The organism is Desulfatitalea alkaliphila (assembly GCF_022968795.1).
GTDB lineage: Bacteria > Desulfobacterota > Desulfobacteria > Desulfobacterales > Desulfosarcinaceae > Desulfatitalea > Desulfatitalea alkaliphila.
On sequence record NZ_JALJRB010000010.1, the window covers coordinates 1 to 115343 of the forward strand.

Annotated in this window: 99 protein-coding genes and 3 tRNA genes (1 of these 102 running past the window's edge); 37 read left to right on the forward strand and 65 right to left on the reverse strand. The window is 60.5% G+C overall.

Annotated features, from left to right (window positions below):
• The coding region (locus tag MRX98_RS10530; protein ID WP_246907004.1) for a hypothetical protein at window positions 1-342 on the forward strand (342 nt) is incomplete at its 5' end.
• A 373-nt stretch (window positions 343-715) separates the two neighbouring features.
• Here the strand turns inward: MRX98_RS10530 and MRX98_RS10535 are convergent.
• Together MRX98_RS10535 and MRX98_RS10540 are read right to left on the reverse strand one after the other, a co-directional pair.
• Window positions 716-1420, reverse strand: a complete 705-nt coding sequence (locus MRX98_RS10535; RefSeq protein WP_246907006.1) for a DUF2062 domain-containing protein — start codon at window positions 1418-1420, stop codon at window positions 716-718.
• 109 nt (window positions 1421-1529) lie between these two features.
• Window positions 1530-2351, reverse strand: a complete 822-nt coding sequence (locus MRX98_RS10540) for a hypothetical protein (protein WP_246907009.1) — start codon at window positions 2349-2351, stop codon at window positions 1530-1532.
• A gap of 917 nt (window positions 2352-3268) precedes the next feature.
• Between MRX98_RS10540 and MRX98_RS10545 the strand changes: the two genes are divergently transcribed.
• On the forward strand, window positions 3269-4627 hold the full coding sequence (locus MRX98_RS10545; protein ID WP_246907016.1) for a sigma-54-dependent transcriptional regulator: 1359 nt from the start codon (window positions 3269-3271) through the stop codon (window positions 4625-4627).
• A 155-nt stretch (window positions 4628-4782) separates the two neighbouring features.
• Window positions 4783-5232, forward strand: coding sequence for a response regulator (locus MRX98_RS10550; protein ID WP_246907018.1), 450 nt, complete (start codon window positions 4783-4785; stop codon window positions 5230-5232).
• Window positions 5233-5411: 179 nt separating this feature from the next.
• On the opposite strand, the gene MRX98_RS10555 is transcribed toward MRX98_RS10550, so the two are convergent.
• Window positions 5412-5816, reverse strand: coding sequence for a hypothetical protein (locus tag MRX98_RS10555; RefSeq protein WP_246907019.1), 405 nt, complete (start codon window positions 5814-5816; stop codon window positions 5412-5414).
• Here MRX98_RS10555 and MRX98_RS10560 point away from each other — a divergent pair.
• Window positions 5805-6254, forward strand: a complete 450-nt coding sequence (locus MRX98_RS10560) for a hypothetical protein (RefSeq protein ID WP_246907021.1) — start codon at window positions 5805-5807, stop codon at window positions 6252-6254. The two genes, MRX98_RS10555 and MRX98_RS10560, sit on opposite strands and share 12 nt — an antisense overlap.
• 18 nt (window positions 6255-6272) lie before the next feature.
• On the opposite strand, the gene MRX98_RS10565 is transcribed toward MRX98_RS10560, so the two are convergent.
• The 6 genes from MRX98_RS10565 to tadA all read right to left on the reverse strand — a co-directional run bounded on the left by MRX98_RS10565 (window position 6273) and on the right by tadA (window position 11100).
• Entirely contained in the window at window positions 6273-7190 is a 918-nt protein-coding gene (locus MRX98_RS10565; protein WP_246907023.1) for an MBL fold metallo-hydrolase, read from the reverse strand.
• Window positions 7191-7194: 4 nt separating this feature from the next.
• A complete protein-coding gene (locus tag MRX98_RS10570) occupies window positions 7195-8073 on the reverse strand; it encodes an HDOD domain-containing protein (RefSeq protein ID WP_246907025.1) in 879 nt (292 codons plus the stop codon).
• Between the two features lie 178 nt (window positions 8074-8251).
• The gene (locus MRX98_RS10575; protein WP_246907026.1) at window positions 8252-8533 is read right to left on the reverse strand and encodes an integration host factor subunit alpha; all 282 of its coding nucleotides are present in this window, start codon (window positions 8531-8533) and stop codon (window positions 8252-8254) included.
• A 190-nt stretch (window positions 8534-8723) separates the two neighbouring features.
• A tRNA-Pro gene (locus tag MRX98_RS10580) sits at window positions 8724-8800 on the reverse strand.
• 271 nt (window positions 8801-9071) lie between these two features.
• Complete coding sequence (locus MRX98_RS10585; protein ID WP_246907028.1) at window positions 9072-10361, reverse strand: adenylosuccinate synthase; 1290 nt, start codon at window positions 10359-10361, stop codon at window positions 9072-9074.
• 193 nt (window positions 10362-10554) lie between these two features.
• On the reverse strand, window positions 10555-11100 hold the full coding sequence (tadA, locus tag MRX98_RS10590; RefSeq protein WP_343217753.1) for a tRNA adenosine(34) deaminase TadA: 546 nt from the start codon (window positions 11098-11100) through the stop codon (window positions 10555-10557).
• Window positions 11101-11203: 103 nt separating this feature from the next.
• Here tadA and MRX98_RS10595 point away from each other — a divergent pair.
• A tRNA-Arg gene (locus tag MRX98_RS10595) sits at window positions 11204-11280 on the forward strand.
• Window positions 11281-11894: 614 nt separating this feature from the next.
• Here MRX98_RS10595 and MRX98_RS10600 read toward each other — a convergent pair.
• Window positions 11895-12299 carry a hypothetical protein gene (locus MRX98_RS10600; RefSeq protein WP_246907030.1) on the reverse strand — a complete coding sequence of 135 codons (405 nt, stop codon included), beginning with the start codon at window positions 12297-12299 and terminating at the stop codon, window positions 11895-11897.
• A gap of 340 nt (window positions 12300-12639) precedes the next feature.
• Here MRX98_RS10600 and MRX98_RS10605 point away from each other — a divergent pair, with 340 nt between their 5' ends.
• Complete coding sequence (locus MRX98_RS10605) at window positions 12640-12813, forward strand: hypothetical protein (RefSeq protein ID WP_246907033.1); 174 nt, start codon at window positions 12640-12642, stop codon at window positions 12811-12813.
• Between the two features lie 133 nt (window positions 12814-12946).
• On the opposite strand, the gene MRX98_RS10610 is transcribed toward MRX98_RS10605, so the two are convergent.
• From MRX98_RS10610 to MRX98_RS10675, 14 genes are all read right to left on the reverse strand, one after another.
• Entirely contained in the window at window positions 12947-14224 is a 1278-nt protein-coding gene (locus MRX98_RS10610) for a phage major capsid protein (RefSeq protein WP_246907035.1), read from the reverse strand.
• Window positions 14225-14497: 273 nt separating this feature from the next.
• Window positions 14498-14770 (reverse strand): hypothetical protein, encoded by a 273-nt coding sequence (locus tag MRX98_RS10615; protein ID WP_246907037.1) that lies wholly within the window; start codon window positions 14768-14770, stop codon window positions 14498-14500.
• A gap of 20 nt (window positions 14771-14790) precedes the next feature.
• Entirely contained in the window at window positions 14791-15246 is a 456-nt protein-coding gene (locus MRX98_RS10620; protein ID WP_246907045.1) for a hypothetical protein, read from the reverse strand.
• A 5-nt stretch (window positions 15247-15251) separates the two neighbouring features.
• Complete coding sequence (locus MRX98_RS10625; protein WP_246907047.1) at window positions 15252-15587, reverse strand: P27 family phage terminase small subunit; 336 nt, start codon at window positions 15585-15587, stop codon at window positions 15252-15254.
• Between the two features lie 189 nt (window positions 15588-15776).
• Window positions 15777-16028, reverse strand: a complete 252-nt coding sequence (locus tag MRX98_RS10630; protein WP_246907049.1) for a hypothetical protein — start codon at window positions 16026-16028, stop codon at window positions 15777-15779.
• Window positions 16028-16876 (reverse strand): P-loop NTPase family protein, encoded by an 849-nt coding sequence (locus tag MRX98_RS10635; RefSeq protein WP_246907051.1) that lies wholly within the window; start codon window positions 16874-16876, stop codon window positions 16028-16030. Before MRX98_RS10635 ends, MRX98_RS10630 begins: the two co-directional genes overlap by 1 nt.
• A gap of 11 nt (window positions 16877-16887) precedes the next feature.
• On the reverse strand, window positions 16888-17640 hold the full coding sequence (locus MRX98_RS10640) for a helix-turn-helix domain-containing protein (protein WP_246907055.1): 753 nt from the start codon (window positions 17638-17640) through the stop codon (window positions 16888-16890).
• A gap of 84 nt (window positions 17641-17724) precedes the next feature.
• Complete coding sequence (locus MRX98_RS10645) at window positions 17725-18309, reverse strand: hypothetical protein (RefSeq protein ID WP_246907057.1); 585 nt, start codon at window positions 18307-18309, stop codon at window positions 17725-17727.
• 5 nt (window positions 18310-18314) lie between these two features.
• Entirely contained in the window at window positions 18315-18497 is a 183-nt protein-coding gene (locus tag MRX98_RS10650; protein ID WP_246907059.1) for a hypothetical protein, read from the reverse strand.
• Between the two features lie 104 nt (window positions 18498-18601).
• Complete coding sequence (locus tag MRX98_RS10655; protein ID WP_246907061.1) at window positions 18602-19168, reverse strand: hypothetical protein; 567 nt, start codon at window positions 19166-19168, stop codon at window positions 18602-18604.
• Window positions 19169-19175: 7 nt separating this feature from the next.
• Window positions 19176-20495, reverse strand: coding sequence for an integrase family protein (locus MRX98_RS10660; protein ID WP_246907062.1), 1320 nt, complete (start codon window positions 20493-20495; stop codon window positions 19176-19178).
• 489 nt (window positions 20496-20984) lie between these two features.
• Window positions 20985-21254, reverse strand: a complete 270-nt coding sequence (locus MRX98_RS10665; RefSeq protein WP_246907064.1) for a type II toxin-antitoxin system RelE family toxin — start codon at window positions 21252-21254, stop codon at window positions 20985-20987.
• On the reverse strand, window positions 21251-21457 hold the full coding sequence (locus tag MRX98_RS10670; RefSeq protein ID WP_246907071.1) for a hypothetical protein: 207 nt from the start codon (window positions 21455-21457) through the stop codon (window positions 21251-21253). The genes MRX98_RS10665 and MRX98_RS10670 overlap by 4 nt, the downstream gene beginning before the upstream one ends.
• A gap of 421 nt (window positions 21458-21878) precedes the next feature.
• Window positions 21879-24221, reverse strand: a complete 2343-nt coding sequence (locus tag MRX98_RS10675) for a hybrid sensor histidine kinase/response regulator (RefSeq protein ID WP_246907073.1) — start codon at window positions 24219-24221, stop codon at window positions 21879-21881.
• Window positions 24222-24592: 371 nt separating this feature from the next.
• Between MRX98_RS10675 and MRX98_RS10680 the strand changes: the two genes are divergently transcribed.
• Window positions 24593-25999 carry an FAD-binding oxidoreductase gene (locus tag MRX98_RS10680; RefSeq protein WP_246907075.1) on the forward strand — a complete coding sequence of 469 codons (1407 nt, stop codon included), beginning with the start codon at window positions 24593-24595 and terminating at the stop codon, window positions 25997-25999.
• Window positions 26000-26044: 45 nt separating this feature from the next.
• Here the strand turns inward: MRX98_RS10680 and MRX98_RS10685 are convergent, their stop codons facing one another.
• The gene (locus tag MRX98_RS10685) at window positions 26045-26725 is read right to left on the reverse strand and encodes an SDR family oxidoreductase (RefSeq protein ID WP_246907077.1); all 681 of its coding nucleotides are present in this window, start codon (window positions 26723-26725) and stop codon (window positions 26045-26047) included.
• A 224-nt stretch (window positions 26726-26949) separates the two neighbouring features.
• On the opposite strand from MRX98_RS10685, the gene MRX98_RS10690 reads away from it, so the two are divergent.
• Entirely contained in the window at window positions 26950-27285 is a 336-nt protein-coding gene (locus MRX98_RS10690) for a hypothetical protein (protein WP_246907079.1), read from the forward strand.
• An 82-nt stretch (window positions 27286-27367) separates the two neighbouring features.
• The gene (locus MRX98_RS10695) at window positions 27368-27883 is read left to right on the forward strand and encodes a phosphate-starvation-inducible PsiE family protein (protein ID WP_246907087.1); all 516 of its coding nucleotides are present in this window, start codon (window positions 27368-27370) and stop codon (window positions 27881-27883) included.
• Window positions 27884-28072: 189 nt separating this feature from the next.
• Here MRX98_RS10695 and MRX98_RS10700 read toward each other — a convergent pair whose 3' ends face one another.
• Genes MRX98_RS10700 through MRX98_RS10715 form a run of 4 tightly spaced genes read right to left on the reverse strand, consistent with a single transcriptional unit; the run spans window position 28073 to window position 33937 of the window.
• On the reverse strand, window positions 28073-29143 hold the full coding sequence (locus tag MRX98_RS10700; protein ID WP_246907089.1) for a TAXI family TRAP transporter solute-binding subunit: 1071 nt from the start codon (window positions 29141-29143) through the stop codon (window positions 28073-28075).
• Window positions 29144-29156: 13 nt separating this feature from the next.
• Window positions 29157-31082: a TRAP transporter permease gene (locus tag MRX98_RS10705; protein ID WP_246907091.1), complete on the reverse strand. Its 1926-nt coding sequence runs from the start codon at window positions 31080-31082 to the stop codon at window positions 29157-29159.
• Window positions 31083-31109: 27 nt separating this feature from the next.
• Complete coding sequence (locus MRX98_RS10710) at window positions 31110-32438, reverse strand: alkyl sulfatase dimerization domain-containing protein (RefSeq protein ID WP_246907106.1); 1329 nt, start codon at window positions 32436-32438, stop codon at window positions 31110-31112.
• Between the two features lie 32 nt (window positions 32439-32470).
• Window positions 32471-33937 carry a sulfatase gene (locus MRX98_RS10715; RefSeq protein WP_246907108.1) on the reverse strand — a complete coding sequence of 489 codons (1467 nt, stop codon included), beginning with the start codon at window positions 33935-33937 and terminating at the stop codon, window positions 32471-32473.
• A 274-nt stretch (window positions 33938-34211) separates the two neighbouring features.
• Between MRX98_RS10715 and MRX98_RS10720 the strand changes: the two genes are divergently transcribed.
• Complete coding sequence (locus MRX98_RS10720; RefSeq protein ID WP_246907117.1) at window positions 34212-35801, forward strand: sigma 54-interacting transcriptional regulator; 1590 nt, start codon at window positions 34212-34214, stop codon at window positions 35799-35801.
• A gap of 205 nt (window positions 35802-36006) precedes the next feature.
• On the opposite strand, the gene lpdA is transcribed toward MRX98_RS10720, so the two are convergent.
• The 3 genes from lpdA to aceE form a co-directional block, all read right to left on the reverse strand.
• Entirely contained in the window at window positions 36007-37428 is a 1422-nt protein-coding gene (gene lpdA / locus MRX98_RS10725) for a dihydrolipoyl dehydrogenase (RefSeq protein ID WP_246907126.1), read from the reverse strand.
• Window positions 37429-37546: 118 nt separating this feature from the next.
• Window positions 37547-38977 carry a 2-oxo acid dehydrogenase subunit E2 gene (locus tag MRX98_RS10730; protein ID WP_246907128.1) on the reverse strand — a complete coding sequence of 477 codons (1431 nt, stop codon included), beginning with the start codon at window positions 38975-38977 and terminating at the stop codon, window positions 37547-37549.
• Between the two features lie 13 nt (window positions 38978-38990).
• Complete coding sequence (gene aceE / locus MRX98_RS10735) at window positions 38991-41678, reverse strand: pyruvate dehydrogenase (acetyl-transferring), homodimeric type (RefSeq protein WP_246907134.1); 2688 nt, start codon at window positions 41676-41678, stop codon at window positions 38991-38993.
• 242 nt (window positions 41679-41920) lie between these two features.
• On the opposite strand from aceE, the gene pgm reads away from it, so the two are divergent.
• Window positions 41921-43558 carry a phosphoglucomutase (alpha-D-glucose-1,6-bisphosphate-dependent) gene (gene pgm / locus MRX98_RS10740; protein WP_246907142.1) on the forward strand — a complete coding sequence of 546 codons (1638 nt, stop codon included), beginning with the start codon at window positions 41921-41923 and terminating at the stop codon, window positions 43556-43558.
• A 40-nt stretch (window positions 43559-43598) separates the two neighbouring features.
• Here pgm and MRX98_RS10745 read toward each other — a convergent pair whose 3' ends face one another.
• Complete coding sequence (locus MRX98_RS10745; protein ID WP_246907151.1) at window positions 43599-46172, reverse strand: UPF0182 family protein; 2574 nt, start codon at window positions 46170-46172, stop codon at window positions 43599-43601.
• A gap of 306 nt (window positions 46173-46478) precedes the next feature.
• Here MRX98_RS10745 and MRX98_RS10750 point away from each other — a divergent pair, with 306 nt between their 5' ends.
• Window positions 46479-47621 (forward strand): DNA-methyltransferase, encoded by a 1143-nt coding sequence (locus tag MRX98_RS10750; RefSeq protein WP_246907155.1) that lies wholly within the window; start codon window positions 46479-46481, stop codon window positions 47619-47621.
• On the opposite strand, the gene MRX98_RS10755 is transcribed toward MRX98_RS10750, so the two are convergent.
• Window positions 47608-49797, reverse strand: coding sequence for a hybrid sensor histidine kinase/response regulator (locus MRX98_RS10755; protein WP_246907156.1), 2190 nt, complete (start codon window positions 49795-49797; stop codon window positions 47608-47610). The two genes, MRX98_RS10750 and MRX98_RS10755, sit on opposite strands and share 14 nt — an antisense overlap.
• 425 nt (window positions 49798-50222) lie before the next feature.
• On the opposite strand from MRX98_RS10755, the gene MRX98_RS10760 reads away from it, so the two are divergent.
• Both MRX98_RS10760 and MRX98_RS10765 read left to right on the forward strand, forming a co-directional pair.
• Window positions 50223-52598 carry a hypothetical protein gene (locus MRX98_RS10760; protein ID WP_246907163.1) on the forward strand — a complete coding sequence of 792 codons (2376 nt, stop codon included), beginning with the start codon at window positions 50223-50225 and terminating at the stop codon, window positions 52596-52598.
• Window positions 52599-52601: 3 nt separating this feature from the next.
• Window positions 52602-53192, forward strand: a complete 591-nt coding sequence (locus MRX98_RS10765) for a hypothetical protein (RefSeq protein ID WP_246907165.1) — start codon at window positions 52602-52604, stop codon at window positions 53190-53192.
• Here MRX98_RS10765 and gltX read toward each other — a convergent pair.
• On the reverse strand, window positions 53176-54651 hold the full coding sequence (gene gltX, locus MRX98_RS10770) for a glutamate--tRNA ligase (protein WP_246907167.1): 1476 nt from the start codon (window positions 54649-54651) through the stop codon (window positions 53176-53178). The two genes, MRX98_RS10765 and gltX, sit on opposite strands and share 17 nt — an antisense overlap.
• Before the next feature lie 282 nt (window positions 54652-54933).
• On the opposite strand from gltX, the gene MRX98_RS10775 reads away from it, so the two are divergent.
• Window positions 54934-55752: a pseudouridine synthase gene (locus MRX98_RS10775; RefSeq protein WP_246907173.1), complete on the forward strand. Its 819-nt coding sequence runs from the start codon at window positions 54934-54936 to the stop codon at window positions 55750-55752.
• On the opposite strand, the gene MRX98_RS10780 is transcribed toward MRX98_RS10775, so the two are convergent.
• Window positions 55749-56471, reverse strand: coding sequence for a uracil-DNA glycosylase family protein (locus tag MRX98_RS10780; protein ID WP_246907175.1), 723 nt, complete (start codon window positions 56469-56471; stop codon window positions 55749-55751). The genes MRX98_RS10775 and MRX98_RS10780 overlap by 4 nt on opposite strands.
• A 106-nt stretch (window positions 56472-56577) precedes the next feature.
• Between MRX98_RS10780 and MRX98_RS10785 the strand changes: the two genes are divergently transcribed.
• Entirely contained in the window at window positions 56578-56886 is a 309-nt protein-coding gene (locus tag MRX98_RS10785; RefSeq protein ID WP_246907177.1) for a hypothetical protein, read from the forward strand.
• On the opposite strand, the gene mutM is transcribed toward MRX98_RS10785, so the two are convergent.
• From mutM to MRX98_RS10810, 5 genes are all read right to left on the reverse strand, one after another.
• Window positions 56868-57710, reverse strand: coding sequence for a bifunctional DNA-formamidopyrimidine glycosylase/DNA-(apurinic or apyrimidinic site) lyase (gene mutM, locus MRX98_RS10790; protein WP_246907199.1), 843 nt, complete (start codon window positions 57708-57710; stop codon window positions 56868-56870). The genes MRX98_RS10785 and mutM overlap by 19 nt on opposite strands.
• A gap of 5 nt (window positions 57711-57715) precedes the next feature.
• A complete protein-coding gene (locus MRX98_RS10795) occupies window positions 57716-59038 on the reverse strand; it encodes a DUF1015 domain-containing protein (RefSeq protein WP_246907201.1) in 1323 nt (440 codons plus the stop codon).
• Window positions 59039-59555: 517 nt separating this feature from the next.
• Complete coding sequence (locus tag MRX98_RS10800) at window positions 59556-62024, reverse strand: GAF domain-containing protein (RefSeq protein ID WP_246907203.1); 2469 nt, start codon at window positions 62022-62024, stop codon at window positions 59556-59558.
• A gap of 17 nt (window positions 62025-62041) precedes the next feature.
• Entirely contained in the window at window positions 62042-63691 is a 1650-nt protein-coding gene (locus MRX98_RS10805; RefSeq protein WP_246907205.1) for an HAD-IA family hydrolase, read from the reverse strand.
• A gap of 12 nt (window positions 63692-63703) precedes the next feature.
• Window positions 63704-63916, reverse strand: coding sequence for a hypothetical protein (locus tag MRX98_RS10810; RefSeq protein ID WP_246907211.1), 213 nt, complete (start codon window positions 63914-63916; stop codon window positions 63704-63706).
• 245 nt (window positions 63917-64161) lie between these two features.
• Between MRX98_RS10810 and MRX98_RS10815 the strand changes: the two genes are divergently transcribed.
• From MRX98_RS10815 to MRX98_RS10845, 7 genes are all read left to right on the forward strand, one after another.
• Window positions 64162-65175, forward strand: a complete 1014-nt coding sequence (locus tag MRX98_RS10815) for a GAF domain-containing protein (protein ID WP_246907213.1) — start codon at window positions 64162-64164, stop codon at window positions 65173-65175.
• Window positions 65172-65819 carry a metallophosphoesterase family protein gene (locus MRX98_RS10820; protein WP_246907215.1) on the forward strand — a complete coding sequence of 216 codons (648 nt, stop codon included), beginning with the start codon at window positions 65172-65174 and terminating at the stop codon, window positions 65817-65819. Before MRX98_RS10815 ends, MRX98_RS10820 begins: the two co-directional genes overlap by 4 nt.
• A gap of 368 nt (window positions 65820-66187) precedes the next feature.
• Entirely contained in the window at window positions 66188-66985 is a 798-nt protein-coding gene (locus MRX98_RS10825) for an IclR family transcriptional regulator (protein ID WP_246907217.1), read from the forward strand.
• Complete coding sequence (locus MRX98_RS10830; protein ID WP_246907224.1) at window positions 66982-68481, forward strand: class I adenylate-forming enzyme family protein; 1500 nt, start codon at window positions 66982-66984, stop codon at window positions 68479-68481. The genes MRX98_RS10825 and MRX98_RS10830 overlap by 4 nt, the downstream gene beginning before the upstream one ends.
• Window positions 68482-68559: 78 nt before the next feature.
• Window positions 68560-69528, forward strand: coding sequence for a TAXI family TRAP transporter solute-binding subunit (locus tag MRX98_RS10835; protein ID WP_246907232.1), 969 nt, complete (start codon window positions 68560-68562; stop codon window positions 69526-69528).
• Between the two features lie 39 nt (window positions 69529-69567).
• A complete protein-coding gene (locus MRX98_RS10840; protein WP_246907238.1) occupies window positions 69568-70164 on the forward strand; it encodes a DUF1850 domain-containing protein in 597 nt (198 codons plus the stop codon).
• The gene (locus MRX98_RS10845; protein WP_246907239.1) at window positions 70161-72086 is read left to right on the forward strand and encodes a TRAP transporter permease; all 1926 of its coding nucleotides are present in this window, start codon (window positions 70161-70163) and stop codon (window positions 72084-72086) included. The genes MRX98_RS10840 and MRX98_RS10845 overlap by 4 nt, the downstream gene beginning before the upstream one ends.
• A 31-nt stretch (window positions 72087-72117) precedes the next feature.
• Here the strand turns inward: MRX98_RS10845 and MRX98_RS10850 are convergent, their stop codons facing one another.
• From MRX98_RS10850 to MRX98_RS10870, 5 genes are all read right to left on the reverse strand, one after another.
• Window positions 72118-73137: a GGDEF domain-containing protein gene (locus tag MRX98_RS10850; RefSeq protein WP_246907242.1), complete on the reverse strand. Its 1020-nt coding sequence runs from the start codon at window positions 73135-73137 to the stop codon at window positions 72118-72120.
• A gap of 63 nt (window positions 73138-73200) precedes the next feature.
• Window positions 73201-75546: a penicillin acylase family protein gene (locus tag MRX98_RS10855; protein WP_246907247.1), complete on the reverse strand. Its 2346-nt coding sequence runs from the start codon at window positions 75544-75546 to the stop codon at window positions 73201-73203.
• Between the two features lie 37 nt (window positions 75547-75583).
• Complete coding sequence (locus MRX98_RS10860) at window positions 75584-78034, reverse strand: ATP-binding protein (RefSeq protein ID WP_246907249.1); 2451 nt, start codon at window positions 78032-78034, stop codon at window positions 75584-75586.
• 70 nt (window positions 78035-78104) lie between these two features.
• The gene (locus tag MRX98_RS10865; RefSeq protein ID WP_246907257.1) at window positions 78105-78740 is read right to left on the reverse strand and encodes a LemA family protein; all 636 of its coding nucleotides are present in this window, start codon (window positions 78738-78740) and stop codon (window positions 78105-78107) included.
• An 18-nt stretch (window positions 78741-78758) separates the two neighbouring features.
• Window positions 78759-79412: an MBL fold metallo-hydrolase gene (locus tag MRX98_RS10870; RefSeq protein ID WP_246907259.1), complete on the reverse strand. Its 654-nt coding sequence runs from the start codon at window positions 79410-79412 to the stop codon at window positions 78759-78761.
• A 378-nt stretch (window positions 79413-79790) separates the two neighbouring features.
• On the opposite strand from MRX98_RS10870, the gene MRX98_RS10875 reads away from it, so the two are divergent.
• On the forward strand, window positions 79791-83261 hold the full coding sequence (locus MRX98_RS10875) for a response regulator (RefSeq protein WP_246907261.1): 3471 nt from the start codon (window positions 79791-79793) through the stop codon (window positions 83259-83261).
• Window positions 83258-84304 carry an HD-GYP domain-containing protein gene (locus MRX98_RS10880; RefSeq protein ID WP_246907263.1) on the forward strand — a complete coding sequence of 349 codons (1047 nt, stop codon included), beginning with the start codon at window positions 83258-83260 and terminating at the stop codon, window positions 84302-84304. Before MRX98_RS10875 ends, MRX98_RS10880 begins: the two co-directional genes overlap by 4 nt.
• Window positions 84305-84319: 15 nt before the next feature.
• Here MRX98_RS10880 and MRX98_RS10885 read toward each other — a convergent pair whose 3' ends face one another.
• The 3 genes from MRX98_RS10885 to MRX98_RS10895 form a co-directional block, all read right to left on the reverse strand.
• The gene (locus tag MRX98_RS10885; RefSeq protein ID WP_246907265.1) at window positions 84320-84781 is read right to left on the reverse strand and encodes a PaaI family thioesterase; all 462 of its coding nucleotides are present in this window, start codon (window positions 84779-84781) and stop codon (window positions 84320-84322) included.
• A gap of 259 nt (window positions 84782-85040) precedes the next feature.
• Window positions 85041-86702, reverse strand: a complete 1662-nt coding sequence (locus tag MRX98_RS10890; RefSeq protein WP_246907267.1) for an aminotransferase class V-fold PLP-dependent enzyme — start codon at window positions 86700-86702, stop codon at window positions 85041-85043.
• Between the two features lie 238 nt (window positions 86703-86940).
• Complete coding sequence (locus tag MRX98_RS10895; protein WP_246907269.1) at window positions 86941-87342, reverse strand: PaaI family thioesterase; 402 nt, start codon at window positions 87340-87342, stop codon at window positions 86941-86943.
• A gap of 473 nt (window positions 87343-87815) precedes the next feature.
• Here MRX98_RS10895 and MRX98_RS10900 point away from each other — a divergent pair, with 473 nt between their 5' ends.
• From MRX98_RS10900 to MRX98_RS10910, 3 genes are all read left to right on the forward strand, one after another.
• Window positions 87816-89237 (forward strand): alpha/beta hydrolase domain-containing protein, encoded by a 1422-nt coding sequence (locus MRX98_RS10900; protein WP_246907271.1) that lies wholly within the window; start codon window positions 87816-87818, stop codon window positions 89235-89237.
• Window positions 89238-89307: 70 nt separating this feature from the next.
• On the forward strand, window positions 89308-90699 hold the full coding sequence (locus MRX98_RS10905) for a hypothetical protein (RefSeq protein ID WP_246907273.1): 1392 nt from the start codon (window positions 89308-89310) through the stop codon (window positions 90697-90699).
• A 240-nt stretch (window positions 90700-90939) separates the two neighbouring features.
• Window positions 90940-91602 carry a hypothetical protein gene (locus MRX98_RS10910; protein WP_246907275.1) on the forward strand — a complete coding sequence of 221 codons (663 nt, stop codon included), beginning with the start codon at window positions 90940-90942 and terminating at the stop codon, window positions 91600-91602.
• Window positions 91603-91643: 41 nt separating this feature from the next.
• On the opposite strand, the gene glsA is transcribed toward MRX98_RS10910, so the two are convergent.
• Window positions 91644-92600, reverse strand: coding sequence for a glutaminase A (glsA, locus tag MRX98_RS10915; protein WP_281432305.1), 957 nt, complete (start codon window positions 92598-92600; stop codon window positions 91644-91646).
• A 254-nt stretch (window positions 92601-92854) separates the two neighbouring features.
• Here glsA and MRX98_RS10920 point away from each other — a divergent pair, with 254 nt between their 5' ends.
• Together MRX98_RS10920 and MRX98_RS10925 are read left to right on the forward strand one after the other, a co-directional pair.
• Complete coding sequence (locus tag MRX98_RS10920) at window positions 92855-94060, forward strand: inorganic phosphate transporter (protein WP_246907290.1); 1206 nt, start codon at window positions 92855-92857, stop codon at window positions 94058-94060.
• A gap of 13 nt (window positions 94061-94073) precedes the next feature.
• On the forward strand, window positions 94074-94742 hold the full coding sequence (locus MRX98_RS10925) for a TIGR00153 family protein (protein ID WP_246907292.1): 669 nt from the start codon (window positions 94074-94076) through the stop codon (window positions 94740-94742).
• 6 nt (window positions 94743-94748) lie between these two features.
• On the opposite strand, the gene MRX98_RS10930 is transcribed toward MRX98_RS10925, so the two are convergent.
• From MRX98_RS10930 to MRX98_RS10940, 3 genes are all read right to left on the reverse strand, one after another.
• Entirely contained in the window at window positions 94749-94976 is a 228-nt protein-coding gene (locus MRX98_RS10930) for a hypothetical protein (RefSeq protein ID WP_246907294.1), read from the reverse strand.
• Between the two features lie 15 nt (window positions 94977-94991).
• The gene (locus tag MRX98_RS10935; RefSeq protein ID WP_246907296.1) at window positions 94992-96890 is read right to left on the reverse strand and encodes a peptidylprolyl isomerase; all 1899 of its coding nucleotides are present in this window, start codon (window positions 96888-96890) and stop codon (window positions 94992-94994) included.
• 225 nt (window positions 96891-97115) lie between these two features.
• Window positions 97116-97191, reverse strand: a tRNA-Ala gene (locus MRX98_RS10940).
• 394 nt (window positions 97192-97585) lie between these two features.
• Between MRX98_RS10940 and MRX98_RS10945 the strand changes: the two genes are divergently transcribed.
• Entirely contained in the window at window positions 97586-98563 is a 978-nt protein-coding gene (locus MRX98_RS10945; protein WP_246907298.1) for a CoA transferase subunit A, read from the forward strand.
• A 57-nt stretch (window positions 98564-98620) separates the two neighbouring features.
• A complete protein-coding gene (locus MRX98_RS10950; RefSeq protein ID WP_246907300.1) occupies window positions 98621-99388 on the forward strand; it encodes a CoA-transferase subunit beta in 768 nt (255 codons plus the stop codon).
• Between the two features lie 71 nt (window positions 99389-99459).
• Here MRX98_RS10950 and MRX98_RS10955 read toward each other — a convergent pair whose 3' ends face one another.
• The 5 genes from MRX98_RS10955 to MRX98_RS10975 all read right to left on the reverse strand — a co-directional run bounded on the left by MRX98_RS10955 (window position 99460) and on the right by MRX98_RS10975 (window position 104074).
• Window positions 99460-99729, reverse strand: a complete 270-nt coding sequence (locus MRX98_RS10955) for a Smr/MutS family protein (protein WP_246907302.1) — start codon at window positions 99727-99729, stop codon at window positions 99460-99462.
• A gap of 162 nt (window positions 99730-99891) precedes the next feature.
• On the reverse strand, window positions 99892-100974 hold the full coding sequence (locus tag MRX98_RS10960; protein ID WP_246907304.1) for a 4Fe-4S binding protein: 1083 nt from the start codon (window positions 100972-100974) through the stop codon (window positions 99892-99894).
• 104 nt (window positions 100975-101078) lie between these two features.
• On the reverse strand, window positions 101079-102053 hold the full coding sequence (locus MRX98_RS10965; RefSeq protein ID WP_246907306.1) for an NAD(P)H-dependent flavin oxidoreductase: 975 nt from the start codon (window positions 102051-102053) through the stop codon (window positions 101079-101081).
• Window positions 102054-102165: 112 nt separating this feature from the next.
• Complete coding sequence (locus MRX98_RS10970) at window positions 102166-103569, reverse strand: deoxyribodipyrimidine photo-lyase (protein ID WP_246907308.1); 1404 nt, start codon at window positions 103567-103569, stop codon at window positions 102166-102168.
• Window positions 103562-104074: a GIY-YIG nuclease family protein gene (locus MRX98_RS10975; protein WP_246907310.1), complete on the reverse strand. Its 513-nt coding sequence runs from the start codon at window positions 104072-104074 to the stop codon at window positions 103562-103564. The genes MRX98_RS10970 and MRX98_RS10975 overlap by 8 nt, the downstream gene beginning before the upstream one ends.
• Window positions 104075-104322: 248 nt before the next feature.
• On the opposite strand from MRX98_RS10975, the gene MRX98_RS10980 reads away from it, so the two are divergent.
• Window positions 104323-105249, forward strand: a complete 927-nt coding sequence (locus tag MRX98_RS10980; RefSeq protein WP_246907312.1) for a nitroreductase family protein — start codon at window positions 104323-104325, stop codon at window positions 105247-105249.
• On the opposite strand, the gene MRX98_RS10985 is transcribed toward MRX98_RS10980, so the two are convergent.
• The 4 genes from MRX98_RS10985 to MRX98_RS11000 all read right to left on the reverse strand — a co-directional run bounded on the left by MRX98_RS10985 (window position 105233) and on the right by MRX98_RS11000 (window position 108124).
• Window positions 105233-106057 carry a putative molybdenum carrier protein gene (locus MRX98_RS10985; protein WP_246907314.1) on the reverse strand — a complete coding sequence of 275 codons (825 nt, stop codon included), beginning with the start codon at window positions 106055-106057 and terminating at the stop codon, window positions 105233-105235. The two genes, MRX98_RS10980 and MRX98_RS10985, sit on opposite strands and share 17 nt — an antisense overlap.
• Before the next feature lie 68 nt (window positions 106058-106125).
• On the reverse strand, window positions 106126-107055 hold the full coding sequence (locus tag MRX98_RS10990; RefSeq protein ID WP_246907321.1) for a spermine/spermidine synthase domain-containing protein: 930 nt from the start codon (window positions 107053-107055) through the stop codon (window positions 106126-106128).
• On the reverse strand, window positions 107019-107453 hold the full coding sequence (gene speD, locus MRX98_RS10995) for an adenosylmethionine decarboxylase (protein ID WP_246907322.1): 435 nt from the start codon (window positions 107451-107453) through the stop codon (window positions 107019-107021). The genes MRX98_RS10990 and speD overlap by 37 nt, the downstream gene beginning before the upstream one ends.
• Window positions 107454-107650: 197 nt before the next feature.
• A complete protein-coding gene (locus MRX98_RS11000) occupies window positions 107651-108124 on the reverse strand; it encodes an MFS transporter permease (protein ID WP_246907323.1) in 474 nt (157 codons plus the stop codon).
• 190 nt (window positions 108125-108314) lie between these two features.
• Here MRX98_RS11000 and asd point away from each other — a divergent pair, with 190 nt between their 5' ends.
• Window positions 108315-109424 carry an aspartate-semialdehyde dehydrogenase gene (gene asd / locus MRX98_RS11005; RefSeq protein WP_246907325.1) on the forward strand — a complete coding sequence of 370 codons (1110 nt, stop codon included), beginning with the start codon at window positions 108315-108317 and terminating at the stop codon, window positions 109422-109424.
• Between the two features lie 43 nt (window positions 109425-109467).
• Window positions 109468-110460 carry a beta-ketoacyl-ACP synthase III gene (locus MRX98_RS11010; RefSeq protein WP_246907326.1) on the forward strand — a complete coding sequence of 331 codons (993 nt, stop codon included), beginning with the start codon at window positions 109468-109470 and terminating at the stop codon, window positions 110458-110460.
• A 12-nt stretch (window positions 110461-110472) separates the two neighbouring features.
• Here the strand turns inward: MRX98_RS11010 and MRX98_RS11015 are convergent, their stop codons facing one another.
• Window positions 110473-112221 carry an AAA family ATPase gene (locus tag MRX98_RS11015; RefSeq protein WP_246907328.1) on the reverse strand — a complete coding sequence of 583 codons (1749 nt, stop codon included), beginning with the start codon at window positions 112219-112221 and terminating at the stop codon, window positions 110473-110475.
• Between the two features lie 52 nt (window positions 112222-112273).
• A complete protein-coding gene (locus MRX98_RS11020) occupies window positions 112274-113029 on the reverse strand; it encodes a TerB family tellurite resistance protein (protein ID WP_246907330.1) in 756 nt (251 codons plus the stop codon).
• Between the two features lie 160 nt (window positions 113030-113189).
• Between MRX98_RS11020 and MRX98_RS11025 the strand changes: the two genes are divergently transcribed.
• Window positions 113190-113969 (forward strand): hypothetical protein, encoded by a 780-nt coding sequence (locus tag MRX98_RS11025; RefSeq protein WP_246907332.1) that lies wholly within the window; start codon window positions 113190-113192, stop codon window positions 113967-113969.
• Between the two features lie 164 nt (window positions 113970-114133).
• The gene (locus MRX98_RS11030; protein WP_246907334.1) at window positions 114134-114985 is read left to right on the forward strand and encodes a hypothetical protein; all 852 of its coding nucleotides are present in this window, start codon (window positions 114134-114136) and stop codon (window positions 114983-114985) included.
• 14 nt (window positions 114986-114999) lie between these two features.
• On the opposite strand, the gene MRX98_RS11035 is transcribed toward MRX98_RS11030, so the two are convergent.
• Window positions 115000-115343, reverse strand: the 3' end of a protein-coding gene (locus tag MRX98_RS11035; RefSeq protein WP_246907341.1) for an oxidoreductase. It continues 1660 nt past the right edge of the window; 344 of the gene's 2004 nt are visible here — the last part of the coding sequence; its start codon lies beyond the right edge, outside the window; its stop codon occupies window positions 115000-115002.

Here is a 115343-nt window from a genome sequence, read left to right on the forward strand (position 1 = left end):
GACCGAAATTTCAACACCCTCTTCGCTGAGCAGCTCCACAATCTGTCCCGCGGAAAGCATCTGTTTGCGCCAGTCGACAATCTTGGTCCGAACTTGAGCCGAAACGCGGCGACGCTGGACAGCCCCTTGCGCGACAGGCTCTGCAAGGTCAATTTTGCCGTGAACGAATTGATGCCGCAAAAGACGCGTGTACCCGGGAGTGTACCCGAATTTATCCGCGACGACCTTGTGGGGCAGCCGATCCACGAACATTGCCCTCAGCGCCTCGTACCGGCGTTGCCACTCGAATCGGGGATGAAGGAAAAATTTGGCATCACGCATGCTTTGTGTTATATGGTATGACGTTTTACAAGTCAATAATAAATTACATAAAACATGATAACTTTTTTGCCTGTTTTCTTCTAAGACAATGTTCGTCCATGGTTTTACATTTGATATTATTGCATTTTATATGTATTTTTAATTCGTTCAGCGATCCTCATACATCCAGACTTCATGTTTTAACTATTACAATATAATAATGAAGCGTCATTGCATATAACATCATTTGCGTTCGACCCCCTGCCAGACGATTAAATTTCAATGTCGCAGGCTTGAATGTGTGTTACGAAAATCGGTGTTAAAACTTAATACTTAACACTTAAAACTACCCATATTGCATCAAATTACAACAACCCCAACCAACCCAACCAACCCAAACAACTCAACAAACCCCCTACCCCCTCCGCTTCTTCCTCTCCGCCTTCTTCCTCTGCGCCCTTTTCTTTTTCCGATTTTCCCGTTTCAGCCGCAACCGTTCGGCTTGTTCGTGCATCTTTTCCTTGAAGACCTCTTTGTTGTGACGCATGCGGGCTTTCTGGACCGCGATTTTGTCTTTGAGGCGTTGCTGGTACTGAACCACGGCGGTGTAGGCCAGGTAGTAGCCGACGATGGCCAGGGGGATGCCGAGGATGATGCCGCCCAGGGTCATGGCGCCGAGGATTTCGGGGGCTTTCTTGACGGCTTCGATCAGGGCGTTGAGGTTGGGTTCGCCCATCAGGTTGCGCAGGGTGTGCAGCCCCATCAATCTGGCGCCGATGAAGTAGGTCAATCCGTAGATGAAGGGGGCGCTGAGGGGGTTGGTGACCCACACGGCGATGGCGGCGGCCAGCTTGCTCCATTTGAGCAGGGCGGCCAGGAAGATGGCGATGGCCATCTGCACCCCCATGGTGGGGGAGACGGCCACGAAGAGGCCCAGGGCGAACCCCAGGGCGATCTCGCGCGGTTCGCCCCGCAGCTTGAGAAACCGGATGTAGGTTCTCAGCAGCAGCCGGCGCAAAGGTGTGCCGCGCAGGGCTTGCACATTCTGCATCTTGGTGCGATGACGCGCCCCTGCGTCGGACGAGAGGGCCTCGGGATTGTCTCGATCCGGATCGTTCATAAAGACGTAACAGCACTCTATATGGTGGTCGCACCCCACCGGCGACCCATGCGTCGCACGGCCTCGCGGAACAGCTTTCTTTATCTCAAACGGCATTGCATTGCAAAGGTTAGATCGCTTCCTGCGAATCGGCCAAGCCTTGTTCGTGCGCCAGGGCCAAACCTTGTCCCGTCAATTGTGCGATGACGGCCCATTTTTCCCGGGCGGGACCGGTTGGCGGCTGCACAGGGGCATCGATTTGCAGGTGTTGCTGGAGACTTGCGAACAACCAGGCCATGACACGGGCCGCGGCTTCGGCGATCACGGCGGGGGTTTGTCGACGCAGGGCATTTTTGAGACGCGCTTCCAGATCGGCGGCGGTGTCGTCGGGATGGCCGTCGGACGGGGTCAGGCGCAACTCCCTGAGCAACTGGTTGAGGCGCAACCGCTTGGCCACGGCCCGCCGCTCGCCGAGGTAGCCCAGCACCATGTGGGTCATGAAGGCGCCGCTCTGGATCAGGGTTTCCATGCGGCGGGTGGTTTCCAACAAGGGATGGTCGTCCGGCAGGGCCATGCGCACCAGGGTGATGTTGCCCCAGACGGCCATCAGCAGGTTGTTGTAGCGGTGGGAGAGGAATCGGATCAGGGCACGGATGTCTTGAGTGCGGGAGATGGTCTGTGATCGACCGTGATCGGCCTCCCCTTTTCTGCGTGCCGGTTGATGCCGCGCGACCTCTTCTTGAGCCGCCGGGGGCGCCAGGGGCACGCGAAAAATCGACGGTCTTTCCGTGCCGCTCTTGGCGTCGGCCGGGACGGGGGCGCCCCCACCGGGAACGGCCGGGGGCGCGTCCCGCAGCCCTTCGATGAACAGGTCGGTCAGCAGGGGGATGATATTCCGCTCGGCGGTATCCGGCGGGCACGGGGTCTCGGCATCGACATTACCGGTCAGCATCGTTCTCTCCTCAGCAGGTGCATGCCAAAATCGACAAAAAAACACGATTATTGGCATTAGCAATTCATGTGCCACATCCGAAGATGCCGGTTTTAGGTCATTTTTCAATGATTTCCAACGTGTTGGAGTCAATGATTTGACGGGTGACCTATTTGATGGGTGACGGGGAGATGACCGGCGGGTCATCATAGCGCGCCGGTAAACCAAGCATAATGTTGTTCGTCGGTATGGGTCGCGTTGTTGGAATTCAGGTGTCGGTTGTTGGGTGTGTTGCACAAACGCCGGCCCATCCACCGCCGTGGGGGCACGGGGTGTTGTACCCATGCAGGGTGATCGGTGCTCCCCGAGCACGGCATGCCGTGCCCCTACGGGGGTGTATGCCTCAATGCGTGGCAGGCCCCATCTTCCCGACCACCCCCAAACACATATAATCGATAGAATTCATTAACTTAAAACTTAACACTTAAAACTTAAAACTGCCCAACGGCGCCCAACCAGTCCCCCGACACCAACTTTTGCCTTAAACGTTCATCATTCCCAACCCGCCCAACCAGCATCCTTGACACTCCCCCCATCCAATGGCATATGTAAACCTAATATCAAACGGTTGCGCTGGCGTTGCCTTTGGTGGCCATTTCGCTGCGAAGGGTTGTGAACAGTGATGCCGGATAGGCTGTTGTCGCTTTTTTTCCTTATTTTGACAATACATGGGATGGTGGTACGGACGCCGCGAGGGGTTGTGCCCACGGAATGACCGGCACGGGCGTTACCCGGGCCGCATCCATGGCAAGGCGATGTCGAAGCGGCCCGGCAGCGGAAGCGCGAAACGGGGTCGCCCACCGCCGTTTGCGGGGTGCAACGGTGCAATGCCGGCGCCGGCGGCGGTGGGCTGAGAGAGGGTTGGGGCATTAGGCTTTATGCAAGAATTTCCGATATTGTTCGTCGATGACGATCAGCAGATCCTGGATGTGGTGGCCACCTACCTGGATCGCAACGGTTACCGGGTGGATGCTGCGGGGAACGGCAAGGCGGCCCTGGAAAAAATCAAGCAGCGGGATTATGCGGCCGTTTTCACCGATCTGATCATGCCCGACATCAGCGGGTTGGACCTGCTCAAGTCGATCAAGTCCATCAGCCCGGCCACGGAAGTGATCATCGTCACCGGCTACGGCACCATCGAGTCGGCCATCGAGGCGCTCAAGCTGGGCAGCTACGATTACTTGCAAAAACCCATCAACTTCGAGCGGCTCAAGCTTCTCATCGACCGCATCGCCGAAAAGCGCAAGCTGCAACTGGAAAACGTGCTGATCAAGCGGCGCCTGAAGGACCGCTACAATTACGACCAGTTGGTGGGCAAGAGCGGCAAGATGCAGCAGATTTACGAGGTGATCGACCGCATCAGCAGCGGCAGTCCCACGGTGCTGATCCAGGGCGAGAGCGGCACGGGCAAGGAGCTGGTGGCCAATGTGATCCACCAGAACAGCGTGCGCCGCGACAAGCCGTTCATTCCGGTCAACTGCGGGGCCATTTCCGAGGGATTGCTGGAAAGCGAGCTGTTCGGCCATGTGAAGGGGGCCTTTACCGGGGCGATCAAGGACAACATAGGGCTGTTCAAGGCGGCCGACGGCGGCACCATCTTCCTGGACGAGATCGCCGAGGTGCCGCCCAGTTTGCAGGTCAAGCTGCTGCGGGCGCTGCAGGAGCGCAAGATCCGGCCGGTGGGCGACACCCGCGAGAGCGATGTGGATGTGCGGGTGATCGCCGCCACCAACAAGAACCTGGAGGAGGAGATCCGCAAAAAGACCTTCCGCGAGGATCTTTACTATCGGTTGAACGTGATCTTCATCCAGATGCCGCCCCTGCGCGAAATCAAGGACGACATCCCCCACCTGGTGCATCACTTCATGGCCAAGTTCAGCCGGGACAGCCACCGGGTGGTGGAGCGCATCTCCCCCGAAGCCCTGGACCTGTTGCTGGACTACGACTGGCCGGGCAATGTGCGCCAATTGGAAAATGTCATCGAACGGGCCTTCGCCCTGGGCATGGGCGACACCATCCAGGTGGTCGACCTGCCGCCGGAGGTACGCAAAACGGGCGGCTCCAACAACATCGGCAACCAGACCCTCAACCTCAGCGAAAACGAAAAGCTGCTCATCGGCCGCGCCCTCAAGCAAACCAACGGCAACAAGGCCGAAGCCGCCAAGCTTCTGGGAATCAACTTGACAACCGTCTACCGAAAGATGGAAAAATACAAAATGAACCACCAAAGCCGGTAACCCAAAAAAACCCCACATCCAATCGACAGAATTCCTTAACTTAAAACTTAACACTTAACACTTAAAACTCTATTTTAACTCAACAAACCCAACAAACACAATAAACCCAACAAACTCAATAAACTCAATAAACTCAACAAACGCTTGGAGGAACGATGTCCGAAGGCCTGGATGTAATCATCGTGGATGACGATCCCGCCGTGTGCGAGCTGATTGAAACCATCGTCAAGCGCTTCTACACTTGGGGCGATGTGTTGGCCTTCACCGATCCGGATGAGGCGTTGCAGTATTGCCACGGCCGGGACATCGGGGTGGCCATTTTCATCGTGGATGTGTTCCTGGGCGGGGTGAGCGGCTTCCATTTTCTGGACTCGGTGGAGGCCAAGTTCCCCACGGCCCACTCAGACGCCATCATCATCACGGGCAATGCCAGCGACGACATCGTCAACATGTGCATCGCCTCGGACGTCAACCACATGCTGGAAAAGCCGATCAAGCCCTACGCGCTGCAATTGGCGGTGCGCGCCATCGCCGAAAAGTACCTGAAGTTCGCCAAGAAGCTTTTCCAGGATCCGGAGTTTGCGCGCAACGTTTCCGGTTTGTGATCTTCAGCGTCCCCCTTGCATTGCCGTTGCAAGGGCACGGCATGCCGTGCCCCTACGCCTGATGGGCAAGGCCGCTACGCTGTCGATTTCAAAATCGCTGCGGCCTTCCATTTTGGCCTGAAGACTTGGCCGAGACAATTGATCTGAACCCCAATTTGCCATTTCCGGATGAACACTTTCTAGGCAACTTTTTCCTTGTGCGCTTTGCATAGGGCAATTCGTGCATTGCGGTGGTGGGTTGTGTCGATGGACCGGTCGTCGTGACGAGGCGTATCGGTGGTCGGGAGAGTGACAGGCGGCGGCGCACCGATTTTGTTGGATATCGGATCTGAATTGCCATTATCCTTTGGAATAATGGCATATTTTTGCTGGTTGGGCATGGAACGACGACCGGCGTGCATCGGTCGGTACGCGTCGCAAGGGGCGTTTTGGTTGGTTTTTTTTTGCGGCCGTTGTCTGCGTTGTGCATGATACTTGCTTCGGATGGGATGAACGGGATTGAATGGGGTCGGGCCAAGGTGATGCGGGATGATGCGCCGCCGCCCGCCCCGGTACGATAATGAGAGGTTTTTATGAAGATTCATTGGAACGATCCGCTGCAGCAGGGCGCGACCACGCAAAAACCGGCCACACCGGCCAAGCCGGGGCAACCCGCTTTCGCCGATGTGCTGCGCAAGGCCGCCGATGGTGGGGCGGCGGCACCACAAAAACCGGCCGCCCCCTCCCCCGGCATGCGGATTGCGACCGCGCCCCCGGTGGCAGCGGCGGCGCCGACGCAGGTGCACGCGGCCACCGACCGGATGCTGGCGGCCATGGAGCGCTATCGCAATCTGCTGGGCGATGGCAGGGTCAGTTTGCGGCAGTTGGCGCCGGCCCTGCGGGAAGTGGAAGCCGAGCTGAACCGCCTTGAACCGCTGGCGGCGTCCCTGCCTGCCGATGACCCGGTCAAGCAGATCGCCGACAGCACGATGGTGCTGGCCGGCAAGGAGATCGCGCGCTTCATGTCCGGGGCTTACGTTTAAAAGGCGCCGGGCCTTCCATCAGACCTCCACCACCATGCCTTCCTTGGCAAAGAAGACGGTGGTGTCCGGGGCGCCGGGGTCGGGCCGGCAGTAGCGCTCGGTGAAGGCGTCCAGCTGGTCGTCGGTGCGTTGGGGGTCGTGGTGGAACAGGGCGAGCTGTTTGACCCGGTTGCGGCGGGCGATGTCGATGGCCTGCTCGATGGGAAAGTGGCCCCAGCCCACGCGGTCGGCCTGGTACTCCTGCCGGGTGTACTGGGTGTCGAAGACCAGCAGGTCGGCGTCCTGAACGAACTGTTCCAGGCGCAGGGTTTCCTCGGCCACCACCTGCTCGCCGCGGGCTTCCATGACCGGATCGTAATCGGGATCGTCGGGGTCGCAGGCAAACAGGTTGACATAGGGTTCGGTGTCGTAGGCGGTGCAGAACACCTTGCCGTTGAATTCGAAGCGGTATCCCAGGCACAGCAGGGGGTGGTTGAGGAACTTGGTGCGCAGATGCAGGCCCTGTCCCAGGTCGTATTCCGACTCCTTGAGGTGCACATAGCGCACGTTGGCGGAAAGATCTTCGTGGCGCACGGGAAAGTAGCGGTAGGTCCACTGGCCGCTGAGCACCTCCTTGAGGGGCTCTTCCTCGAAGGTGACCGGCCCGTGGATGGTCAGTTGCGAGCCGGGCAGGTAGATGGGGGCGAAAAAGGGAAACCCCATGATGTGGTCCCAGTGGGTGTGGGTCAGGAAGATCTCCGCGCGGATGCCGCCGCTCCCGTGCCGGGACAGCATGTGATTGCCCAGCTCGCGAATGCCGGAGCCGGCGTCGATGATGATCCGCCGGTCGATTTCCGGCAGGTGGAGTTCCAGACAGGCGGTGTTGCCGCCGTAGCGCACCGTGGCCGGCCCCGGGCATGGAATGGAGCCCCGCACACCCCAGAAAGTGATCCGCATCACCCTATCCTTTGCGACTCTGTTTGAGAAACACCTTGGCTTTTTCCACCTCCGCCAGCACCCGCGGTTCCATGGCGGCCACCGTTGCCACATCGGTGCCGATGCGCTCGACGAGTTCCTGGATCAGCAGCCGGTCCTGGTAATCGTCGCCCGCGGTGGCGATCCGGAACTGATGGGCCATCTGGTTGGCCAGGCTGACGAAAAGCAGCAGCCGGTCCGGCCGGCAGCCCTCCGCCAGGGGCTGGTGGTGGTGCACCACGGCATGCTGCATGGCCGCGTTGAGTTTCCACTTGGCGCCGATGAGCCATCCCACCTGGCAGTGATCGAACCCCACCTCCTGCCGTTCGGCCTTGAACAGCGGCACCTCCTGTTCCCGGCAGCGGCGCATGGCCCGCGAGTAGGCATCGGCAAAGCAGGCCGCCATGGGCAGCTTGCCCAGGTCGTGCAGCAGCCCGGCCACGAAATACTCCTCCTGCTCCATGGGCGGCACCCCGTCGAGCCGCGCGATCTCCTTGGTGGCGGCGCCCACGCAGAGGCTGTGGGCCCAGAAATCGTCGATGGCGAACAGGGCGTTCGCCTTGCTGCCTTTGAAGGCCGCCAGCACCGAGGTGGCCAGCACCAGGTTCTTGACCGTGTTGACGCCCAGCATGATGATGGCCCGGGTCAGGGATCCGATCCGGTTGGGCAGACTGTAATAGGCGGAATTGATCAGCTTGAGCACCTGGCCGGCCAGTACGGGGTCCAGGGAGATCACCCGGTTCAGCTCCTGGGGCGATGCGAAGGGATTGTTGCACACTTCCAGCACCTTGGCGACGGTGGTGGAAAGGCTGGGCATCCGCGCAATGTGGAGCTGAATGGTTTTTAAACGCGCCTCGGGGGTCATGGGGCGGTTACTTTCCGACCGACCTGCGGGGATGCGGGGTTGCCTCGGCCACGGCCAAGGCGTTGCGGCAAGGGATCTTCACCGACGCGCTGCCGTGCGACCGCTGGGGGCCGTGAAGGCGGGGGCGCTGTTGGGCGGACGCCAAAGGAAACGCCCGCCATGGTGCCCCCCCGATTCTTCAGGAATTGATCTTCTCGCGCAATTTGCCGGAACATTTGAACGTGACCACCTTGCGCTGGGACAGGATCAGATCGTTGCCGGTGGCGGGGTTGCGGCCGCGCCGCTCCCGTTTGTTTTTGACGCAGAACTTTCCGAAGCCGCTGATCAGCACGTCTTCATTGTTTTCCAAAGTCCGTTTGATGATTTCAATCAACTCTTCGACAACTTCGGTGCTCTTGTTCTTGGGAAATGGCAGCTCTTCGTGAATGATCTCCACAATCTGGGCTTTGGTCAGCGTCATGATACAACGGCTCCTTTATTGTCGTCTATCGTCCTGCTCGCGAATCCTCGCATGTCGTGTATCGCCTGCAATATCAATGATCTAATGTGATCCCTGTTTATTGTCAAGAAAATAAGTGCGTTATCCTTGAAAAAGTTGCCGGCCAACAAAAAACGGGCTGCCCGAAAAAGGTGCAACCCGTTGATTTCATTGGTCGGGACAGCAGGATTTGAACCTGCGACCCCAGCGTCCCGAACGCTGTGCTCTACCAGACTGAGCCATGTCCCGTTTAAAGCGCCGTTTTTACGCCATCATCATCCGCTTGTCAATCAAAAATAGAGGCCTCTGCCAGGGCAATCGCATGTTGAAATCATGTTGAATCAAGTGGAAAGGGTTTGCGGGCAGTTTTAAGTTTTAAGTGTTAAGTTTTAAGTTAATGAATTCTGTCGTTTAGATGTGTGTGTAAGGGGAAGTCGTGTGTTTCGGGGGTGGCACTGGCGACCAGTTGCCGGTGCCACCCCCGGTCCAGAGGCGGGGATGAAACCACGACGAAAGTTCGCTATCCCAGCGGATTTTGCAGCACCATGGTCTGGTTGCGCTGCGGGCCCACCGAGATGATCTGGACGGGCACGCCGCTCAGGGCCTCGATGCGGTCCAGGTAGCGGCGCACCTTGTCCGGCAACCGGTCGTAACGGTCGATGCCGGAAATATCCTCTTCCCAGCCATCGATGGTTTCATAGACCGGTTCGCATTCGGCCAGCACATGCAGGTTGGCCGGGAAGGTGTCCATGATTTTGCCCTTGTAGCGATAACCGATGCAGATCTTCAGCTCTTTGAGGCCGCCGAGCACGTCCAGCTTGGTGATGGCCAGCCCCGTCAGGCCGTTGAGGCGCACGGCGTTGTTCAGGATCACCATGTCCAGCCAGCCGCAACGACGCCGGCGGCCGGTGGTGGCGCCGAACTCGGCACCCTTTTCCTGCATGTAGTCGCCCACCGCGTCGAACAGCTCCGAGGGAAAGGGGCCGGCCCCCACGCGGGTGGTGTAGGCCTTGACCACCCCCAGCACGCCGTCGATGCGGGTGGGCCCGACGCCGGCGCCGCAGCAGGCGTTGCCTGAAACGGTGTTGGATGAGGTGACGAAGGGATAGGTGCCGTGGTCGATGTCCAGATGGGTGCCCTGGGCCCCCTCGAACAGGACCTTGCGCCCCGCGGCCATGGCGCTGTTGACCACCACCGAGGCATCGGTCACGTGGGGCGCCAGCCGCCGGGCCATGGCGCTGTACTCTTCGGCAATGGCCTCGCGGGACATGGGCGCTTCATGGAAATAGTGTTCCAGGTAAAAATTTTTCTCCGGCAGAATGTCGGCCAATTTGCGGTTGAACACCTCCGGGTCGATCAGGTCCGCGAAGCGCACTCCCCGCCGGGTGGCCTTGTCCTCGTAGGCCGGGCCGATGCCGCGGCCGGTGGTGCCGATCTTGTCCTTGCCCTTCTGTTTTTCCCGGGCCTTGTCGATCTCCTTGTGGTAGGGCATGATCACCTGGGCCCGCTCGCTCACCATGAGGTTCTCCGGTTCGCAGGCCACTCCCTTGCCGGACAGATAATCCATCTCCTCGATCAGCACGCCGGGATCGACCACCACCCCGTTGCCGATCAAACACATCTTGCCCTGCAGAATGCCCGACGGCACCAGATGACTGATGGTCTGCTCGCCATTGACCACCATGGTGTGCCCCGCATTGTTGCCGCCCTGGAAACGGACCACCACATCGGCGTCCGCCGCTAAAAGATCGACGATTTTACCCTTGCCCTCGTCCCCCCACTGGGTTCCAATGATCACGATATTGGCCACCGGTTACTCCTTTTACCTTGCCGCGCTGCGCGCTAAGCGAAATCGGTCAAACGGTTGGTTCCTGCTCCGCTGCGAAGCGGCCGTCGGGCACACGGGGCGCCGCGACCACGAACATTAAAGTATTACATTAAAAAGACTGTCCAATGCACCATTATTAAATCGTAAACGAATCAGATAGAAAACACGACCGGCATCATTCAAACGTGCCGCCAGGCACATCCCCCTCCTGATCCACGGCACGGCCCGGCAGGGCCCGGCGCCGGACCTGAAAAAAGGCGCGCATCAACTCCCGGCACGCCTCGAGGCACACACCGCCCGTCACTTGCGGCCGATGGTTCAGCCGGATGTCCCCCGAAAAGTCATACAAAGAGCCCGCCGCTCCCCATTTGGGATCGGGGGCTCCATAAACCAGCCGGGCCACCCTGGCGTGAACGATGGCGCCCATGCACATCAGACAGGGCTCGACAGTAGCATATAAGGTGGTTGATAACAAACGATAGTTTCCCACCCGGCGGGCCCCCTCGCGGATCGCCAGCATCTCGGCATGGGCGCTGGGGTCGCACAGGCCGATGGTGCGATTGCGGGCAGCGGCCAGCAACTCCCCCCGCCCGTCCACCAGCACGGCCCCCACCGGCACCTCCCCCTCCGCCGCCGCCGCCCGCGCCTCGATCAGCGCCAACCCCATGAAACGGCGATCGGCATCCGCTGCCGTTTCCGCCCGCTCGTCCCGCTCTACCAATGGCCCCGCCCCACCCTGACGAATTTCACAAAATCTCCAACAAACCATTGACAACCCGCCGACTATAGCTTAAACAATGCCCCGGTTTCAATCGCTTTCATCCGCGCCCGTAGCTCAGCTGGATAGAGTGCCGGACTACGAATCCGTAGGTCGCAAGTTCGAATCTTGCCGGGCGCGCCAATAAAAACAAGGGGTTACGCTAAAAACGTAACCCTCTTTTTTTGGAAAAATCGCCCGTGTAAGCGGTGGTGTAAGCATATCCGGTCAATGCCCTGGTAGTGCCCCCTCTTATTATATAAGGAGCGGCCCCCATGGCACCCACCAGGGCCCCCCACGGCCTTGCCCGTACTGGTCCCGGCATGCTTGGCGGCCTTGGTGCGGGTTTCACGTTCTCGCTCTCTGGCCTTGCGGTGGTCTTCGCAATCAGGGCATTGCTTTAGATTTACAGGGTAAACGCATCCGCAGTCGCAATGGTAATATCGAGGGGGCGCTGGACTTTCCGTCAAATTTGACGGAATGTTGTTTTTAAGGTCGGTTCGCTCTCCCTGCCGATTTTTCGCTTCAGCCTCATACAGCGCCTCGGCGGAAACGCCGGTTTGCGATGCTATTTTTTCGGCGGTGTCGGTGGAGGGTTCAATCAATTGCTCATTGTGAGCATTTGATTTTTCGCTTTTCCTGTCGCCCCCCATACCCTTCTTCGCCCGCTCATAAATCCGGCCACGGATGGTGTCTGCAATTGCAGACAAAAAAAGGGCCACCCCGAAGGGCGGCCCCGATGGTGCGGTTGTGGTCGGCTACCAATCGCCGTTGGCGGCCCTCTTGGCTTTCCATTCCAGAAAGTCCACCACATTGGCCGGGCGTGATTTGTGCAGCCCACATGCAATCAGGCCCTGAATCAGGATGCGGTTCGCATACAGGGTTTTTCTGGCTTGGGACAGCTGGGTCTGAAACCCCTTGATGCCGCCCTCGGTCAACGGCTCCCCCGTCCTCTTGTGAACAGGATTGCGCAGCCGCTGCTTTGCCTCTGTTAAGACGCACGCATGTATACGCTGGCGTCTAAGCGCCTCGGAAAACACCCTCTCGTCCCCTGCGACCGCCCGGTCAAAATCCCTGACCATAAAAAGGCCGTGAAAATGCTTAACCCCCAGCACCCGCCCCGACACTTTATCTCTCCAGAAAATGATTTTGTCCCTGTCCATGTGACCACCCCCATAAAAACGAAACGCGTCTGGATGTCCTACGGCTTATGACGGCCGCCGGGCCCTTGCGGGTTCCCGCATCCAGACGCGCTTGGTTTTTTGGAAAGTCGGCATTGCGTAGTTCCCACGGTCATAATTTTTAGGATATTGTGACCATGCCACGGCCCCAACGCCCCGTCAAGCGAAAATCAACACACCAGGGGCGCACCTACTCGACGAACGCCCCTTGGCCTATGCCTTGGTATGGGTTAAATTCACGCCATGGCCGGGGCCCACGCATGGCGCGCCGGATGGCATTAGGGTGGCGGCCCAGGACAAGCGCCAGCAGGGATAGCACCCCATGCAGCTCGTCAAGGGTCAGGGATGGTTCGGCGAGACGATAGCGGTCACAATCGACACAACAGAAAAGGCAATCGGCATGGGCGGCAGCGGTCAAACAGGAATAGTAGTGGGCGCAATCGGGAAGGCGGGGTGGCAATGGTTCGTTGGGCAACAGCATCGGCACCCCTTTTGAGGAAGGAGCGGCCGCCCCACCCGAAGGTAAGGGCGGCCCCAAATGAAAACGTACCCAGTGCGCCCGTTATTCGGCAACTGCCCAGGACACGGTACGCTGGTCCTGTCGCGGGACCGTCCCGCGAAACTGTATGCTAAGCGCTGCGGCTACCCGCCAAGCACACAAAATGACCAACATCGTTGGAGCCCTTGAACGGACTGATCGGCGCCGACAGCACCGGCTGACCATCAATCCGCATCACGAACCGGAAAACCGATTCATCGTAAACGAACCGAACGTGGATGCTCATTGCAGCATCAATGCCGCCCTTCTCGGCCAGGATGTAGCCGTTGGAGAAGTCGCCGAGGATGATGTCGCCGGCGGTGTCGGGTGCCTGGCATTGCTCGATGGGAATCACCGGGCGGCCGAAGATCGTGCCATAGGGGGCTTGAGACAGCCCCTGCGCGGGCATATACAAGGGCGCCACGCCGCCGGATGAACCTTCCAGGGTCAACAAATACAACTGCGGGAGTAATTCTTGATTTATCAGCCAAACAGCACTTTTTTGTGAAGCGGGAAGTAGGCGCGCCCACATTTTGACTATATTTTCAGGAACAAGGGTGCCGGCCGCTTGGCTTTCAGCGGCTTGGGTAACCAGACCGCCGCTGTTCAAGATGCCCAGCGGCTGGGTGGCACCGGTGCCGTTGATGATGGCATCGTCCAGAGCAAAGGCCAGCTCATCGCGGGCCATGCGGCCGATGGCTTCGGTAAGCACGGTGCTGTCCTGCAACAGCTCGTCGGTGGCGTAAATCAGCACGGCCGACTTTTTCAACTCCAAGTCGATCTGGCGGAATTTGGGTTTGCTGGCGGTCTTCTCTTCGGCTTCACCAACCCAATAACTTCGCACGCCACCCCAACGGCTGCCGGTGGCACGGGACGTTTCGTCAAGGCCTGGAATCTTGATTCCATTGCTGTTGCCGCTGATTTGGATACGCCTGCACAATTTGGCAACTTGGCCGCTTTCGTAAACGTTTTGCAGCAGTTCGGCCGCGAATTGCTTCTCAATCAAAAACCCGCCATCGGAGGGCACGGTTTCGTTCAGACCAGAAGCAGAGTTGACCACCTGATGCAAGCGATTGTCCACGGGGCCGCCAGGGATACCGGCATCGCGGATGGCACGGAGCTGTTCGCCAAAAGAGTTGAACAGGGTGCGGTCGGTAGTACGGCCGCCGCCGAGTTGGACGGTCAACGCCCGCTGGGGCATGTGGTCCAGTTCGTTTTGCAGCTTCGCAATCGCTTCGTTGTACTCGGCCATCAAGGCCTGTTCAGGCTTGGTGAGTTGGCGACCATCGGCGGCCGCACGTTTACGCAGGGTTTCGACTTTGCTTTCGACAAATTCAATGTCGGATTGTACTCCGTTTGCTGTCCTCATGGTAGATTATCCTTTCGAATAGGAAGTGTTTGAATCGTGTGTTTTGCCTACTCCCATCCGAAGGTCAACATCCCGTTGAATTTCGAATCGGTTCCGCTGGAATCCTTGCCAACGTCCCGTATGGGTCCGGTTTCCAACTTCTCCGCGCAACGTCCCGTTGCACATCGCATCTTTAAGTGGTTGCCTATGGTGCTATACCCTTTCCGCGTCGGTCCTGTCAGCGTCCCGCTGAAGGCTTGTGCAGCGTCCCGCTGCAATAGCCTCGGACCTATACTATTCAAGTATCTCATCGACCACACCCATTGCCGCCGCACATTGCGTCACCGCATCGGCCAAGAGCGCCTTGGTCGCAACAGATATGCATTGCAGCCCCAGCACATCGCCGGCGGCCGCCAGTTGAGTGCAGGCCACGCCCAAGTTGAGCAGCACATCGGCATAGCGTTTGCTGATTTCGTGGGCCTTTTGGTCCACTTGCTCGGCGGTGAGGGATTGTTTTGATTCGGGTGGGCCAAAATTCCATGATGCTTTTCCAAGTGAGTGTGCCATTTTGCTATTCTCCTATAATACTACGTTTGTGGGTTGAAAGCAATGATTTTATGCTTTTCCTTTTCCTGCAACAGTCCGTGTTTGTGTAGAAAAGCCGCTTGCTTCTCCGGCGTCCACCGTGACCGCCTCTGCGCCTGCGCAACGGCCTTTTGGTAGTGGTCAGGGTCACTGCCCTGGTCGGCAGGATTCGCCGCGTCTGGGGCGTCCCAGGTCCACCAGGGCAGCGGCCGCGTGCCGGGGTTTCTGGCGATGAATGCAGCCAGAAATTCGCCGCCGTATTCTTTCCACAGGTTAGACGGATGCCGCGCCTTGGCAGGGTCCAGCAGCGGCGGGCCTTCTCCGTCGAACAGGCGAAAGTAGTAACAGGCGGTCGGCCAGGGGGAAAAATCCTCATACGGCAGGCGCCGGCCATCGCTGGCCAGGTATCGCTCCTGCCATGCTTCCAGTGGTGCAATGCTTGCTTTCTTTATCGCCATCTTGTTCACCTCGCGAACTGCTTGCCGGGGCCCGGCGGTCGGCCCACGCCGCGCTTGGGGTCGGGTTCGGGTTGACAGATACCGAGCAAGCGGCACCCGGCGAGAAAACCAGCCCAGGCGTTTTTTGCTATTTCACACGCTGGATGCTTGCGGACCAATCCGGCTTCGGTGACGAAGGTCATGCCCGCTTGCTCGATTTGGTCGGTAGCCTTCCAGAACAGGTCGAGGTTTTGACAGGTCGCCATCACAACCCGCTGCTCGTCGTCTGGGAACTGCCAGGTTTGGTGGAGGGTCTTGAAAAACTGCGTTGTCTCTTTATGCCATTTGGGATTCGGTTTCATGCTTTCCTCAAAACAATTGTTTCGAATTATTTTCTAAAAATTGAGAGTCATGGGGCGGTTTCGGCGACTAAGGGTTGTGAAGATTGAAACCGGCATACCCCCCAATTTTAATTCGCGTTATTGCGTGCGGGGGGCCAGGTCCGGTTGCAGTCCTGGCGGCCCATACGATATGGGTGGCCCCGGTGGTCATCAGCACACCTCCCACACATCAGCCTTGGTAAACGTCAGCTTGTCTCCGCGCCGCAGACCATCACACGGGGTGTCTTCGATTTCGGCGACGAACACCTTCTCCTGTCGCCGATGCTCGGCGACGCGGCACCAGATGGCTGAACCGGTGCGGGCGTAGAGTTTGACAATCGAACCGGGACGAAGCCCATGCAGCTCATGCGGCTGAGGTCGAAGGTCCGGCGGCCACATTGAATCGGGTTGTGATAACTCCATTACACACCCCCTTTCAGTCTTCTGTCCCGACCGTCCAACCTGATCACCGTGCACATCTCGGTTATACGGCTTGCAATCCGGTCGTTCAGATGTTCGGCCAGCTCGGCCAGGGACAAATTGGAAGTAAAGAACGTTCGCCGGTTGTCGCGGTATCGCCTATCCACTATCAGGTAGATCATGCCCAGCGCCCACTCGGTTGGCTTCTCCACCCCAACATCGTCCAGTAGGAGCAGCGGCACATCCGACACCTCTTCCAGGATCCCCTCTTCGGTATCGCCACCCCTGGTGTTGTATGTGCCGCGCACCTCGTGAAGCACTTCCTGTATCGACGTCAGAAGCGGATAGCGATGAAATTCACGCAGTTGATATTCCCCCTTAGGGTCAGTGTAAATCGCTTTACCTACAGCCTCTGAGCGCATCACAGCGCACAATAAATGCGTCTTGCCACTACCCACCGGGCCATGGATATAAACGCCACGATCATCGGGAATGGCGTCGATGATAGTCGCCGGAAAATCACCAAGCCGTGCATGGCGGTGGCGCTTCGGCATACCACGATCACGCAGCGTAACATCCATGTCCCGGTCCCTGGCCGCCACCAGAACGGCAAGCCTACACTGTTGACACTCCATGATCTCCCACATCTGCGCCCGCTGTGGAGTGAATGTCGCCACCAAAGGCGCTCCGCAGTCTGTGCAAATTTTTTCCGGTGGGTACTGCCTCAACAGGTCAATCACATCGTCCGGCACCTTCGGGTAGAAGTTATGCCATACGTCGCGGGAGACTTCGAACCAACCACCCACCTTCAACCTTTCTTCCAATGTCGCAAGGTCCATCTGTGTTTCCATCGGCTTTCCCTTCATTCCAGATTGAATGTGAACTGCTCTATATTGTCGTACTTGGACCGAATCGCCGCCCGATCCGTCCCACCGTTGTCCCTATGGTCCTTCGCCGCCCGCGCCATCCAGCCGTTGACGAAACGCATGGCGCCCTTCCGCGTCTTTCGCTTGTCTGGATTTGCAAAACACCAGGAACGGATTTTTTTCAACTCACTCTCGATATTGATACCAGGATACGCGGTCTGTAATTCTTGCACTGCATCATCACCCACATGGAAGGTGTCGCCGTTTTTCAACAAAAAGGAATGGACGTTTTTGCTAATAGTTGGTTTGGTATTTGATTTGGTATCTGATTTGGTAGACTGAACCTCTTTCAGTGCCTTTATGTCGTCAGGTTCAGTGCCTTTTGCACCAGGTTCAGTGCCTTTTGCTTCAAGGTGCTGAACCTCTTTCAGTGCCTTTGGGATTGTTGGATGGTAACAGTGCCGCCGCCAACCCTGCCCGTTGTGTCCCGCAACGGCCTTGAACAGCCATCCGGTTTCCACCGCGATATCCAGGTGCGTGCATACCGATCTTTCCGATATGCCGGCTGCCGTCGCTAAGGTGGCGGTCGATGGAAAGCAGTTGCCGCCGTCCGGATCCATAAACACGGTCAGGGCCAATAGCACCAACCGGGTTGTGGAATGCTCCGGCCCGTCCTTCGATGCTACGGCCCGCCGGTAGGCGAAGACAAAGCCTTGACCGCGCCCGCTATTTGCGTTATGATCAGTCATTCATTCGGTTCCCTTCACTCTCGCCCCGGCCGCCGTCCACGGTCGGGGTTGTTTTTTTGCTCCCACGGAGCAAGATGCGCCACCTCAAGTGCCCGGCGGTTGTGACTGTTCCGCAAGAAAGCCCAGGTACTTGCCAAGGGTGGTATGGAGGTCATAGACTTCGGACCAGGTTTGGGGCGCCACCTTGGTCAAGGGCGTTCCCGCATCGAGTAGGGCTTGTGCTGAAGAGACAAAATGCCGCCAAAACGCATCGGATTCAGCGTCAACCGGCACAGCTTCAAATGCTTCTTGTGCGGCCTTCAATTTTTCTGCTGCAACTTCGCGCCGGCACTCTGAGCACAGGCGGTCCTTTGCAGGGCGATGCAGACTTGCATGGGAAACATCTTCGGTCTTACATTTTTTGCACTTCGGCCATTCCATTTTGGATGCAGTTGCATCCACTTCCGACTTTCCGCGCTGAATCATTGCGCGAACCGTGTTGACCGGCTCGCCTGTTTCCTCTGCAATCTGCTGTGCCGCCGCCCTCTCGGACCTGACGGTCCCAGCCTCGACCAATGCGGCCGCCTGCTTGGCATAGGTGACGTTGCAACGGCCGGCGGCCTGCTCGGCCTTTTCGACAATCTGGGCGAAGTCGTTGGGGTCTGCGCAGTCGATAGTGATTCGTGCCATGGCGCCTACTCCTTTTCAAGCTGGAGTAGTTGCTCCACGGCTTTCGCCGGCCACATCAATCGCCCATTGGGCAGCTTGACCGGCCGCACGCCAAGGTAATGGCCCTTCACGCACAGCCCACGCCGCACGGAATCATTTTTTACGCCAAGGGATTCGGCAAATTTTGAAGTGGGAAGATACTGATTCATGGACAACCCCTTTCTTTATTGAGTTGTCCACAGAATAAGTCAGATGCTTGCGGCAATCAACGTTAAATCATTGATATTATTCAGAAAGTTGGCATCTAACCCGGCTAAGTGCCAACACGCTTTGATAGGATTGCGCGAATTGTCCGGGGCTTAAGGCAGTATTTGATGGCGTATTTTTCAGCGAAAGCACTGGCCGTCAGCCGATGCCGAAGTCGCCCGTAGTGGTCAATGATGGCCTGGTTGCGCTTTTCACGCTCTTTAGGTGCCACTCCTTCGCGGGTTCGGGGCTTGCTGGCCCGTTTCCTTTGCGTGTCGCTGGCCGCCGCAATTTGCTGTTTAGATGCGCTTGCGTAGAAGTCCCGCCACGACCAGTTTATATCCGATATGGCATCGCGCAGGGCATCAGGGTCGCCGATATGCTTGACGGTTGCGTTGACCACAATCAGCAGCGCCATAGCATCACCGTAGCATACTGTCAGGCCGTGGCGGTCCAGTTCATCCTTTATAAACGCTTCCAGGGGGTCGGCGATAACGAATCGGGTAAAGGATGGGATACGGTCCGGGGCTTCGGTCGCCAGGTTGTCGAGGTCCTGAAAAATCACCCCCCAGTCCGTGGGGTCCAACAGGGCCTTGATGCGGTCGGCCATCGGTGGTTTTCGTCGCTTGGTCATGGCGTCCTTATCCTTTCACGACTTGCAGCCCGGTCGTAACCTCCGCTGGCTGTTCTATTCCAGCCTGTTCTAAAATCCACGCCTCGATTTTAACGTGCCACATCCGCAACAAATCAAGCGGCCGGCGCCGGTAATGTTTTTCGGCGGTCGCGCTCGGCTTGTGGCCCATCAGTTGGGCGACAACCCCGGCGGGCACCTCCACCCACTCGGAAAGGGTCCCGAAGGATCGCCGCAGACCGTGCAAGGTCAAGCCCTCGATGCCCGCAGCGGCCAATGCCCGGTTGTGCGGAATCCTTGGTTCCTCAAGGCGCCCTGACGCGGCCTTGGGGCTTGAGAACACCCACGCATTGCGCCGGGGCAATGGCGCCAGCAGGGCCTTAATATAAGGTGTCAACGGTAGGGTCCGTTCACCCTCCACCTTGTCGTGAATGGTCATGCTGTCCCATCGAAAATCCACGCCATCCCACTTCAGCCCGGCAAGCTCATTGCGCCTGGCGCCGGTCAATAGCAGGGTTTGAAGGTATGCGGCCATCACCGGGTTCGATAGTCCGCGCACGGCCTTGAACCAAGCGCTTAACTGCTCCTTTTGCAAACAGTCGTCCTTGGCCCTACCCTTGGGTATGGTTTCGCGTTTGATGCGGGTTCCGCAGGCTTCCGGCGACACCAGGCCGGCATATTCAGGGTTGCGGTTGCACCAATTGACAAACGCGCGCAGTAAAGAAAAGGCAAGGCGGGTCCGCGTCCCACGCCGCCCGGCCTCTTTGGCGGCCCAGGCTTCGACCGTTGCCGGGGTCAGGTCAGCCAATTTCATGGGCATCAGTGACGCCAATGGTCCGGCCTTAATCTTGGTGCCCTTTTTCCCGCCGCGGGGCTTGACGGGTTCGCCGCCGGGCTTGGCAAGGTCCTGGTGGTCGAACAAGTGGCGCTCACTCCATTTGTGGGACCTGGCCTCGATATAGGCAGCCCATGCTTCGCCTACGGTAGCCGTTGCCCGCCGGGCTTCGGCCTGCTGCCGGGCGGTGTCGGCCACGGTTTGCTGTTTATCAATGCGGGGGTCAATACCCTTATCAATCAACCCCTGAAGGCGCCGCCCCTCCTGGCGCGCCCCTGGCGGGTCCGCTGAATCGATGGCCCAGGTCCGCACATCGCCTATTTTGACGCGGATGGATTTTCCGGCCAGACGGGATTGAAAAATGAACACCTTGGCGTTGGTGGTCGCCCGCACCCCCAGGCCAGGGACCACGCTGTCCCATAGAAAGGTTTGCTTGGTGTCGGCCGGGCATTGGAATTCCCGCACGCGGCCCGCTGTCAGTTTGACTTGTGCCATTTTACCGCCCTCCTGCTTACACTGCTTACACGGGTTTGACCTTCGGACGTATAATCCGCATCTGGTTTGTGTGGCTCCCGGTTCAAAATCCGTCGGTCGGGTTGTCAAAAAGTGCCCATATCGTGTAAGCATCATGTAAGCACATTTTTACCATATTTGTCAATTGAAAAGTGTTGATTGGCGGTAGGCACCCCAGGTTTGGTATGGCTTGTTTTTCGTGTTATTCCTTGGTATTGTCAATGATAATCAATGCGCTTCAACTCTTTACAAGGTGTGTAAAATTTACCCTATGTGCCGGACTACGAATCCGTAGGTCGCAAGTTCGAATCTTGCCGGGCGCGCCATAAAAATCAAGGGGTTACAGACTTGGTGCTGTAACCCCTTTTTGATAGGGAGCGGATGAGTGCATTCTCGATGTTGTCATCAAGGCCGTCAAGCACTTGCGATAACCTGCCCCTGACCGTCTCTTTTATCGCGTTGTTTTTCCAATTAAGGAAGAAAGCGGTAGATTTGCCTTCGATGAAGTACACGGACAAAGGTGACTGTATCGTTTTCGATGATCATCCCTATCCGATATTCACCGGATCGGATACGATAGTAATCGCCCTGCGCTCTGAGTTTTTTCAGGTTTGGTATTTGACCAGTATCATCAACGCGTTCGAAATGAGCGATAATCTGCTTCACTCTTTCCAAGAGCTTGTGATCATATGATATTTGCTTTAAATCCTTGGCAAAACGCTTTTTGAAGACGATCTTCACGTTGAGCCTTCCAGAATATCAAAAATTTCCTTCCTACTTACCGATGGCGAGTCTTCCCCTTGCCGGATGGCATTCTCAAGGGCAATATCCTCAACAGCCTCTACAACCAAATCATGCAAAACGCCTTTTTGTTCCTGCAATGCCTCGATAAAGGCCTCTTTCATCAATTGTTTAATTTTTTGTTCATCGATTAACGGTTGCATTTCTCTTTCCTTTCCTCAAATCCAACTGAACAGAATCGGAAACAGCCTCAAGCTGAATTTTGCCGGATGCTCCGTTGTTAATTTTCATGAAATCTACCAAAGGGACTGTACTTGCACCGGCAGGCACGCGCCGAGGTAATTTTTAATGATAGCAACTTGAAAGGAAAAAATCCACATAGAATGCACTGATAAGACATCGCAATCGCATGTAGTTTTGGTAATGACTCACGCTGTTTCCAGACAGAAGTGGACTTTCATCTCTATCGGCAATGCGGGACGCGGGCAATGCGGGACGGCGGGCAATGCGGGACGTACCTAGAATATTCAGATTTTGTGGTTCCAAACTGTGTACACACCCAATTGACGAAGCGGGATCCAAGCTACTGCCGGTCGAGAACTGGCCACTTCCGAATAAGATCGCTTACGCTGTTTCCAAACAGGCGCGGACTTTCAGCGCCAGGGCGTTGACGGAAAAGGGTTTCTGGATGAAGTGGACCCCCTCTTCGAGAACGCCGTGCTTGGCGATCACGTCGGCGGTGTAGCCGGACATGAAGAGACAGCGGATGGCGGGATGCAGGAGGCGCACTTGAGTCGCCAATTCGCGGCCGTTCATTGCGGGCATGACGACATCGGTCATAAGCAGGTGGATCGGGCCTTCGTGGGTGCGCGCCAGTTCCAGCGCCCGGTCGGGGCCGGCGGCAGCGAGCACCCGGTACCCTTTGCGGTGCAGGATCTGGGTGATCATGTGCAGGATGGACGGCTCGTCCTCCACCAGCAGAATGGTATCACGGCCGGATGCCGGTCGCGGTGGTGGTTCGCTGGGAAGGCTGTGGTTCGCGGCCTCATGGTGCCGGGGGAAGTGCAGCGAGAAGGTGGTCCCCTCTCCCGGCCTGCTTTGCACCCGGATGAAGCCGCCGTTCTGCTTGACGATGCCGTACACCGTCGCCAGTCCCAGGCCGGTGCCCTGGCCGATGGGCTTGGTGGTGTAAAAGGGTTCGAACAGATGTTCGATGGTAGCCTCGTCCATGCCGGCGCCGTCGTCCTGAACGGTCAAGCGGACGAAATCGCCGGGCGGCGGGGCGTCCGGTTCATCGGAAACCGTTGTCTCCACGGTCGCATTTTCGGTGCCGATGACGATGGTGCCCGCGCCGTCGATGGCATCGCGCGCATTGACACACAGATTGGCCAGGATTTGATCGATCTGGGTGGTGTCGACTTTCACCGGCCAGAGTCGGGCGCCCGGATGCCATGCCAGCTCGACCTCTTCGCCGATCAACCGGCGCAACATCTTGAGCATCCCTTCCACTGTCCGGTTCAGATCCAGCACCTTCGGCGCAACGGTTTGTTTGCGGGCGAAGGCGAGCAGCTGGCGGGTCAAATCGGCGCTGCGGCGAGCCGCCTTGCCGATCTCCTGCAAATCGTCGTAAACGGGCTGCGAAGGGGCGACTTGCTCCAGGGCCATCTCTGTGTGCCCCAGGATCACCCCCAGCATATTGTTGAAGTCGTGGGCCACCCCGCCGGCCAAACGCCCCACGGATTCCATCTTCTGGGAGTGGCGCATCTGCGTTTCGAGCTTCTCCCGTTCCACTTCGGCCTGCTTGCGCTCGGTAATATCGTGGTAGTTGCCGAGAACGCCCTGAATATCGGGGTCGTGCAGCAGGTTGGTACCGGTGAATTCGATCCACTTGTAATGCCCGTCCTTGCATCGATAGCGGAATTGGTCGGTGAGGGTGCGGTTGGGCGCTTGGAACAGTTGTCCCAGCGAATCGGTCGCCCTTTGGATGTCGTCGGGGTGGACGTTTTCCAGGGCGGGCCGGCCGATCAACTCTTCCGGTTGCCAGCCGAACCACTTTGCGATGTTGGGGCTCTTGTAGCGGTTGATGCCCTCCTGATCGATGATGACGATCACATCGCCGATGTTGGCGATCATTTTGGCATGCCGGGCCTCGGCTTGTTTGAGCCCCGCCTCAGCCCTGCGCCGCTCGGTGATGTCTTGAAAGATGCAGTGGGTGCGCTCGAAACGGCCGATGACGTCCCGTTGAATTTTACCGTTGAAATAGACCAGGATGGTGCCGCCGTCCTTTTTGACCATCTCGAATTCCACGCCGAGCACTTCGCCCACCGCTTTGAAGCGCGGAAAGTTGGTTTTGAAGTGGTCCACCCAGTCGGGGTGCAGGATATCGCCGAAATACTTGCCGATCAGCTCCTCCCGCCGGTAGCCGAGGGTGTCCAGGAAGGCTTGATTGACATCGATGAAGCGTCCCTCTTCGTCCAGGGACTGGTAGGGCATGGGGGCGTTTTGGAACATGAGGCGGAAACGGGCCTCGTTGGACTGTAGATCCTCTTCAGACCGGGTGCGGTCGGTGATGTCCCGGTCGGAGCCGTGGAAGCCGATCACCCGGCCGGCGTCGTCCAACACGGCCACCGCATTGCTCTCCAGCCAACGAAAAGTACCGTCCTTGTGCCGCCAGCGCAGCACCAGGTTCCGCCATCCGGTCCGCTGCGCCATGCTTTTGCTCAAGGCATCCTTGACCTTGGCAACATCTTCCGGATGCACCATTTGGTGCCATGCACTCCCTGTGATCTCTTCCGGCCGGCGGCCCAGTATCTTCTCGACAGCGGGATTGCTGAAAATGTGTTTTCCCGCGATATCGATGGACCAGATCCACTCCTGGCTGGTGGTCACGATGGCTTTGAACAGCCGGTCACTGTCCTTGAGCATCTCCGCCGCATTCGCACGGCCGGCAAAATCATCGTCTGTCATTGCAGACACCTCTTGAGCCTGAATTGGGTGGCGCCATTCGGCCGGTCCACCCCTGCCCCCATCCTATTGCGCACCCTCGCATCGCTTGCGATCCGATCCGATTTGATCCGATACGATTGCAACGGGAAGGCCACTCCATATATTGACAAAACGGACATAAAATCAATTTTAAAAACACAATCCAGGTGGAGACGTCCGGTCCGCGCCACCGTTGCATCGTTGTGCCCTTGTCATCCGCTCAGCCTGACCGCCCCATCCCCGGCGCAACCCGCATCCCCCAGCGACCGACGCTCGCGACCCCGCGCATCCGGCAGCCGAGCCATCCCGCGGCGCCTCCCCCGCTGTCCATCTTGCATTGAAAGGAAAAGACAATGAACCCATCATCCATTGACAACAATAGTATGAACACTTTCAAGGCCGCTTTCTCCGGGCCGGTGATCACACCCGGCAATGCCGAATATGAGCACGCCCGCAGGGTGTGGAACCACATGATCGATCGCCGACCGGCTGTCATCGCCCAGTGCCGAACGCCGTCGGACGTGGCGGCGGCCATCGGCTTCGCCAGGGAGAACGGCCTCGTGATCGCGGTGCGCGGCGGCGGCCACAATGTGGCCGGTTATGCCGTCTGCGACGACGGATTGGTCATCGACATGTCCCTGATGCGGGAGGTGACGGTGGACCCCGAAAGCCGCAGGGCGCGGGTGGCGGCCGGTGCGCGTTGGGCCGATGTGGACCGGGCGACCCAGCCCCACGGCCTGGCCACGCCGGGCGGCGAGGTGTCCGAAACCGGCGTGGCCGGCCTGACCCTGGGCGGCGGCGTGGGGTACCTGCGCCGCAAATACGGCATGAGCAGCGACAACCTGTTGTCCGTGGGTCTGGTGACGGCGGACGGCCATACGCTCACGGCCAGCGCCAACCAGAACCAGGACCTGTTCTGGGCCTTGCGCGGCGGCGGAGGCAATTTCGGCGTTGTGACCGCCTTCGAGTTTCAACTGCACCCCGTCGGCCCGGAGGTGTACTCCGTCAACCCGTTCTATCCCTTGGACCAGGCGGAGTGGCTGTTTCGCACCTGGCGCGCCTTCACTGCCGAGGCGCCGGATGAAGCATCCACCGCATTCGCCATCTGGTCCATACCGACCCACCCGGATATCCCGGCCCACCTGCACGGTACCGATGCCTGCCTGCTGGACGGTATGTATTCGGGGCCTCCGGAAGGCGGCGAAGCGCTGTTTCGCACGATGCGGGATCTGGACGGCAAGTTGCTGGACTTCAGCGGGCGTGCAACTTATCTCGAAGCACAACAGGCCTTCGACGCGTTTCTGCCGGAAGGCGGTCTGTACTATTGGAAATCGCTTTTCATGGATCGGATCAGCGACGAGGCGCTGCACACCATCGTTTCCATGTCTGCCAAGCGGCCCAGCCCCGGCATCCTAGTCATCATCCGCCACCTGGGCGGGGCCATCGAACGGGTGGCCCCCGATGCCACCGCTGTCCGCAACCGCGCCGCCCAATACATGCTCAGCATCGACGGCGGCTGGACCGACCCGGCCGAATCGACGGACAACATCGCCTGGATCCGACACTTCTGGGAAGAGATGCGGCCCTTCTCCAACGGCGGTGTCTATATGAATTTCCCCGGATTCGCCGAGGACGAGGGCGATCCCTGGCCCACCAGCCACGGCTCCAACTACCAGCGGCTGGCGGAGGTGAAACGCAAATACGACCCCACGAACCTCTTTCGCATGAACCAGAACATCCGGCCGGCGGAGGGGCCGTAAGGCGTGCCCGAATCCCTTTTGGGGACACGTGTCGTTTCTACCCGGTCAAGCGGCCCAGCCGCCGCACACCGGAAACACCTGGCCCACGAAACAGTCGGCGGCCGGACTGCACAGGTAGGCGGCAAGGAGGGCGTCCTCGCGTCCCGACACCAGCCGCCCCAGGGGCACCTCGCGCTTGAGCCGCTCCTGAAAGGCGGGATTGGCCTGGATTTCGGGTGGAAAGTAGGTCGGGTTGTCCACGAAATTCTGGGCGATGGCGTTGACCTGGATGTTGTGGGGCGCCACCTCCACCCCCACCGCCCGAATATAGGCCAGTTGCGCCCCGCGGGCCGCGCTGTATGTGGAAGCCCGTTTCATGCCGCGCAACGGGGCGGCGCTGCCGATGAGCAGCACCTTGCCCGATCGACGCTGGATCATGGCCGGCAAAACGGCGCGCAGCAATCGCGGCAGGGGGTGAACCAAGTGGTCGAACACCGTTTGCCATTCGGCCTCGGTGGTCTCCTGCGCGTGGGAGCGCGGCGCGGCGACGGCCAAGTGAGCGATCAGGATGTCCACAGGGCCGGCATCGGCGACGATGCGCTCTGGCAGCTGCGGCTCCACCAGTGGACGCCGGTCGGCGATCACCGCAGCCCCCAGCGCCGCGAACACCTCCTGCAAGGCCGGCCCCATGAAGGTGTCGGCCTGGGTGAGCAGGACCCGTTTGCCCTTCAAATCGAGCATGTCCATCAATGCCTCCTCGATGATTGATAAATGGATCGGTGCACAAAAGCCGTTTGTCCACCTCTTCCCTCTTCAATACATTCACCAAGGCAGTCGCCAAAGTCAAACACCGAATCCGATCCAATGGCAGGATTCCCCTCCCATTGTCACGCCATTCCTTTCCCATTGCCTATTCCCATTGAATGGCGAGCATTTGAATTCAGACAATATAAATCCAAAGGAGGCAAAAGATGGATGAACGCCTATCGAAAGTGTTAAATGTGATCGAAGAGACCTACCGCGATGTATTGCAAAAGGGGGGGCGCCACTACATGGAGGTGAACGTGGGGCAGCAAGCCGACCGTTTGGGGTTCACGGATCTGAAGCAGGCCTATGAGCACACATTTGCCATCGTACCGCTCAAGGCACCCCGCGCCGGCATGAAGGTGCGGATCGACGGACGCACCTTTGTCCATTATGCGGAATTGAATTCCGGCGTTGCGGTGCCGGGATACCTTGCCAAAGCGACCGGTGGCGGCTATAAACCATATGTACCGCTGGACAGCATGGTGTGCAACTTCGCCTGAAACCCCGGGCATCAACTTCGGGGGCAAGGCAGAACACACCGTGCCGCTGATGTGCGACCCATCATCGAAACGGGAGCGACCCTTGGACGACCTTGCCAATCCCAAAGAACCGTTGATGCAAAAACTGCGGATCATCATCCGCTTTGCCGTCCGCTGCCTGGCGGCATTGATGACCCTGGTGATCTTATGGGGTGTGGTGGACGTGGGCTGGGTGATCTACCAGAAACTCAATACGCCACCCTTCCTGATGCTGACCATCAGCGACATGCTCGCCACCTTCGGCGCCTTCATGGCGGTTTTGATCGCCATTGAAATTTTCATCAACATCACCATCTACCTCAGGGATGATGTGATCCATGTCAAAATCGTGATGGCGACCGCCCTGATGGCCATCGCGCGAAAAGTGATCATCCTGGACTACGCCACCACCACCCCCGACTACATCTGGGCCACGGCGGCGGTGGTTCTGGCCATGAGCGTCGGCTACTACCTGATCGTCAAACACGGCGAGGGAACCACCGTGGATTGCCGACCATCATTTGCAGAAGGCGGCGAAAGCCCTTTCCAGGAAACAAAACCCGACAAGGAAAAGGAATAAAAACCAAACCTATCCAATCCTATGTTCAGGCGAGTGGAGCTGGGCTACCCGGGCACGGCGTGCCGTGCCCCTACGGGTTGGTGGAAGGGCCCATCGGTTCGACCACCCCCAACCCCCTATAATCGATAGAATTCATTAACTTAAAACTTAACACTTAAAACTTAAAACTTTTTTATATCAACAACTTATCTATCTAGCCACCTTTGGCACAGGCAGCCCCTTCTCTTCCATAAATCTTAACACCCCCGGATGGACGTCTTCGGGATCCGCGCCAATGGGATAGGGCGTGCGGGGCATGTAATTGAGAAAATCGGCATATTTCCCGAATTCGGCCCTGTGTTCATGCCACACGCGCACGATCTCCATGACAATATCGTCGGGTATGGCGGCATCCCCGATAAAGCAGTTGGGGCCCGCCCGCCCGAACAGATCTTGATCCAGTCCTTCGAAGGCGTTTTTGCGGAAGACAATGGGGTGCTGCACCAAAGCGCCGGGAATATCGCGGATTTTGCCGAGCAATTCCGGCGGCATCGGGATGAAATGGACCTTGCGGCCGCTGTTGAGCACCTCCAAAGTAGCCGGACCGCCGGAGGCGCGCGGTGTCGTCATCATGCCCTGATCGTCGATCTCCACCATCCCCATGAAACGTAAGGGCAACGCATCCACCGCGTTGTTGAGGAAAGCATCCTTGCACCCCACACTCCCCAGGAAGGACCAGCGAATGTCGTCATAGATACCCAGCAAGCTGAAAAGCGGCTTGTCGAGCAAGATCCCCTGAAAGGGTCTCGAGCGTTCGCCGGTGCACACTTTTTTACCTTCCAATTGCCGCAATGTCCGGATTTCGGGGTCAAAGGTGGCATAGACCCCCATGACGGACGGATTGGGCACCACCGCTTTGACACCGGGCCATCGCACCTTTTCGAAGGGCGGCCGTGCCTCCAGTAGAAACGGCAGCAGGTCCGGCGCTCCCATCACCAGGGTGTGGGGCGCCTCCCCCTTTTTCATCTTCTCCAGGTTTTCGACAACATAACGGTACATGTACATGGCGCCGGGCGTTTCCTGGTGTTTCACGCGCACCCAGGATCCGGCCTTTTTGAACACCTGCTCGGCGGCGGCGCCGCTGGCGTACATGTGCGTGCCGAAAGGCGTGGTCATGAACACCACGTCCACCGGTTCCCGCTGGGCGGCGGCCAGGCCGGGACCCCCCAGCATGGCGATCAGGGCCATCAGTGACACGATAATCAACAAACTGCGTTTCATGTGGTACCTCCCCTTATGAAGGTGTGTTGGACGATGGGGCCGCCCCGGTAAAACGGGGTAGGATAACGGATCGACGGCGCTTGCGGAACTGGACCGTCAGAAAACCGACGGCGACGATCAGCGAAAAGACCATTGCGGCGGACGAGTGATAGAAACCACCGATGGTAGCGGCGATCACAGCCACCGCGACGACGGCGGCATCTTTACCGCCCAGTTTAACCAAGCAGAAGCGTTGGGCCAGACACATTATGCCGAACATGGCCACCGTCAGCCCGCACAGGGCCATGACGGCCTGGTGCAAAGGCTGGGCCTCCAGCAGGATGACCGGATTGCGGACCATGAAGAAAGGCAGAATGTAAAAAGGTCCGACCAGTTTGAAGCTTTCCCAGGCGCTCTTTAAATAGTCGGCCCGCGCGATCTGGCTGCCCACCATGGCCGCACCTGCCACCGGCGGCGTTACGGTTGCCAACACCGCATAATAGAAAACGAAGAAATGGGCCACCGTCTGATCGACCCCCAACTCCGTGAGCACCGGTGCAGCCAAAAAGGCCACCACGACATAGGCGATGACGGTGGGGGTGGAGGCGCTCAGAAAAATGGAAAGCACCATCACCATGACCAGCGTGGGCAGCAGGGATTGACCGGCGACTGCAGTGATCACCATGCTCAATTTGGTGGCCAACCCGGTGAAGGTCATGCATTTGACCAGGATGCCGATGCAGGCCGTGGCCACGGCAAAAGTGGCGGCCAGCACCGCTCCGCCTTCCAGTTGTTGCAGCAGATCGCGCCATGCAGGCCTTGTGGCACGACGCGCACACGAGACCGCAAGCAAGGTGATAATACTCCACACCGCGGCTTTGCCGACAGTGTGATGCATGAAGAGCATTCCGGTCAGAACGGCCATGGGCAGCAGGAAGACAGGTGCACCCCGCCGCAACATCGACCAATCCACCGCCGCCGTGGAGAGGGGAATACCGCGCCGGGAGGCGATGAGCATGACCCCCAACACTGCTATGGCATAATAGGCCAGGGCCGGCACGAGCGCCTTGGACATCAGCTGGGCGTAGGAGATGCCGAGAAAATTGGCCATGATGAAAACGGCGATCCCCATGATCGGCGGGGTGAGCTGCCCACCGGTGGAGGCCATGGCTTCGATGGCCGCCGCCTGTTCTCCGGAAAAACCCGATTTTTTCATCACCGGAATGGTGTAGGCGCCGGTGATGGCGACGTTGGCCGCGGCCACCCCGTTGACCATGCCCACGAAGGAACTGGAGAAGACGGCGGTTTGCCCGGCGCCGCCGCGCAGATGGCGGCTCAACAACGTACCGAACGTCATGAAGAATTGGGTGACGCCGGTGGCGCCGAAGATGGCGCCGAAAATGACCAGCAGGAAAATCACGTTGACGGAAACGCTGAGCAGCATGCCGTAGATGCCCTGAAACCCTACCGACAGATTTGAAACCACGAAATCCAATTTCAGCGGGGGATGCCCCATGATGCCGGGCAGGTGGTGGCCCCACAGGGCATACGCGATGCCGGCCATTACCAGCGCGGGAAAGATGGCACCGAAAGTGCGCCAGGTCAGGGCGATCACCAGGGTGATCAAGGCGATGCCCACCAGCACATCCCGGAATTCGGGAAAACCGGCGTACATATCCAACCGCTCATACTCCACGGCCATGTATATCACCAGGAACAGGGACAGCAGCGCCCCCATGACATAGGCGGCCCGCCACCACCAACGGCCCGCCCAGCGCGCCAGATGCAGCATCACGAGCACCAGGGCGAATCCCAGATGGGTGTTCTGGCTCATCAACTCGCCGAAAACCGGATGCTGGACGATCATCACGTGGTAGGCGATCATGGCCAGCGCCGTGATTGTTATCAGGATGGAAAGCAGGCGAATATCCCATCCGGAACTGCGAGGCGGTGTGGTCATGGGGTAGACGTCCTTTTAAGGTTGCATTCAAATTTTTTGGAACGGACCCCTTTCACATTGGGCCATGATGATCCGGCCGGCCGCCAGGTGGCCTTCCGGCAGCTGCGCGCCGAGTCGCGCCGCCTCGGCCAGAAAAATGCCCATGGCCATGGTGGACGGCTCCTGCAGTGCGCGATCGAGGTATATCCGGCCGGCCGCCGACCGCACCGCATCGTCTTCGGGTGCGGCCAGCACGGCCCAATCGGCCAATTGGCAGGCCAGGCGATGGTTGCCGTCGCGGGAACAGGACAAGGCTTTCTCCATCACCAACGACACCCCGCCGGCCAGTTCGGCGACGACGTTGGCTTGTTCCCTCTGGGGCGCCGGTTTGAGATGGCTGGGTTGCCCGTCATACCATGCGCCGTAGAGGCGATAGATATTGCGCACGATGAACTCCGACTCGTCGTAGACCGGCTGTAAATAGGGCAAATCGGCCAGATCCGGCGGCACCGCAACGGCGTTCAGGATACGATCCAGGTCGGCCCCTTCGTTCATCAGCCGCACCGTCTCGCTGTCCAGGTGTTCCAGCAGCCGGGCGGTGTTCAGCAGCGCCTCGGCAACCCGTTCGCGGCCCACGATGGGAAAGCCGTGCCCGGGCAGCAGGTACTCGGGGGCAAGGGCCGCCATGCGTTTCAAGCCATCGGCCCACTCCCCGGCGAACCGCTGCACCTTCTGCGGATTGCCGGCGTTGGGCACGGCGTATATGAACAGATCTCCGGTACACAGCACCTTTTGCGAGGGGAAGAACACCCAACTGTGGTCATCGGTTTCCCCGCGGCAATGGCGCACCTGGATGGGCTGATCGCCGACCGTGAAATCCAGGGCGCCCTCGTAGAGCAAATCCGGCCACCAGTAGCGGGTGGGCCAGGCCACCTTTTCGACACCGCCCCTGAACTGCCTGGAATTGAGCGCACTGTTCCAACCGGCGGTGCGGATGTAGCGCCTCAAGCGCTCCGGCAGCAGCCGGTGGGCCACCACCCGTGGCGGCGCCGTTCCGTTGCGGGCATTTTCAGCGGCATAGTCGTCCACGCCGAAGACATGGTCCACATGGCCATGGGTAAAAATGGCGGTGTGCAATGGTGCCTGCAGCACCTTGCGAATGGCGGGATATTTCATGGTCACATCCACCATGCCCGCGGGATCCACGATCACCAGTCCCGCATCGGTCTCCAACACAATGGTGTTGGCAAAACCCTTGAAGAAATAGACGCCGTCGCAAACTTTCTCCAATCCGTAGGGCGGGCCGAAGGGGTGGTGGGTGTAGGTGGTGGTTTTGCCTGTCCACAGGTTTTCGGCGATGCCATATATGGTTTCCATGTATTTCTCCCCTTTGCGTTGCGCCGACGATCCTATTCTTCGGCTTTGAGCGATCGCATGAAATCGAAAAGCATGCGGTTCAAATCGGTGGCCGTGCCGCTGTCGGCACCCAGCAGGTTGTCTTGCTGAAACGGGTCCTTGCGGCGATCGTACAATTCATCGGACCGCGGCAGTTGCGCCTCACTGCCGGGGGTGCAGGTCCACACGTGGGTATTCTCCTGGTAATCGTGCAAACCCACCGCGGCGGCGGCCTTCAATGGATTCTCCTTGAAATGCTTCTCCTCCAGCCAGTGGATGTAAGACCAATCTTCAGTGATCATGCTCCATGAAAAGTTGTAATACCCGGCAATGGCAAAATCGCGCACGCTGTCTTTCTCCCCACGGATCAGGGGCAGCAGGTTCTTGCCCTGCATGCGGGCGCCCCGTTCCGTGATGCCGAGAAAAGACAGAATGGTGGGGGCGATGTCCACGGTCTGCACAAAAGAAGCGACCCGCCGCGGCGCGGCGTCCGGGCAGTGGATGATCAGCGGGATGTGGACCAATTCTTCATAGGGCCACGGTCGGCATTTGCGCATAATACCGTGCCCGTGAACGCCGCGCCCCAGGGGTTGTCCGTGGTCGGACAAGAAGACGACAAGGGTGTCGTCCATCAATCTCTCTTGCGCCAATGTGTCGAGCACTTTTCCCAACCACTTGTCCACGAGGGTGATCTTCTCGGCATAGAGCATCCGGATATGGTGCTCCTCGGCCTCGGTCAGGTAGCCTTCAGCGTAAGTGGGCACGGGATTGATGATTTCCATCCCCGTGTATTCCGGATCGTAGGGGCAACATAGATCGGGATCCCACACCGAGGGCGGGTCCCACGGTTCATGGGGATCGAAACTGTCGATCCAGAGGAAAAAAGGTCTGCTCTTGTCCCGCTGCTGCAAATAAGCAATGGCTTCGCCGGCCACCCGCGCCACCATCTGGTCCTCTTCGCCGCGCCAATGTTGGCGCTGGGGCAGATAATCCAACAGCTCCTGGCGACAGTAGCGACTGGCAAGCAGTTCTTCGCGTCCCTTGCCCGGCACATCGCGGTAAACCGGCTTGTGAAAACGGTCGGGGTCCAGATTGCACTGATCGTGACTGTAGAAGTGATCGAACTCCTGCCCACGGAAAAAGCGGACGGTATCGAAACCGCGGCCATACCCGAAGCGGGGCAGGTGCATGGGGCTGGTGTCGTAAATCAAAGCCGTGCGAATGGCCTCATGCCACATTATGTCGGTAAGGGTCTGGTCACGGGTGCCGAGGGGCATCCACCCGCCGTAAGGCAAGGTGTAGCGCCCGGTCATCAGGGCGCGCCGGGTTGGCACCGTCGGACAACCCTCGGCATAGGCATTTTCGAAAACTGTGGACATGCCGGCCAGGCGATCGATGTTGGGGGTATTAATCCAGGAATTGCCGTAGCACCCGAGGTAGTTGAATTGCCAAGTGTCGGCGACGATGACGACAACGTTCATGGGAACTCCTTACAAAAGGGTCGAAAAAGAGCTGGGAGATGGAATGGCAAGAAATACAGCAAAAGCTGTACCAATAATTTTTGAGTAGTGATTATAATGGTTTATGAAATAATGAACAAAAAAATCCGAATATCCGCCAATATTGGCGGTTATAACTATAAATATTGACGGATCGATCAAATACTGCGAAATATGATAGAAATGTCTCTGGAAAAAACCCTGATGCGGGGACAAATGTTAGCGAATCGGATTTTTGAATAACGGGAGCCGCACCATGCCCATTTCCGACAACGAGTTTTTCCGTGAGGTCACCCTGCGTATCTGCGGCAGTCTGGATATCGAACAAGCGCTTTACCAAAGTTTTCTTTTCATCCAGCACCATATGCCCGCCGACCGCATGACCCTGGGATATTTCGACCCGCAGGAAGGGGCCATCATCATTTACGCCTCGGCCACTCTGGATGGCGGCACCCGCACCAATGTGGCCATCCCCATCTCTGAAGATCAACAAATGAGTCTTCAATCTCCGGAATTTCCCGATATCCTGTTGCTCAACAGTGTGGCGCCGCGCTCCATCGCCGCTCTCGTCATGGAACGGCTCGGCCATCCGGTGGCCTCCATAGTTTCTCTGCGCATGCGGCTTCAAGGTGAATTGCAGGGCAATCTCACGGTTATCGCCAACGGCCGCGATCGTTTCACCCGACCCCACGTCGAGCGCTTGGCGCAAATCAACGATCCTTTCGCCATCGCCCTTTCCAACAGCCGGCGCTACCAGGAACTGACCCGACTCAAGGATCTGCTGGTGGACGACAACCGTTACCTGCAAGAAGAACTGCGCCAAATGGCCGGCGATCAAATTATCGGTGACAGTCCACAGATGCAAAGGGTCCTTTTCCTGGTGCGCCAAGTGGCGCCCCGCAACAGCCCCGTGCTGGTGCTGGGAGAGACGGGAACGGGCAAGGAACTGGTCGCCCGGGCGGTGCACGACGCCTCGCCACGTCGCGAGGGGCCTTTTATCAAGGTGAATTGCGGTGCCGTGCCGCCGTCGCTGATGGACAGCGAACTTTTCGGTCACGAAAAAGGTGCCTTCACCGGCGCCACCGCCATGCACCGCGGAAGGTTCGAGCGGGCCCACAACGGCACCATTTTTCTGGACGAGGTGGGCGAATTGAGTCCCGAGGCACAAGTGCGGTTGTTGCGGGTACTGCAGGAGAAGGAGATCGAGCGGGTCGGGGGCACCCGCTCCATTGCGCTGAACATCCGCGTCGTGGCCGCGACGAATCGTCCTTTGAAGGAGATGGTGGCAAGCGGCCGATTCCGTGAAGATCTTTATTATCGACTGAATGTGTTTCCCATAGAGATCCCGCCCCTGAGGGAACGCATCGCGGATATCGAACAGTTAACCCGATACTTTCTGCAGCGGCAGGCAAAGGAGATGCGTCTGCCCCACATCCCATCGATGGCCCCGATAGCCCTGGAAAAATTGCGCCTTTATGCCTGGCCGGGAAATGTCAGGGAGCTGGCCCACGTGGTGGAGCGGTCGCTGATCCTGAACCGGGGGGAGTCATTGACCTTCGACGAACTCTCCGTGCCGGGCAGCCCGGCGACACGACATCCCGGTCGGACATCGGACGACGAACCGTTGTTGCTGGACACGGTCATGGACAACCACATCCGCAAAGTACTGGCCGCCAGCGGCGGCCGCGTCGAAGGCCGCGAGGGCGCGGCCCGCAAACTGGGCATGAAACCGGGCACTCTTCGCTACCGCATGAAAAAACTCGGCATCCCCTTCGGCCGAAAAACCCACTCACATCCAATCGGTAGGATAGCTCAAATTAAGACTGAAAACCTGTCTAATACTTAAAAATGCCCGCCAGGGCATCCTATATTCATGCGAATGGATCGGGGCTACCCGGGCACGGCATGCCGTGCCCCTAATGGTTGGTGGCAGGGCCCATCGGTTCGACCACCCCCAACCCCCTATAATCGATAGAATTCCTCAACTTAAAACTTAACACTTAAAACTTAAAACTTTCTCTCATAATTTCCTACGACCTCAATCCATTCCACTACCGCTTCTTAGCATGATAATGGGTCGAAACCCCATAAAACACATCCGCCGCCTCCATCAGGGTTTCGGACAGGGTGGGATGGGGGTGGATGGTGAGGCCCAGGTCGCCGGCCACCGCACCCATTTCGATGGCCAGGACCCCTTCGGCGATCAGCTCGCCGGCGCCGGGGCCCACGATGCCAACGCCCAGGATGCGCTCGGATTCCGGGTCGACAAGCAGTTTGGTCAGGCCGTCGTTGCGGCCCAGGGTGCCGGCGCGTCCCGAGGCGGCCCATGGGAAACGGGCGACTTGATGTGAAATGCTTTTTTCTTTGGCTTCGGTTTCGGTCAACCCGGCCCAGGCGACTTCCGGGTCGGTGAACACCACCGCCGGGATGGCCGCCGGTTCGAAGGCGACCTTGCGGCCGGCGACGACCTCCGCCGCTAGGCGGCCTTGGTGGGTGGCCTTGTGCGCCAGCATGGGTTCGCCGGCAACGTCGCCGATGGCAAGGATGTGGGATTCGGCGGTGCGGCACTGTTTATCGACTGGGATGAAGCCGCGCTCATCCGCTTCGATGCGGGTTTTTTCCAGGCCCAGCTCTTTGGTGTTGGGACGGCGGCCCACGGCCACAAGGACCTTGTCGAAAAGCCGGGGCTTGGCCGCTTCCTCTTCAGCACCGGAGAAGGTGACCTTGATGCCGTTTTTCTGCGCCTTCAGGGATTTTATGGTGGTCTCCAGGTGAATGCCTTCAAAGCGCTCATCGAGGGTTTTGCGCAAAAAGCGCACCAGGTCCTTGTCCGCCCCGGCCAGCAGCAGGGGCGTCATCTCCGCTACCTGCACCCGGCTGCCCAGGGCGGCGTAGACCGTCCCCAGTTCCAGCCCGATATAACCGCCGCCGATCACCAGCAGCTTCTTGGGGACGGCGGGCAAGTCCAGGGCGGCGGTGGCGTCCCACAAGTGCTCCGATGAAATATCCAAGCCCGGCGGAGAGATCGGGTGGGAGCCGGTGGCGATGATGGCGTGCTCGAAGGTCAGGCGGCCGGTTTGATCGCCGTTGTCGTAAATCTCCAGTATGCGGTTGTCGGCAAAGCGCGCCTTGCCCCGGATGTGGGTCACGTTTTTACGTTTGGCCAGTTGGCCCAATCCGCCGGTCAAACGGTTGACCACATCCGCCTTCCAATCGCGCAGGCGATCCGTATCCACCTTCAGGCCGGATATCTGCAAGCCCATGGCTTCGGCGGCCTTTACTTCCTGGATCAAGCGAGCCACGTGCAGCAGGGCCTTGGAGGGAATGCACCCCCGATAAAGACAGACGCCGCCGGGGTTTTCCGCCGGATCGATCAAGGCGACCTTGAGTCCCAGGTCCGCCGCCATGAAGGCGGCGGCGTATCCGCCGGGACCGGCGCCGATGACTGCCAATTGCGTTGTTGCGTTGGACATGGTTGCTCTCCGTGGATGGTGGTGAAAAGTGGCCGATGCATTGCCGCGCGTTGTCATGGAAGCCGGCGGTTGCGCCCCTCTGTTGCGCATTCCCCCTATTGCGCCGGCTGCTTGCGGTTCAACCGCCCATGAAAAGGTGCATGGGCTGCGCCAGGCTTTCGCAGATGAAGCGCAAAAAGCGGGCGGCGTCGGCGCCGTCGTTGAGGCGGTGGTCGTAGGACAAAGCCAGGGGCAACAGGGTGCGGGGAACGAAGCCGCCATCGCGGTAAACCGGCGCGACGGCGGCACGGCTCATGCCCAGAATGGCGGACTGGGGCCACATCACGATGGGGGTGAACTGGGTGCCGCCGATGCCGCCTTGATTGGAGATGGTGAAGGTGCCGCCCTCCATTTCGTCCGGCTTGATTTTCTTGTTGCGCGAGCGCTCGGCCAGATCGGCGACGGCGGCCGCCAATTGGTCTATGGTCTGCCCATCGGCATTGCGCACCACCGGCACCAGCAGGCCCCGGTCGGTGGCGACGGCCATGCCGATGTGCACATACTTTTTGTAAATGATGCGTTCCTGTGCCGGATCGATGCTGGCGTTGAAACGGGGAAAGCGCTGCAGGGCCAAGGCGACCACTTTCAGGACGACGGCGGTGACGGTGAGTTTCACCCCTTCCTTTTTGAGGCGCGACGCCTCCTTCTGAATGAAGTTCTCCAGGTCGGTGATGTCGGCCTGATCGAACTGGGTAACGTGGGGCACGGTGCGCCAGGAAATGGCGGTGCTGCGGGCGGTCAGACGCCGCACGCCGGACAGTTCTTCCGTCTCGATATCGCCCCAGCGACGGAAGTCGGGCATCTCCGGCGCGCCGTCCGCGGCCGTGGCCGCGTCGGCGGCGGGTTTGCGTTCCTGTAGCGTCTCCCGCGCCGCCGTCTTGACATCATCGGCGGTGATGCGATCGCCGGGGCCGGTGCCCCGCACCCTGCGGATCGCCACGCCCAGTTCACGGGCCAGTCGCCGCACGGAAGGCGCCGCGGCCACCGGCGGTGCCTTGTCATCGTCGCCTTCGGACGGCGCTTCGGCCTTCTTCGGTTCGGCGGATGCTTTCTTTTGCTCTTTTTCATCCGCTGATGGCGTTTTCGTTTCTTTGGCGGCCCGGCCTGACGACGTATCCTTCGTATCGGTATCCGGCTTACTTTCCTCCTGGTCCGGCGCACTTTCCTCCTGGTCCGATTCTCTTTCCTCCGGACCCGGCGCGCTTTCCTTCTTTTCCGGCGCGGCGTCCTCCGAAGATGCCGCCTCGGCCCCCTCTTCCGCTTGTGCTTCCTTATCCGTTTCCACCTTGGCGATCACCTCGCCCACCTGCATCTCCCGGCCCTCCTCGGCGAGCAACTCGACAATGACCCCCGCCGCGGTGGAGGGAATCTCCACCAGCGCCTTTTCCGTCTCGAATTCGATGAGGATGTCGTCGACGGCCACCGTGTCCCCTTTCTTGACCAGGACTTTGACCACCTTGCCGCTGGTGACGTTTTCGCTGATTTCGGGGATTTTGATCTCCTCGATCATGTCACTGCTCTCCTTATGCCCACATGGGGTTGGTTTTGTTCGGATCGATGGCCAATTTTTTGGCGGCCTTTTTGGCCATGGCCGCCGTCACTTTCTTTTCCCGGGCCAGGGTGGCGATGGCGGCGTAGGCGATGTGGCGTGCGTCCACCTCGAAAAAATCCCGCAGCGCTTCCCGCGATTCGCTGCGGCCGTAGCCGTCGGTGCCCAACAATGTCAGCGGACCCGGCACCCATTTGGCGATGCCGGCGGGCAGCGCCTTGACATAATCCCCGGCGGCCACGAAAACCCCTTGGGCGTCGCCCAGTTGGCGCTGCAGAAAGTTGGCGCGGGGTCGTTCGCCGATCCGGCGCAGGTTGTGCCGTTCGGTGTCGATGGCGTCCTGGTAGAGTTTCTTGTAGCTGGTCACGCTCCACACATCGGCGGCGATCTGATAGTCGTTTTCCAAAATTGCCGCTGCCTCAAGCACTTCGCCCAGGATGGCGCCGCTGCCCAGCAGATGGGCTGTGTGTTTGGGCTTTTCAAGGGGCGAACGCCGATAGCGGTAGATGCCCCCGAGTATGCCTTGATCCACGCCCTCGGGTTTTTGCGGCATGGCGTAGAGGGCGTTGGCAATGGTCAGGTAGTAGATGATGTTCTCTCCCTCCTCCAGCATGCGCCGCAGCCCTTCACGCACGATGACGGCGATTTCGAAGGCGAAGGCCGGGTCGTAGGCTTCCAGACCGGGATTGGGATAGGCCAGCAGATGGCTGTGGCCGTCCTGGTGCTGCAACCCCTCGCCGGCCAGGGTGGTCCGCCCGGAAGTGGCGCCCAGCAGAAAACCGCGGGCCTGGGCGTCGCCGGCGGCCCAGATCAAATCGCCGATGCGCTGAAAGCCGAACATGGAGTAGAAGAAGAAAAAGGGGACCATGTTGATGCCGTGGGTCGAGTAGGACGTGCCGGCGGCGATGAAAGAGGAGATGGCGCCGGCCTCGGTGATGCCCTCTTCCAGAATCTGGCCGTCGGTGGCCTCCCGGTAGTAGAGCAGGCTCTCCTTGTCCACCGGTTCATAGTTCTGCCCCGCATGGGAGTAAATGCCGATGCCGCGGAACAGGGACTCCATGCCGAAGGTGCGCGCCTCATCCGGCACGATGGGCACGATGACGGGCCCCAGCTGCTTGTCCTTGAGCAATTTGCCCAACAGATGCACCATCACCATGGTGGTGGCCAGCTCCCGGTCGCCGCTGCCTTTCATGAATTCAGCATAAAGCGCTTCGCCCGGCGGGCGAAAGGCGGGCACGGACCAGCTGCGGGCCGGCAGGAAGCCGCCCAGCCGCCGCCGGCGCTCCAATAGATAGCGCATCTCTTCACTGTCCGGCGCCGGACGGTAGAAGGGCATCTCCTTGATCTGCGCATCGGAGATGGGGATGCCGAAGCGACTGCGGAAGCGCCGCAGCTCCTCGTCGTTGAGCTTTTTCTGCTGGTGGGTGATGTTGCGCCCTTCACCCGCCTCGCCCAGGCCGTACCCCTTGATGGTTTTGGCCAGAATCACCGTGGGCGCGCCCTCATGGCGCACGGCGGCCTGGTAGGCGGCGTACACCTTCTCGGGGTCGTGGCCGCCCCGGCGCAGCTTGAACAGTTGCTCGTCGGTGAGCTTGGCCGCCATCTCTTCCAAGGCAGGGTAGGCGCCGAAGAAATCCTTGCGAATGTAGTCGCCGCCGGCCACGGAGTACTTCTGATACTGTCCGTCGGGCACCTCTTCCATGCGCTTGACCAGCCACCCCTCATCATCGGCGGCCAACAGCGGATCCCAGTCGCCGCCCCAGATCACCTTGATGACGTTCCAACCGGCGCCCCGGAAGGCCGCCTCCAGCTCCTGAATGATCTTGCCGTTGCCGCGCACCGGACCGTCCAGGCGCTGCAGGTTGCAATTGACGACGAAAATCAGGTTGTCCAGCCGCTCCCGGGCGGCCAGGGTGATGGCGCCCAACGATTCGGGTTCATCCGTCTCGCCGTCGCCCAGAAAGGCCCACACCTTCTGATCGGACTTTTCCTTCAGGCCGCGATCCTCCAGGTAGCGGTTGAAACGGGCCTGGTAGATGGCCATCAAAGGCGAAAGTCCCATGGAAACCGTTGGTAATTGCCAAAAATCGGGCATCAGGTAAGGGTGGGGATAGGAGGAGAGTCCGCCGCCCGGCTGTAGCTCGCGGCGGAAATTTTCCATTTGGCGACGGCCGATACGGCCTTCCAAAAATGCGCGGGCGTAAACCCCCGGCGCGGCGTGCCCCTGAAAATAGACGATGTCGCCCGGATGTTCGGCGTTGCGCGCCCTGAAAAAGTGGTTGAAGCCGATTTCGAAAAGCGTGGCGCAGGAGGCGTAGGTGGAGATATGGCCGCCGATTCCGCTGCTGAGGCGGTTGGCGCGCACCACCATGGCCATGGCGTTCCAGCGGATGATGCTCTTGATGCGCCGCTCCACTTCGCGGCTGCCGGGAAAGCGGGACTGTTGGTCCGCGGCGATGGTATTGATGTAGGGAGTGTTGGCGGCATAGGGCGGTTCGATGCCGCGTTTGCGGGCCTCGCCCTGCAACAAGCGCAGCAGCTCGCGCACCCGGTCGGGGCCCTGGCTGCGGCGCACATATTCAAGGGATTCGATCCACTCGCGGTTTTCGTAGGCGATGGTAGTCTGATCGGTGGCGGTGGGTGGTTTGTTGTTTTGCGGCATAGGCTTATCTCCGAGCAGGGGGTGATTGTATTTAAATTAAGCAGCAATCGACGAGGGATGTCAAAGGGAGTTTAAAGTTTTAAGTTTTAAGTTTAAAGTTAAGGTATTCTATCTGTTGGATTTGGTAGGGTGGTTGAGATGGTTGGGGTTGGTGGTTGATGGGGGGGTGGGGGGTGGTTTATAGTGGGGGGCGGTGATGGTTTGGATGATTGGATAAACCTTTGATGAGGGGGAGATTTATAATGGGTGTTCATCCGATGGCCGGGAAGCCGGTCGATGCCGGTCGCTTGGTGCATATTCCAGGTCTGATTACCGCTTATTTCGCCCGACGTCCGGATCCGGACGATCCGGGGCAGCGGGTTTCTTTCGGCACTTCGGGCCATCGCGGCTCTTCTTTGAAAGGCAGTTTCAACGAGGACCATATCTTGGCCGTCAGCCAGGCCATTTGTCATTATCGCCGCTCGCAGGACATCGACGGCCCTCTCTTTCTGGGGTTGGACACCCACGCCCTGTCCACCCCGGCGAGCGTGACCGCCCTGGAGGTGCTGGCGGCCAACGGGGTGACGGTGATGATGGCGGACGATGGTGTCTACACCCCCACGCCGGCCATCTCCCACGCCATTTTGTGCCACAACCGCGGACGTGCGTCGGGATGGGCCGACGGGATCGTTATCACGCCTTCCCACAATCCGCCGGAAGACGGTGGTTTCAAATACAATCCGCCCAACGGCGGCCCGGCCGGCAGCGACATCACCGGCTGGATCGAAAAGGAGGCCAACGCCATTCTGGCCGACGGTTTGCGGGCGGTCAAGCGCATGTCCTATGAGCAGGCCCTGCGGGCCGGGACCACCCAGCGGCACGACTTCATCCGGGCCTATGTGGAGGATCTGGACCAAGTCATCGACATGGCGCTGATCCGTGAGTCCGGCGTCTCCCTGGGCGTGGACCCCCTGGGCGGGGCCGGGATCGGTTACTGGCCGGCCGTGGTGGATCGCTACGGCATCGATTTAACCCTGGTGGACGACACGGTGGATCCCACTTTCCGGTTCATGACCCTGGACTGGGACGGCCGTATCCGCATGGACCCCTCTTCCAGCTACACCATGCAGCGGCTGATCGCCCTCAAGGACCGTTTCCAGGTGGCCTGGGGCTGCGATACCGATTTCGACCGCCACGGCATCGTCACCCGCAGCGGCGGACTGCTGCCGCCCAACCACTACCTGGCGGTGTGCGTGGACTACCTGTTTCGCAACCGACCCCAATGGCCGGCGGCGGCGGCAGTGGGCAAAACCCTGGTCAGCTCGGCGATCATCGACCGGGTGGCCGCCGGACTGGAGCGGCGGTTGTACGAGGTGCCGGTGGGGTTCAAATGGTTCGTCGAGGGGCTGCTGGACGGCTCCTTGGGGTTTGGCGGCGAGGAGAGCGCCGGGGCATCGTTTTTGCGATTGGATGGTTCGGCCTGGTCCACGGACAAGGACGGCCTGATCGCCGGTTTGCTGGCCGCCGAAATCACGGCCCGCCTGGAGCGCGACCCGGCCGAGGTGTACGAGGAGCTGACCCGGCGCTACGGCGCGCCGGTCTACGCCCGCATCGATGCACCGGCCACACCGGCACAGAAAGCGGCATTGGCCAAGCTGTCACCCGACCGCATCGCCGTGCAGAAAATGGCCGGGGACAAGATCGAGGCGGCCCTGACCCACGCACCGGGCAACGGCGCGCCCATCGGTGGCCTGAAGATCGTGACGGCCAACGGCTGGTTCGCCGCCCGCCCTTCCGGCACCGAGGATATCTACAAGATTTATGCGGAGAGCTTCAAGGACGAGGCGCACCTGCGCCGCATCCAGGAAGAGGCCCGGGAGATCGTTGCCAAGGCGGTTTAACGGGTCGGATGCAAGCTATTAAGGGTTTCTGCCGCCGCACCTATTCCGTTAAACGTTGGCGCAGAGCGTTGTAGGCCTCTTCCAGGGAACGTTCCATCACCACGGCCTGCCCCTCGCTCATGATAATCCGCTGCAGTTCGGGGATGGTGACCCGGGCGGTGGACTTGAGATAGACCGGCTGGATGAACAGGATGCTGTCCTCCACCGGCATGATGATCATCTTGCCGCGCACCACCGAAGAGCCGGCCTGGCTCCACAGTGAAAACTGCTGCGATATGTCCGGATCCTGATTGATGAGGGCATCGATCTGGGCCGGTCCATGGGCCAGTTCCCCCTTGGGGAAGTCGTAAACGATGACTTTGCCGTAATTGGCAGGATCGCAACCCACCACCGCCATGGATCGCAGGTTGTCCCGCCCCTTGGGAAACATGGGTTGCAGCAGCATGAAATCCAGCTTACCGGTCTCGATCAGATCCAGGGTCAGGTAGTAAGGCTTGAGGGGCACGGCGGTGTCGCCCACCATTGTTTGGGCGAAGGTCCAGAGATCCTCCTGCTGATAAAAGACCCGTGGATCGGTCTGGTGGTATTTGGCATAGATCTGCATCTGGATGTCGAAAAGGTCCTTGGGATACCGCATCTGGTTTTGCAGTTCGGCGGGCATGCTCGCTTTGTCTTTGAGCAGGCCGGGATAGATGCGACTGTAGGCCCGGGCGATGGGGTCCCGTTCGTCGAAAAGGTAGAAGTCCACATCGCCGTGGTAAGCGTCCACCACGATCTTGATGCTGTTGCGGATGTAGTTGAGGTGCAGGCCGTCATTGTCGAAAGGCGCGGCGGCCGGATACCATGGGGAGGTGGTGAAGGCATCCATCACCCAATAGACCCCCTCGGAGGTCACCGTTACGTAAGGCGTCTGGTCCAGGGTGAGGAAGGGAGCGATGCGGTGCACCCGCTCTTCGACGTTGCGACGGAACAGAATCTTGCTCTGCTTGTTGATTTTGGTGGAAAAGAAGATGTTCTTGTTGTCGAAATGATAAGCGAAAAGAAAACGGCGGAAAAAGGACGAAATGGGGACGCCCCCTCGCCCGTCGTAGTCGTGCAGGGCGTTGCTTTCGCCCTGGGGATAATCCATCTCGCCGGCCTGGTTGGGGGCGATGGCATAGGGGGTGTTTCCAAGGCCGAAGTAGATACGGGGCTGCGCGATATTCATCCCGAAACGCGATTCAGGTGGAATGTTGTGAATGTACCAGGTCATGGCACTGCCGCTGCCCTGGCTGGCGGGCGTCATCACCACGCCGTGGCCGTGGGTGTAGCTCAGGTGACGGTTGATCCAGTTTTGGGCGCCGGCCGGCAGGTTATCGTAATCGATTTCGCGGGGGGCGACGAACACCTGCTGGTAATCGCCTTGCACGGTGTGGCGGCCGACGCTGACCAGGGGAAATGTGTAGTAAGGCCGCAGCACTTGCAGTTGCAGGAATACGTCCGTGAGGGTTTCGGCATCCCACACGGGGATGTTGCGCAGCACATCGCGCACCTGACCGCCGGCCGCCCGGCCGGGCATCTGCTCGTGCCGGAACTGGCGGGTCTCCACGTTCTTTAAGTCGTAGGCGTCCAGGGTAGCCGCGATGTGGCGCTCGATATAGGGGCGTTCCTTTTCGATCTCATTGGGGCGCACCATGTAATTGTCCACCAATTGGGGCAGAAACGGGGTGAATTTGGCCAGCAAGGCGACGGCCAGCAACCCGCCGACCAAGAACAACACTTTTTTGCCCCGCCGGGTGTGCAGGTAGAAGAGCAATACGACGCTGGTCGCCGCCAACGCCGCCATGGCGCCATATTTGATGGGAATGACGACATTCAACTGCACATATCCCGGACCGTAAAAGAGCGGCTCGTGCATGGTGCTGTATAGCAGCGCGTAGCTTTGCAGGTAGAGACTCCACAACACCACGACCACCAGTGCAGCCGTCAGCAGCGTCAAGTGCCATTTGGCGCCTTGGCCCAAACGGAGCAGTTTCCCGCTGTGCATGCGGCTTTTGACGGCGTAGAGCAGAAAAATGCCGACCAGCAGCGCCGCAAGGGCGATGAGCAGGGGCTGCTGCATCATGGCGTGGATGGGATAGGAAAAGAGGTAGTAAGAGACATCCTTGCCGAAAAAAGGATCCTTGACGCCCATGTCGGGACCGAAGATATAAAAGAGAAATTGCTCCCAGTTGCGATACAACGGCAGCGTCAAGGGGATGCTCAACAAAAAGGACAACGGCACGTAGAACAAGAGCGATCCCGACTGAAAAGCCTTGATCACCTTGCCGGGATCCTTGGGTTCGGCGGCCCCCTCCGGCGCCTTGCAACTTTTCAGGCAACGGGCGGCGACCCAGAAATTGACCAGGAAAATGAGAAAGAAAAGCAGGAGCGCCCCGCCAAAAACGATGTATTGATAGAACATGCGCTGCAGGTAGAAAAATTGGTATCCCAGGGCATCGAACCACCAGTAGTTCACCAGTTCCTTGGCGCCGATGATGCTGACGGCCAGCAAAAAGGCCAGGAAGGCGACGATGAGTCCCAGCCCGACGATCAGTCGTCTGGCCGTTCGGTTCGGAGATCGATCTTTCTGCATATTCATAAGCGCTTTGTTGTGTCATCGGATGGCGGCACCGACATGGCGGCGGATGTTCATCCTGTGGGTGGTCCGCCTTTCGCTTGTGTCGGGCCAATCAGGTTGTCGCGAGCGCCATCCTTTCGCTCGCCACTTACCGACCTATCGACGGTATCGCCCTCTTTTACCAACTTTTTGCCGCATACTTCAATAGGTAATTCGGGCCACATATCCGGTTGATCCGCCCCGCAAATATTGTTATGACGCCCTTTCGGCCCGGCCCGCGGCACCTGCGGCGGGTCAACGACGAACCGAACCGGGGTAGTCATGGAAACCCATCATCGCATATGCATCGGGGACGCCGCGGACATGACGCAGGTCGCGGACCAAAGCGTCGACCTGGTGGTCACCTCGCCACCCTACCCCATGATCGAGATGTGGGACGACCTGTTTCGCGCCGCCGATCCGGCCATCGCAAAAGCCCTCGCCCGATGCGATGCCGATGACGCTTTCCAGCGCATGCATGCCGTTTTGGACAAGGTGTGGCGGGAGTTGCGGCGGGTGATGAAACCCGGCGCCCTGGCCTGCATCAACATCGGTGACGCCACCCGCACCATCGACGGCGATTTCCAGCTGTTCGCCAATCATGCGCGCATCATCACCGCCTTCCGACAGTTGGGTTTCGGGCAGTTGCCGACCATCCTGTGGCGCAAGACCACCAACGCGCCCAACAAGTTCATGGGTTCGGGCATGTTGCCGGCAGGGGCCTATGTCACCCTGGAGCACGAATACGTGCTGATTTTCCGGCTCAACGGCAAGCGGCCGTTTCCAAACGATGCGCTCAAGGCGGCCCGCCGCCGCAGCGCCTTTTTCTGGGAAGAGCGCAACGAATGGTTTTCGGATGTGTGGTTCGATCTCACGGGTACCCGGCAAGCCATGGGCAACGCCAAATCCCGAACGCGCAGCGGCGCCTTCCCCCTGGCCCTGCCCTATCGGTTGATCCAGATGTTCTCCGTCAAAGAGGACCTGGTGCTGGACCCCTTTCTCGGCACCGGGACCACCCTGCTGGCCGCCATGTGCAGCGGGCGGCACTGCGTCGGCGTTGAGTTGGATGCCGCCTTCAAGACGGTGGTATTGGAACAGGTGGCCGATGTGCCCCGCATGGCCAACCGATTGATCGAAACCCGGCTGGAAGACCATGTCCGCTTCATCGAAGATCGCATCCAGCGCAAAGGACCCGTGCGCTACACCAATCGCCACTATCGCTTTCCGGTGGTCACCGCTCAAGAGGTGGATCTGGTCCTCGATCCGGTGCACCACATCCAATTCGTGGACAGCGACCGCATCAAGGTGATCCACAGCGATCCGGGGATTGCCCCGCCGCGGTCCGAAGGGGCGGCCCCCGCAACCGTGGAAGAACCGGCCCCGCGGCGACCCGGCAAGAAAGGGCGCCAACTCAAACTCTTTTAGCGGCCTGCGCCTCCCGGCCCTCACCTTCGGATCCACCGAGCATGCGGCGAATCTTGACGGACAACTGGTGCATGTTGAAAGGCTTTTGCAGAAAATCGGTGTGCCCTTGACGCAGGAGTTCATCGGCCTGATCCATCAGGTAGTAGCCACTGGCAAAGAGCACCTTGATATCGGGATTGATGGCCCGCAACGCCTTGAACACCGCCTCGCCATCCAGATCCGGCATGACCATGTCCAGCACAACGAGATCGATGGACGCCTGGTGTTCGGTGAACAGATCGATGGCGGTGCGGCCATGGTCGGCGACCAGCAACCGGTACCCCAGCCCTTCGAGCATCAAACGGGCCACATCGATGATGTAATCTTCGTCGTCCACCAGCAAAATGGTTTCCGATCCGGTCTCCACCGACTGCAACGACAGCGCATCCGACCCGGGCGCCTGATCCGAAGCGGGCAGGAACAGTTCGAAGGTCGTGCCCATTCCCGGTCGGCTTTGAACGGTGATGATGCCGCTGTGGTTTTTGATGATGCCGAAGACCGAGGCCAGGCCCAGGCCGGTGCCGCGTCCCGGTTCGTGGGTGGTAAAAAAGGGTTCGAAGATCCGCCGTTGGGTCAATTCATCCATGCCGGCGCCGGTATCGGTCACATTGACGCGCACGTAGCGGCCCGGGGGCACCTCGAAGGGCGCCACGAAGGCCTCCTCGAGCACCACGTTGTTGGTGCTTAAATAGAGGTTGCCGGTACCTTGCATCGCCTGCCAGGCATTGAGGTACAGATTGACCAGCACCTGCTCGATCTGACTGCGGTCCGCCATCACCGTCCAGAGATTGGACTGGTAGTTGCCGTGGACCTTGATCGCCTTGCGCGTGCGCCCGAACATTTCGGCGGAATGGCGCAGCACCTGGTTCATGTCCATGGGCTTGACCACATACTTGCCGCCCCGGGCGAACCCCAGCAGCTGCTTGGTCAAACGCGAGCCGCTGTCCACGCAATCTTCGATGTTTTTCAGCTTTTCCGTCAAGGAGGGGTTGTCCTCCACCTCGAGCCACATCAAGGATGCATTGCCCTGAATGCCCATCAACAGATTGTTGAAGTCGTGGGCGATGCCCCCCGCCAGGGTGCCCAAGGAATCCATTCGCTGGGCTTCCTGGAAGCGGCGTTCCAGTAGTTTGCTTTGAGTGATGTCCCGCAGGAAATTCAGGGTCGCCGGCCGTTGCTGCCAGGTGATGTTGACGGTGTTCAACTCGACCCATATCAGCTCGTCATCGGCGTCGACCAACCGGAACGAGAGGGCCGCCGGTTTGGGGTCCCGGCCATTGAGCCGAAGGGCGTAGTAATCGTCGTCATGGGCCTTGTCCGGCGGGTGGATCAAACGGTGCAGGGGCTTGCGCAGGGCTTGCAGCCCCAGTCGCCGGGCCATTTCCCGGGCGCGCCGGTTTGAAAAAACGAAACGACCGTCCTGGAAGATGAAGATGGCTTCGTTGGCGTTCTCCACCAAGGTACGATACTTCTCTTCCGATTCCATCAATGACATTTCGCTGCGCTTGAGATCCGTGATGTCGCGCCAATGTTCGACGATTCGGAACAAGCGCCCATCCATGTCCAGAATCGGATAGGCCCGGATGTCCATCCAGATGCCTCTGGTGTCGATGTATTTCTCTAGCTGGGCCGGCTCGTTGGTTTCCAGAATCCTGCGGGTCACGCAATGGTCGCAGGGGGCCCCCTGGTCAATCAATTCGTAACAGCGCTTGCCGATCACCTCCGTCTCGTCCATGTTGAAGAATTGGTATCCGGCTTTGTTGAAGCGGATGATGCGGTGGTTGCCGTCCTGGACGCCGATGATGTCCGGAATGGCGTCGAGCATGGTTTCCAGCATCAGCGAGGCTTCACGATATTGATCCTCGAAGGCGCGCCGCGCCCGTTCGGCCAACCGTCGCTCGCGATTTTCGCGCATCAGATGCTCGTTGGTGCGCATCAGCTCCGCGGTCCGGTTGGACACCAGGGATTCGAAGTGATCGCGATAGCGCACCAATTCGGTTTCCAACCGTTTGTGATCGGCGACAACCGTGCGGATCCGCTCCTCGAGAGTGGCGCGGGCCGCTTGTTCCCGGCGCAATCGGCGCTGCAACTGTTCAACAAGCGCCCTTTCGGGCGTTTCGGATGGATCGGTGGACATGGACGACGACACACCCCTGCGACGATTCAACTGCACTGCAAACCCTGAACGATCAGCGCGGCGACGCTGATTTTGAATCATTGATTGTAGTTGAAAACGACACGAATCACAAGGTTGATCAGAGCCACTGTCAGAGCCACCCGCGGAGGCCTTTGCGGTTAGTTTAAAGGCCCTTGCGGGCCAGTTTTAAGTCTAAAGTATTAAGTTTTAAGTTGCGGTGCAGGGCACGGCATGCCGTGCCCCTACGGAGGGGGTATTCATTCGAATACGTGCAAATTTTTAAAGTTTCAGGCAAAATTGTCGATATGACGAAATATGAGGGGGGGTGAGCCGGCCGCATTGGCCGATCCCGACGGACGCCGGTCCCGCTGAAGGGCCGAATATTACATGCTACATCGAATGATCCGGAAACCAGAGAATATGCCATGAGCGAAGCCGAACAAGACAAGCGCCCCGAACCCGAGTCCGTGGAAACGGATGACGAGCTGGAGAGCCTCAGCCCAGAGGAGAAGGCCGCTTTCGAAAAAATCATGGCCGAAATCAGCGCGGCCAACGGCGGCGACGACGAACCGGAAAAAGCACCGGACGAAACAGACGCACTTGCGCCGGCGGCGTCATCATCCGATGAAATCGCACCCTCCGCCGAAAACGAGACCCCGTCTTTAAGCGACGAGGGGTCGGCGGTTGGTGAAGACGGTCTCTCCGAGGACCAAAGCGACCAACTCGATAAGATCATGGCCGAAATCGAAGGCAAGGGAAAAGGCCAGGCGGGTCCGACGGCGCATGATGATCGACAGAAGGAGGAGGAGAATAAGAAGAACGAGGAGGAGGAGGAAAAGGAAGAAGAAGATGGGTCCCTGAACGAGGACCAGCAGGCCGCCATGGACAAGATCATGGCCGAAATCGAAGGCAAGCGCAAAACCGATCATGACACGGACGACACCGACGACGACGCTGCCGCGGAAGCCGAAGAGGCCATGTCCGAAGATCAGCAGGCCGCCTTGGACAAGATCATGGCGGAGATCGAAGGCAAGCGCAAAGCCGATCGTGACACGGACGACACCGACGACGACGCTGCCGCGGAAGCCGAAGAGGCCATGTCCGAAGATCAGCAGGCCGCCTTGGACAAGATCATGGCGGAGATCGGGTCCAAGCGATCACGGGAAGCCGAGGGGTCTTTGGATGCGCAAGCGGATGAGGAGGAGGCGGCAGCGGAAGCGGCCCCATCGCAAAGTCCCAACAATTTGAGCATGGACGAGTTCGACGACGAGCTCAACAACCTCCTCCAGAACGCCGAATCAACCACCGCGTCCCCCGCCAAGCAGACCCCCAAAAAGGCCGAGGCGCCGGCAGGCTTCGCCAAGGACAAGGAAATCAACGCGGCCTTGAAAAAGATCGTCGGTCAAACCGGAGACGAAACCCGGGACGAAACGTCCGCAGCCGCGGACGACCATCAGCCGGAGGTCGCAACCGATGCTTATCCCATCCTGCATGAGGTACCGGCGGACGGCCTGCAAGGCAAGGCGGCCCGTGTTCCGTCCCCACGTAAGACGTCCGCCAAAAGCGGCATGCGAACCGCCCGCCGGCCGCGCCGATGGCTGCGCGCGGCAATGGTTGCTTCGACGGTATTGGCGATGTTGTCGGGTGTGGGGTACTGGGGGTATGATCGCTATGTGAAAGCGGCGCCCACCCCGTCCAACGAAACAGCGGCGGCGCCTGTGTCCGCTCCCCGGGAAACCGCCCCCGCTCCGGCACCCGGCCGGCAACCGGCGGAACCCGTCGCTGCGCCGGTCGCCCCCAACCCACCTGCCTTGCCCCCTCCGCAAGCAGCTGTTGCCCTGAAACGCCATGCGGAGGCCTCCTTCGGCCAATTGCAGCGGGAGCTGGCAGCCGTGCGCAGCGATCTTCAGAACCGGATTTCCGACATTCAGCAATTGAAAAGCTACTATGCGGCCGGCATTGCAGAGGAGATCGAAAAAATCGAAAACGCCCTGCAAAGCGACCGCATCCCCGGTCTGGAGCAGGGCTTGGGCAACACCCAGATCGAGTTGGCCCTGCGCGCCATCCAACGTCGCGACAATTACATCGCCAAGCTGGACAAACCCTTGGCCCGGTTGTCGATCATGTCCGAAGAACTGCTGTTCATGGAACGACGGGCCCGCATCCATGAAATCCTGGAACGGGGCATCCACGGTTTGCCACTGGACCGCTTGCGCCAGGAAGCCAGGACCGCCATGGCCGATTACGAAAAATTCTCCGCCGAAATCTCCATCGACACCATCGAGCTGCCACCTAAACCGTTGGCGGCTTTGTGGAAAGAGGTGACCGCCGAATTGACCAAACGGGCGACCCGGCTTGCCCAGCGCACACCTTTGAACCGCGCCGTCAGTGCCGAAATCTGCAACGGCAACTTTGATCGCAAGTACATGCTCACGGCCTTGTCGGTGGAGACCGCCGGCTGCCTGGTGCGGTGGACCGGCAAGGATCTCTATCTGAACGAGTTGACCGAACTGACACCGGAAGCGGCCGAAGTGCTGACCCAATGGCCCGGCGAATGGCTCAGCCTCAACGGCATCAAGGAACTGTCGGCCGAAACGGCCCGTCACCTGGCCCAATGGCCGGGCAAACGTCTTTCGCTCAACGGCTTGACGGTGTTGTCGCCTGAAGCCACCACAGAACTTTCCCAATGGCAGGGAGATCAGCTTGAAATGGTGGGGTTGACCCGCATCGGGCGCTGGCAGAATTACGGCACCCGGCTCTATCTGTCGGAACAACTGAAACGGCGCTTGGAGGCGCAATAGACCATGGTATCCTTCGCCCATCGCACTGTGAAAGGCGCAACCTTGCTGCTGGCGGTGGCCCTGTTGCTCTCATCGGGCCTGGCACCCCTCGCCGGCGCCAACACCAAAGGCGCCCAGCTGGAACAGATCGTCGCCGACATCGATCTGCTGCAACAACAGTTGAAAGATCGTATCGATCAGGCCGGCATGTTGCACGCCGCCCTGGCCGAGCAGCGCACCACGCTCAACGCGGAAATCCAGGTACTGCTCAGAAGCCTGAAGATCAAGGAGTTGCGCCAGACCAACGATCATCCGCGGCTGCGCCACAACCTGGAACTGCTGCGCACGATCCACACTTACATGGACGAATTGGAAGCCAAGCAGGTCCTCTACCGCACCGGGCGCGACCGTTTGAGCTACTTGCGCCAATTGGCCCGGGACGATATCCGCATGATCCGGACCGTCAGTGATCTGAAAATCGATGCCCTGACCACCCAGATCTCCATGGTGATCAACCGCTACCTGCCCGAAGCCCACACCATTCAGATCGACCCACAGAAAGTGAGCCTGCTGCCCATCGAGTCGGTGTGGCAACGGGTCAAAGAGAATCGATAGCGCGCCGCAATCGCGTCACCACCCTTTCGCGGCCGATGCAGACCAGCACCTGGATCAAATCGGGCCCCACGGCTTGACCGGTTACCGCGGTGCGCACCCCATTGACCAATTGCCCCGGCTTGATGCCCCACTGCCCCAGGAAAGCGCGCAGCGCCGCCTCCACTGACGCGGCGTCGAAAGGTTCGACCCCCACCAGGGTATCGGCCAGGGCCGGCATCCAGCGGGCCGCGTCGGGCTGTTGCTGCAGGTGCCGGGCCACGGCATCCGGATCCATGGCATAGGCGTCGTCGAAATAGGCGCGGCCGTATGTCGCAAAATCGGTCAGGCGATGAAAGCGGGCCCGGATCAGATCCACGGTCTGATCGAACCACTCCCGGCGCGCGCCGTCGAAGTCCGCCTGCCACAGCCCTTCCGCCGTCAAGCGGGCCTTCACATGGGGCCGCAGCGCCGCTATGGGCATGCTGCGCAGATAGTGGGCGTTGATGCTGAGCAATTTGGGGTCGGTGATGAACTTGGGATCGTCGGGTTGGATATGGAACACCGAATTGGTGCGGCCGATGCCTTCCAGGTCGAAGGCAGCCACCAGTTCCTGCGGCGTGAACAGTTCGCGGGCGTCCGTGGTGGCCCAGCCCAGCAGCACCAGGAAATTGACCATGGCCCACGGCAGAAACCCTTGCTCCCGATAGTAGTGGATGGCCACGTGTTCACCGTGACGCCGTTTGGAAATTTTGGCCTTCTGCGGATCCAGGGTCAGGGACATGTGGGCGAAAACCGGCAACGAAGCGCCCAACGCCTGGTAGATCAACACCTGCTTGGGGGTGTTGGCCAGACCGTCCTGGCCCCGGATCACGTGGGTGACGCCGTCGCGGATGTCGTCCACCGCATTGGCCAGCACATAGAGCGGTTGGCCGTTGGTGCGCATCAGCACGAAATCCTCGATATCGTCCAACCGTTTGACCACCCGGCCGTAGACGCGATCGTCAAAGGCGACCGCCCCGTCGCCGCGCGGCACCTTGAACCGCACCACATGCGCTCGCCCCTCAGCCGTCAGGGCTGCGATACGATCCGCCGTCAGCCGGCGGCAGGCGCCGTCGTAGCGATAGGTTTGCTTGGCCGCGCGGGCCGCCTCCCGCTTCGCTTCCAGCGCCTCGCGAGCGCAGAAACAGCGATAGGCGTGTCCTCTCGCCAACAACCGTTCCACCGCGGCCCGGTGGTCGTCCAGGTGACGGCTCTGGAAAAAGGGACCGGCATCCCAGTCGAGCCCCAGCCAGCGTAAACCGTCCAGGATGCCCTGGACCGAGGCTTCGCTGGAACGGGTCGCATCGGTGTCCTCGATGCGCAGAATGAACCGACCGCCGTGCTTGCGCGCATAAAGCCAGTTGAAAATCGCCGTACGCGCCCCGCCGATGTGCAAATACCCGCTGGGACTGGGCGCAAACCGCACCACACAAGAATCCATGGAAACCTTCCTCCTGCATTCGATCGAAGTCGATGCACCACAAAACCGTCACAATTGCCAGGACGCCGCAACATCTGTTGACCCGAGAGCCGCCCGCGGCATATACATCCAGCGCAATCGAATTACCGAATCGGGAGCGAAATCGAAATCGGTTCAGTTCCGTTTCGCGTCTCGGTTCGCTTCGATTTCGACAGCGATAACCATTTCGATTTCGCGTTCCAACGGGGCATGCCCCGTCTCGGGCTTTGTAGATGACCGCGTAACTTCTTGGAATTGATCACCATGCCGCCGCAAATGCACCGTATCTCCGTCACCCACCCGGTACCCGACTCGGCCTGCGCGGCCGTGGCGGCGGGGGCCGGGATATCGAAAGGTGCGGCCAAGCGCGCCATGAACCAGGGGGCGGTTTGGCTGCAACGCGGCCGGCGCAAAATGCAGCGGTTGCGCCGTGCGACCAGCGCCCTGCGCCCCGGCGATCTGCTGCTGTTTTACCACGATCCGGCCATTCTCGCCCTTTCCCCGCCGGCGGCCCGTTGCGAAAAGGATTGCCGGGATTACAGCATCTGGTTCAAGCCGGCGGGACTGTTGACCCAGGGGACCCGCTTCGGCGACCACTGCGCCTTGTTGCGCCAGGTGGAACGCCATTTCAACGGCCGGCGGCCGGCACTGCCGGTGCATCGCCTGGACCGGGAAGCAGCGGGTCTCGTGCTGGTGGCGCACCACAGCAAAGCCGCGGCCCGCCTGTCCGACCTGCTCCGCTTCCGCGCGATTGTAAAAACCTATCGCATTCAAGTCCTCGGCCGCCTGGGGGATCGGGGTGCGACAGGATCCATCGACCTGGCCCTGGACGGCAAAGCGGCCGGCACCGACTACACCGTTCTGGAATACGACCCCCACACGGATCGGACAACGGCGCGAATCATTTTGCAGACCGGCCGCCTGCACCAGATCCGACGCCACCTGGCCGCCATCGGTCACCCGGTCATGGGCGATTCCCGCTACGGCCAGGGCAACCGGCACCCGGACGGTTTGCAATTGGTGGCCGACCGCCTGGCCTTCGATTGTCCCTTCGGCCACGGGCCCATCGACATCGCGATTTAACCCAAGACCACCCCCATGGCGGCCAACTCCTTTTCGATCAGGTCGGCCCAACCGGCATTGGCCTTTGGATTGGCCGGGCTGGGGTGAGCGATCCGCCCCACCGGGAGATTTAGGTGGGCCAGCGCCTTGGCGGCCTGCTGGGCGGCGAAGGCGCCCACGCCGACCACCCTGCGGGGTTTGAACAAGGCCACGGTTTCCGCCAAGGCCGCATCGCAGGCCGCCAGCAGCGGTTCCCGTTCCGCCGGCGGCAGTTTGTCGGGGGTGCGGTTGCGGCCGCTCTCCTCCATGAACACCAAGGGGCAGTAATTGGCCACCCAGAAACGGCCGAAAAAACGCTCCGGCGTGCCGAAACGCGATTTTGCCCAGCCCCACAACCGTTGCCCGCTGACCTCCCCCCGCCGGCACGCGAAGCCTTCGATGGGCCGTTTGGGATGGGGCCTGGCCGGTTGCCCGACCGCCGCCCGAATATCCAGCCAGCGGGTGACCATCTCCACGTCACCGAAGGGTATCCCGGTCTGGGCCATGCCCCACGGCCCCGGATTCATTCCCAGCAGCAACACTTCCCGGCCCTCCCCCGCATAGCGTGCGGCATAGGCCAGGTGGGCCTCACGGGCGTAGGTCAGCGGATTGTACACGCTGTGGACCGGCGGCGCGAAACGCAAAGGGGCCAATCGGGCCGTCAAGCGATCGATAATGGTGGCCATGGTGTCGGGTCGCAATGGCAAATGTCCCTAAACTTTTAAGGTTGGTGTGACGATAGATATAGCAGCGGCGTCCGTCGTCATCAGCCTCGGATCGCCGCAATTTCGCCCCAGAGGGATATTTATGATGACTGAAACAGAACGCCACCGGCGCCCCCAAACCGTGGACGAAGCCGCGCAGCGCTTGATTTCGGATCTTTTGGTCCAGCAGCTCAAGGCCTTGTCCCGCATGGACGAAGCCGCGTTTGACGACCTCTGTGACACCGTGACGCCGACCCTGTTGGACGAGTTCGAAATCTGGGAAGGCAACGATGCCCTGCTCTCCTCCTGCTACCAGCGCTGCGCCGATGACTGCGCCGATCCGGCCCGCATCATTCTTAACAGGGTCAAGGAGATCCTGCGCGACTTCAACGGCTACCTGGTGATTTCCTGAGGTTGACACCGCCTGCAGAGGTGGGTGCTGCGCTGGGCGACTTGCATCCGCTCGATGGTCCCGCCGCAGCGGGGGCAGGGCCGGCCGGTGCGGCGAAACACCTTCAATTGATCCGCATTGCGGCCCGCGCCGCCCACCGGCGAATGGAAATTGGTCTGCCCGCTGCCCAGGGTGGTGCCGCCGTTGCGCACCCCTTGGCGCAAAACCCGCCGCATGGCGCGATGCAAGGCGCGAATCTGCGCCGGTGACAAGGTGTGCGCCGCGCACAGAGGATGGATGCGCGCCGCCCACAGGGTCTCGTCCACGTATATGTTCCCCAGTCCGGCCACCACGCTCTGATCCAACAACAACGGCTTGATGGCGCGCCGCCGCCCGGCCAAGGCCTCGGCCAATCGCCGGGCGGTGAAGTCGTTCGCCAAAGGCTCGGGCCCAAGCCGCGCCAGCAAAGGGGCCGGATCCTGCAGCAGGTAAAAGCGACCGAATTTGCGGGTGTCGTGAAACCACAGCCGGCGACCGTCATCCAGAAGCAACACCACATGGACATGCTTGCCGGCAGTACGGTTGTCCGCGATCACCTCGAAGCGCCCGGTCATGCGCAGATGCACGGCCAGCACCCTGCCCTGGTCCAGCTCCCACAGAATGAACTTGGCCCGCCGCCGGATGGCCCGGATGGTGCGCCCGACCACGCGGCGTTTGAACTGTTCGGGAGAGAGGTCGGCAATGGTGGCGGGCCAGCGCACCCGCACCCCGGTAATCCGCCGTCCGACCAATCGGGCCGCGCACAGATCCCGCACCACGGTTTCGACTTCGGGCAGTTCGGGCACGAGGGCTACCGCAACCTGTTGAAGACCAACCCGCTGATCACCTTGGGGTAGAAGTAGGTGGATTTGCGCGGCATGATCAAACCGCTTTCCGCCACCCGCCGCACCTGCTCGATGCGCGTCGGATTGAGAATGAACGCCACCGCCGCCTCGCCCCGGTCCACGGCCTGAAGGGCATCCCGGTTGCTGGTGCGGTAGATGATGCGGGTGGCATCGTCCATGTATGCTTGATCGAAACCCATCAAGTGCATCAAGATCAAATGGGTCAACACGGTCACATCCAAATCGCGCAACGCCGATGGCGGATCGTCACCGAACAGCTGCTCCATGACCCCCTCTTTCAACGCCATCACCTGGAATACAGCGGGGCGCTTGGTGTAGAAACCGATGGCATGCCGGTGGGCCATCTCGGGCAAAAGAGTGTTGAATCGCGCCAGGGCAGCGTCGATGCCGCCGGCGAGATCCACGGGCAACAGATCGAAATATTGCGGCGCCTTGGCCAGCAAATCGGCCACCGCGCCCTCCGGCACCTCCCTGATCAGCCGGTGGGCGGGCAAAATAGTCATGCCCGGGTCCTCCATGCTGCTCAAGCTCATCATGACGAAATTGGACGGATGATCGTCAGTGAAGTCCGGCTGGGTCTCGCGAACCCACTGGCGGTAGTTCAAGGCGGTTTCATAGCGATGGTGGCCGTCGGCGATGTAAATGCGCTTGTCGGCGAAGAAACGGGAAGCGGCGCTGATCACGGCCGGGTCGCCGACATGCCACAAACGATGGCGGTGGCCGCTGTCATCCACCAGATCGACATCCGGACGCTGCCCGTCGGCGATCGCTCCCAAGCGGTCCAGCAGGGATTTTCCTTGGGTGAACAGGCCGAACACCGGGCTGAAATTGGCATGGCAGGCCTTACGCAACAGCAGCCGCTCGCTCTTGACCTTGGAAAAAGTGCGCTCGTGTGGCAGAATGATGCCCTTGTCGAAGGGTTCCAAACGCACCCGGCCGATCAGCCCGAAACGCCGCAAAGTGCGCCCCTCCACTTCATAGTCAACGGTGGTCAGGTAGAACCCCTTTTCGCTGTCCTCGATCAACACCCCTTCCGACTGCCATTGCCGGAAGTCACGGGCGGCGCGCAACCGCACATTGTCCCTATCGTCATCCTGCGGCCGGGCAAGCCCCAGCACCAGGCGAATCACGTTGTTGGGATGGCGCCGGTAGAACCCTTCCTGCGCCTCGGGGGATATCACATCGTAGGGCGGTGCAACCACATCGGCCATATCGCCGATCCGCCGCGGATTATAGCGAATACCCTGAAAGGGAACCACTTCTGCCATGGATCGATCCTTTGTTCGTTGGTAAAAAGGCAGCTTGCACGCTGTTGAAAGCTGCCGATGCGCTGCCGTACCGCCCCGTCGCGGCCCCGACGGCCCTGATGCAAACCTGCGCCCCGCGTCCACGCAAACATGGAAAATACCGTCGTGCAGCACGCCTGGCCGAAGACCGGCGGCCGGCCCGAAGTCGAGCTGGGCAATATCAGTATTGGTACACCAAGTCAAATGGCGGGCGCCCCGGCAAAGGATGACCGACGGACGGCACTGCACGCCGTGGACCAGCACGGCCGGCAATCCCACGCAGGGGCACGGCATGCCGTGTCCTGGTGCAAACGCCCACCCTTTTCGCCAACCTCGCTCACCGGGAACGGCGTGCCGTGCCCCTGCGTGGCGTTGAAAGAGCTATCTGTTCGCCCACCCCCAGCCTCCTAAAATCGATCGAAGTACTTGATCGTCCATCTTTCATGTTGCTCGAGATCCCGTGCTGCCGGTTTCCGCCGGGTCAACCGCTGGGCGGCGATCAGCTCCTCACTTCACCTTCCAAGGCCCGGCGCACCCAATGGGCCAACTTTTGCAGTGAAAATGGTTTCTGAATGAAGGAAACCCCTGCCTCCAGCACGCCTTGGTGTGCGATCACATCGGCCGTGTAGCCGGACATGAAAAGGCGTCGCATTTCCGGGTAAAGGGACAGCAGGTGTTCGGCCAGATCGCGGCCGTTCATCTCCGGCATCACCACGTCGGTCATCAGCAGGTCGATCCGCCCGGCATGCGCCCGCGCCTGCTCGATGGCCGCCCCCGGCGTGCCGGCCGGTAAAACGGTGTACCCCAAGCGCTGCAGCATGAGGGTGGTCATGCGCAGAACGGATGGTTCGTCTTCCACCAGCAGAATGGTCTCCCGGCCGTCGCCGGGATCCGCCTTGGGCTGCACCGCCGCAGCCGGCCGATCCGGCGTTGTGCAGCGGGGCAGGTGGATCGCCAGGGTGGCCCCCTGCCCCGGCGCGCTGTGCACCTGGATGAAACCGCTGTTCTGCTTGACTACGCCGTACACCGTGGCCAAGCCCAGACCGGTGCCCAGGCCCACCGGCTTGGTGGTGAAAAAGGGATCGAAAAGGTTGTCGATGGTGGCCCGATCCATGCCGCAACCGTCGTCCCGCACGGACAAGCGCACGAAATCGCCGAAAAGGGGCACTTCCGGATCCGCGGAGGGTTCCCCGTCCAGGGTCACATTCTCGGTCGTGATGGTGATGGTGCCCAGCCCGTCGATGGCATCACGGGCATTGACACACAGATTGGCCAGCACCTGGTCGATCTGGGTCGGATCCACCTTGACCGGCCACAGCCCGCCGGCCGGGTGCCATTCGAGGGCGATCGCCTCGCCGATCAGGCGGCGCAACATTTTAAGGGCCGCCTCCACCACGGCATTGAGATCCAACACCCTGGGGCGCACCGTCTGTTTGCGCGCAAAGGTCAGCAACTGGCGTGTCAGTTCGGCACTGCGGCCGGCGGCGGCATGAATCTCCGTCAGGTCTTCATGGATCGGTTCACCTGGCGCCGTTCGGCTCATGGCCAATTCCGCATGGCCGAGGATGACCCCCAGCATGTTGTTGAAATCGTGGGCCACGCCGCCTGCCAGCCGCCCCACGGATTCCAGTTTCTGCACCTGGAGCAACTGGGCCTGGAGCCGCTCCTTTTCCGTTTCCGCCCGCTTGCGCTCGGTTTCGTCGTAAATCAGGGAGAGCATCACCGGGCGGCCGTCGAGGGTGATGGTCTCTGTGGACCACAGCGCATGAATACGTTCTCCGGATTTGCTCACAAATTGCACCGGCGCCTCCTTGATCGCCCCCTTTTGGCGTAGCAGCGCCACCATCCGGTCCCGGTCGGCGGGATCGGCCCAAATACCCACCTCCTTGGAGGTATGTCCCAGCAGTTCCTCGCGGCTATGGCCCAACATCCGCACCCAGCAATCGTTGACGTCGATGAAGCGGCCGGAATCGATCTCTGAAATCACCAAGGGCGCCGGACTGGACAGGAAGGCCTTGGCAAAGCGGGCCTGGCTCTCCCGCAAGGCCTGCTCCACCCGCTTGGTGCGGATGATTTTCCACAAACCGTCCATCAACAAGGTCAACTGCTGGACATCGCTTTCGTCGTAGGGAGCCGGCTTGTTGCCCACCCCGGCTACAAGGACGATCCGCCCCTCCTCCAGCACGGGTAGGTTCATGTGGCGCGATATCGGCAGATGGCCTTCAGGATACCCTTTTTTAAACGCATTGGGCGCGGCGTAATCATTGGTGATGACGGGTTTGCGTTGCCGGATCGCCTCGCCCCATAGACCGGTTTCGGCCACCTTGTAGTGGACCTTCTTGTCCAGGGCGTTGCAAGTCTGCATGGCTTCGCGGGACCAGGAGTACATGGTCATCACCGTCTCGTCTTCGTTGACGAAAGCCAGATAGCCGATCCGGCTGTTGGTGAGCGCCACCGCCTGTTCCAGGGCAAAGTCGGTGATCACGTTTTCCGGCTGGTCGGTCATTTGCGACAAGGCGAGCAAACCGGCCGTGCGCTGCTCGTTGGTGCGCCGCTCGCGGGCGGCTACCAGCCGTTCGCCGATGTCCGTGAAAACAACCACATGCAGCGTATCCGTGGCGGCCATGCGAAATTCGATCTCGCGCATGCCGCCATCCTTGCACCGCACCGGGAAAATCATCGGCGGTGTTTCGGAACGGTTGCGCTGCGCCTCGGCGGCGGCCGCGGCCCATTGCCGCCGCGCGTCCACGCGCAGACCGGCGTCGGGATAGGCGGCCGGCCACCAGGCCTCCTGGTCCGGAATATCCTCGATGGTGTAGCCGAAGAGATCGACGAACTTGCGGTTGACGTAGAGGGTCCGCCCCCGGGTGTCCCCGAGCAGAATGCCCACCGGAATCGTTTCCAGAATCGTCTTCAACGCATCGTACCCGACATCAAGGTCGTGGGTGGATGGATCGCCTGGGTGCATGCCGATCCCCTTTCGGATCAGATCGTCGTGAATAAGCGGGCAATCTCGTCGGTCTCGAACCGCGGCCAGCGGACGGGCTCTTCCATGCGGCAGGCCGTGATGCCCGGCGGTGCCGCCAGCACCTCGCCGATGTGCTCGACGGCGACCTTTTCGGCACGCAGCCGGGCCAGCAACCGTGGGCCGTCGGCCGCGCGGCAGGCGATCAGCAGGCTGCCCGAACCGATCACCCCGAGGGGATCCAGGCCCAGGGCGGCACAAAAGCGGCGCGTCAAATCCAGGACCGGAATGCGGTCCATGTCGACCCGAATGCCGTGCCCACCGGCGATGCTCAACTCTTCCAGGGCCGTGGCCAAGCCGCCTTCGGTCACATCGTGCATGGCCGTGGCCAAGCCGCCTTGCGCCGCGATCCGCGCTTCGGCCAGAATTCCAATTTGGTCCAGCAAATCCCGCCCGGCGGCGATATCCGCCGCGGCGATGCCGGCCTGCGCCAGGTAGGGCCCGAACTCGCGGGCCATGATGGCCGTGCCTTCCACGGCCACCCCCTTGGTCAGCAACACCCAATCGCCGGGTTGCATCCGTTGTTTGTCGATCAGGTCGGCCCGACGCACCGTGCCGGCCATCATGCCCACCACCACGAGCCGCTGCACCGCGTCACTGATCTCGGTGTGCCCGCCGCAGAGCGTGATGCCCAATTCGCGGCAGGTGGCGCCCAAGGCCTGCATGGTGGATCGCACCCGGGAAGGCGTAGTGCCGACGGGCCACAACAGGGTGGTGAGCAGCCAGCGCGGCTGCGCGCCGGCGGTGGCGATATCGTTGGCGTTGACCAGCACCGCATACCGGCCGATGGCATCGTTGGCGAAGGTAATGGGGTCCGATTTGAGGATCAACACCTCATCGGCGGGCATTTCGACGGCGGCGATGTCCTCCCCCACACCCGGCTGGATCAACACCGATGGGTCCGCGCATCGGATGTCCGCCAGATATTCACCCAGCATGTGGTTGGGCAGCTTGCCCGGCGGCAAGGGCAATCCGTCGCTGACGATGGGCCAAAGTTCATCCAGGTGTCTTATCCGATAATCGCAGGCGACATCCTTCAAACGCGGGTCGTCTTGTGAATCCAGCAAGACGGTTAGGGCGCCGGCGGCTTGACCGGCCGCCATATCGAGGTAAAAATCCCCCACCACCAACACCTCGTGGGGCGCCACGTTGAACCGTTCGGCCGCATGGCGAACGCCGTCGCCGGCCGGCTTGGGCGCGACGGGGTCGTCGCGGGTCAGCACCAAGTCGAAATCGGCGCAGGTCAATCCAGTGAAGTTGTCCAGGGCGCGCAACACCGCCTCGCGGCTGTTGCGTGTCAAAACGGCGACCTTCAACCCGCGCGCCTTGAGCCAATGGACCAGTTCTTCCGCCTTGTCATTGGGACGGGAAGCGGCCGCGCCGTCCGCTTCGAAGCGATCCAGCGCCGCACGCGCCGTTTGCCGTTGTCGGGCATCCGTCAGTCCGGCGATGAATTCCAGGACCGGCATGCCCTCCGGGCAGCCGATCTGCTTGCGAATCACCTTGAAATCCAGCGCCCCCGGCCGGGTGATGGTGCCGTCGAAATCCAAAACCACAAGCCGCAGGCGATACCCCCCCGCGACGCTCACCGTCCGCACCCGGCCGGGCATAGTCGTGCGCACCTAGCGAATGGTGCGAAATTTATCGTGCCAGGCGCAGGCATTGCAGAAGGTCTCCGTACCATCGTTGATTTCCGGACAGTTCTCCAAATCCATCTCCGCATCGAAACAAACCTCTCCATCCCGGCATTCGAATTCATAAATATCGTAGACATCGTCCGGGTGTTTCACATAAAAACGCCGGCAGCCGCAAAGCGGGCATTTGGCATCCGCCATATCGCACCTCCAACCTGTTGGATGATCTTGAACCCCTGAAAAAGTTCCCGCATGAGATGCATACTAGCGGAAACCCAATTGGACTGCAACCATTAACACCGGGCAGCAGCGACACCAAACCCCCTTTTTTTCATTGACGCCCGCATTCGGTCAACCTACTATTCGAAACGCATAGCAAATGACTCAACCGGGCGCGCACGACCCACAGCGTGGCTTGCGCATCGGCAACAGCGGAGACGTTACCAATGGCATTGGAAGACAAATCGCAATTTCTGGAACTGTTCATCGAAGTGACCAAAACCATCACCTCCAGCCTGGATCCCGACGAACTGTTCGATCTGATCGTTCGTAAAACCCCCGCCATCTTCAAGGTGGACGCGGCCACCATCCGCCTGCTGGACGGCGCGGGCCGACACCTGATACTGCAAGCGGCCTGCGGCCTGAGCGACGCCTATCTCAACCGCGGCACCATCGACACCGAAGAACCGGTTTTCAAGGCGCTCAAGGGAGAACCCATGGCGATCGAGGACGCGGGCAACGACCCGCGGATCAATCACCCCGAGGCCACCCGGCAGGAAGGCATCCGCACCATTCTGCTGGTGCCCATCCCCATCCGGGGAGAAATCAACGGCATTTTGCGTCTGCTGACCAAACAGCCTCGCAGCTACAGCCGGGACGAGATGGCCTGCGCCGCCGCCCTGGGCGAACAGTGCGGCATCGCCATCGAGAACGCCCGCATTTTCAAGGAGCAGCAGACCCAGCTCAATTACTTCAAGGCGATTCACGAAATCGGCAAAACCATCAATGCCACCTACGAGCTGGACACCATCCTGGAGTTGGTCGTGACGCGTCTGCCCAAGGTGATGAACCTCAAGGCGGCCACCATCCGTCTCATCGAAACCCCGCGCGGCAAGCTGACCCTCAAGGCCGCCCACGGCCTCAGCCAAGCCTACCTGGAACGGGGCCCGCTGGACGAAGAGTTGGCCACCTACTACCTCAAACAGGGCGAACCGGTGGTAATTCCCGATGCCCGCAAGGACATCCACACCATCTACCATGAAGAAGCCGCCCGCGAAGGGATCCGCAGCATCCTGGCCGTGCCCGTCAGCGTGCAGGACGACATCATCGGCGTACTGCGCCTGCTCACGGAACAGGTGCGCTACTTCTCCCCCGCCGACATCAACTTCGCCATGGCGGTGGGCGAACAGATGGGCGTCGCCATCCAGCGCGCCCTGGACTACAGCAAGATGAACCCATGATGCGCCTGCTCGCCGTCGCCGACCTGCACGCCAAGCCGGAGCGCCTGATTCGTCTGGCGGAAGCCGTGGCCCGCCACCGCCCGGATCTGCTGGTGGTGGCCGGCGACATCTGCAATTTCCTGCGGCCGCGCCCGGTGTACGCCCGGCTCGACGCCCTGGGCCTGCCGGTACTCACCGTACGGGGCAACACCGATCGCGCCTGGCACGACCGCATCCTCAAGGACTATCACCGCATCCAATCCCTGCACAAACGCACCGTCACGTTCCAAGGATGCCCCTTCGTGGGGATCTCCGGCACCCTGCCCCTGCCCTTTCGCACCCGATTGGGACTTTTTGAAGACAAATGGATAACATCCGTCGCCCCCCTGATCACGCCCCACACCATCCTGGTCACCCACCCACCCCCTTTCGGCACCCACGACCGGGTCCTCGGGCGCCACTCCGCCGGATCGCGGGGCGTGGCCCGCCTGATTCGCCAAACCCGCCCCCGGCTGCTGCTCTGCGGCCACATCCACGAAGACCCCGGAACAACGCGAATCGGTTCGACGCTGGTGGTAAACTGCAATGTGGCAGGGGGGACAGGGGCCGTTATCGATATGGATCCGCAGGGTATTAGCGCTACCACAGTTCGGGATGTGGACTAGCGGGCAGTTATAAGGTCAAAGGCCCTGGCGGGCGGTTTTAAGTTTTAGGGCCCTGGGGGCAGTGTTAAGTTTTAAGTGTTAAGTTTTAAGTTATTGTATTCTATCGTTTTATGGAGTTGCAAGAGCGTTTTTCCTGCCATAAAAGCGAGATCGCCTGCTCTCGCACGGAGGCGGTCGTTCAACGCTTCACGAACAACCTGATTCACGAACAGCACGATAATCGAATGCTTACTTCCCGCACCATCGGTGAAGCAACTTCATTATCTTCCTTTCGCTCATCTATTTGACGTTTTTATAATTTTTGATTTGACATCCTTTTCTGCGCGCGTCTATAAATCCATATACGCCATACGGAACAGGATACCGCCATGCGTGATAAAAATCACATCCAGTCCCTGGAACGCGGCTTGCGCATCCTCGAGTTGGTGGGTGAAGCGCCCGACCCCCTCACTTTGACCGAAATCGCCGGTCGGATGGGTTTGAACAAGACCACGACCCAACGGTTTCTCAACACCCTCTGCGCCTTGGGCTATTTGAACCGCAACGAACACAAGCGTTTCGTCTGGGGCCACCGTGTCCTGCACCTGGGCTACAAATATCTGAACGACACCCACCTGGTGCAGATCGCTCAGCCTTTCATCGACACCTTCTCGGCGTCGGTGGCGGGCACCATCAATCTGGCCGTGCTGGAGCAAGACACAGTGCTGTTCATCTACCGCAAGGAGGTCCGCCGGTTCCTGAAATACGACCTGCATCCCGGTTCCAGGCTGCCGGCCCACTGCACCGCCTCCGGCAAGGCGTTGCTGGCATCGCTGCCGGACGACGAACTGCGCCAAGCCCTCGACCGGATGCCCCTGGAGCGCGCCACCGCGCGCACCATCACCGCCAAGGCGGCCTTATGGGATGATTTAATGGCAACCCGAAAGCGGGGTTACAGCATTTGTGATCGGGAGCTTTCCATGGACCTGGTTTCCATGGGTGTCGCGCTCTATGACAACCGAGGCGAGGTCTTGGCGGCCATGAATGTCTCCCTGGATGCAGCCGCCGTGGAGAAAGACCATCTCCGGAAAGTGGCCGCCCGGCTGCTGCAGACCGGGGCTTCCATTTCAAAGGCGCTGGGCTATCCAGGGAACCGACACCAAGCGGAACAAGGTGTGCCCACATGAACGTCGGCTATCTGCTTTACAACAGTGCAGCGAAGTTTCCACACCGGGAAGCCATCGTCTCCCATCAGGGACGCTTGGATTACCAGCGGTTCGAGCAGCGGGTCGCCCGCCTTGCCGGGGCCATGCTGTCCGCCGGCCTGCAACGGGGCGAACGGGTCGCCATCCTCTATTTGAACGGCGCCCCTTTCGTGGAAACCTATTTTGCCGCGGTCCGGGTGGGGCTGGTCGCCACGCCGGTCAACTTTCGCCTGGTGGGGCCCGAGATCGCCTACATTCTCGACGACAGCGGCGCCGCGGCGCTGTTCCACGGGCCGGAGTTCGCCGATACAGTGGCCGAAATCCGTCCCGCCTGTCCGGCTCTGCGCCTGGTGGTGGGGCCGTCGCAAGCCGATTACGAACACTTTCTGGAATCAGGGACGGCCGCGCCCTACGATCCCAAGGTCGCCCCATCCGACCCTTGTCAAATCATGTACACCTCGGGCACCACCGGCAAGCCCAAGGGGGCTGTGCTAACCCACGACAACATCCTGTGGAACCTGGTCAACACCATGACGGGCCGCAAGGACCGGGAAGGCCGCAACGCCGTGATCGTGGGTCCCCTGTCCCACACCGCCGCCCTCAACAACCACCTGACCATTCAGGTGGCCCTGGGCGGCAAGAGCGTGCTGGTCAGCCGTTTCGATCCGGAAGCACTGCTGCGCATCATCGAGCAGGAGCGCATCAACCTGATATCCGGGGCACCGGCGTTCTACAACCTGCTGCTGCAGGAACCCCGTGCCTGGGATTACGAACGCACTTCCATTACCACCTGCACGGCGGGCGCCGACAAGTTGACGGCCGAGACCAAGCGGCGTTTGATGGATTTCTTCCCCAACATCCAGGGCGTCTTCGATGTCTACGGGTGCACCGAGGCGTCCCCCTCCATCACCATCCTGGATGACCGGGAATCCTTGACCCGTCACGGTTCCGTCGGCCGACCGCTGCCCTTTTTGGAAGCACAAATCGTGGATCCCACCGGACAGCCGCTGGGTGCCGATGAAGTGGGCGAAGTGGTGGTGCGGGGCCCCAATGTCATGGCGGGCTACCACGGCAACCCGGAGGCCACCGCCAAGGCGATCCGCGACGGCCGGCTCTTCACCGGCGACTTGGCGCGCATGGACGAGGATGGCTTCTTTTATATCGTCGACCGTATGAAGGACATGATCGTCAGCGGCGGCGAAAACATCTACCCGCGGGAAATCGAAGAAGTACTGGTCGCCCACCCCGCCGTAGCCGATGCCGTGGTGGTGGGGGAACCCGATGAGTTGTGGGGGGAATCGGTCAAGGCCGTGGTGGTGGTCAAACCCGGGGCGCACCTCGCGGCCGATGAGGTGGTGCGCCACTGCAAGGCCCACCTGGCGAGCTACAAAAAGCCACGCAAGGTGGTTTTCATGGCGGACCTGCCGCGAACCGCCTCTGGCAAAGTGATCAAGCACGAACTCAAGCACATCACATAGGCGGCGCTGCCGCCCGCCGCAGGATATCCTTCCAGCCGGTCGGCACGCCACAACGCGCTTCCATCACAGGAGGAGAACATGAAAACAAGAACGAGACGCACTGCAATGGCCATTGGATTGACACTTCTTCTCATACTCGGTCTCGGCCTGCAACCGGCGGCGGCCGACGAACGCATCGCCATCGGGACCGCCTCGACCGGGGGCACATGGTACCCGCTGGGTGGCGGGGTGGCCAACATGATCAACAAATACATCGAGGGCTACTATGCGGCCGCCCACCCCTCCGGCGCATCCATCGAAAACATCCGGGCCATCGTCAAGAAGCAGGATGCCCTGGCCCTGTCCATGCCGGACACCGCCTTTCAAGCCTACCGCGGGCTGGAGGCGTTCGAAGGAAAGCCGGTCAAGGAACTGCGGGGCCTGCTGGCCACCTACCCCATTGACATCCAATTTTACACCCTGGCCAAAAGCGACATCCGCACCATCAAGGACCTGAAAGGCAAGAAGGTGGCCGTGGGGGCACCGGGCAGCGGCACCGAAGCCATGGCCCGCTATGTGCTCAACGTTTACGGTCTGACCTACGACGACATCGACGAGCGCTTTCTGTCGGCCACCGAAACCAGCGAAGCGATCAAGGACGGCAACATCGATGTGGGCATCGTCACCCTGGGCACCCCGGCCCCCACCTTGATGGATCTGTCCAGCCAGCGGGACATCCGCTTCCTGGACATCGAACCCGATGTGGCCGAGGCGATCAACAAGGAATTCCCGGCCTATTTTCCGACCACCATTCCGGCCGGCACCTACACCAAACAAGACAAGCCGCATCACACCCTCTCATGGATGGGACTTTTCGTGGTGCACCAGGACATGAGCGAGCAGTTTGCCTATGACATCCTGCGAGCGGTTTTCGACCACAAGGATGAGCTGGACAAAATCCATTCCCAGTTCAAAAAAATCACGGTCGAGAATTCCGTCAAAGGCATGTCGATTCCCTGGCATCCAGGCGCGGAGAAGTTTTTCAAGGAACGGGGCGTGCTGCAGTAAACGTCGGCCGAAAACCGCCAAAACCGGAGCCGAGCAAAATTGCACAAGCGACGAATGATCATCTGGAGTGCGGTGCTGACAGCCATGGTCGCGGCAGGGCTATGGCTGTCGGCGCCCGAATATCGCCTCATGGTCCGCGAATGCCTGAGCGAGCGCACCCTTGCACAGATCGCGATCCCGCGGGACAGCGATTTCGCCGTTCGTTTCCACCACTCCTATGATCGGGCATTTTTCCGGGAGCACTACCACCTGGAAGCGCATGGTGCGCTGACGCTGACCCGCATGAGCTTCAAATCGGCCTTGAACGGGCAGGGGTTCGATTTAGGCACCTATCGTTCCCTGCCCGACGGCTCGGCCGAACTGGCCGATATCGATCGCCCTGTGAAGGAGATCGTCTTTCGTTTGGGATCACCGGACCTGGCCAACCACACCCTCGTCCTGCCGGCGGGGGAAGTGCGGCTGCTCGATCATGCCCAAGCCGGGGACCTGATTTGCATCACCGCTGCCGCACAGCCGCGCTGGCGCCGATGGTTTGCGCCATCGTCCGCCGCCAAAGCGCAACACACTGAAAAGCAAGCGACACCCACAACCGTTTCCCTCGGGAAACGGCCAGCCCCTGCACAGGAGCCACGATGACCACCGACACGCCGTCTCCACTGCGCGACATGCTGCAGACGATCATCCGCATCGTCGCCCTCAGCATGGCCGTCTTCCAAATCTACACCGCCCACTTCGGTCTCTTTTCGGCCATGGTCCAGCGACCTGTGCACCTTGCCTTCGCCTGCACCCTGGTGCTGCTGATCTACCCCGCGGCGCCCGATTACTACAAAAGCCGGCCCTATCCCCTGATCCTGAGAATCTTCGACGTCCTGTTGATCGGGCTCAGTATCTGGGCGCTGATCCACCTGACCTTCACTTACAAGACCCTGGCGGTGCGCGGTGGCGTGGCCTCCGCCACCGACTTGTGGATGGGCGGCCTGATCATCGTACTGGTGCTCGAATGCACCCGCCGCCTCATGGGCATGGCACTGCCCCTGATCGCCTTGGCCGCCCTGGCCTATGCCCGCTATGGCGATCTCATTCCAGGCAAATGGGGACACTTCCCCCTCGACCTGGAGCAGATCCTCAGCTACCAGTATCTGACCATGGAAGGCCTATTCGGCATACCGCTGGGCGTCAGCGCCAGTTTCATCTTCATCTTTATCCTCTTCGGCGCTTTTCTGGTGGCTTCCGGCACCGGTGAATTCTTCATCCAGTTCGCCAACGCCATCGCCGGCCATTTGCGCGGCGGACCGGCCAAGGTGGCGGTTTTCAGCTCCGCCTTTTTCGGCAGCATCAGCGGGTCGGCGGTGGCCAATGTGGTCAGCACCGGCTCCTACACCATACCGCTGATGAAGAAGATCGGCTACCGCAAGCGGTTCGCCGCCGCCGTCGAGGCGGTCTCCTCCACCGGCGGCCAGTTCGCCCCGCCGGTCATGGGGGCGGCGGCCTTCATCATGGCCGACATGCTGGGCGTGCCTTATCTCGAGGTGGTCAAGGCGGCCATCGTGCCGGCGGGTCTCTACTTCTTCGCCCTGTTCTGGATGGTGCACATGGAAGCCCTGAATGAGGGGTTGCGGGGGCTGAACAAGGAAGAGTTGCCCCACCTTTGGCCCGTGCTGCGATCCGGCGGGCATCTCATACTGCCGGCCTTCATCCTGGTGGGACTGCTGGTCATGGGCTACTCACCGATGAAGTGCGGCCTGTGGGCCACCGTGGCGGTCTGGGTCGTCAGCGCCCTGAAGAAGAAAACCCGCATGGGACTCGGGCAGGTGCTCAAGGCGATGGAAAACGGCGCCCGGGGCTGCCTGGAAGTGGCCCTGGCCTGCGCCTGCGCCGGCATCGTCATCGGCTGCGTGACCCAGACCGGCCTGGGGCTGATGTTTTCGGGGCTGGTCATCGAGGCGGCCGGCGGCCGGCTGCTGCCGTCCCTGATACTGGTGATGATCGCTTCACTGATTCTCGGCATGGGGCTGACCACCTCGGCGGCCTACATCCTCACCGTCATTCTGGGCGGCCCCGTGCTCGTGGAGATGGGAGTGCATCCCCTGGCGGCCCACATGTTCGTGTTCTACTATGCCTGCCTCTCCTGCATCACCCCGCCGGTGGCCCTGGCCGCCTTCGCCGGTGCCGCCGTGGCCGGCTCGCGGCCCTTCCCCACCGGCTTCGAATCCATGCGCCTGGCGTCCGTGGCCTACCTGGTGCCGTTCTTTTTTGTCTACAGCCCGGTGCTGATCTGGAAAGGCAGCGCCGGTGCCATCCTGATGGCCACCATCACCGCCACTTTCGGTACCCTGGCCTTGGGATCGGCCATGATGGGTTTCATGTTGCGGCGCTTGAACCTCTTGTTCCGGCTGTTGCTGCTCATCGCCGGCCTGGGATTGATCAAGCCGGGGCTGGCCACCGACCTTTTCGCGGCCGTGGTGTTGGGGGGCATCTATTTTTACCAACGCTGGGAAAGCAAAACGGCCCCACCCATCGAAGCGCCTGTCAAGAGCCGAGAGGCGGTGAAAAGATAACGGGCGCCGGGGGATGAGCGGACGGCATGCCTCAGGAAGCCACCGAAAGGCAATCGCGGCCCGCCGCCTTGGCCGCGTAAAGCGCCTTGTCGGCGCGCTGCATCAATTGTTCTCCCGTCTCGCCTTTTTGCAAACAAGCCACCCCGAGGGAGACGGTCACGCGGCCCAGCTTTTCTTCGCTGCCGGCTTTTTTGAGTCGCGCCGCTGAGAAAAAAGCACGGATGTTTTCAGCCACCGCCCGAGCCCCTTCCAAAGTCGTGTCGGGCAGCAGGACGGCGAACTCCTCGCCGCCGATGCGGGCCACGAAATCCCCGCCCCGCACCTGGCGCTTGAGGGTTTGGGCGGTGAAGCGCAGCACGTCGTCGCCCACCACGTGGCCGTGCAGATCATTGAACTGTTTGAAATGATCGATGTCGATGCTCAGCAGGCACAACCCCCTGGACCCTTCGCCCGTCTCTTCGATCATCCGCTGCAACGTCTCATCGAAAGCCTTGCGATTGCCCACGCCCGTGAGAAAATCCCGCAGCGCTTCGCTGCGCACCTGTTCGAAATTCCGGCGCAAGGTGGTCAACTCGCCGGTGATGGTATCGATCTTTTGCTGCGCCGTCTTGCCGAAGGCCACCAGGGCCTTGGTCTCGGTAATGATATGGGCGACGATGGTCTTGATGTCCTCGACGGCCACCTCGCGGGTCAGCAAATCCATGGAGTCCGACAGGAAGGTCTCGTAGTGGGCGGTCTCGCCCTTGATCGCCGCGATTTCCTGCAGAATGGCAAGCAGCACCTGCAGCAGGGATTCGCGCAGTTGCTTGAGCTCCCGGGCCTCACGGCCGAATCCGAACTTCTCATACAATGCGGTGTTGCGGGCATCGGTGAAGGGTTCACCGCCGTCGATCAGGCTCTCCAACGTTTGCTGCAGTTCCTTGTTGTCGCCGGCGGCGTAGCTGTACCATACCGCGAAGTTTTGGGGAGTGATCGGCACGCCGTGCCGGGCCATCAGCGGCAGCACGATGCGCGCCAGGCTCTTGGAGGCATTTTCATTGCATCCCGTCATGTTCGCCAACCCGTTTGCAAGCCGTAGGTGATCCAACCGTTCCGCGAAGACCCTTTCAGGGCATCACCGCGCGCTGTTGTCGAAGGTCATGCGATATACCACAGGCGCATCCTCCATGGCAAAATATTCATGCCGCCGCCAGGCATCGGTCATGTCGGTGTAATGGTCGCTCATGAAGTGCTCGTTCTGGCCGGTGATCAGCATCATGTAGCCTTTGGGGGCCGGGTCGAAGCGCACGATGATTCTGGGCGCGGAGGCCAGGTCGGCCGTGAAGGGGGGCGCCACCTCGCTGAAGCGCGCGCGGTTGTTGGTTTCGCCGTCGCCTTCGAAGGGAAAGGGGCCGACGTTAACGAGAGGCCGCAACAGAGCGGATCGGCCCAGCACGTGATCGAAGCGGATATGGTGCACTTCGCCCCACACCCAGGACCGGGGATCGGCGTTGCCGAAATGGGCCTCCAGCAAGGCGCAGGTCTCCGCGAAGGCCCGGATGGCGATGTCCGACACCCCTTCCACTTGATCGGCGGTGCGCAGGTCGTCGAAAAAAGGGTCTTCGGTTGCAACCATGTGCAGAAAACGCTCCATGCTGATGTAGCGCTCGGCGATGTATTCCGCCGCCAGATCGTGCCCCAGTTCGTCCACCAGGGTCTGGTAGGCGAAGCGCACATAGAAGGTGTTGTAGATGGCGGCCGCGGGCGAGTCGATGCGGTTGTCGCCGTCCCAGGCCGCGAGCAGATCGAACGCTTGGCGCATTTGCGGGCGGTCGGGGGCGATGGTCACATGCCGTTGGATCAGCCCCACCACCTTGTGCGCCAGCACCGAACGGGTGTCGGTCTGCATGCGCTGCATGTGGGCGACGTCCAGGGCCTCTCCTTCCCTGATCATCCGGGCGATGTTGTCGTAACGATAGCCCGGGGCGTAGGTGCCGTTGAGCGGATGGGGGTAGTCGTGCACGTTTTTGTTGTTGGCGGAAATGATGAAACCCCGATCCGGATTTTTCAGCATGGGATACTGATCGTCGGGCACGTTGCCCTTCCAATTGCGGTGCGTCTGCCGACCGTCGGCGATGAAATTGCCGCTGCCGGGAGTGCGCAGCGGCAAAGAACCGATGACCCGGAAGGCGATGTTGCCCTGGTCGTCGGCATAGGTCAGGTTCTGGGGCGAGATGCGCAACCGTTCCGCGCCGGCCATGAACCCATTATAATCGCGGGCCGCGTTCATCAGGAAGAAGCCCTCGAAATCGATGGCATCGAACCCGGCCCAGTCCAGGCTCACGTCGAACCCCAGCCCCTGGAAGACTTCCGTCAGCACCGGTTTGTCGCCCACAAAATAAACGGTGCGTTTGACCGGCTCCTTGCGGCCCTTGACTTCAAAAGCGAAATGCTTCTCTGCGAGGGGGTGGTCCTCCCCTTGGAAGCGGTAGGTCTTGTTGTCCCAATCGATCTGCTCGCGGAACAGATCCACCATGTCGGCGCCCTGGTTGGTGAGCCCCCAGGCGCAATGGCGATTGTACCCCGAGGCGATGAAGGGCAAGCCCACCACCTGGGCGCCGGTCACATCAAAATCGCCCGCCTTGACGCGAATCAGGTAGAAGTCGTTGGGCATTTTCGACTGGTGCACCTGCATGTCGCTGCAGAACAGGGCGCCGCCGTGGGCGGTGCGGTCCGGCGCCAGGGCCCAACTGTTGGAGGCCGAGCGGCTGCCCAGCAGGGGACCGAAGCTTTGCACCAGCGCGGCGAGTGCTTGGTGATCCACGGCCCCGGCCGCTTCACCGTCGATGATGGTGGGGGTGTCCGGCGGCACGTAGTTGAGCAGCCGCCGGGCTTGCACCGGGCCCACCTTGTCGATAATGCGCTGGTACAGCAGTTCGTGCTTCATGTTGTAGGCCAAGCTCCAGTTGAGCATCATGCCCACCAGCACCGAATCGGATATCTCCCAGCGTTCGGCCTGCATGCCGAGCAGGATCATGTAGAGGTGGCGTCCGTTGGTCTCCTGGTAGTGATTGATGCCGTCCACATAGCGCTGGTAGAGGGTGCGAAAGCGCGCATCGAGCTGATCGGCATAGGCCTTGGCCCGCTCCTCGAAGCCGACGCCGCGCAGGAAGATGTCCTTGGTCAGGGCCTCCTCGCCGGCAAAGGCCGAGATGCGCCCCTGGCCCACCCGGCGGGTGAACGCCATCTGGAATTGACGGTCCTGGGCATTGACGTAGCCCCAGGCGAAAAAAAGATCTTCCATGTTTTGCGCCGTAATGGTGGGCACGGCGTAGCTGTTGCGCGTCACTTCCACGGGGGCGGTCAATCCCGGTGCGCGAATCACGGCATTGTAATCGGGCACTCCTTTGCGCAAAAAGAGATACCCGCCGACAGCGATCAGCACCAGGATAAGGATCACAATCAAGAAGGCTTTTTTCATTGGCATTCCTCAATGCGGTAATGAAGGCGATTGGCGGCTATTGCAGCGCGATTCCCAGTGGTTCCGCAATGCCCGACAAGGCCACGCGCCAAGGGGTCCAGGCCAATCCCATCTCCTCGATGCGGAGGTCGGCCTTGCGCGGGGCCACCGCTTCGGCCGTGATGGTCAACTGGTCGGGGTGGTATTCTGCTTCCACCTTTTGCAATGCTTTCTGAAAATCGGTTTCCAGTTGCGCCAGTCGATCCTGTTCCAGCGCCAGCGCCTGTTCGGCGCGTTCCAACTCGCCTTTGCGGGCGACGGAGCGTTGGGCCCGGTTGGCGGTGGTCACGGCGCGCCCGATATTGCCGGCCGAGGCCACTTTGCGTCCCAGCACCGCGCCCAGCAAAACGGCGCCGAAGGAGAGTGCCGTCTGCACCTTTTCCCGGCGGACATGATCGGAATTGCGTGCACAACGCTCTTCCGCCCGACGGACACGATCTTGGGCCGTGGCGAAGGATTTGGCGAATTGCGTGCGCGCTTTCTCCACGGCCAGGTCCCGTTGCTCTCTGACCCGATGGACCAGCCGCCCACGGAACTCCCCTTCCCGCTCCCCGGCTTGGGACCACTCTTTGAGTGACGGGCAGTGGAACAGCGTCAAAGGGCAGTTGCGGTAGACATGCTCCTGCAACGCCTTGCCCCATAGGGCGTACTGTTTCGCGCTGATGCTCGCTGCGGGAAGGGCTTCGTATTCGCCCTGCGCGGGCGCCTCGGGCAAGAGGGCCATCTCCCGCACCTCACCCGACCGGCTTTGCGGCCAGTCCAAATCGCCCCCGGCGGCAGCAAAGGGAATGAGAAAACCCCGGTTGTGCCAAAAATCGGTTTTGGAGCGCGGGTGCACATAGTGCAGTTGGGCCGCGCCGTAAACCCATGGCCGGAAAACCAGCCGATGGTTGCTGCCCGCGGCCTCCCGCAAGCCGACAAAGTATTGGGGAATTTGCGGCGGCACGACCGGCGCGGCATCGGACGCCCCCAACGGTGACGCCGTGGGGGCCATTGCCGCGGAAATAGCGGCCGCACGTCGCCCGAACGCTTTGTCGGCGGCCGTCAGGCTTTGAATCTGTTGGCGGGTCAACGGCCCCCGCAAATAGGAGAGGCACCAGCGGGTCTGGAAAAGGGTGGGGCTTTGATCATGAACATTGTGCATCAGAAATTGACGACCGCCCAATCCTGACACAATGGAATCCAGCATTCGGCGGTCGAAACGCACACCCGAGGTTGCGGAAGCGCTCTCCAATCCATCCAGCACCCGCATCTTGTCCCGTTCGGACTGCAACCGGCCGATGAACCAGGTACCGGTATTGCCGAGCCCCTTGTAATCCAGGTCAACGGGATTCTGGGTGGCCAGCAGCACCCCGAGACCAAAGGCGCGGGCCTGTTTGAGCAGTGTCAGCATGGGCCTTTTGCTGGGCGGTTCGGCAGTGGGCGGAAAATAGCCGAAGATCTCGTCCATGAAGAAGAGTGCCCGCAGGCTGGAAGTGCCCGGCTGGCGGCGCGCCCAGGAAAGTACTTCGTTGAGCAGTATGGTAACGAAGAACATCCGTTCGGCGTCGGAAAGGTGAGCGATGGACAGAATGGCGATACGGGGCTTGCCATCGGCCGTATAAAGCAACCGGCCCACATCCAGGGGCTCGCCCTCCATCCAGCCTGCAAAACCGGGGGAGGCCATCAAATTGTTGACCCGCATGGCCAGTGCCATGCGGTCTTTGATCGGAAAAAATTGCTCCAGATTGAACACCCCCACCATGTCGAAGGGCGGCGCCTGAATCTGCCGAATGAGGTTTGTCAGATCCAACTCGACGCCGGCCGTCCATGCCCGGTCCAGGATCTTGGCCAGCAGGATGTGTTCCCGGCTGTTGACCGGATCGTCTTCGATGCCCAGCAGCGCCAGCAGGCCGGTCACCACGGACATGACCCGCTCGCGCATGGCATCCGCATCGTCCAGGATGGCGGCACTCGGCGGATCGAAAGAGCGCAGCACCGTCAATGGCATGCCGGCATTGCTGCCGGGGGTGTAAATGGTCACCTCCGCCGCTTCCCGGAAACGGGCGATCCGGTTGCCGTCCTGCCCCCACTGAGCCAGTCCCTCCTGCCAGCGGCGGGCGGTTGCGTCTGCGTGGGCCTCGATGGTGATGCCTTTGCGGGCCGCTTCATCCGCTTCCACCCAGGGGAGAAAAACTTCGGGCCGCAGCTGCGGAAAGGTGAGCAGCAAGTTGCCCAGATCCCCCTTGGGATCGACGGCGATGGCCGGAATGCCGTCGATGGCCGCCTCTTCCAGGAGGGCGAGGCAAAGACCGGTTTTGCCGCTGCCGGTCATTCCCACGCACACCCCATGGGTGGTCAAATCCTTGGCATCATAAAGCAGCGGTTCATCCAGCAGGCTTCCCTGTTGCGGATCGACGAGGCGGCCCAGATAGAAAAGTCCCAACTTCTCGAAATCCTTCGCGGCCACGGGCATCTCCTTTACAGATGGATAGGCATTTGCAAGGCAGTCGACATCTTCATGATGGCGCAAAGGCGGGTCAGGGATCCGGACCGCCGCCGAAGCCGGGCCCACGTTCCGGCTCGGGCCGCGGGGCGGCGCCGCCGCCTCCGTTACGGGAAGCGGCGAAGCCCACCGTCGGCATTTCCCGTTGGGTGGCCAGGTCCAGGGAGAAGTAGTTTTGCTTGCCGAACCCGAACTTGGCGGCGATCACCGAAGCGGGAAACGATTCCACCAGTGTGTTGAAGCGACCGACAAAACGGTTGTAGTGATTGCGCGCCTTCTGGATATCTTCTTCGATTTCGTCCAGGCTCTGGTGCAAGGCGATGAAATTGCCGCTGGCCTTCAGGTCCGGGTAGGCTTCGGCCAGCGCCAACAAGCCGCTTAGGGATTCCGAGATGCGGCTCTCTTGATCGGCCCGGCCGAGATTGTCCGCCGAACGGGCCAGGTAGTCGCCCTTGCTGCGCATGATCTGGGCTTCGTGCTCGCTGTACCCTTCGATCACCCGGATCAGATTGGGGATCAGGTTGAAGCGCCGTTTCAAAGCCACATCAATGCCGCTCCAGGCCTCTTCGATGCCGTTCTTATACTTGATGAATTCGTTGTAGGTCTTGATCGGCCAAACAATGGCGATGATCAGGAAAAAAGCGCCGAAGATGAGAAAAGGCGCAATCATGGGCGTGATCCTTTCAGGTCAACGAGCGTGATGCAGCACCCACACCTCGATGCCGCCGGTGGGCAGATCTGCGGCCGTCACTTCCACCTCGCTTTTCTCCAACCGTTTGACCCGGCGCATGCGGCCCAGGAAGTCGTCAACGCCGGTGATGGGAAAGCGGCACTTCTCGGTTTTAAAGTGCATGGGGATCACCACCTTGGGCGCGACGGCCTCGGCCACCAGGACCGCACTGGCGGCATCCACGGTGTAGGTGCCGCCCACCGGCAGCAGCAGCAGATCCACCGTACCGATGGCCTGGAGCTGTTCGGCGCTCAACTGGTGCCCCAGATCGCCGGCGAAACAGATACGCACGCCGTCCACCGTGAAGACGAAGATGGTGTTGGCGCCCCGCTCGGCGCCGGCGGCGGTGTCGTGGTAGGTCGCCACCCCCGTGACGGCGATATTCTTGACCGTTCCCGAGCCCTTGAGCACCACCGGTGCACCGCCCAGCGCAGCCACATGATTGTGGTCGGGATGATCATGACTGACCAGCACCCCGTCGGCCCGATCATCCACCGGCGCATACAACAGCGCCCCTTCATAGGCATCACGGTTGTAGGGATCGGTCACCAGCACCGTGCCGTCCGCGGCGGTGATGGTGAAACTGGCATGGCCGTTCCATTTGATCTTCATGAAGAACCTCCTTGCAAGCGATTGGCGTTAATCCATAACATTATAGGCCCATGCGCGGTCACTGTCGACAACCAATTCCAACCCGTATGGCCGCTACACGCCGTGCCCAATAAGACCCGATCCTTTCGTATGGCCGCGGCATGCCGTACCCCTGCACACCCGGCCACCTTCGCCGGGCACGGCATGCCGTGCCCCTACAATTGGAAATCCAAACCCGAAAAAACACCCCAACCATCTCTAACCGACAGAATTCCTTCAACTTAAAACTTAAAACTTTAAACTTAAAACTGTTTTTCAAACCGATTATCCCACCCCCGGAAACCAAATTTGCGGTATACTATTTTTAACCACTCCCTGAATCGGATTGGAGAACCCACAATGCCGAATTGGAAAACCGGTCTCATCTGCTTCATCTGCTGGATGGCGCTGTTCATGGGGCACACCGGCCAACTGCACGCATGGGCCGCGGATGCACCACTCAAAATCGGCGTGCTGGCCATCCGCGGCACGCAGCAGTGCCTGGACAGCTGGACTCCCACGGCCGAATATCTCTCGGACAAAATCCCAGGCCGCACCTTCACCATCGTGCCCCTGAACCACGATGAGGTCTACGAACAGGTGGAAAAAGGGGAGGTGGACTTCATCCTCGCCAACTCGGCCATTTATGTGACCCTGGAGCAATGGTACGGCGCCAACCGCATCGTCACCATGAAAGAGACCCGCGGCGGCGAGGTGTTCACCAAGTACGGCAGCGTGATCTTCCGCCGCCGGGATCGAGCGGACATTCGCACCATAAAAGACCTCAAGGGCAAATCGTTCATGGCGGTCTCCGAATCTTCCCTGGGCGGGTGGCAGGCGACCTGGCGCGAACTGTTGGAGAACGGCATCGACCCCTACCGCGACTTTCACACCCTGCTTTTCGGCGAAATCCACGACAACGTCATCTACGCCGTCCGGGACGGGCTGGTGGACGCGGGAGCGGTGCGCACCAACACCCTGGAAACCCTCAGGGACGAAGGTCACCTCGATCTGTCCACATTCTACGTCTTCCCCCCGCTTCACGAAGCCCAACAAAACGCGCACTATTTGTACACCACCCGCGAATACCCCAATTGGCCCATGGCCAAGGTGCGCCACACCCCCGACGCCCTGGCCGAACAGGTGGCCGTGGCGCTCTTGCAGATGGTTTCCTATTCGCCGGCCGCCGCGTCCGCCGGCATCGCCGGCTGGACCGTTGCGCTGAACTACCAACCGGTCCACGACTGCCTGCGGACGCTGAAGATCGGCCCCTACAAGGATCTGGGCACCGTCACCTTCGCCGACGTGATGCGCAGCTACGGCCACTGGATCGCGGGCATCGGCCTCTTGTTCGTCGTCCTGTCGGTGTTTACCGGCGTGGTCCTCAATCTCAATCGCAAGGTGCAGGCGTCCCATGCCCGCTTAAAGGTCCAGATCGACCTGCACAAACAGAAAGACCGGGAACTGCAGAAGGCCAAAGAGGAAGCGGAATCGGCGACCCGCGCCAAAAGCGAATTTCTGGCCAACATGAGTCATGAGATCCGCACCCCCATGAACGGTGTGATCGGTGCGACGGAACTGGCCCTCGGCGAGGCGCTGCCGCCCAAGATCGAGCACTACCTGCGCATCATCCACGGCTCGGCCTACTCCCTGCTGGGCATCATCAACGACATCCTCGATTTCTCCAAAATCGAAGCCGGCAAGCTCGAGCTCAAAGAGCGGATCTTCCGGCTCAGTGAAATGCTGGACCGGGTCATGGAGCTGTTCGTCAACAAGGCGGGGGAAAAGGGCATCGAAATCCTGGTGGACATCGACCTGCAAACGCCCAAGGTGATCAAAGGGGACCCCTTGCGCCTGCAGCAGATCCTGACCAACCTGGTCAGCAATGCCGTCAAATTCACCGACAGCGGCGGCGTGATCCTGCTGTCGGTCAAGGAGGCGGATCAGCGGCCTCCGGGTGCCGCAACGGACGACCTTTTTCTCCTGTTTTCGGTGAAGGACACCGGCAGCGGCATCGCGCCCGAACACAAAGCCATCATCTTCGATCCCTTCAGCCAGGCCGACACCTCCTCGACCCGCAAATACGAGGGCACCGGCCTGGGCTTGAGCATCTGCAAGCAGCTGGTGACCATGATGGACGGCGACATCGCCGTGGAGAGCGAGCTGGGACGGGGCAGCACTTTCTTTTTCACGGTGCGCCTGCGGCGCCCCCCTGCCCAACCGGCACCGAACCTGGTGGTGCCGCCCGACATTCAGGGCCTGCATGCCCTGGTGGTCGACGACCTGGCCGACAGCCGCGCCATCATGCGCAAAATGTTGACCTCCCTCGGATTCGGCGTCGAAACCCTCTCTTCCGGCCAGGAGGCCCTCGCCCGCCTGAAGAACGACCTGCTGCGCAACAACCCCGTCGAATTGATAATGATGGATTGGAAAATGCCCGGCATGGACGGCATCACCACGTCACGGCAAATCCGGCAGCAATTGGGGCTGACCACGCCCATCATCATGATGACCGCCTTCGGCAAGGAAGAAGAACGGACCGCCGCGGAACAGGCCGGCATCAACGGCTTCCTGGTCAAGCCCATTTATCCGTCCACCCTCTTCGACGCCATCATGGACGCCTTCGGCAAAGAGGGGGCCAAGGGCAACGGGCGGCGCCACCGCTTCACCACCCGGGCCTCCTTGTACCGCGAACCGCTCAAGGGCATCCGGGTCCTGGTAGCCGAGGACAACCCGACCAATCAACAGGTGGCCCAAGCCGTGCTGGAAGGCGCGGACATCAAAGTCACCATCGTGGGCAACGGCGAAGAAGCGGTCCGGGCCGTTGCCGAAAAGGCCTTCGACGCCGTGCTGATGGACATCCAGATGCCCAAAATGAACGGCTACGAAGCCACCCGCCAAATCCGCCGCCTGCCCCAAGGCGCATCGCTGCCCATCGTGGCCATGACGGCCCATGCCATGAAAGGCGACGAGGAGAAGTGTCTGGAGGCGGGCATGGATGGCTACATCGCCAAACCGGTCAATCAGGATCGCCTGTTCGCCACCCTCTGGCGCCTGCTGCGCACCCGTACCCCGTCGGGCGCCATTTTGCCGGATGCCGATCCAACGATGGATGAAACCGCCCCACTCAACGGTCCAGCGCCCCCCGACCCTATCGACGAGAGGCTTGCCGCACCTGCGGCGGGCCCCCGGGCCCGCTGCCTGCCCCCGCATCTGCCGGGCATCGACATCTGTCGCACCCTGGCGTCGCTGGAGATCGACAGCCCCACCCTGGAACGCATCCTGATCGGTTTCGAAGCGGACAACCGGGAAACCGCGCAGCAGCTCCGCCAAGCCCTGACAAACCGCGATGCGCAACAACTGGTCCACCTGGCCCATGGCCTCAAGGGAAGCGGTGCCAACATCGGCGCCGAACGCCTGCGCCGGGCGGCGGAGGCCCTTGAAACCGCCTGCCGCGAATCGTTTCCGGTGGAGGGCGCCCTCTCCGAAATCGAAGCGCTGGTGGCCGATCTGGAAACGGCCTTGCAGGAGGTGCGCGATTCGATCCAATCCCTGTCGCAAACGGCCAATGAAGAATGCGCCAGACCTTTGGCCGTCGCCTCCGACATCGATATCGCGCCGCTGCTGACGCCCCTGGCCGAGGCCATCGACCGTGCCGACCCGGAGCAGATCGCCGAGGCCCTGGCGGCCCTGCAAAACGCACTGCCCCAAGCCCCCCACCCCCTGCACTGCCGGATCAACACTCTAGCAAACCAGTTGCGCCGCTACGATTACGAGCAAGCATTGGAAACGATACGGCAAATGAACCGGAAGGAACGGAGCGCCCCATGAGTGAAACACGGCCGTTGGTGCTGATTGTCGACGACAACACCACCAACATCGATCTGTTGGTCAACACCCTGCAATCGGAATGCCGCCTGGGCGTCGCCAAGAACGGCGCCGCTGCATTGGCCTATGCGGCCAAACATCACCCGGACCTTGTGCTGCTGGACATCATGATGCCGGAGATGGACGGTTTCGAAGTGTGCGCCCGGTTGAAGGCCGATCCGGCCACGGCATCCATCCCCGTCATTTTCATCACGGCGGTCACCGAAACCGTCAACAAGACCCACGGCTTCGAACTGGGCGCAGTGGATTACATCACCAAGCCCTTTCACGCCGCGGAAGTGAAGGCCAGGGTACGCACCCATCTCGCCTTGGAGCAGATGCGATCCGAACTGGAAGCGCACAACCGTCTGCTGGAACACAAGGTGAAGGAGAAAACCGCCGAAATACGTGAGATTCTGGATGCCAGCATCCGTAGCATGGCGCTGATGGTCGAAATCCGCGATCCCTACACCGCGGGCCACCAACAGCGGGTCGCCGAATTGGCCTGCGCCATCGCCGCCAAAATGGAAATGACGCCCACGGACATCGAAGGCATTCGCATTGCCGGGCTACTGCACGATGTGGGCAAGATCCGCATTCCCGTCGCCATCCTCAGCCGGGCCGGCCAACTCATGCCGGCCGAATTCGAGATGCTCAAGATCCACCCCCGGGTCAGCTACGACATCCTCAAGGACATCCCCTTTCCCTGGCCCGTGGCCCAAATGGTACTGCAACACCACGAACGGCTGGACGGTTCGGGCTATCCCCAGGGGATCTCCGGCGATGCCATCATTGCCGAGGCCAAAGTGCTGGCCGTGGCCGACGTCATGGAGGCCAACAGCTCGTTTCGCCCTTACCGCCCCGCGCGCGGCACCGCAGCGGCCCTTGAGCGCCTGGCGGAGCAAAAAGGCACGAAACTCGACGCCGAGGCCGTATCCGCCTGCGAGGAACTGTTCGCAACAGGAGAATTCAGCTTTCAAGACGACAGTGGTAATGACACGACCTAAAAAGAGGGGACGTCCTTACTCTTCGAAACGCACCCCTTCGATCCGGGTGTCCCGGGCGATTTTGAAAGTGGAGCGAAAGGATAGAACCGCCCGGCCCTCTTCGTCGTAAACCGTGGCCTCGCCTTCGAGCAGGCGGCCGTCGCGTTTGACGACCCGGGCCTCGGCGGTCACCACCCCCTGCTTGACGGGCGCCAGATAACGGGCATCCAGCGCGATGGTGGCGAAGTGCGATTGGGGCGCGATAATGCTCTTGATGGCCATGACCACCGCGGTGTCGGCCAAACTGACCAGTGCGCCGCCGTGCATCAGCCCGGCGCCCTGGGCGAAATCGATCAAAAAGGGCATCCGCAGCACCGCCTTGCCGTCGGCGGCTTCAGCAATCTGCATGTTGAGCAATCGCTCAAAAGGCGCGCAACTGATCCAGGCGGGCATTTCAAAGCGGTGCGGGCCGGTCGGTTGTTTCTCCCGTTCGGACATGAGGGTTTTCCTTTTGTAAAGCAATGTGTCACGGATGACGGGTGGGTGCGGATCGGGCCTTATCGGGCACGGCGTGCCGTGCCCCTGCGGGTGGATAGGGTCCTATCGGGCACGGCGTGCCGTGCCCCTACAGGTAAGTAGAAGGCACGATGCATGGTAGAACCCATCCGCTCGTTTACCTATAACCCATAAAATCGATATAATTCATTAACTTAAAACTTTAAACTTTAAACTTAAAACTGCCCGCAAGGGCCCTAAATCAGGCATCCATAGCGCCCGACCACCCCGGATCGCATTCCGCCACACCGGCGATGCGTTGGCGATAGATCTGTTCCTGTTCGTCCAGCACGGCCTCCAGGATCTCCGGCGTGGTCCGCGGATTCATAATCACCGACCGCAGCACCACGGTGTCGGGCCGTCCGGCGCGTCGCAGGGTGGTGCGGGAGACGAAACTGTTGCCCGCCTCGCGCTGCAGCCGCTGCAATTGCACGTTGATCCGGTTGAGGGCTTCCGTGCGCCGCGCCAGGGCCTCTGCCGACATCCCTTTGCCGGTATCCCGATATTCCTCGGGCACTAGGCGGTAAGTCAGGATGTTGAGCTCCGGCGCCGTGACCAGCTCGAACATGGGCCGCCGCCGAATCAGCGCGGCGAATTTGCGCGCCGTTTCGATGCCGTGGTCGATGAGCAGGGCATAGCCCCCCGCGCCCATGATGTCCAGCGCGCTGCCCAGCACCAGGGCCGTGGCGGAGCGCGACCCCACCAGGGAGCGAATCCCCAGGTCGACGGAACCGGGCCGGTTGATGTAGTTGGCGTGATAGGCCACGGCATCCATGGCGGCGGGGTCCCGGAAATAGACCATGCCATTGCTCATGGGCAGGTAGAACTGCTTGTGGCCGTCGATGGTCACCGAATCGGCCTTTTCGATACCCTGCAGCAGACCGCCGTACCGTTGCGACAGCAGCACGGGTCCGCCCCAGGCGGCATCCACGTGAAAATGCACACCGTATTCGCGGCACAGGTCCGCGATGGCGCCGAGGGGGTCCACGGTCCCGGTCTCCGTCGTGCCGGCGATGCCGATCACGGCCAGCACCGCCGTTTCCGGATCCCGGCGCAGGGCCGCCAGGGTGTCGCGCAGGGCCGGGATCGACATGCGGTTGTTTTGATCCACGGCGATGGGCACCACCGCGCTGTTGCCCAAACCCAGCACGCCGGCCGCCTTGCGGATGGAGTAGTGGCACAATTCGGAAACCAGCACCCGCACCCGACGTATGCCGCGGTCGCCCATGGCGGCGGCCAGGCCCTCCTGCTCCACCCCGGCCATCCCCGCCGAAGGCGGGAACAGCCGATTGCGCGCCACCCACAGCGCGGTCAGGTTGGCCAATGTGCCGTCCTCCACGAAGGAGCCCAGGGTGCTTTCCGGCTTTTGCACATGCGCCTGGTAGAACGCCTCGTCCCTATTAAAAATCAGTCGATGCACCTTGGCCAGCACCTGCCGTTCGTAAACACTGACCACCTTGGAGGTTTCCAGCTTCACCGGGTTCTGATTCAAGGCGGTGACAATGGTGTTCAGGTGCACCATGAAAAAGGGGATGGCGGAGGTCATGTGCCCCACGAAATAGGGCGACGAGACATTGACGGCGTGGGGGGCGAGCTCCTCGATGATTTCGGAGATCACCTCGGTCAGCTTCTTGACCGGACTGTGGGCGATCCGTGACGACATGAACCGCTCGGACAGGGTCTTGAGGGGGATCTCCTCGGTGATGCCCACGTTTTCGCGCAGAAAATCGTGCAGACCGAACAGAATCTGGTTCATGTACTTGGTGAGCACCATCCGGGAATGCTCGTTCTCCGGCCGATGGAAAATGCGCTCCAGGGCCTCCTGGTTTGCCACCAAGGGCTGCCGGGTTTCACCCTGTTGCATCCCAGCCTGACCCGTCGCTGCCATCCGCTCGCGCCCCCCGTCCGATCCCTGTTTCACCACAATCGCCATACCTTTCTTTAGCACCTCCTAACCGTGGCTGTTTGCCGCCACCGAACATCGTTGCATATAACAGCGGCATCCGGTGGTCAAACCCGTAATGGCGTCCGGTCCATTTTTCCGATCGGCTGCAGGCCGCTTTACCGTCGCTTCGCCACTCAATGAATATGGTAATGCAGCATCACGGCAGGTCGAGTCGTGCCTTCTTTCGGTACACCATGCCCTGGAAGATGGCCACCTCGTCGTCCCTCTCGTCACTGATGCGAATGGTGTAGGCGGCGATCTTGGGAATGCGCGACACCTCCTTGGCCTCGGCCGTCAGAGTGCCGCCGGAAACCGCCTTGAAAAAGGAGATGCTCACATTGAGGGCCACCGCCATGGTGCCGTGGGAGTTGGAGGCCACGGCGAACACCAGGTCGGCCAGGGCGAAAATGGCCGCCCCGTGCACAATCCCCATGGCGTTCAAATGGTGCGGCGCAATGGTCAGGCACGCCTTGGCCCGGCCCTCGGCCGCCTCCAGCAGTTCGATCCCCACGTGATTGGCGAAGCGATCCTTGTCGAAAAAGTCTTGCATGAAAGCCATCCCGATCCTCCTCCCGTTGTCGCGGCATGCCGCCGCCGATCTGTTGTGTGAAAAACGTATCCGTTTCCGCGCCCGAGGACAACCCGCGCACCCCGCTCCTAATGTTCGATATTGCCGTACATTGGCTTATAATATTCTATTGCCAGAACATCCACAATTCATTAGGATACAAACATTGCTCTCCCTTTTCAAAGCGAAAGCGCAATCCGGGTACCACTACTGCCTCTCCTCTCGCCCTGATGCTCCTGCCGGCACGGCTGTTTGATCACACCAGCGATCCGCCCCCAAAGCGATAATGTGCGTCCTCAATTCCGGATACGGGCCATCGTTGGTCATGCGGCGCAATCCGCTCATCGATACGCGCTTTCACCTTGCAGCCCGCAAAGGAGGTGGTGCCCGAATACCAATCTTCCCGTGCGCGACGGTCCAGGTTCATTCAACGATCAAAACCCGCAACACAAAGGAGATGAGCGATGAAAAAAGTATTTCTGCTGATGGCGGTCACCCTATTCTCATTGACCTGCCTTTCCTTCGCCGCGACCGATGTGCCCAACCCGACGGTCATCGGTCCGATCCCCGCCAGCGTCGAGCCCGGCGACCCGCTGCGCGACTATCCCTATTTCACACCCGCGGAAGACCTGGCCGACTTCGGCTATGTGGAGGAGGAGTTCTTCATATCGGGTTTTGCCAACCGCTATGGCACCCCGACCGGTGCCACGGGCAGCATCATTTCCAGCGATCATCCCTACAAAACCCGCATCGTCGTGCGCCGGCCCGTTTCCAGCAAACGGTTCAACGGCGTGGTGGTTCTGGAGTGGCAGAACGTCACCGCCGGATACGAGCTGGATGCCCACTGGGCCCCCTCATGGGAGCACTTCGTGCGGGAGGGCTACGCCTGGGTGGGGGTTTCCGCCCAGCGGGTGGGCGTGCATGCCGAACCCAACGGCCTCAAGGCATGGAGTCCACACCGCTACGGCGATCTCGATTTGACCGACGACGGGACCATCCTCGATGATTCCCTTTGCTATGATGTATTCGCCCAGGCCGGCCAGGCGATCCGCCATCCCCGGGGCATCAATCCCATGGGCAACCTCCGGGTGAAGCTGGTCCTCGCGGTGGGCGCCTCCCAATCGGCCGGTCGGCTCTCCATCTATTACAATTCCATCCAACCTCTGCACAACCTGTTCGAAGGCTACTACCTGCTCGTCGGCGGCGCGGGCCTGCGCACCGATCTCGGCGTGAAGGTGTTTCAATATCTTTCCGAAACCGATTTGCGAGGCGGTCCGGCGCGCCGCATGGCCGACAGCGACCATTTCCGCAGCTGGGAAGTGGCGGGCACCGGTCACTCCACCCACGACAGTGCGGTATACCGCGACCCTCTGGTCATCAGGGATTTCGGCGAACCCCAATGGCCCCCCGATTGCGACCTGCCGCCCTACACCCGCACCCGCGGCAGCAACGTCATCAACATCCAGTACGACCACCTGGTGCGCTGGGTGCTGAAGGATATCCCGCCGCCCACCGCCCCCAAGCTGGAGTTCGAATCCCTCGCCCCGCCAATCTTCGCACGGGATGAACTGGGCCTCGCGAAAGGCGGCATCCGCCTGCCGGAGGTGGAAGTGCCCATCGCCCTGAACACCGGCATCAATTCAGGCGCCACTTTCTGCGTGCTGTATGGCGCCTATCAGCCCTTCGACGACGACACCCTGCGCGACCTTTACCGCAACCACGGGCAATATGTGAGCGCCGTCGCCCACTCGGCCAAACGCAACCTCAAGGCCGGTTACATCCGGCCGGAGGCCGCGGTGGAGTACAAAGTGGAAGCCGCCTTTGCCGATGTGCCGCCGAAGAAAACCAAACCGCACGGCAAAAACAAAGGCAAAGGCACCAAATAAACCGAGGGGAGTCCGGATATCACGCCGCCATCGGCGGCGCATCCACCCACAATGAAGGAGAAGACGAATCATGCATATGCTTAAAAAAGGGCGCACCGCCCTCATCGTTTCTTTGGGGCTGCTGATCGCGCTGCTCTGTTTCGCGACCACCGCACCGGCCAAGAAGCTACACCCGAAACGCACCTTGCCTTTCAACCCGGTCATCTTCGTGCACGGCAGCTCCGGCTCGGCCAGCCAGTTCGAATCCCAGGCCATGCGCTTTGCCGTCAACGGCTACCCGCAGCACTATCTGCAGGCCCACGAATATGACTCCACCTTTTCCATCAACACCATGGCCCAGGTGCATGCAGGGCTGGACGACCTGATCGCCGCCATCCTGCAGGCAACGGGCGCCGATCAGGTGGACCTGATGGGCCACTCCCTGGGCACCTATGTGTTGCAGCTCTACCTGGCCACACCGGAACGAGCGGCACTGGTGGGCCACTACGTGAATATCGACGGCGCCATTGCCCCCGAACTCCCCGGCGGCGTGCCCACCCTGGCCCTGTGGGCCGAGCACGGCACGCCGGGCCGTGAAATCGTGGGCGCCGAAAACGTCTGGCTGGCCGGACAAACCCATGTGCAGGCCGCCACCTCCGCCGAGGCGTTCCATGCCATGTTCACCTTCCTGGCGGACGAGGCGCCCCGCACCACCATGATCATGCCCGATTTCAAGGGGCACATCTCAATCGCCGGCCGGGCGGTGATCTTCCCCCAGAACAATGGCGTGGACGGCGCTGTGCTGGAAATTCACGAAATCAGCGGCTTCACCGGCCAACGCATCAAACGCCGCCCTGCGGCGGTGTACGATATCGATGCCGACGGCAACTGGGGCCCCTTCAGGGCCAAGGCCGGGCGCAACTATGAATTCGTGCTGGTGCGCGAAGGCCAGGAGCACCATTTCTACCGCCAACCGTTCATCCGCGACAACCACTTCGTGCGCCTGCTGGCCTCGCCGCTGGGCGGCGGGGTAGGCGAACAGATGGACCGCGACGACGGCCAGAGCAACCTGGTGATCCAGCGCGACAAGGAGTCCCTGGGCGACCAGGGGGTGAACAACACCATCCTGGCGGTCAACGGCGTCAACATCGTCAATGCCGCCACTTGCCCCATCGCCAACCGGACCACCTCTTTCTTCGTTTACGACCTGTATTCGGACACGGAGAGCGATGTGGACACACCCATTCCTTATTATCATGCGCTGCCGTTCATCACCGGCGTCGACCTCTATCTACCGGCGGCCGATCCCCCCGACGACCGCATCCGCCTGACCCTGATGGACCGGGGCGGAAACGGCACGCTGCAAATCATCAACGTGCCCAACTGGCCCTCCACGTCCCACCGCATCTCGGTCCATTTCAGCGACTTCGCCCAATGGGACACCATTCCCACCGCCGACTGCGGCTTATCCTTGAAACCATAGCCGGACCCCGCGACGCCCACCCCGGGCCGCGTAACCCGGCCCATCCAAAACCGCCCCTGACCGCCGCTGCGGTCAGGGGCGGCGCTATTTCCGACCCCGCCTTGTAAACTTTTCGGAGCCCGATTCGATCTTATTCACTAAGCGCGCGCACTCGACCGGCTTTCCGGGCCGCAGGAAAAGGCACCGGGACGGCAATTATGCAAGGCACCATCAACCCCAAAGAAGATGCGCGAGGACCCCATGAGAAACAGACGCCTGCTCATATTGATGCTGACTATAATGATACCGGCCCTTTACGCCTGCGGTGGCGGCGGACATCACCACGACGACGGTCCGCCACCCTCCTATGCAGCCGATATCTTGAGCGATCAATTTTCAGATGGCGATATCGCCTACTATCCCGCCGATAATTATTACGATATCACCCAAGGCCCGGATGTCCTCTTCTTCGGCATTGATGACGATGTTTGGGATAATCCACCCGAATATCGCGCATTCCTGGATTTCCCCCTGGACGGCGCCACCGGCTACGACGCGGTTCCGTCCGGCGCGCGCATCCTGTCCGCCACGCTGGAGATCTTCATCGATACGGTGGAATTCGACGCCACCGTGCCCACGTTGATCGAGCTGGTGAGCTACACAAGCGGCTCCCTCCAGGCGTACGACTTCTCTTCCGAACCCCTGGCGGAAATTTCTCTGTCGTTGGATTTCTTCAGGAGTGATGTGGACAACTACGTGTCCATCGATGTTACCCCCCTGATGCGCGAAGCCCAACGCCTCGGCCTTTTGGACTTACAGTTGCGCTTCGTTCTGGACTACGAGGCGATCTATGGTTTCGTGGGCATTCAGGATCCACCGACCCTCGCCATCAGGGCGCCGCTGCTGTCGGTAGTCTATGAATAATCGCGTTGAGCCGGAACCCTGAGGGGGACGATAACAACGGGTCAGAAGATACTCAAATCCAATTCCGCCGACAGCCTTTCCAACAGCTTCCAGCCGGCAAGGCTGTTGCCTTTGGCATCCAGTGCCGGCCCCAGCACCGCGACACCAAGACGCCCGGGAGAGACGGCCATGATGCCGCCGCCGACACCGCTTTTGCCCGGCATGCCCACATCCACGGCGAATTCACCGGACGCATCGTACATGCCGCAGGTGGTCATCACCGCCTTTACCATCCGTGCGATTTTACTGTCGAAAAGCCGCTGCCCGGAGAAGGGCGAACGGCCGTCTCCGGCCAGCACGGCGCCCATGCAGGCCACATCGCCGCAGGTCACCGCCACCGAACAGAGACGAAAGTAGGCATCCAGCAGTTCTTCCACATCCCCGTCGATGATCCCGGTACTTTTCATGAAGTAGGCCAGGGACCGGTTCCGGTCGCCGGTACGCTTTTCGGAACGATACACCGCCTCGTTCACCACCAGCGTATCGTTGCCGGCCATATCCCCGATCATGGAGAGAATTCGCTGGAACTTGTCTTCGATGGTGGTGCCCCGAACCATGGTGATGGCGGCGATGGCCCCGGAATTGATCATGGGGTTCAACGGCCGCTGCTCGTTCTTGGTCTCCAGGTTGACGATGGAGTTGAAGCCGTCGGCGGTGGGTGCCACACTGATCTTGCGCGGCAAGGTGTCGAATGCGTTGTCCCGCAGCGCACAGATGAAAGTGGCCACCTTGGAAATGCTCTGCAAGGTAAAGGGCGCCCGCCAATCCCCTGCTTCCCACCTACGCCCCTGCAAGTCGCAGACGGCGACACCCAGCAAGCCGGGATTCTGCTTGGCCAATTCGGGTATATAGGTCGCCACCCGTCCCTGCCTGCACCAGTGCCGGTTCTCGGCAACCAGTTCCGTCAATAGTTGGACTATGCGGTCCTTTGTATCGAATGATGGTCGGTGGTCATTCATATCAACGTTTTCCCATGATCGACGTTGTCAGGTCAAGGAATGAAGCGCGTTTAATTTTTTAAGTTCGGTAGAATATCTAAACCAAAAACTCTTGACACTTAAAAATATTTTTCACCATATTTGACCGCTGACCCGACCCGTGATATCAACGGCACGGTTTCAATGGGGGCTACGAACTTAAACGGAACGGCCCGGATACAGCAATCGCGACACCATCAACGGTCAGGTATTCCATGCCCGGCGAATATATAATCTTGGTTGTCAGCTATGCCTTCGGTTTTTACATGGCTTGGAACATCGGCGCCAACGACGTGGCCAATTCCATGGCTTCGGCGGTGGGCGCCAAGGCCATCACGGCCCGCCAGGCCGTCTTCATCGCCTCAATCCTGATCATCGTCGGCGCCACCTTGATCGGCTCACACGTCACCGACACCATTCGCAAGGGCATTGTTTCCACGGAGGTTCTCAACAATCCCCGCCTGGCCTTGATCGGCGCCATGTCGGCCCTGCTCTCCGCGGCCTTGTGGGTTTCCTTCGCCACATGGAAATCGTTGCCGGTCTCCACCACCCACTCCATCGTCGGCGCCATGATCGGCTTCGGCATCATGGCCGGCGGATTTCAGGCGATTCAGTGGGGCAAGCTTACGGCGGTGGTGATGAGTTGGATCATTTCCCCCCTCTTCAGCCTGATCATCAGCTTCCTTTTGTTCAAGGTCATCGTTCGCTCGATCCTTTCACGCACCGACACCTTTCGCGCGGCCTTGCGCCTTTCCCCTTTTTTCATCGGCATCGCCTGCTTTGTCGTGGTATTGTCCTTTCTGTTTAAAACACCGTTGGGCAAGCGTTTGGCCATCGGCGATCCCATGGCCGTTGCAGCGGCTTTGATCATCGCCGCTGCCGTCGGCTTGACGGGCAAGTGGTTGATTGCAAGATTCATGATCGGCAAGAACAACCCGGACGGCGAGGATATTTTTCGCCGCATCCAGATCGGCACATCCTGTTACATGGCCCTCGCCCTGGGCGCCAATGACGTGGCCAATGCCATCGGACCGCTGACGGCCATCTATTTCCTGGTCAAAACCGGCACTTTGGGCGAACAGGTACCCGTGCCGATGTTTCTGCTTTTTTTCGGCGGCATCGGCATCGCCATCGGGGTGTGGGTGGCCGGCGCCCGTGTCATGGCGACCGTCGGCACCAAAATCACCACCTTGACCAACACCCGCGGGTTCTCGGTGGATTTCGCCGCCGCCACCACCGTGTTGATCGCCTCTAAGTTCGGGCTACCCGTATCCACCACCCATGCGGCGGTGGGCGGTGTTATGGGGGTGGGTTTGGCCCGCGGAATCGAAGCCGTGAACTTTCGAATCGTTCTGCAGATCGCGCTTTTCTGGGTCTTGACCGTTCCCGCGGCGGCCATCACCAGTATGTTGATCTATCAGTTTCTGACCCTCATTCTATAATAAGGAGCGTGTTATGCGGTTGCCGTTCTTCTCGATGTTTATCACCTCCCCTTTCGAAGGGTTGCAGGAGCACGCGGAAAAGGTGCAGGATTGCACCTGGGCGTTCCAGGAGGCGATCGAGTGCCACATCTCCCATCGCTGTCAACGGTTCGAAGACCTGCGCCAGGAGGTGATCCGCCTGGAAAGCGAGGCCGATGCCATCAAGCGGAGGATCCGGGGCCATCTGCCCATCGGCACCCTGTTGCCGGTGAGCAAATTTCAACTCTTTCGCTATTTGCGCGAGCAGGACGGGGTTTTGGATGCGGTGGAAGATGCGCTGGACTGGATTTCCTACCGTGCGGAGGCCGGCATCCCGCCTGAAGTGGAGAAGGATTTCCTGTTGCTGGTGGATGCGGTGATCGATCCCATCGAGGAGTTGAGCAAGATGGTCGCCGAGGCGCGCAAGTATTTTCGCAACTACAACGAAAAACAACGCCTGCTGGTCAAACAGATCATCCGCAACCTGCGTCAACAAGAGCACGAGGCGGACAAGATCGAAGACGACATCAAGCGCATCATGTTCACCGCCAGCACCGATGCCGTCACGGTCTACCACATGGTCCGTCTGGCGGAAATCATTGGCTCCATTGCCGACCACGCCGAAAATGCAGGGGACATGATGCGGGCCATGCTGGCCAAATAAATCGTGCTAAAAAAAGGCCCATTTGACATAAAGGGCCAGGAAGAGCCACAATGCGATGCAAACGATGTAGCCCCGCCAATTGGTCAGCCGATCGGCCATGCCGTGATCGTTAACGGGGCCCAGGCGCACCTTGCAAGAAGGGCACGCCTTGGCCTCCAATGGCACATAGGCGTAGCATTCGGGACATTTCTTACTGACATACTTACCTTTTGCAACCGGCGGGCGTCGAGCCATCGCACTCTCCTCGGGCTACTGAATCAGCTGCGTCTCGATCTCAATACGTCCGCGGGATCGCAAGTCAGCCAACCATTGTTGAAACACATTCTCTTTTTTGCGCTCCGGCAACTGCTCCAGAAGATTCTCTTTCTCGGTGACAAATTGCGTATCATCGGGCCGTTTGCGATCCTTCAGCCGAACCACATACCACCCTTCGGTTCCTTCAAAAACCGATTCGGGCAACGGTTGTTCCGGCCGCAGGGCAAAAGCGGCTTGCAGGATATCAGGCTGGTAGCCGATTTCGGGGATGGTGCCGCCCCGTTTGAAAAAGCCGGTCTCGATGGTTTCCAGTTCATGCTCGGCGGCCACCTCGCTCAACGGCTTTCCCTCCTGCAGGGCGGCCAGGGCCGCTTCGGCTACCGCTTTGGCGTGCGCGTTGCGCAGTTGGCGCGTCACATCCGCCTCGACTTTTTCGCGCACCGTTTCCAGCGGCGGTACGGTTGCCGCGATTGTCTCGGTGACTTGCAGCAGAAAATAGCCCTCTTCCACCTCAATGGGTTCGCTGATGCCCATGACGTCCAAATCGAAAGCCGCCTCCACTAAAGGACGGCCGTTGGCGACCCCTTCGAAGGCCCGATCACGGGTGGTGAAGAAATCGGTGACGCCGTAAGTCAATTGACGGGATTGGGCAGCGGCTGTCAGGTCGTCGCCGTCGAAGGTGTTGTCATAAATCTCCTCGGCCTTGGCGCGGGCCAAGCTGCGAGCCTCCTGTGCCACAAGTCGCTCCCGAATGGTGGCCGCCGCATCCTCAATGCTCTGATGTTCGGCTTCGTTGACCTTTTCCACCTTGATAATGTGCCACCCAAAACGCGTTCGGACCGGTTCGCTGACCTCTCCGGGGGACATGGCGAAGGCGCGATCAGCAAAGGGTTTGACCATCTCTTCCCTTTTGAAAGCCCCCAAGTATCCGCCCTGATCACGGCTGGGGCCTTCGGAATACTCCCGGGCCAATGCTTCGAAGGACTGCCCCTCCTGTGTTGCCAGACCATAAACCATCCGGGCCTTTTCCTCCTGCTCGCCCACGGTTTGAGCATCGGCGTCCTCTTCAAGGCGCAACAGGATGTGGCGGGCCTCCACTGTTTTCTCCACCCTGAATTCCGCGGCATTTTCCTGATAGTACTGGGCGATACGATCTTCGGCAATCGACACCTGGTCCCGGAAACCGGCCGGATCCAAATGGACGTAAACCGCCTTCACCTTGGGATCGGTGCGATACTGTTCAGGATTTTCCTCGAAGTAGGCTGCAATTTCTTCCTCGGTGGGCTTGACATCCGGATGGCGTTCGTAACTGAACAGCAGCGCTTCCAGGTTGGCCTCGGCATGGTACCAATCGAACCACTCCCGCGCTTCGGCTTCGGACACGGTGACCCCTTCCAGCACGAGGCGCCGCAACTTGTCGATCATTAAATCTTCACGATATATGGTTCTGAAATCGGAGGTCGTCATCCGGTTTTGAGCCAGTATGAAGCCGGCGCGCTCTTCGTCGAACCCGTGTTCTCCCTGAAATGCGGGTATGGCCAGGATGGCCTGGTCCAACTGGTTGTCCGGAATCTGAATGTTGAGCCGGCGCGCCTCCTGCAGCATTACGGCCCGGTCGATCAACTGATCCAGCGCCTGTTGATTGAGGCGCAAACTTTGCAGGGTCTGTTCGTCCATCTGCGCGCCGTAGGCACGACGGTACTGTTCGCGCAATCGATTGAAATTCTCGCGATAGGCGGCATAGGAAATGGGTTCTCCATTGACCACGGCCACCGGATTCTCCTGGGCGGTGTCGAAGCCCCCCACCCCCCAAAAGGCAAAGACCACCACAATGGCAAACAGGATGATTTTGATCATCCAGCTGCGTGCCTGCCGACGCATAATACTGAGCATAACTGTTCCTCTCTTGCGTTTCATTGCCCCGGAAAGGGGTCAGAATCATCTGAACTTACTGATATAGGTTGTTTTACCCTGTTTTGTCAATCACTCCGTCCATGTCGTTTTCCATCCACGGCACGGTACCGGCGGCGGTTCGCGTCGCATATGGTGCAGGGTGACGGGGGCACAAAAACCGAAAGGGCGTCTCCGGATTGCGGAAACGCCCTTTTTAGACGGATTTGGTGGAGCTGAGGGGGATCGAACCCCTGACCTCATGACTGCCAGTCATGCGCTCTCCCAGCTGAGCTACAGCCCCGAGCAGTGAAACGGCTACCTAACAAACTGACCGACACCTGTCAACGGGAAAATGCAAATAAACAGCAATTCCGAACCTGCGTCGCCGCCCTTCACCTTTTCATCCACCCATTGTCCGGCCCTTCGAATGCCAATGGCTGCCGCGGAAGGCGTGCGACGTACGGAAAAGCGGATCGGCAGCAATGGAAATGAACCATATTCAGTTCCCATAGTCCTGTAAATATAATAAGTCGCTTGACAAAAGAAGGTGCGGCCGATAATTGCTGAATTTTATCAGCGACGATTGCAGTAAACGCCGAAGATGGTAACGGACCACTTTCAGAAATGCCGCACGGATTTCAACGACAGGACATCAGCAGCGGATCGAACATGGACCAGCGAAAGGCAAACGCTTCATGAACCCAGGCTCTGAAAAAGTCATCTCAATGCGGGAGGCCGTCGATCGCTTTGTGCCCGACGGCGCCCACCTTTCCATCGGCGGTTTCACCGTCAACCGCAATCCCATGGCGGCGGTGTACGAAATCATCCGCCAGAAAAAGACGGGCCTTCACCTTTACGCCCACTCCAACGGTCAAGGGGTGGACGAACTGATCGGCGGCGGATGTGTCGCCCGGTTGGAAATCGCCTATGCCGGCAGCGGCCGTTTCGCCCCCACCTGTGTCCGCTTTCGCAAGGCGGTGCAATCGGGGCGACTGCAAGTCGAAGACTATTCCAATTATCAAATGACCATGCGGTTCGCCGCCGGCGCCATGGGGGTACCCTTTCTGCCGGTCCGCTCCGGCATGGGCACGGACCTGGTCAATCGCTGGGGCTTCACCCCCGAGATGCGGCAGTCGGATGAGCGTTTGCCCGACCTGAAACTGGCCGCCCTCGACAATCCTTTCGGCAACTGGGCGGACGCCCCCAACGTCCTGCTGGTGCCGGCCATTCGCCCGGATGTGACCATCATCCATGTGCAGAGCGCCGACCGGGCCGGTACGGTACGCATCGAGGGGCTGCCCTTCACCGATATCGAACAGGCCAAGGCCGCCCGGCGGGTGATCGTCACCTGCGAGGAATTGGTGCCCACCGAGACACTGCGCGAGCACCCCGAATACAACCAGCTGCCCTTTTTCTGCGTGGACGCCGTGGTACATGTGCCCCACGGTGCATTCCCCACCGCCTGCTATCGCCATTACGACTACGACCCGGCCTTTTTGAATCAATACAGGGAATGGGCCTTGGACGAAGAGCGCCACGCCCGATACTTGCAGCGTTACATTAAAGACACTCCGGATCATCAAGCTTTCATGGCGCTGCAGGACCCGGCGCAACTGGGCCGCATCAAGGCCGATCCACGCACGGGCTACGCCGTCGGGCTGGACCGCCGTTGACCACCACCAAGGATGTCAGCAAACAGACATGAACCCACAAACCCAGCGGATTTGAATATGACCTACTCTGCACGTGAAATGATGGCCGTGGTCGCGGCCCGGGAAATCAAGGACGGGGATATCGTCTTCTGCGGCACCGGCATCTCCATGCTGGCCGCCATGGCGGCCAAACACATCAGCGCCCCCAACAGCGTGATCTTTTTCGAAACCGGCGCCATCGACGCCCAGCTCGAAGAGGTGCCCATGGCCGTGGGCGATCCACGGGTGATGCTCGGCGCCGCGGTGCATGGCAGTCTGGCCGACGCCTTCGCCTTCATGCAGAACCGCACCACCGGCGAGCACGTGGTGGGCATTCTGGGCGCGGCCCAGATCGATCCATACGGCAATCTGAACTCCACCTCACTGGGCGACTACAACGCGCCTCGGGTGCGCTTTTCCGGCAGCGGCGGGGCCTGCGACGTGGGTTCCTTCGTGGGGCGGACCATCCTGTTCATGCAGCAGGAGACACGCAAGTTCGTGCCCCGTCTGGACTACCTCACCTGCCCCGGTTTCCTCGACGGCGGCAACGGCCGGGAACGGGCCGGTCTGCCCCACGGCGGCCCGGAGGTGGTGATCACCAACATGGCCACCTTCCGTTTCGACGCCGACACCCGCCACATGTACCTGGCCGGCTGCTATCCCGGTGTAACGCCCGATCAGGTGCTCGAGCGCATGGGTTTTGCGGTGCCCGTCGACCGCGCCCGGCCGGTCCTCCCGCCCGACGACCGGGAGCTGGGCATCCTGCGCAACAAATGCGATCCGCAGCGGTTGATTCTGGGCGACTAACACTTCGAGGCCCAATACGGACGGATAAGGGCCGACACCGCCGGCACGAACCGCGACGGCGTCGGCCCTCTTCACTTGCCGACCAGAGAGACCAGGGTGGCGCCCCATCCGCCGGCTTCGGGCGGCGCGTCCGCGAAACCGCCCACCAGCGGATGCTTGGCAAGCAGCGACCGCACCCGCGCCTTCTGCATTCCCGTCCCTTTGCCATGGATCACCCGCACGGCGAAAATGCCCTTCTCGTGACAGGCGGACAAATAATCGTCCAACAAGTCGGGCAACTCCTTGGGATTGAAGGTGTGCAGGTCCAACACGCCGTCGATGGGTACCTCAATGGGCTTCATATACAAACTCCTGAGCGTCCCCTTCGCATCGCAACGCCCTGAACTTCCTGTTCCTGCAGGATGGACGGTGCGCCTTGCCGAGCCACCGCCCAGCGAAAAGCGGTCGGCGATGATGAGAATGATGAAAATGAAAATCGTCTTGGCCGAGGTGGATGATGGCGCTCATCCACCGACACCGCTTTTCATGGCTGCCCTGAGGGCTTTGCCGTCTTTGGGAGGCGCGGGGATATCGGTGCGATTGTGCATGCTGATGGCCTCCTCCGGGCATCCGGTGGCACACACGGCACACCCGAAGCAGCGGTCCAGATCCACAACCGGCACGCTCTCCGGCCCCATCTCCAGGGCATCGGCCGGACAGCGGTCGAGACAGGTTTCACAAGCGACGCAACGCTCGGCGTCGAAGTGCGGCGCGAAGCCGGAGCTGAAGGCCAAGCCGGGCTTGGGCTTGGCCAGGGCGCGGGTCACGGCCACGCAGTGCCAACGGTCGCAGTTGCATATGAAGCCGATGTCGTCGGCCATATTGGTGCTCATGTGGATCAGCCCGGCCGCTTCGGCCCGTTCGAGCACCTCCCGCGCTTCGGCCTTACTCACTTGGCGTCCGTTCAAGCGCTCGACGGCGAACTGCGCCCCCAGGCCGAACTGCATGCACACATCGTCGGGCATGTCGTGGGTCTCCTCGCCCCGCAGGCGGGCCGCGTGGCGGCAAAAACAGGTGGTGACGGCAATGGCATCGTACTTGTCGATGTAGGCTTGCACCTGGTCGTAGGTGTGAACCCGGTTGCCCACGGCTACGGTGCGGGCGACGGTGATCACGCGGTTGGTGGGAAAGGTCGGCTTGTCGATGTGGGAGCGCGCATCGAAAGCCTTTTTATAGTCGTAAATGAGCCTGGCCAAACGCTTGTCCCGCTCTGTGGCACGCCCGGGCATGAATTGAAATTCGAGGATGCCCGGCATGAAACGGGCGCTTTGGTAATAAACGGTGTCGCCCATGCGCACCGCCATGCAGAGTCCTTTATCGGCCATGGCTTCCAGGATCGGCTCGATTTGCGCCACGGGCCGGCCCATCTGCTTGGCCAGGTCGGCGGCCGCGAAGGGTCCCCGGGGCATGGCGTTGTTCACCTCGGCCTCGGAAGGTGTGAACATCTCCTCCACCATGACGAAGAATTCAGGAATATCCATCCCGGAAAAGTCGCCGCCGCGTTTTTGCATCACGCTGAGCAGTTCGCGATAAACAGGATCGGTCATCAGAAGGCTCCTTTTTCAGTCGCTTCAAGGCGTCTGCAGTTGAAGGTCACTCGCTCGATTTGAGTTGATATTCCCCTTTTTCCGCGCGGCTGCAAGCAGCGCATTCAGCCCAAAAATTTGGTCAGGCGTTCTTTGATGATCGCTTCGGCCTCGGCCATGATCCGGTCGATGAGTTCCCGGCAGGTGGGGATGTCGTGGATCAGGCCGGCCACCATGCCGCAGGACCAGACACCGGTCTCGGTCTTGCCCTCCATCATGATTTTGGGATAAACCCCGGCCACCTCCTCGATGATGTCCTCGAACTTGATCTCCTGGCCGAGGCGCGTCTCTTTTTCCAGCAGGCGTTTGACGGCGTCGTTGTACATCACCCGCTCGGTGTTGCGCAGGGGCCGCATCACCAGCCGCGTGTCCAGCTCACTGGCCGCCACGATGGCGTTTTTCACGTTCTCGTGCACCGGCGCCTCTCGAGTGGCGATGAAGCGGGTGCCCATGTTGATGCCGTCCGCCCCCAGGGCCAAACCGGCCACCAGGCTGCGGCCATCGGCCATGCCACCGGAAGCCACGAACGGAATCTTCAGCTCCTCGGCGGCCCGCGGCAGCAGGATCATGTTGGGAATGTCGTCCTCGCCCGGGTGGCCGCCGCACTCGAAGCCGTCCACCGACACCGCATCGCAGCCGATTTTTTCGGCCTTGAGCGAGTGGCGCACCGATGTGCACTTGTGGATCACCTTGATGCCGGCGGCGTGCAAAGGCGGCAAATAGGGCTCTGGATTGCGGCCCGCCGTCTCCACGATCTTCACCCCGCCCTCCACGATGGCGCGGATATAACCCGGGTAGTCCGGCGGTTGCAACGCGGGCAGAAAGGTGAGATTCACGCCGAACGGCTTGTCGGTCATCTCGCGGCAGCGGGCGATCTCCTTGGCCAGATTCTCGGGTGTTTTTTGCGTCAAGGCGGTGATGATCCCCAGGCCGCCGGCATTGGACACGGCCGCGGCCAACTCGGCGAAGCCGACATAGTGCATCCCCCCTTGGATGATCGGGTGTTGGATGCCGAACAGTTCGGTGATGCGTGTTTTCATGCGTGAACGCTCCTTGGTTCGGTTGAAGGTGGACAACGATATCAAAATATCATAGCAAAGAATCGACCCGGGTGACCAACCTCTTTTTACCGGATGCCCATCGGTGGTCCGCTCATGCCATTCGGCTTTCCACCTTGCGCACATAGCCTTCGATGTCGCACTTGCGCTCCAGCCCGGCGGCGGCCATGTACCGCAGCTTGCCGAATACGGGGCGCTCGGCCCAGGCGCGGTCGTGCACACCGAACACCCAGGCGACACCGGCATAGGAGTTGGGATCCCGGCCATCGATGAAATACCGATTGTTGAGCATCAGGGCGGTGGCAAAGGCGGACGCCGGATCGGGGCACCACTCCAATATCTTTTTGCCCCAGTACATGCGCATGTAATTGTGCATGAATCCGGTGCCGCGCATCTCCTGCATGGCCGCATTCCAGTAGCGGTCGTGGGTGCGTGCGTTCTCCAGTTGCGCCGGGGTGTACAGGTAGGGCCGCGGATCGTCGCGATGGGCCGCCAACGTCCGTCGCGCCCACTCCGGAATGCAGGTGTAAGCATCGTAATCAGGGGTGTGATGCACGAAATTGCACGCCAACTCGCGCCGCACCACCAACTGTTCCAGGAAGGCATCGATCTGCCCGTCGAGGGCAACGGAAGCCCGTCGCCGTGTCAGCGCCATGGCCACCCGCAGCGGAGAAATCTGACCGAAATGCAGATAGGGGCTCAGATGGGAGACATCATCGGTCTGGGGCTGGTTGCCATGGGCCGTGTATTGCGCCAGGCCGTTGCGAATGAAGTGCTGCAAGCGTTTTTCCGCCTCGCGTGCACCGCCCACGAAAAACCGGTCGGCCGGCACAACCCTCTCGTCGACACCCGGCACCGGGCTCAAGTCATCCAGCGACACCGGTGCCAACGCCTTGGACATTCGCGGCACCCCGCCGGTGCGGCGCAGGGCCACGGTGGGCACCGGCTTTAGGAAGCCCGCCAGGTGGCGTCGGATTTTGGGTCGGATGGTGCGCGCCGCATATTCCGCCTTGTCGCTGACCAGATCCACGGGCACCACCACATCGCTCTCCACCTGAACGACCGCACAACGCGCCTGATCGGCGACCTCCCGCCGCCATTGCTTCTGATGGCGCAGGTAACCCCGGTCGCACACCACGGCCGCGGCCTTGTGTGCGGCGTTCAAGGCGACCTCGGGCGGATGCCCGATCACCACGGCCAACCGAACGCCCGATTTGGCCAGATCGTCCCGGACCTCGCGCAATCCTTCAAGCATGAAACGGTAATGACGCTGGTTGGCCTCCGGGTAATCCGGGGTCAAACCGAAAACCACTAGAAGCGGCAGTGCGCAATGATTGGCCATTGCCACTGCGCAGGTCAACGCATGATTGTCTTGGGCCCGCTGGGATTGCTGCATCCAGTAGAGAATGAAGTCGCCGCCGCGCAGGGGTTGGTCGTTGAGCACCTGGATACGTGCCGGCGCGATGGGGTGCGGAAAGGCGAGGGCCGATTCAAACATTCGTCGAGCTCCCGGCGCGATGGGGCGTTTTGGGTCGCTGCTTGACAATCTCCTTTAACGGCGCTGCAACCACATCGAAGCCCAGTTTGGCCCTCAGCAAGATCCGGCCCGGCCGGCGCGTGAAATGGATCAAGTGGGAAAGGCAACGGCAATCGGAGCAGCCGAACCCGCGCACCGCTGTTCCGGCCTCCGGGCCCTCGGTCAGCGCCGCGGCCCAATCATGCTCCCGAACAGGGGGGCCGATCGCCATCCACGCCGCGACCACCTTGGCTGCGGTACGCAGGTGGTCAATGTGCCAGTGGGCCTTGACCAGTGGTTGCAAATGACGTCCCAAGCGCGCAGCCAGCCCGCCCGGTCCGAAAGCGCTTCCCGCATAGACATACCAACCACGGTCGAATACCATGGGTCCTAAACGGCCCACCTGAATGGTCCTGGAACCGGGCAAGAACAGGATCAGCAGGTAGCTGCCTTTGGCATCCGGCAATGAATCGTGCAGTTTGCTCATTCGAAGTGCCCTATCCTTGCGCCGCCCCCGACGCGCCGATGGATGAAACCCGCACACCTCTTGTCCGCTGCCGGTCGCCGGAGAGGGTACCACGACCCTATGGATAGTCCCTCGATCTTCGGCCACCCCCCCGCCCCATTTGAATTGGCTGCATCTTCAAGAGGCCGATTCCGGAAGCACGCCATCCATGTTATGTTGGGAGCGGTGCGTTAATCAAGCATGGAATCCAAGTGAATCGGGAGGCGCCGATGCGGGTGGACAGAACCGTTACCACAGCCATCGACCCGGAACTTTGCACGGGTTGTGGATTGTGTATCGAGGTGTGCCCCAGCGAAACCATCACTTTGTTACATGGCAAGGCGGTGGTTTCGGGGAAAGAGTCTTTGAATTGCGGGCATTGTGCCGCCGTCTGCCCTACCGGCGCTGTAGCGGTCGGCGCCATCGATCCCGACATGTCGGCCTTTCAAACCTTCCAGGAAGAAACGACCTGGTCCCCCCATGGTCGCTACGATACGGCGGCGCTGGTCAACTTGATGCGCTCCCGGCGTTCATGTCGCAATTTCAGGCAGCAACCGGTTGCACGGGATATTCTGGAGGATCTGATCCGTATCGGCATTACCGCGCCCTCCGGATCCAACTGCCAGATGTGGACCTTCACCGTCCTGCCGGACCCCGCCGCCGTGCGTGCCTTGGCCGCGCGCATCGGGGATTTTTTCCGCAAACTCAACCGATTGGCGCAAAAGAAGTGGCTGCGCAAATTGCTCAAAGGGGTCGGGCGGCCCGAACTGGACCACTATTACCGCAACCATTTCGAGAGCATTGCAAGAGGGCTGTTGCAATGGGACAACGGCGGGCGCGATCTGTTGTTTCACAACGCCCCGGCGGCCATCGTGGTCGCCGCCAAGAACCAGGCGAGCTGCCCGGCGGAAGATGCACTGCTGGCGACCCAGAACATCCTGCTTGCGGCGCACAGCATGGGGCTGGGCACCTGCCTGATCGGTTTTGCCATTGCCGCCATGCATCGGAGCGATGAAATCAAGGCGCTGCTCCGGCTGCCGGCGGATGAAACCCCCTACGCCGTCATCGCCCTGGGGTATCCGCGCGAAAAGTACCAACGGGTTACGGGCAGAAAGAAGGCAACGGTGAGGTATATCGATTTTATTTCACCACCCTGAGGCGGTGGGTGCGGCGCAGATGCTCCCAGAGGGCGCGCAATATGACGGCGCAGGCTTCGTCGGGAAGGGGGTCTTGCAGGTTGCCGCGTTCGGCGCAGGAGCGAAGCAACGATGCATTGCCGCTGTAAAGGCCGAATTGTTCTTTGATATAAGCGGCCAGTCCGGAGTGCAGGCCGTCCAACGCATCGGATGTCATGTTGGCCAGCGTGGTGCGATCTTTGAGGGGCATGGCGGCGGCGAGATGTGCCACGGCATCGTCCACCGTGAGGGGTTGCTTGGTCGGACCATTCTCGGCAGGGATGACATGCTTGGCGGGGTGCTCCGGATGCATTCCCGATTTGACAAGGCCGAGATAGACCGCCGTCTCCAGCACCTTGCGGGTCTGGGTGTAGATGTTGATATCCTCACTGTCCTGCAAGCCGGTAACGAACACGGTTTTGATGTGTTGTTGCGACAGCCAGGAGGCAATCAGAGAAGCGGCCTCGAAAAGGGGATATTGCCCCAGGTCCACGTGCAAAAACTGCCGCTGGTGCTTGAGGGCCGCCTGCACCACCTTACGGGTCCAGGGGGTGGCCTGGTTGCGGGAGACCACCAGGGTGCCGTCCGCTTCGGCCGTGTTTTTGTCCAACGCCTCCTGAAACCCTATGGTTGCGGTCTCTTGCAACTGGTAGACGCTGGGCAGCGATCCCATGGCATTACGCTTGCCGAGGGGGGTCCAGCCCCCGTGGGGGATGCTTAACTTGATGGCGGTATCCAGCGCGGCCAGTTCCACACCGGTTTGTCCGCTGGTGAGCACTTTACGGATCATAGGGACGACCTCTCGCGAAAACCCTGGTGGGGAAACCGTCAATCCGGGCGGCATCGGCCGCCGACGATCTATCGTATGGCACGGGGCAGTGCGGCCAAAGAGTAGACATGATTCTCCGCCGCGATGGCGTCGCGCAAATATTTGGGCGGGTGCATCAAGGCACGCATGGTGCGCCCGTCGAACATGCGCAAAGGGCCGTCGATCAATCCCGCCAACCGCTCATCGACGGCCTCCGGTTCCGGATCCTCCCAGCCCACCGTGTCGTCCGCGCCACATACGAACCCCATGGGCGATCCCCAACTGGGCACGGGGACCAGCCAATGCCACATGCGTTGGAAAACCGAGGCGACGGTATTGGCCAGCCGGACGTGCAACTGCATCTCCACAGGGCCCGCAAGCCCGGCTTGTATGACAAAACAGCCGCCGGGCGCCAATGCCCGCCGACACTGTGCAAAATATTCGCGCGTGAACAGCTTGGCACTGGGCCCGTGCTCCAGCGGATCGGTCAGGTCGGAAACGATCACATCCCAATTTCCCGGCACCGCATCCACGTACGCCAGAGCATCGGCGATCACCACCCGGCTACGCGGATCGTCAAAAGCGCCCTGGTGCATCTCCGGCAGGTGGCGCCGGCAGGCATCGACCACCGCACCGTCCAGATCCACCATGACCGCTTCCGTCACGGTTTTCCATTTGAGGGCTTCGCGCAACGCCGCCCCTTCGCCTCCGCCGAGAATCAACACCTTTTTCGGGCCACCTTGCAAAAGGCAAGGCGGGTGCACCAAGGCCTCGTGGTACATAAATTCATCGCCGGTGCACGATTGCCAACAACCGTCGAGCACCAGCGCCTTGCCGGTGGCACCCGACCGCACGATCATCATTTCCTGGAAACGTGTCTTCTGCTGGTGCACCACCTCTAGGATGCCATGGCAAACGGCATCGTAGGGGTTGTTGTATTCAGTCAACCATAGGCTGCCGGGGGTCTCATGGGAATGCATGTGTCCTCGCAGGAACTGTTTGAGGCCATGTTTGCGACCGGCAAGGGCACCCCGCGCCCGCGTTGCAGAACCGTGCGCGCCTGGCGCTTCGCTTCCAGCAGTCCGGTCAGCAGCCGGCAAGCCGCGACAGGGTCGCAATGGGTGCCGCAGGTGAACGCATCCACGGCGGCATAGCCGGTTTCGGGCCATGTATGAATGGAAATGTGGGATTCGGCCAACAGGCCCAAGGCCGTCACACCCTGGGGGCTGAACTTGTGGCTCGACAGTGTCAGCAGCGTGGATCCCGATGCCTCGGCCGCACTATTAATGGCACGACATATGAACTGCTCGTCATCCAGCAGTTCGGATGGACACTCAAAGAGCTCCAAGATACAGTGTTTACCGGTCGTTTGGTTCAATGTAGGCCCCTCCGTCCGCCTCAACGCGGTGTTTGGGTGGTTTCACCTCCTCCAATGGATAAGGTAACGCATTGCAACAGACCCAAAGGGCCGCCCCGTCCACCACACACCGAGCGGGTCGCCCTCAACGAAATCTGAACTAATAAATCCAGGGGGCGCGACGGTCAAGGAAAAAAAGCGCCGACCCGCCCACCTCTTCACGGCCGCTGCGGGATGGGGCAATTGCCCGCCGGCGTCAGCAGTACATATCCTTGCGCTTCATTGTACCCGATGCGACCGGCCAGCTTGAGCAAGGCACGGTCGGAAAACTTGATCCGATCCTCGCCCCGCTGCAGGTAGAGGTTGTCCTCCTGAATGAACAACGGATCGGTCTCCAGCGCAATTGTTTCACGGGTATTGAGCATCAGGCGCACCGGATCTTCGGCCGTTGCGTCCACCACGAACAAGGGTGTGTCCTCATAGCGGAAATAGACCTTTTCGACGATGTTGTCCCGGACCTGCTGTACGAAATAGCCGTCCCGGTCGCGACAGATGGCGGCATTGAAATAGTCGACGATTTTCTTGTGCCGCAAGCGCCCACCCTCATTGTACCAATGGCCGAAGCGGTCCATCCAGAACACCGCCTCCTCCTTGGGCACCACAACGATCCGCATCTCCTTGTCCACCCCCATTGCCCCTGCTCCTGTCCAAATTTAATAGATATTTCGGATGAAACGAGTACATTGGTACGACAAAACCCGCCACCTTGTCCACCTTCTTACTGAAGAATCGGCCCGACTCTTGACAAACCAGCGGCGGCACCATATTGAACGGGTTTTATGGGCGATTGCCCATTGACACTGGTTTGCAAGGAGAAACGCCATGAAACGTGTCGGATTCGTCGGTTGGCGTGGGATGGTCGGATCGGTGCTCATGGAGCGCATGCGGGCAGAGAACGATTTCAAAGATTTCGACTTCACCTTTTTTTCCACCTCCCAGGCCGGACAACCCGGTCCGGACATCGGCCAGGGAACCCGGCCGGTGGAAAATGCTATGGTTATTGAACGCCTGGCAACCATGGATATCGTGATTTCCTGCCAAGGCGGTGATTACACGTCGGCCGTTTACCCGAAGCTGCGGCAAACCGGCTGGAGCGGCTACTGGATAGATGCGGCCTCCACGTTGCGCATGGAAAAGCAGAGCGTCATCATCCTCGATCCGGTCAACCGACCGGTTATCGATGCGGCGCTGCACCAAGGCGTCAAGGATTTCATCGGCGGCAACTGCACCGTTTCCCTGATGCTGATGGCCCTGGGGGGGCTCTTCGCCCGCGGCATGGTCGAATGGTTGACCTCAATGACCTACCAGGCCGCATCGGGCGCCGGCGCGCAGAACATGCGCGAATTGGTGGCCCAGATGCAGTTCATCGGACAAAAGGCGGCCGATCTGCTGGCCGATCCGGCGGCCTCCATCCTGGCCCTGGACCGCGCGGTCAGCCAAACCTTGTGCGACAGCGGCATGCCCACGCAGGCCTTCGGCGCCCCTTTAGCGGCCTGCCTGATCCCCTGGATCGATAAACCGATGGCGGACGGCCAAACCCGCGAAGAGTGGAAAGGCTTTGCGGAAGCCAACAAGATATTGGATCGCGAAAAAAAACCGATCCCCATCGACGGGCTGTGTGTCCGGGTGGGGGCCATGCGCTGTCACAGCCAAGCGTTTACCGTGCGCTTGACCCGCGATGTACCTCTGGACGAGATCGAAGCCATGGTGGCGGAACACAATGAATGGGTGAAGGTGGTGCCCAACGACAAAGAGAGCACCCTGCGCGAGCTGACGCCGGCCAAGGTGTCCGGCACCCTCACCGTTCCGGTGGGTCGCATGCACAAACTGAATATCGGACCGCGCTACTTGACGGCCTTCTCCGTCGGCGATCAACTGCTGTGGGGCGCCGCCGAACCGCTGCGACGCATGCTGCGCATCCTTCATGAATAAGGTTAGGCATCGATACAGATCATAATTGGAGGCACACACCACCATGCCATATGCACACCTGCTGGGCACCGGGTCCGCCCTGCCCGAATATGTGTTGGACAACCATGGGCTGGAAACAATAGTGGACACCAGCGATGAGTGGATCACCCGCCGCACCGGCATCAAGCAACGGCGGATTTCCAAATTGGAAAAAGGCGAAACCACCGCCAGCCTGGGCACGCAAGCGGCCCGTGACGCCTTGGAAACGGCCGGCATCACTCCCGACCGCATCGATACCATCATCACCGCCACGGTTACGGCCGATCGCCTCTTCCCTTCGGCCGCCTGCATGATCCAGAAGGACCTGGAGGCTTTCAACGCCGCCGCCTACGACGTTTCGGCAGGCTGCTCCGGGTTCGTTTACGCCATGGAGATCGCCAACAACAGTATCAAAGCGGGAATGGCCCACAATGTGTTAATCGTGGGTTCGGAGCGGCTCTCCGCGCTGCTGGACTGGACGGACCGCAGCACCTGCGTGCTCCTCGGCGATGGCGCCGGCGCCGTTGTGCTCGGCAGTCAAGAAACACCCGGCGGCATCCTCTCCACCCGGATGAAGTCCGATGGCCGTCACTGGGATCTGTTGTACGCCGAAGACGGTACTTTTCCCCTGCCCGAGAGTCTCGAAGGCGCCTACAACATGCCGTACCACCTCAAAATGGAAGGCAACCGCCTGTTCAAGCAAGCAGTGCCCTGCATGGCCCACATCGCCGAAGAAGTGCTCTCCCGAACGGATCTGAAGCGGGAGGATATCGATCTGGTCATCCCGCACCAGGCCAACCTGCGCATCATCCAGGCGGTTTCCGACAAATTGAAGATTCCCATGGATCGCTTCTTCACCAACGTGGACCGATACGGCAACACCTCGTCGGCCTCGATCCCCATCGCAATGGACGAAGCCAACCGTCAAGGTTGTATCAACAAGGGTGACCATGTCCTGCTGGTCAGCTTCGGTGCGGGCCTCACGTGGGGTGGTGCGGTCATTGAATGGAGCATTTAAAAGGCGGAAGCGTCAAGGCGCCTGGGTGAAATAGATTTCGACACGCCTGTTTTGGTTGCGACCCTCCGCAGTGGCGTTGGAAGCGATTGGATCGGCGGATCCCATGGCCAGCACCTCGATGCGATCGGGCGGCGCCCCTTTTCCGACCAGATAGGATTTCACGGCACTGGCCCTGAAGCGCGAAACGCTCTGGTTGTAAGTTTCCGATCCCGACGAATCGGTATATCCCCGTACCTGCAACATATGATCCGGCTGGGCCTGGAGCTGTAAGGCGATCTGGTTCAGCACGCCGTAGGATGCCTCGTCGATTTCATTGGAATTGAAGGTGAAGGGAATGGTGATGAGCCGGTTCATCACCGGCGGCGCCTTGATCGGTGCGGAGGGGGCCTCTGCGGCAGCGTCCGTTCGGGCCTGCCGCCGGTCGGCAACAGCTCTTGGCCCTGACTCCTCCTCTGGCGGTGCGGACATCTCCGCAGCACCAGTTTGCCCGGCCTTGGCCGCGGATATGTCCGCGGGCTGTTGCACGGGTGGCGCCGCGGGGATGGAACGGGACGCCGTCGCCGCAGGCCGCTCCGAGGATCGGGAAGGCGGGGCGGCCCCGGATTCGGTCGGCGCCGCTTCCGCCCGCTCACTGTCCGTCAAGGCGGGGACTTGGTTCCGGTCCACCCCATCGACGCCAAAGCGGCCTTGATCGTCGCGCGTGAAACGGGTGATGAAAAAAGCCGCCAACATCACCAACAACAGCACCACGACCGTATACAGCAATCTGCCGAAGAACCGTCTCACGGAATGGGTGCCCATGCCGTTGTCCGGGGTGGCCGCACCTCCAACGCGTGCCATGCCTTGGGGCGTACCGGCCGCCGCAACAGATGTACCATCCGAACGGGCCACGGCCCGGGAAATGGAGACGGTGTCCGGTGCGTGGGCCGTGCCTTCACTTTCCGCCGTGGCCGGGTCATAGGCGATGCGCAGTTCCCGTGCGCACTCTTCGACCATCGCGGCATCCACCACCTTGGCATCACGGGCGTAGGCGGTCAACAGGGCGTGATCGGACAAAATGTTGATGAGCCGCGGGATGCCGCCGGAAAAGCGATAGACCGCCTTGACGGCTTCGGCCTTGAAGATCTCTTTCGTGCTACCGGCCACCTTCAAGCGGTGCCGGATGTATTGCCCCACCTCGGCCGCCGTCAAAGGGTCGATATGGTAGCGGACCGTGATGCGCTGGGCCAGGGCCCGGTTCTGCGGTAACGCCAGCAGGGTGTTGAACTCCTGCTGCCCTACGAAAAAAATGTTGATCAGTTTGCGGTCTTGCAGCTCGATGTTGGACAGCACACGCACATCCTCCATCAAGCGCGGGCTCAACCGCTGACACTCATCGATGATGAGCACCACCTGCTTGCGTTCCGCATAGCTCTGATGCAGAAAGTCGCGCAGGTGGATGAGAAACGCCCCTTTGCTGTCGAAGGTGCGGTTCATTTTCAAACCGTCGGCCAACAGATTGTAAAAATCCATGCTGACCAGATCGGGATCGGGCATGGTGGCCACCACCGTGTCCATGTCCAGGGTGCCGATCAAACGGTTGATGAGCAGGGTTTTACCGGTACCGACTTCTCCCGTGAGCAACAAAAAACCGCGATTGTCCAGGATACCGTAGCGCAGGGTGGCCAAAGCTTCTTTGTGTTTTTCGCCCAACCAGAGGAACTTGGGATCGGCGGTGATTTGAAACGGCTTGGTGTTCAACTGAAAATGTTTCAGATACATCGGTGTCACCCATCGCCATGTCGGGGGGTTTCGATTCGGGCCTCGAAAAGCCCTATCTCAATCCCCGCTCCTGTTTGACGGTCTCATATGCTTTCTGGATTTCGCGGAATTTTTCGTGGGCCAGATCGATGAACTCGTCGGGCAGTCCCTTGCCTGCAATTTTATCGGGATGATAGGACTGCGCCAAGGTGCGGTAGCGTTTTTTGATCGCTTCGTCACTGTCTTCAGGCCGGCATCCCAGCACTTCGTAGGCTTGGTTCTCGGTTGCCGTGTAGCGGGATTTGATCTGCCGGTAGCGCTGCTCGCCCATTTGAAAAATACGCACCGCGTGCAACAACAGCGCCTCTTCGGCGCGGTTGACAACACCGTCCGCGACGCTGACACGCACCAGAATATCCATCATCATTTCAATCATTTGGTGATTGTTCTGAAAGCGTTGGTAGAATTGTAGGGCAAAATCCTCGAAGCGGGCCGGCGATGACAATGCCGCCCGGAAAATATTCAACGCCACCTCCCGCTCCGCCGGACTCAGCTTGAGATCGCGTACGGCGAAGGCTTCGATGGTGTCGATCTCTTCGTTGCGCACCTGGCCGTCGGCTTGAGCCAGCTTCGCCAGCATTGAAAAGGTGCTGACGAAAAAAGCGAGTTGTGTCTGCTCGATGCCGGAAAGGTTGCCGGATCGGCCCTGCAGCCCACTCTCTTCGCTGCTGTCGAAGGCGTGCCCGAACACCGCACCGGCAATGGCCCCCAGCGGCCCGCCCAAGGCGAACCCGATGGTGCCCCCCACGATCTTTCCTACAATACCCATGTCCGATCTCCACTCTGATTCGTGCTGCCGCCTGTCTAACACATTGCCGTTGTAAGAATAAAGCGCTAATATAATCATCTTTATTCTTGATTAACCCTCAATTCATCGGTATTATTAATTAATTTTTATCACAACAGCACGGAAGGATGGGAGGAAGCCGATGTTCGCTTGGTGGCACAACATCGAATCGGTGGCGGGCTTCAATGGGTGGATGCAGGTTCTGGCCATGATCGGCGCGGCCTTGACAACCGTAAGCGTACTGCTGCTTTGGGCACAAGGCAATCGCCTGGGGCGGCATGTCGGCGACAGGGAGGCTGCCGCCCGCAACAAGATCAAGGCGGTGGAAAAGGCGGCCGAACAGATCCGCAAGGAGTTGCTGGCCACCCAGCAAAACCAGGACATTGTCGAGCAAAAGCGCCGCTTGGCGGAAATGGACGCCGGGGCCTTGCGCAAGGAGATGGAGCAGATCCGCAAGCGCTACGCCGATGCCGAAGGGGCCCTCAAAAATCGGATCGACGAATTGAAGGACATCAACACCACCCGGGGCCGCGCCGGCACCACCCAACCCGTGGCGCCGCCGGTCAAAAAGGAGATGCTCGACAGCCAGCAGCGCAAAATGTTGGTCAAACTGCTCAGCGGCGGCCCCAAAGGGGATCTGGACATCATTTCGGTGCTCGGCAATCCCGCTTCCTACGCCATGGCAAACGAGTTGAAGGCGCTCTTCGAAGACCAGGGATGGGCCGCCTCGGAAATCATCCAAAGCGCCTTTTCCCATCCGCCCCAAGGCTTGGTGCTGACGATCCACAGCAAAGCCACCGCACCTTCCTATGCCAAGTTTCTCCAAAGAACACTGACCACCGCAGGCCTTCCGGTATCGGCGCAGGTGAGCGCCAAGTATCCCGAATGGTCCATGTCCATGATCGTCGGCGAACCTGATTAGCCCGTCCTGCCGGCATATCCCATGGAAGGCTGCTCATGAATCGATCCCATATCGACAATCACTCAGGCGCGCAAAGCGATCCCGACCACCACCGCACGTTTCGCCGTGCATGGCCCACCCGGGCGTTCGACATGTAGCCGGGCGCATAGCAGGGGAGTTGCATCATGACCCATTCGGTTCAAACCAGCGAACATCTCAAAGCCGTCTTTCGCAAACGCCAGATCCTGACTGTTGTCTGCGCGCTGTTCACCATTGCCGCCGCTCTGCTGGCGGCCCTGTCCGGCCTGCAATTGAAGCAATTGCGCCAGGCGCAGGAGCAACAGGCCCGAACCGAAGCGCAAACGGCGGTGATGCCGCAAGCCGTCGACCCGGCACGAACGGCACTGGAAAAAGATCTGGATACGGCTTCCCGGGCTTTGGCCGACGCCCAACGCCAATTGGCCACCGAGCGGGAAAACGTACGCCGCTTGATGGAGCGCATCACCGGATTGGAGCGCCAATTGTCCGTGGCGACGGCCAAGGCGCTGCAGCAGGCGGAAAAAGCCCAACCCCCGAAAGCGCCGCAACCGCCCCCTCAGCCTGCCCCACAACGCAAACCCGCACCCGCGACAACTGCACCGGCGCCTCCCGCCGCGCCGGCAACGCCACCCGTGCCCGCACCGACCCCCGAAAACCAATCGCTGACACCCCCACAGCCGGAACCCACGCCCGCACCGCAAACGGCGCCGGAACCCCCCGCCGCGCCTCAGCCGGCGGTGGAAACGGCACCGCCACCGTCGGCGCCAAGCGAAGAAGCACCGGCAGACCAACCGTCCGATACGCAAGATGCGGTCACCCCACCGCAGTCATCGGCGCCCGCGCCCGCGCGGGAAGCCCCTGGCGACCAACAGGCATCTACTGCAACCGCCGCGCCCTCCGCGGAATCGGCTGAAAATCCCGCCGCGACAGGCGAGACGGCAACTAAAGAGGGGGGCATCGTCGAGACACCGCTCGATCCCGCCCCCCTTGCGCAATAGCTTTTTATGCTTGCCTAAACCTCACGACCTGCGGCAAAGCCCTGATGGATGGCATCGATGGCCTGGGCCACTTGGCGTGCATCCCCCACCACTTGATGAGCGATCCCCTTGGCTGACAGCAGTTCCGAAAGAGGGTCTTCGGATCGGGCCCCGGCGGCCAGGACGATGGTGTCGGCGGCGATCTCCTCGGTGCCTCGCGACCCTTCGATCCGGATGCCGCTCGGTGTAATTTCCAGCGCCTTTGTGGCGGCCATCCGCTTGACGGCACTGCGATCCAGTTCCTGGAACATGCACCATTTGGTGGAGCGGCCGATATCCTTGCCGATGGCCTCCAGCATCTCGATCAGCAACACCTGCT

What these genes read in the sequence shown, in the direction of transcription:
- MRX98_RS10835 (WP_246907232.1), top strand. Translation starts at nt 68,560, where the DNA reads ATGAAAACAAGAACGAGACGCACTGCAATGGCCATTGGATTGACACTT.
- MRX98_RS10655 (WP_246907061.1), bottom strand. Translation starts at nt 19,168, where the DNA reads ATGACCAAGCGACGAAAACCACCGATGGCCGACCGCATCAAGGCCCTG.
- MRX98_RS10830 (WP_246907224.1), top strand. Translation starts at nt 66,982, where the DNA reads ATGAACGTCGGCTATCTGCTTTACAACAGTGCAGCGAAGTTTCCACAC.
- MRX98_RS10685 (WP_246907077.1), bottom strand. Translation starts at nt 26,725, where the DNA reads ATGGACATGCTCGATTTGAAGGGCAAACGGGTCCTGCTCACCCAGGCC.
- MRX98_RS10985 (WP_246907314.1), bottom strand. Translation starts at nt 106,057, where the DNA reads ATGATCCGTAAAGTGCTCACCAGCGGACAAACCGGTGTGGAACTGGCC.
- MRX98_RS10545 (WP_246907016.1), top strand. Translation starts at nt 3,269, where the DNA reads ATGCAAGAATTTCCGATATTGTTCGTCGATGACGATCAGCAGATCCTG.
- MRX98_RS10760 (WP_246907163.1), top strand. Translation starts at nt 50,223, where the DNA reads ATGAGCGAAGCCGAACAAGACAAGCGCCCCGAACCCGAGTCCGTGGAA.
- MRX98_RS10870 (WP_246907259.1), bottom strand. Translation starts at nt 79,412, where the DNA reads ATGAAGATCAAATGGAACGGCCATGCCAGTTTCACCATCACCGCCGCG.
- MRX98_RS10565 (WP_246907023.1), bottom strand. Translation starts at nt 7,190, where the DNA reads ATGCGGATCACTTTCTGGGGTGTGCGGGGCTCCATTCCATGCCCGGGG.
- pgm (WP_246907142.1), top strand. Translation starts at nt 41,921, where the DNA reads ATGGGTGTTCATCCGATGGCCGGGAAGCCGGTCGATGCCGGTCGCTTG.
- MRX98_RS10560 (WP_246907021.1), top strand. Translation starts at nt 5,805, where the DNA reads ATGAAGATTCATTGGAACGATCCGCTGCAGCAGGGCGCGACCACGCAA.
- MRX98_RS11020 (WP_246907330.1), bottom strand. Translation starts at nt 113,029, where the DNA reads ATGGGTATTGTAGGAAAGATCGTGGGGGGCACCATCGGGTTCGCCTTG.
- MRX98_RS11010 (WP_246907326.1), top strand. Translation starts at nt 109,468, where the DNA reads ATGCCATATGCACACCTGCTGGGCACCGGGTCCGCCCTGCCCGAATAT.
- MRX98_RS10650 (WP_246907059.1), bottom strand. Translation starts at nt 18,497, where the DNA reads ATGAATCAGTATCTTCCCACTTCAAAATTTGCCGAATCCCTTGGCGTA.
- MRX98_RS10975 (WP_246907310.1), bottom strand. Translation starts at nt 104,074, where the DNA reads ATGAGCAAACTGCACGATTCATTGCCGGATGCCAAAGGCAGCTACCTG.
- MRX98_RS10955 (WP_246907302.1), bottom strand. Translation starts at nt 99,729, where the DNA reads ATGAAGCCCATTGAGGTACCCATCGACGGCGTGTTGGACCTGCACACC.
- MRX98_RS10600 (WP_246907030.1), bottom strand. Translation starts at nt 12,299, where the DNA reads ATGGACAGGGACAAAATCATTTTCTGGAGAGATAAAGTGTCGGGGCGG.
- MRX98_RS10980 (WP_246907312.1), top strand. Translation starts at nt 104,323, where the DNA reads ATGCGGGTGGACAGAACCGTTACCACAGCCATCGACCCGGAACTTTGC.
- MRX98_RS10875 (WP_246907261.1), top strand. Translation starts at nt 79,791, where the DNA reads ATGCCGAATTGGAAAACCGGTCTCATCTGCTTCATCTGCTGGATGGCG.
- MRX98_RS10950 (WP_246907300.1), top strand. Translation starts at nt 98,621, where the DNA reads ATGACCTACTCTGCACGTGAAATGATGGCCGTGGTCGCGGCCCGGGAA.
- MRX98_RS10845 (WP_246907239.1), top strand. Translation starts at nt 70,161, where the DNA reads ATGACCACCGACACGCCGTCTCCACTGCGCGACATGCTGCAGACGATC.
- MRX98_RS10810 (WP_246907211.1), bottom strand. Translation starts at nt 63,916, where the DNA reads ATGGCGGATGCCAAATGCCCGCTTTGCGGCTGCCGGCGTTTTTATGTG.
- MRX98_RS10570 (WP_246907025.1), bottom strand. Translation starts at nt 8,073, where the DNA reads ATGACCCCCGAGGCGCGTTTAAAAACCATTCAGCTCCACATTGCGCGG.
- MRX98_RS10610 (WP_246907035.1), bottom strand. Translation starts at nt 14,224, where the DNA reads ATGAGGACAGCAAACGGAGTACAATCCGACATTGAATTTGTCGAAAGC.
- MRX98_RS10750 (WP_246907155.1), top strand. Translation starts at nt 46,479, where the DNA reads ATGGAAACCCATCATCGCATATGCATCGGGGACGCCGCGGACATGACG.
- MRX98_RS10935 (WP_246907296.1), bottom strand. Translation starts at nt 96,890, where the DNA reads ATGCTCAGTATTATGCGTCGGCAGGCACGCAGCTGGATGATCAAAATC.
- MRX98_RS10645 (WP_246907057.1), bottom strand. Translation starts at nt 18,309, where the DNA reads ATGGCACGAATCACTATCGACTGCGCAGACCCCAACGACTTCGCCCAG.
- MRX98_RS10705 (WP_246907091.1), bottom strand. Translation starts at nt 31,082, where the DNA reads ATGACCACACCGCCTCGCAGTTCCGGATGGGATATTCGCCTGCTTTCC.
- MRX98_RS10775 (WP_246907173.1), top strand. Translation starts at nt 54,934, where the DNA reads ATGCCGCCGCAAATGCACCGTATCTCCGTCACCCACCCGGTACCCGAC.
- MRX98_RS10865 (WP_246907257.1), bottom strand. Translation starts at nt 78,740, where the DNA reads ATGATTGCGCCTTTTCTCATCTTCGGCGCTTTTTTCCTGATCATCGCC.
- MRX98_RS10660 (WP_246907062.1), bottom strand. Translation starts at nt 20,495, where the DNA reads ATGGCACAAGTCAAACTGACAGCGGGCCGCGTGCGGGAATTCCAATGC.
- MRX98_RS10745 (WP_246907151.1), bottom strand. Translation starts at nt 46,172, where the DNA reads ATGCAGAAAGATCGATCTCCGAACCGAACGGCCAGACGACTGATCGTC.
- MRX98_RS10635 (WP_246907051.1), bottom strand. Translation starts at nt 16,876, where the DNA reads ATGGAAACACAGATGGACCTTGCGACATTGGAAGAAAGGTTGAAGGTG.
- glsA (WP_281432305.1), bottom strand. Translation starts at nt 92,600, where the DNA reads ATGAATGACCACCGACCATCATTCGATACAAAGGACCGCATAGTCCAA.
- MRX98_RS10965 (WP_246907306.1), bottom strand. Translation starts at nt 102,053, where the DNA reads ATGAAAACACGCATCACCGAACTGTTCGGCATCCAACACCCGATCATC.
- MRX98_RS10540 (WP_246907009.1), bottom strand. Translation starts at nt 2,351, where the DNA reads ATGCTGACCGGTAATGTCGATGCCGAGACCCCGTGCCCGCCGGATACC.
- MRX98_RS10720 (WP_246907117.1), top strand. Translation starts at nt 34,212, where the DNA reads ATGCCCATTTCCGACAACGAGTTTTTCCGTGAGGTCACCCTGCGTATC.
- MRX98_RS10630 (WP_246907049.1), bottom strand. Translation starts at nt 16,028, where the DNA reads ATGGAGTTATCACAACCCGATTCAATGTGGCCGCCGGACCTTCGACCT.
- MRX98_RS10800 (WP_246907203.1), bottom strand. Translation starts at nt 62,024, where the DNA reads ATGCACCCAGGCGATCCATCCACCCACGACCTTGATGTCGGGTACGAT.
- MRX98_RS10575 (WP_246907026.1), bottom strand. Translation starts at nt 8,533, where the DNA reads ATGACGCTGACCAAAGCCCAGATTGTGGAGATCATTCACGAAGAGCTG.
- MRX98_RS10795 (WP_246907201.1), bottom strand. Translation starts at nt 59,038, where the DNA reads ATGGCAGAAGTGGTTCCCTTTCAGGGTATTCGCTATAATCCGCGGCGG.
- MRX98_RS10805 (WP_246907205.1), bottom strand. Translation starts at nt 63,691, where the DNA reads ATGCCCGGCCGGGTGCGGACGGTGAGCGTCGCGGGGGGGTATCGCCTG.
- MRX98_RS10730 (WP_246907128.1), bottom strand. Translation starts at nt 38,977, where the DNA reads ATGATCGAGGAGATCAAAATCCCCGAAATCAGCGAAAACGTCACCAGC.
- MRX98_RS10710 (WP_246907106.1), bottom strand. Translation starts at nt 32,438, where the DNA reads ATGGAAACCATATATGGCATCGCCGAAAACCTGTGGACAGGCAAAACC.
- MRX98_RS10960 (WP_246907304.1), bottom strand. Translation starts at nt 100,974, where the DNA reads ATGACCGATCCTGTTTATCGCGAACTGCTCAGCGTGATGCAAAAACGC.
- MRX98_RS10930 (WP_246907294.1), bottom strand. Translation starts at nt 94,976, where the DNA reads ATGGCTCGACGCCCGCCGGTTGCAAAAGGTAAGTATGTCAGTAAGAAA.
- MRX98_RS10535 (WP_246907006.1), bottom strand. Translation starts at nt 1,420, where the DNA reads ATGAACGATCCGGATCGAGACAATCCCGAGGCCCTCTCGTCCGACGCA.
- MRX98_RS10605 (WP_246907033.1), top strand. Translation starts at nt 12,640, where the DNA reads ATGCAGCTCGTCAAGGGTCAGGGATGGTTCGGCGAGACGATAGCGGTC.
- MRX98_RS10910 (WP_246907275.1), top strand. Translation starts at nt 90,940, where the DNA reads ATGAGAAACAGACGCCTGCTCATATTGATGCTGACTATAATGATACCG.
- MRX98_RS10905 (WP_246907273.1), top strand. Translation starts at nt 89,308, where the DNA reads ATGCATATGCTTAAAAAAGGGCGCACCGCCCTCATCGTTTCTTTGGGG.
- lpdA (WP_246907126.1), bottom strand. Translation starts at nt 37,428, where the DNA reads ATGTCCAACGCAACAACGCAATTGGCAGTCATCGGCGCCGGTCCCGGC.
- MRX98_RS10755 (WP_246907156.1), bottom strand. Translation starts at nt 49,797, where the DNA reads ATGTCCACCGATCCATCCGAAACGCCCGAAAGGGCGCTTGTTGAACAG.
- MRX98_RS10855 (WP_246907247.1), bottom strand. Translation starts at nt 75,546, where the DNA reads ATGAAAAAAGCCTTCTTGATTGTGATCCTTATCCTGGTGCTGATCGCT.
- MRX98_RS10690 (WP_246907079.1), top strand. Translation starts at nt 26,950, where the DNA reads ATGGATGAACGCCTATCGAAAGTGTTAAATGTGATCGAAGAGACCTAC.
- MRX98_RS10625 (WP_246907047.1), bottom strand. Translation starts at nt 15,587, where the DNA reads ATGAAACCGAATCCCAAATGGCATAAAGAGACAACGCAGTTTTTCAAG.
- gltX (WP_246907167.1), bottom strand. Translation starts at nt 54,651, where the DNA reads ATGGATTCTTGTGTGGTGCGGTTTGCGCCCAGTCCCAGCGGGTATTTG.
- MRX98_RS10675 (WP_246907073.1), bottom strand. Translation starts at nt 24,221, where the DNA reads ATGACAGACGATGATTTTGCCGGCCGTGCGAATGCGGCGGAGATGCTC.
- MRX98_RS10885 (WP_246907265.1), bottom strand. Translation starts at nt 84,781, where the DNA reads ATGTCCGAACGGGAGAAACAACCGACCGGCCCGCACCGCTTTGAAATG.
- MRX98_RS10820 (WP_246907215.1), top strand. Translation starts at nt 65,172, where the DNA reads ATGATGCGCCTGCTCGCCGTCGCCGACCTGCACGCCAAGCCGGAGCGC.
- MRX98_RS10925 (WP_246907292.1), top strand. Translation starts at nt 94,074, where the DNA reads ATGCGGTTGCCGTTCTTCTCGATGTTTATCACCTCCCCTTTCGAAGGG.
- asd (WP_246907325.1), top strand. Translation starts at nt 108,315, where the DNA reads ATGAAACGTGTCGGATTCGTCGGTTGGCGTGGGATGGTCGGATCGGTG.
- aceE (WP_246907134.1), bottom strand. Translation starts at nt 41,678, where the DNA reads ATGCCGCAAAACAACAAACCACCCACCGCCACCGATCAGACTACCATC.
- MRX98_RS11025 (WP_246907332.1), top strand. Translation starts at nt 113,190, where the DNA reads ATGTTCGCTTGGTGGCACAACATCGAATCGGTGGCGGGCTTCAATGGG.
- MRX98_RS10670 (WP_246907071.1), bottom strand. Translation starts at nt 21,457, where the DNA reads ATGCAACCGTTAATCGATGAACAAAAAATTAAACAATTGATGAAAGAG.
- MRX98_RS11015 (WP_246907328.1), bottom strand. Translation starts at nt 112,221, where the DNA reads ATGTATCTGAAACATTTTCAGTTGAACACCAAGCCGTTTCAAATCACC.
- MRX98_RS10555 (WP_246907019.1), bottom strand. Translation starts at nt 5,816, where the DNA reads ATGAATCTTCATAAAAACCTCTCATTATCGTACCGGGGCGGGCGGCGG.
- MRX98_RS10880 (WP_246907263.1), top strand. Translation starts at nt 83,258, where the DNA reads ATGAGTGAAACACGGCCGTTGGTGCTGATTGTCGACGACAACACCACC.
- MRX98_RS10715 (WP_246907108.1), bottom strand. Translation starts at nt 33,937, where the DNA reads ATGAACGTTGTCGTCATCGTCGCCGACACTTGGCAATTCAACTACCTC.
- MRX98_RS10620 (WP_246907045.1), bottom strand. Translation starts at nt 15,246, where the DNA reads ATGGCGATAAAGAAAGCAAGCATTGCACCACTGGAAGCATGGCAGGAG.
- MRX98_RS10945 (WP_246907298.1), top strand. Translation starts at nt 97,586, where the DNA reads ATGAACCCAGGCTCTGAAAAAGTCATCTCAATGCGGGAGGCCGTCGAT.
- MRX98_RS11000 (WP_246907323.1), bottom strand. Translation starts at nt 108,124, where the DNA reads ATGGGGGTGGACAAGGAGATGCGGATCGTTGTGGTGCCCAAGGAGGAG.
- MRX98_RS10680 (WP_246907075.1), top strand. Translation starts at nt 24,593, where the DNA reads ATGAACCCATCATCCATTGACAACAATAGTATGAACACTTTCAAGGCC.
- MRX98_RS10890 (WP_246907267.1), bottom strand. Translation starts at nt 86,702, where the DNA reads ATGCAACAGGGTGAAACCCGGCAGCCCTTGGTGGCAAACCAGGAGGCC.
- MRX98_RS10615 (WP_246907037.1), bottom strand. Translation starts at nt 14,770, where the DNA reads ATGGCACACTCACTTGGAAAAGCATCATGGAATTTTGGCCCACCCGAA.
- MRX98_RS10825 (WP_246907217.1), top strand. Translation starts at nt 66,188, where the DNA reads ATGCGTGATAAAAATCACATCCAGTCCCTGGAACGCGGCTTGCGCATC.
- MRX98_RS10700 (WP_246907089.1), bottom strand. Translation starts at nt 29,143, where the DNA reads ATGAAACGCAGTTTGTTGATTATCGTGTCACTGATGGCCCTGATCGCC.
- MRX98_RS10640 (WP_246907055.1), bottom strand. Translation starts at nt 17,640, where the DNA reads ATGACTGATCATAACGCAAATAGCGGGCGCGGTCAAGGCTTTGTCTTC.
- MRX98_RS10990 (WP_246907321.1), bottom strand. Translation starts at nt 107,055, where the DNA reads ATGCATTCCCATGAGACCCCCGGCAGCCTATGGTTGACTGAATACAAC.
- MRX98_RS10550 (WP_246907018.1), top strand. Translation starts at nt 4,783, where the DNA reads ATGTCCGAAGGCCTGGATGTAATCATCGTGGATGACGATCCCGCCGTG.
- MRX98_RS10850 (WP_246907242.1), bottom strand. Translation starts at nt 73,137, where the DNA reads ATGACGGGATGCAATGAAAATGCCTCCAAGAGCCTGGCGCGCATCGTG.
- MRX98_RS10765 (WP_246907165.1), top strand. Translation starts at nt 52,602, where the DNA reads ATGGTATCCTTCGCCCATCGCACTGTGAAAGGCGCAACCTTGCTGCTG.
- MRX98_RS10895 (WP_246907269.1), bottom strand. Translation starts at nt 87,342, where the DNA reads ATGGCTTTCATGCAAGACTTTTTCGACAAGGATCGCTTCGCCAATCAC.
- MRX98_RS10815 (WP_246907213.1), top strand. Translation starts at nt 64,162, where the DNA reads ATGGCATTGGAAGACAAATCGCAATTTCTGGAACTGTTCATCGAAGTG.
- MRX98_RS10970 (WP_246907308.1), bottom strand. Translation starts at nt 103,569, where the DNA reads ATGTTTGAATCGGCCCTCGCCTTTCCGCACCCCATCGCGCCGGCACGT.
- MRX98_RS11030 (WP_246907334.1), top strand. Translation starts at nt 114,134, where the DNA reads ATGACCCATTCGGTTCAAACCAGCGAACATCTCAAAGCCGTCTTTCGC.
- MRX98_RS10900 (WP_246907271.1), top strand. Translation starts at nt 87,816, where the DNA reads ATGAAAAAAGTATTTCTGCTGATGGCGGTCACCCTATTCTCATTGACC.
- MRX98_RS10785 (WP_246907177.1), top strand. Translation starts at nt 56,578, where the DNA reads ATGATGACTGAAACAGAACGCCACCGGCGCCCCCAAACCGTGGACGAA.